This window comes from Pseudomonas sp. IT-P218 (genome assembly GCF_949767605.1).
GTDB lineage: Bacteria > Pseudomonadota > Gammaproteobacteria > Pseudomonadales > Pseudomonadaceae > Aquipseudomonas > Aquipseudomonas putida_AE.
On the sequence record NZ_CATKQQ010000022.1, the window covers coordinates 1 to 113,594 of the forward strand.

Sequence of the window (113,594 nt, forward strand, 5' to 3'; positions counted from 1 at the left end):
CTGGGTTCTCCGGAGTACAGCCGGTGGATTCTTTGGCGGCTGGTCTGGCCCTTTCGCTGGCAAGCCAGCTCCTACAGGGGAATGCGGTCAACTGTAGGAGCTGGCTTGCCAGCGAAGGGGCCGTCAGTTACAACACAATACTCATGCCGTCATACGCCACTTCAACTTCACGGACGCAGACGCAGCACCACGCTAAAGGGTTAGCGGTTGGCAAAGTACATGGTGACTTCGAAGCCAATGCGCAGGTCGGTGTAGGCAGGTTTGGTCCACATGATCGAGTTCCTCTTTTTTTGAATGGATGGTTTCAAAAGCTGATCGGGCATCCTTGCCCCTTTGCGCTACCTCTGTGCAATCACGGCGTGGCCTTGGTCGCAACCGGTTGCTGTGCCTTGAGGTATTGGGCGTACTCCTGGCTCATTACGTAGTGCTTGATCTTCTCGACATCGGCGGGCTCGAGGCTGTCCTTGAAGGAGGGCATGCCCAGAGGCCGCAGTACGCCATCCAGGACGATCTGCTGGAACAGGTTTCGATGGGACTCGTCGGACTTGCGCAGATCGGGGATCAAGCCACCACTGATCGCACCCACACCGTGGCAGACGGAGCAGTAGGCGCCGTACAGCTGCTGGCCGGCCGCGATATCCGCAGCGGGAGCGTCGACCGGTTTTGGCGTGCGGTTTACCGCCACCACTGTTTTTTCTGGTAGCGGCGGCAGAGAGGCCTTGCCGTCGAGTTTGAACACCAGCAGGCGGCTGACGTTACCCGCCCCCGGCGCCAAGGCGGCATCGCCTCCGATCAGCGGGGCGACACCACCCCAGCCGGCCATCACGGCGATGTACTGCTCACCCTCCAGGCTGTAGGTCATGGGGGCGGCGACGATGCCGGTCTGTGCGCCGAACGACCAGAGCTTTTTGCCCTTGTCTGCAGAGTAAGCGATGAAGTTGCCGTCGGCCGTACCCTGGAACACCAGGTTGCCGGCGGTGCTCAAGGTGCCGCCGTTCCAGTAGTGAGCGTAGGGCACGCGCCAGGCTTCCTTCTGCTTGACCGGGTCCCAGGCCAGCAGGGCACCGGAAACGGCCTCGCGGGGAATCTCGGTGGCGTCGGAGAAGCCCGCGCCGGTGTTGAAGCCCTTGCGCTTGACGAAGTCCTTGCCTTCGTTGCGATACACACCCGGGATCTCCTGGTAGGGGATATACACCAGGCCGGTTTGCGGGTTGAACGACATCGAATGCCAGCCGTGAGCGCCGAAGGGGCTCGGCCACATGACGATGGGCTCTTTCTGGTAGCGCACACCGGGCGCCTCCACCGGCTTGCCGGTAGCCAGGTCGATCTTCTCGGCCCAGGTGACCTTGCCGAACTTCTCGGCAGAGAGCAGCTCGCCGGTCTGGCGGTCAATGACATAGAAGAAGCCGTTCTTTGGCGCTTGCATCAGCACCTTGCGCATTTTGCCGGCGATCTCCAGGGTCGCCAGGGTAATCTGCTGGGTGGCGGTGAAGTCCCAGGAGTCGCCCGGTGTCACCTGATAGTGCCAGGCCAGCCGGCCGGTGTCCGGGTTGAGCGCAAGGATCGAGGACAGGTAGAGGTTGTCGCCGCCACCGGGGCTGCGCAGTTCGCGGTTCCACGGCGAACCGTTGCCGGTGCCGACGTACAGCAGGTCCAGTTCAGGGTCATAAGCCATGCCGTCCCATACGGTGCCGCCGCCGCCGAGCTTCCAGTACTCGTTACCTTTCCAGGTCTTGGCCGCCTCGGCCAGCTCGGGATGTTCATAGGGTTTGTTCGGGTCGCCGGGCACGGTGTAGAAGCGCCAGGCTATCTCGCCGCTCTCGGCGTCATAGGCGGAGAAATAGCCCCGCACACCGTACTCGGCGCCACCGTTGCCGATGATGACCTTGCCCTTCACCACACGCGGCGCGCCGGTGATGGTGTAGGGCTTGCTGTTGTCGGTGGTCTGCTGGCTCCACACCTGCTGGCCGGTTTTTGCGTCGAGGGCAATCAGCCGGCCGTCCAGGGTGCCGATGAAAACCTTGCCGTTCCACAGCGCGACTCCGCGGTTGACCGCGTCACAGCAGGCGTCGCGGGCCTTGTCGCGGGCGATCTGCGGATCGAAGGTCCAGAGCGTCTTGCCGGTGCGTGCATCCACCGCGATCGCGCGGCTCCAGGACAGCGATGCGTAGAGCACGCCGTCGGCGAATAGCGGCGTGGCTTCCAGGCCGCGATGGTTATCAAGGTCGACGGACCAGGCCAGGCCCAGCTTGTCGGTGTTCTTCGCGGTGATCTGGTCCAGTGGGCTGAAGCGCTGTTCGTCATAGGTGCGGCCGTGGCTGAGCCATTCGCTACCGTCCTGCTTACTGGCAATGATGGCGGCCTGGTCGACGTGTGCGGCGACGGCCAGCGGCGCCAGCAAGGCGAAGGCCAGGCCAGCGAGAATTCGGGATGCAGACTGCGTGTTCATAGACGCAGGACTCCTGTTATTTGAATTGGAATGAGACCCTGGCGAGCGGCGATGGCTAGAACAGCTGCAGGATGCGCAAGTTGATGCGGCTGTCCTCTTCGAAGCCGTTGTCCACCGCGATGTCCTGCCCGTAATTGACCATCAACTGGGTGCCCGGGGTGACGAAGTACGACGTGCCGACCGTGAATTTGCTGGTGCCCGGCTTGTCGTCCATATCTATGTCACTGATGTTGCTTTCACCGCCCCAGAGCTTCGAAATACCCGCACGCACATCGAAACGCTCGGTGAAGTTGTAGCGTAGAAAAGCCTGGCCCTGGTAGAGCGGGTCCTGCTTCTGGGTGTCGCCAGCGCTACCGAAGTCGTGGTTGTGGCCAAAGAAAGTCACGTCGCCGACCAGATCGAGGGTCAGCTTTTCGGTCAGGCCGGTGATATAGCCCGCTTGCAGGGCGAGCTTCCAGCGGTTCTCGCCGAGGTTGATCGCGCGGTCCTTGTCGTAGCTGCCGGTGGGCACGTAGAGGAACGGGGTGATACCGAAGTAGCGGCGATTTTTCGGTTCATTCAGCAGCCAGACGGTGGCGGCGAGGATCAGGTCCCCAGTGCCGCTGTCGTTGCCCAGGTCTTGCAGATCATCCTTGGCCCGCACGTTGCCGAACGGCAGGAGGAACTGCGGGTCGACGATGTAATCGCCGATCCTGGTGAAGTGCACGCCGCGCAGGATACCGATGTCGGAATCCAGACCGGCATCGATCGGCACCTTGTGACCGTCGGAGTAGAGGGCATTGCGCTCGGCATGTTGGTAATAGACCAGGCCCAGGTTGGTGCCTTCGGGAAGGGCGGTGTAATCGCCGGCATCGACGTCCACCGCCATGGCGCTGCAAGAGAAACTGGCCAGCAGGCCGAAGAGCGAAGCGTGAAACAGATGGACCAGGCGACACTGGTGTGGCGGCCAGCCCGGGCTGCGACGAGCCGGCCCTGTGCTCATTTTCATGACATTACCTTTATTGTTTTTGTTTATGATCGACCTAGTGCCGGAGCGGTTATCCGGACTAACGTGAAGTCATTGAGCAGAGCTTGTGCCAGCTTTTTATGGTTTGTAAGAAAAGCTTTTAAATCAATGGCTTGAGTAATAATAAGAAGTGTCGAAGGCCGCGCGGGAATTGTCCCGCTGTATCGCTGGCTCAAATTGAGACAGTGGCTTGGGGTCGAGCTGGCCCACTTCGAGACATTCGGCCGCGAGACGCATGCCATGCCCAAATTCAATAGCCCCGCGACACCTTCCTCGCGCAAGCGTTTCGTCGATTCACAAGTGATCGAGAGATCCTGGCAGCGCTCGCAGAACTACGGCCTGTGCCCGCGCGACAATCTGCTGTTTGACGCGCCAGTGGTTGCCAGTCGCGCGCAGATCGCCGAAAGCAATCGCCTCTTGCTGACCTGCGCCGCCCCGGAGATGGAGCAGCTGCACGCCGCCCTGTCGCCGAAAGACTGGGTGCTGGCCTGCCTCGATCTGGAAGGCGTGGTGCTCAGCAGCCTGGGTCGACTCAGCCCGGACAACCGCGAGTTGAATCAGGTGTTCCGTGTCGGTGCGCAGATCTCTGAACAAAACGTGGGCACCACCGCGCCGAGTTGCGTCCTGACCGAGCGCGATTCGGTGTTTTTTGTCGGCGAGGAGCATTACCTGGAGGAGGCTCGCCAATTCTCCTGCCTGGCCACGCCGATCTTTGGCCTGGACGGCGGCATCGTCGGGGTACTGGACGCCAGCAGCAAACATGGCGTGCCCTCGGTCTATACCCTCGATAGCCTGGTGTTCGCCGCTCGCGCCATCGAAAACCGCATGTTCGCCCAACTTGGCGACGTGCTGCTGGTGCATCTGCACCATCGCCTGGACATCCTCGGCACGCCACTGGAAGGTCTGCTGGCCTTCGACCCGGCCGGTAAGCTTCGCTGCGCCAACCGCATCGCCGGTCAGTTGTTGAAGCTCGGCGAGAACCACGCCGGCCTGGACTTTACCGAGCTGTTCGACATGCCCTTCGTCCATGCCACCTGTTATTGCCGCCACGACCTCAGCGCACCGTTGCGCCTGCGCGGTCACCACTGCGGCGACCTGCATGCTTGCATCACCCTCGGCCCCGAGCGCAAACCGGAACGGGGACAACGTCGGCTACCCTTGCCTGCGAGTACCGCCGAGCCGCTGCCAGCGCCGCAATCGGGCCCGTGCCTGCAGGATCCGGCCCTGCAGGACGCTCTGTCCCGCGCACGCAAGGCCTTCGCCCGCGACATCCCGGTGTTGATCAACGGTGAGACCGGCACGGGCAAGGAGGTCTTCGCCCGTCTGTTGCACGAAGGCAGCAGGCGCGCCGGCGAAGCCTTCGTTGCGATCAACTGTTCGTCCATCCCCGCCAGCCTGATCGAGTCGGAATTGTTCGGCCACGCCGAAGGTGCCTTTACCGGCAGCCGCAAGGGCGGCGCCAGCGGCAAGATCGAACAGGCGCACAAGGGCACCCTGTTCCTCGACGAGATCGGCGACATGCCCCCGGAGCTGCAGGGTCGCCTGCTGCGCGTGCTGCAGGAGCGCAGCCTGACCCGGCTTGGCAGCAGTCAGTTGATCAAGGTGGATTGCGCGTTGATCTGCGCCACTCACCGCGACCTCAAGCAGCTCAGCGCCAACCAGGGGTTTCGCGAGGATCTCTATTACCGCATCAACGGCCTGCGCGTGGTCCTGCCGGCGTTGCGTGAACGCCACGATCTCGACGCACTGATCCAGCACCTGCTGCGCGCCGAAACCAACGCGCACCCATCGCCCAGGCTGAGCAAGGTGGCGCTGCAGGCGCTGTTGGCGTACCGCTGGCCGGGAAATGTTCGTCAGCTTTACCAGACCCTGCGCCTGGCCGCTGCCCTGGCCGAGAATGAAGAGGAAATCGGCCTGCAGCACCTGCCGGACGACGTATTGGAGGATTGTGATACCCCGGTCGAATCAGCGCCAGGTACGCCGCAGCCGCAGCCGAAGGCGGGGGATACCCTGCAGGTCTCGAAGCTGCGCGCGATCAAGGCGGCGGTGGAAGCGAGCGGCGGCAACCTCTCGGCCGCCGCGCGCAGCCTGGGGATCGGGCGAGCGACCCTGTACCGCAAGCTCAAGGCAATCGAGGAGGGTTATCAACTGCCGTCGGATTGAGACGTGAGAAACCACAGAATCCAGGCACTGACACTGATCAAGGCCCCCAGCAGGCTGACGGCCTCCCAACCCCAAAACGCATAAACTTGGGTCGCGGCGGCGGCCCCCAGCGCGCTGCCGACCGAGTAGAAGCACATGTAGGCGCCGACCATGCGGCTTTGGGCGTCGGGTCGTGCGGCGAAAATGATGCTCTGGTTGGTGACGTGCACGGCCTGCACCGCGAAGTCGAGCAGGACGACGCCGCAGACCAGCGCGACCAGCGACGTCTCGGCAACGCTGATGGGCAACCAGGACAGCGTCAGGAGCCCCAGCGCAATGCCGGTCACGCGTTGCCCCAGGCCTTGGTCGGCCCAGCGACCGGCGCGTCTGGCAGCCAGGGCACCGGCGACACCGGCCAGGCCGAACAGGCCGATGGCGGTGTGTGAAAGCGACAGCGGCGGGGCGCTCAACGGCATTACCATGGCTGTCCACAGCACGGAAAAAGCGGCAAAGATCAGCAGCGCCAGCAGGCCCCTGGCGCGCAACGTGGGTTCGCTGATGAACAGTTTGAACAGCGAGCCGATGAGCGCGAGGTAGGTATCCTTTTGCCTGGGGGAGGGTGTGACAGGCACTACTTTCCACAGCACTGCCGCGAGGGTCAGCATCAAACCTGAGGACACATAATAGACAGCGCGCCAGCCTGCGATGTCTGCGATCAAGCCGGAAGTAAATCGCGCCAGAAGGATGCCCAGGACAATCCCGCTGGTGACCGTCCCGACTGCTTGCCCGCGTTGCGAGGGCGTTGCCAGCACAGCGGTGTAGGCCACCAGCACCTGAACGACCACTGCCAGCAACCCCATCACGATCATGGCACCCAACAGGACCAGCCATTGCTGTGCTGCACCGACCGCCGCCAGTGCCACCGCAGACAGCAGGACTTGCGTCAACATCAGTCGCTTGCGGTTGACCAGGTCCCCCAGCGGGACGATGAACAGCAACCCCAATGCGTAACCCACCTGTGTCGCAGTCACTACGATCCCGATCATTGATGAGGCCACACCCAGGCTCTGCGCCATGGAGTCGAGTAATGGTTGGGCGAAGTAAACATTGGCCACTGCCAGCGCGCAGGTGATGGAAAACAGCAACGTGAGCGATGGCGAGAGCCCTTGAAAGCGGTCGGTTACCGCAGGCGATATTGGCGAAGGCTCCCTGACCAGACATTGGCTGGCTGAATCGACATCTGCTGTCATGTGCGCCTCCATGGGCTAAACTGGTTTCAATTGAAAACTGGATTCAATTGTTGGTGTATTCGGTTTCAAATTGCAACCACATTCCGCAAGGTCAACAAAATGCTCGAAGACACCTCACCGCCAGGCAACGAATGCCCGGTAGCCAGAACACTGGAAGTCATTGGCGATCGCTGGTCACTCATGATCATCCGCGACGCTTTCGACGATATTCGCCGGTTCAGCGAATTTCAAAAGAGCCTGGGCGTGGCGAAGAATATTCTGGCGTCGCGATTGAAGGCGCTGGTTGAGGTCGGGATATTCGACGTTCGACCGGCCTCAGATGGCAGCGCCTACAAGGAGTACGTGCTGACGGAAAAAGGGCGGGAGATCTTTCCGGTGGTGGTCAGCATGCGGCAGTGGGGCGAACGTTTTCTGTTCGAGCCCCAGGAGACCCGTTCCGTGCTGCTGGACAACAGGTCCGGCCAGCCGCTGATGCCGATTGAGGTTCGCTCAGCAAGCGGGCAGAAGCTGGGACCTGCTGATTGCCACAGGGTTAGACGCCTTGACGAAGAATCGTGAATCGAGGGGCAGACCGGCACCTTTGGCGCCCGCCGATTAATTTTTACGCTTTTTTTACGGTAGGCGGGTCAGTCTGCAACGATACTGGCCGCGATTTTCAACGGTCCATGCATCTGCATTTTTAATGGCACTGGCAATGTATTGCCCAAGGATGACGTGAACTTCTTCCCCCACCATACGAGAGAAGCGGCCCTTGAGTAAAACAGTGACCCTTGCACACACAGATTCCCCATCCAGAACCTCAGGGGTCGGCTTGCTCGTCGCCGCTGTCGGGGTGGTTTATGGGGACATTGGCACCAGCCCCCTCTACACGCTCAAAGAAGTCTTTGCCGGCCACTACGGCGTCCAGGTCAATCACGACGGAGTGCTGGGCATTCTGTCGTTGATCTTCTGGTCGCTGATTTGGGTGGTCTCGATCAAGTACGTGTTGTTCATCCTGCGTGCCAACAATCAGGGCGAAGGCGGCATCATGGCGTTGACCGCGTTAGCCCGTCGCGCGGCAGCACCTTATCCGTACATGAGCAAGGCACTGGTGCTGCTCGGCCTGTTTGGCGCGGCACTTTTTTACGGGGACAGCATGATTACCCCGGCCATTTCGGTGCTCTCCGCGGTTGAAGGACTGCAGCTGGCGTTTGACGGAATCGAACACTGGGTCGTGCCCTTGTCAGTGATCGTGCTGGTGGCGCTGTTCCTGATACAAAAACATGGCACGGCTCGAATCGGCATCCTGTTTGGTCCGGTCATGGTGCTGTGGTTCGTGGTGTTGGGTGCGCTTGGGATCTATGGGATCATGCAGCGCCCAGAAGTGTTGCAAGCGCTCAATCCTGCCTGGGCCGTGCAGTTCTTCGTGGTTCATCCGGGAATCGGGGTGGTGATTCTGGGCGCTGTCGTGTTGGCACTGACCGGTGCTGAAGCACTGTATGCCGACATGGGCCACTTTGGCCGCAAACCGATCTCGCGCGCGTGGTTCATGCTGGTACTGCCCGGTTTGGTGCTCAATTACTTTGGCCAGGGCGCCTTGATCCTGGGTAACCCGGAGGCTGTGCGCAACCCGTTCTATCTGCTGGCGCCTGATTGGGCCCTGCTGCCGATGGTCGCGCTCTCCACACTGGCCACCATCATCGCTTCTCAAGCAGTGATTTCCGGTGCGTTCTCCCTGACTCGCCAGGCCATCCAGCTGGGTTATATCCCCCGCATGTTTATCCAGCACACCTCCAGTCAGGAGCAAGGGCAGATCTACATCGGCACGGTCAACTGGGCATTGATGGTCGGTGTAGTCCTGCTGGTCATCGGCTTCGAGTCGTCCAGTGCGTTGGCCGCAGCCTATGGCGTCGCAGTGACGGGGACCATGTTGATCACGACAATATTGTCCTCGGCGGTTGTCCTGCTGCTATGGAAAACGCCGCGCTGGTTGGCCATTCCAATGCTGCTCGGTTTCCTGCTGGTCGACAGCCTGTACTTCGCGGCCAATGCGCCGAAGATTTTCCAGGGCGGCGCGTTCCCGGTGATTGCCGGCATTGGCCTGTTCATTTTGATGACGACCTGGAAGCGCGGCAGGAAAATCATTGTCGAGCGCTTGGATGAAACCGCACTGCCGCTCCCGCTATTCATCGACAGCATCCGTTCGCAACCTCCCCATCGTGTGCAAGGCACGGCAGTGTTTCTGACGGCCAGGACCGATGCTGTTCCTCATGCGCTGTTGCACAACCTGCTGCATAACCAGGTTTTGCATGAGCAGGTGGTACTGCTCACCGTAGTGTCTGAGGACAGCCCTCGCGTGAGTGCGCAACAGCGGTTCGAGGTTGAAGCCTATGGTGAAGGGTTCTTCCGGGTCAGCCTGCACTTTGGTTTTATCGAGGAACCCGATGTTCCCTTGGCCTTGAGTCTGTGCCACTTGACCGACCTGGATTTCAGCCCGATGCGCACGACCTATTTCCTCAGCCGGGAAACGGTGATCCCGACCAAGCGCATCGGCATGGCCCGTTGGCGAGAAAGCCTGTTTGCGTTTTTGCTCAAGAACGCCAACAGCAATCTGAAGTACTTCAAGTTGCCGTTGAATCGGGTGATTGAGCTGGGCACACAGGTTGAGATGTAAAGATCTCAAGCGTTCAATGCGGGCCATTGATGCTGGATGAGCCCCGTGTCAGACGCTTGAGCGCGACGACCACCAGGCCCCCCGCAACCAGCATTCCCGTGAGAAAAAGCGGATAGGCCGCGTTGAATTTCTGCTGCAACTCGCGAGCCGCCTCGGCCTTGGCAAACAGCTCCTGGATGAGGCGGAGGCGTGTGCGCGCGCTCACGGCCGCGCCTACCTGCGACTGGAAGTGCGGCCGGATAATCCCGTCGCTATCAGCCTTTATGAGCGTAACGGTTACCGACGCTTCGCTATGGTTCACGACTACTACGAAGACCATGCGCCTGCATTGCGTCTGGAGAAGCGCATTTGAGCAGTAGCTGATGCGTCGTGACGCGCAAATCCGGCACCAATCTGCCAGATTGCTAAACCAGCTGGCGGATCCCCAGGGACAAAATCAACCCACCGCACAGTCGATCGATGGCCTTCTTCCTCCCTCGATACGCGCCAGCAATCCTGGGTTGCGAAAGGGCGATGGCGACCATGCCATACCAGGCCATCGACACCACCACGACAACCGCCAGCATCGACGCAAAGGTGCCTGGCGAAACGTGGGCGGGGGCGGCGGCTGAAAAAACCGCGGCATAAAAGGCCATGGACTTGGGGTTGCCAATATTGGTCACCACCCCCTGGATAAAGGCCTGCCTGCAACTACCCGCGACGGCATCCTCTGGCCGGCCAGGCGCATGCTTCCCCGCGTTGACCAGCAAGCGCAAGCCGAACCACATCAGGTAGGCGGCCCCCAGAACCTTCACCACAAGCGCAGCCCAGGGGAGCGCAGCAAAGACAATGCCGAGACCTGCAATGGCACAGGTGGACCAGAACAGGTTGACCAGCACGATCCCTGCTACCAAGGCCAGGGCTTGCGACCGTGTAGCCGCAACCGCTTTGTGGACCACTGCGACGAAATTGGGTCCAGGGATAACGACGCCGGCCAGGTAGACCAGAAAAACCGTCAAAACGGCAGAACCATCGATCATGTGCTTCCTCGCAAGTCCCGCGGACGGTGATTATGACCAGGCAAACATTCCATTATCGTCCGGGCTGCCATTGTGAATACTCAGGCAGTCCTTTCCCATTCAGCCACGCTACGTCCTGCTCCGTCCAGATGTGGAACTCGGGCCTGGCGCCAGGCTCCTCATCCAGCGTGGCTACGCGCACGATCATCGCGGCTGAGCCGATACGCTCAGCGGCAAGGTGCGATCCGCAGTGGCAACAGAAGTGTCGTTTCTTCCCGGGTGATGACTCGAAGCCCGCAATGCCTCCAGGCCTCGAGTCCATCGGAAATGCGCTCTCAGCACGCCTGCCGTGGAAACATAAGCGGCGGCATGGGTCTTGCGACAGGTACTGCAATGACAATGGCTGATGGGCATATCGATGCTGTCGATCTCATAACCTAACGCCCCACAGGCGCAGCTTCCTTTCATTTCATCCTCCGGTTTTGTCACTGTGCGCAGATCAGGGCATGACTGGTTTTTGCGGTTTGCTACGCAGCAAGCTCGACATAGCTCGACTCGCCACCTCCAGTCGCACCCGACAACCAACCCCATACGAAGGACAACGTAGTACGTCCTGTGTGATCAACGCCCACCGTGCCACGGGACCAGCCGGAAAGAATCTCGCCCTCCGTGGTCAGGCAATGAAACAGCAGCTCGATGGTATCGGGGCCTGTCACGCGGCCGACTTGGTGGCCCATGCGGATCTTGCCGCCCTGGTAAGTCCCCGAAATGGCATCGCCCTCGACCTGGTAATGAAAGACCGTGCCTGCGCCGGATAGCCCGTGGGTGTTGCCCGCTACCGTAAATCGGCGATCGTGCAAGCGCTCGCTGAGTTGAGAAAAGGGGATTTGCATAATGTCGCGTCCTTGTAGTGGAGAGGGTCCATTCCAGCGTTGGCTGCATCGCTGGTCGTAATTTACCGAAGAATCATCCCTGCCGGGTGGAAAAGATTGCCGGCATCTGCAGATGCTTGTAAATGGCCAAAAACCGCAGGCCGAAGGTGAAGACCAAGGCAATCCAGCCGGCGACCCAGATGGTCGGGAACACGTCTCGCAACAGGACGTAGAGGGTGCAGCCCAACAGAATGGGCGTGGCGTAGATCTCCCGCGACATCAGCAGCGAAACCCGACCAGCCAGGACATCCCGGACGATACCGCCGCCGATGCTGGTCAGCACGCCCATCATCACCGCCAGGGGGGCAGCCAGCTGCAAGGCCAGGACTTTTTCGGTGGCCGACAAGCCGAACAGCGCCGCTGCCAGACCGTCGAGATACAGCAGGATACGGTAACGTCGTTGCAGGCGTTGCGTGCAAAAGAACGCCAACAGCGCAGCGAACAGGGCGACCCAGATGTAGTTGAAGTCGGCGATCCAGAAGATCGGCAGATCGAGCAGCAGGTCCCTTATCGTGCCACCCCCAATGGCGGTGATGATCCCCAGCACTACGGCACCAAATAAATCCACATCGGCTTTCTTGATTGCCAGCACGCCGGTGATGGAAAACACGGCAATGCCCAACATTTGCTGGAAATAAAGCATCTGGTATTCCTTTCAGGTGGCGGCTGGCCAATGCGCCTGCGAGCAGCCTCCTGAGTGTAATTCAGTGCAAGCCCGGATTTGCGCTTGTCACAACGATAACCGACCTTTTCACAACCTGCCTGTCAGCGGGTATTCGACCGCCAGGCGTATCTGGTCCGTGTCCAGCTCAGCCTGGGCCGTATTGCCCCGATGCACATTGTGTCTCAGCGAAAACGTGGTGCCTTTCGCCGCGCCACCTTGCACCACATAACGCATCTCCAGGTCGCGCTCCCAATGTTTGCCGCCTTCGCCATAACCCAGATAGGCATAACCACCTTGCGGGTCGACGTGGCTGCCATCGATCTGGCTGCCGCGTACATAAGCGGCGCTCATGGACAGGCCCGGCGCGCCCCAAGGGCTGGCATCCAGATCGTAGCGAGCCTGCCAGGATCGTTCATTGGGTGCGTTGAAGTCCGACAGCTGCACGGCGTTGCTGATGAAGATCGCACCACGGGTGACGTAGTCGAACGGCGTGTTTCCATCGACCTTCTGATAACCGAGGCTGAAGCCGTGGGGGCCCTGGGTGTAAGTGGACATCAGGCTCCAGGTGGTATTGTCGATCCTGCCGGATAACGACTTGCCCTCATCAGTGGTGCGGTACAGGTTGAGGTTGAATGCCAATGAGCGCTGTTCATCCAGCGGCTGGAGGAAGGTGCCGCCCAGGTAGTGCTGGTTCCAGGTGTCCTCGTAGCGCGATGAATAGAGGCTGAGGTTCAGGTTCTTTGCCGGTGTGTAGACCATGCCCGCGAGATCGAAGGTCTTGCCTTTCACGGCGTTGGAGTAATTGACCACCAGGCCCTGGTCGTGACTGCTGGCATTGCGATCGGTACTCTCGGTGAAGTGTCCTGCCACCAGCTTCAGTGCCGCGAACTCGTTGCTGGTGAGGAACAGGCCGGTGGCGGTTTCCGGCAGCAGGCGACTGTCGGATGAACTGAACACCGGGGTTTTCACCCGCTGCTCGCCGTAGCTCAGCACTGTCGAGGATGCGCGGAATTTTATCGCGGCACCGCCACGGCTGAACTCGTCCTTGGGATGCCCCTGGTTGTCGAGCCCAAGCAATCGCGCTTTCCCTGCGCGGCCACCGCCGCTGTCCAGTTGTATGCCCAGATAGGCATGGGCATCCAAACCCACCCCGATCAGGCCTTGGGTGAAGCCCGATTGCAGCGTACCCATCAGCCCGTAGCCCCATTCCTCGGCGTAGCCATTACGCTCGTCGCGCGGCTTGTAGGCGTTACGCGCAGCGCTGTTGCGGGCGCCATGACGGTACTCGCGATGGTCGTAGACCGTGCGATTGAGCACACTCCAGGCGCTGTCCTGGACAAAGCCATTGGCTTGCGATTGCGCCGAATCAGCCAGCGTGAAGGGACTGGCCAGGGCCAGGAGAAAGGCGGATCGGGTAGGCATTTTTGCGGTGTCCACAAACAAGATCAGGATGAACGCAGGCGCAGGATCTGCGCGCCGTCAAAGGGGTCGATGAGGTAGTGCGCATGGACGCCGAAGGTGTCCAGCAGGCGTTGTGGGGTCAACACATCAAGCGGTTTGCCCAGGGCCACCAGGCGGCCCTTTTCCAGAACGGCCAAACGATCACAGGTGAGTGCCTGGTTGAGGTCGTGCAGGGCAATCACGGTGGTCACGGGCAGCGCGTGAACAACCTGCAAGATCGCCAGCTGGTGCTGGATGTCCAGGTGATTGGTCGGTTCGTCCAGCAGCAGGATCCGCGGGCGCTGGGCCAGGGCGCGAGCGATGTGCACGCGCTGGCGCTCGCCACCGGAGAGGCTGCGCCAGGTGCGGGCGCGCAGATGAGTCGCATCCACGTCGAGCAAGGCCTGATGGACGATGTCATCGTCTACAGCCGACCACGGACTAAGGGCCGACAGCCACGGCGTGCGGCCCAGGGCCACGGCATCGAACACACTGATCGCATCCTGGGTGTCGGCCTGTTGTTCAACCACCGCCAGGGTTTGCGCGATGGTTCGCCGTGACAGGGTCTTGAGGTTTTGGCCGTTGAGGTGGATGTTTCCCCGGCTGGGGCTGCGCACGCCGGCCAGCAGTTTGAGCAGCGTGGACTTTCCCGAGCCGTTGGGCCCCACAAGGCCCAGGGTCTCGCCGGGGTGGATGTCCAGGTGAATGTCGCGCAGCAACTCGGCATCGCGGATCGAGAACCCGACACCGGAGCAACTCAGCACGGGGTCGTGGAGAACAGGTGCAGCCGCGTTCATCGGGCATTCCTCCGACCGACCAGGATCAGCGCGAACACCGGTGCCCCAACCAATGCGGTAATCACACCGACCGGTATCACCTGGCCCTTGATCAGCGTGCGCGAGAGCACATCGGCGGCGATCAGGAACACCGCGCCACCCAGCGCGCTCGCCGGCAGCAGGCGCGTATGCCCAGTGCCCAGCAACAGCCTGGCGGCGTGGGGAATGACCAATCCAACGAAACCGATGGAGCCGACGATCGACACCATCACCGCCGTCACCAGGGCGGCACAACCGATCAACAGAAATTGCACGGGACGCACTGCGATGCCGAGCGAGGCCGCAGAATCCGCGCCAAAGGTGAAGGCATCCAGCGCACGCCGGTGCCACAGGCAAACCGCGAGGCCGGCGAGCGCAACCGGCACCGCCAGCCACACCGAAGGCCAACGCACGCCACTGAGATTGCCCAGCAACCAGAACATGATGCCGCGGGCCTGTTCGGAACTGGCCGACTTGGTGATCAGGAACGCCGTGAGCGCATTGAACAATTGCGAACCGGCGATCCCCGCCAGGATGATCTGCGAGGTGCTGCCAGGCGAACCGCTGGCCCGGCCGAGCAAGACAACGACGGCAAAGGCCGTAACGGCCCCGGCAAACGCCCCGGCCGACATCGAAATGGCTCCGGCGCCCAAGCCCAGCAACGCCACCAGCACCGCGCCCGTCGAGGCCCCTGCGGAAATGCCCAGCAGGTAAGGATCGGCCAAGGGGTTGCGCAGCAGCGATTGCAGGATCACCCCGCAAGTCGCCAGGCCCGCACCGCAAGCCGCCGCCACCAGCGCACGGGTCAGGCGGTAGTTCCACACGATGCCCTCGTCGATGGGATCGACGGCAAAACCTGCAGACCACAGTTTGTTGGCCAGCACCTGGAACACCACCGCCGGTTCAATGTTGGTTTCACCGATGGCCACACCGGCGGTCACGGCCAGCAGCAGTATCAGCAACGCGAGCAGGGTGCGAATCAGCGTCCTGGTCATTGCGGCAGGTCGTAGCCGTTGATGGCGGTAGCCAGCGCTTCGAGACCGTCGAACGTTCTCAGGCTGGCCTGCATGGCCATGGCGTCGAGGATGATGATGCGGTTGTTTTTCACCGCGTCCATGTTGCGGGTCACAGGATCGCTGCGCAGGAATTGCAGTTTCTTTTGATAGTCGTCAGCCGGGAAGCGCCGGCGATCCATGCGCGCGATCACCAGGAACGTCGGGTTGGCCTTGGCGATGGTTTCCCAGCCAACCGTTGGCCACTCTTCGTCGGACTGCACCACATTGCGCACGCCCAGGGTGTTGAGCATGAAGTCGGGAATGCCCTTGTGCCCGGCGACATAGGGGTCGATATCCAGGCTGGCACTGGAAAACCAGACCAGCGCGCTGGTGTGCTTGAGGTCCTTGCCTTGCACCAGGGCCATGGACCTGGCCAGGCTGGCCTGCAGTTGCGCGTTCAGCTGCTGCCCACGGGCCTGGACGTCGAAGATCTCGGCCAGTTGGGTGACGCTTTTGTAAATGCTTTCAATCCGAAACGGCTGCAGGCGAGTGCCGTCGGCCCCGACCAGGTTGTCCTTGGACTCGCAGTCCGAGGGCATCAGGTAGGTGGGAATCTGCAGCTCGTGAAACTGCTCGCGAGTACCGACTGCGCCTTGCGGGCCGACCATCCACTCAAGCTCCACGGCGACCAGCCCCGGGCGCTTGCCGATCACCGATTCGAAACTCGGCTCGTTATCGGCCAGGCGTTCGATCCTGTCGTTCTGTGCCTTGTACTGAGCCAGCACATCATTGAACCACAGCGAAGTACCGACCAGTTTGTCGCCCAATCCCAGGGCGAAGAGCATCTCGGTGCCGGCCTGGCCGATGGTCACCGCCCGGGCAGGGGCGTGGGCGAAGGTCAGCGTACTCCCGCAGTTCTCCACCGTCAGCGGGTAATGGGACGGTGCAGCACAGGCGAGGGAAGTAAGACCCAGGCCAGTGACCAGGGCGACAAAGCGGGGCAGCAGCATGATGCAATCTCCATTTGAACCGTACACGGCGCAAGGGTCTGGAAACACATCATCGAACGCTGCCGGAAAGGCAGAGCAGGGCCCGTCACCTGGGTGACGCGCGCACAAGGATGTCCTCCCCGGACACCCCGCCGGTTAGTGATTGTTGCTTGGCCGGCAGGTCTCCTGACTGGTGCGTCATCGCCTGCTCCAGCCTTCCCGGGATTCGATCCCAGTGGCAATTGAGGAGCAGGCTCAGCACCTACAGTTGCGGGGGCAGTTCCGTTTGATGCGTTGGCAGCATCACGGATTCCCTATTAATCCCATGTGGAAACCGGCGGCGGCATGGTAGTCGATCATGCCGCCCGAGGCGAACCCATCTCCTGATCAGAAGTATTTAAGCCAACCGATATCACGCCGACGCGCCTTCAATGCGGCGAACCAGCGCACCGGCAGATACAGCGCCGCAGCCAGCAGCACGGCGGTCAGCCACACGGCCCAAATGCCATCGAACCCGAAGTAGTCGCCGTGGTTCAGACCGAACAACGCCACGCTGACCAGGTACAGCACTTTCAGCACATAAAGATGGAGCAGGTAGAAGAACATCGGTGCCGCGCCAAAGACCGCCAGGGTGCTGATCCACTTGCGTTGTTGGGCCCGCTCGAAGCCCAGCAACAGCAAGAGCCCAATGCCCAGCGTCAGGCCCAGGAACAGCAGGGAAGGTGGGTATTTGGTGATGTTGAAGAAGCTCATGAGGGTGTGTGTGGTGCTTTCATGGACCGCCCAGTGTGCCTCGCCATAACCGTTCGCCAGGCGCAGGAGGACAAAACCGATCAGTGCGCCGGCCCCCGCCAGCAACAGATAACGCTGACGCAGGGCGGTCGAGGCGGGGCGGGCGAACCAGGGGCCGATGCAGTAACCCAGGGCGATGACCCCGATCCACGGCAGCACCGGGTAGGACGTGCGCAGGCGCAGGCTGTCGGAGAATTCGATCCAGCCGCGATCATGCAGAATGGCCCAAGGGATGTGCAGCGCCGAACCGACCGGGAAGTGCAGGGTGTCGAGCAGGTTGTGCCCGCCGACTATGACCAGCCCCAGGCCGCAGAGGATGGGGCGCGGCAGCCAGACCAGTGCCGCGAGGGCAATCATGCTGACGCCGATCGCCCAGATCACCTGCAGGTAAATCACGGTGGGCGGGAGCTGGAAGGTCCAGGCGAAATTCACCAGGGTGAACTCCAGCACCACCAGGAACAGGCCACGCTTGAACAGGAAGGTCGACACGGCGTGCGTGCCCTGGTGCTTTTCGCCGTACAGAAACGCAGACAAGCCCGTGAGCAGGACGAACACCGGCGCACACAAATGGGCGAGTGTGCGGCTGAAAAACAACGTCGGTTCAGTGCTGTCGATGAGCATCGGGTCGGTGACCTGGCGGTGCAGGAAGAAGGTTTCGCGCACGTGATCCAGCAGCATGAAGATGATCACCAATCCCCGAAGGGCATCGATGGACATCAGGCGTTGGCTGACGCTGGTGATGGGTGGGTTTTGAACAAGGTTTGTCATTGAAAGTCGCAGTCCGTGAGTATTGATATAACATAACATTTAATCCAGGCAAAAAAAAGGATCAACAGGGCAAGACAGCGGGGGGGATGAAGGCTTGAGGTTGAGCGACCCGCCTGGCCGCTCAATTCAGGAGGGGTTTAGAAGAGAATGTAAGCGGATGCCGTTGTTTGATTCAGGTCCATGTTACCGACCTGCAGTACTTCATATTCAGCGCGGACACCGATGTTGCGAAATACATCGAGTTCAACGCCGGCACCGTAGGTCAGGTCCACGCCCGTATCGTCATCGGCGGCATTGCCGTCGGCATCCCAGGCATGGGCACCGACAATGCCGAATACTCGCACTCGGTCTCCTAACGGAAAGCCGAGATGGGCACTGGCCTGGACAGACTTACCGTCGAAATCCAGATTGCTGTCTTCGAATTGGCCGAGATCAACGAAGGCGCCTTCGAAGGCCAGATAGTTGTTGAGGCGATAACCTGCAAAAACCTTATAACTGGTGTCTTCATCGTTCAAATGGACTTTGTCGGTTTCAATGCTGCTGACGCCGGCGCCAAGATATAAACCTTTGTCATCAGCGAGCGCCTGAAAAGACAGCAACGAAAGCAGGGAAACGAAGCCAAGGTTTCGAAATAGCATGTGAGGCAGGGTCCTTCTACGGGTTGTCGATGGGTGTTGGCCGAGAATTTGAATGAGCGTGAATGCTGATTGAAGTCATTGATTGATATTTATGAATGCCTTCAAAGGGTTTGATAGGTGTTAACCAACCAGGCTAAGGCAACGCCCGATAAATAGGCGGCCAGGCAAAAGATGACTTTCTGTTTGAGTGGTAGCGAATTCAGTCGATAGCGCATGCTTATCCCCTTGGGTAGAAACAAGCATGCTGACCATTCAGGCTGTGGGATGAAAATTATTGATTGTTATTTTTGGCGGCCGTGGCCAGTTTTGCAGAGTTACGCCTGGCCGTTTCCGAGGGGGGTTCTCCATAAGCATCCTGATACGCTTTGGAAAACCGGCCCAGATGGTGAAAATTCCAATACATGGCGGTTTCAGTGACCGTCGGCCAAGTGTTGCGGATCAAGTCCCGACGGGCACGAGCGAGTCTCAGGTTCTTGATGTAAGCGATCGGCGAAATCCCGAACGTTTCGACGAAGCCATGGTGCAAGCTGCGAGTTGTGGTTTGAAGTTGTTTGACCAACGCCTTCATGCTGAGGGATTTTTTGGTGTTTTCATGAATGTATTGCATGGCCTCTATTGCGATCTTTCTTCTTCGCGGGGGAGTAAGCGCGGATCGGCCAACAGGTATCAGGGCCCGTAGCAGAGAAATCAGCAACGCACTTTCAGCCGCTGAAGTTTCAGCGCAGCTGAGCGGTTGCAAACGAGGCGGGGTGGCGTCCATGGAGTAGGCGTTGATCGCCTGAATGGCGGATTGCACCAACTGGTAATGTGCAACCTGAAAGCGCTGCTCCTTTCTATCCCGCAGCATATCGATGGAAGAATGGTTTCCAAGGCAATGTACGTAATGTTCGAGAGTCGTGGTCAGGGTGAAAAGCGTTTCATTCGGCTCGCAGGTGTAGTGCACGGGCTCACCGCTATACAACACGATGATTTCGTTAGGCCACAAATGATGATTATTGACCGTGGGTCGACCCACCAAAGCCTGTGAAATGGCAAGGGTTACAAAGCCCTGAGGGACACAACCCATCAAGGTGACGGTTGAGTCAAACTCCAGACGACTGCATTGCAGCCTGGAACCCTGAAAGAGCTTGTGCTGCCTGATGTTTGCTTCGTGCTCCAACGGTGCGAGGCTCAGCTGCCAACGGCCAACTGTTCTATCGGTTTGGTCCGCAGACGTGGCCGTTACGTGAAAGACTTCATCAGGGATCATGATGCTCATGGAATAGATTGCTCTTCAGCTAATTGGACAGTGCCCGGGTTTTTCTCAGGCATCGACAATGCCGCAGTAAAGACGTACGCGTCGCTCGAGGATAACTCCACCAGGCCTTGAAGTTTATCGGGTGCCAGGTTCGATCCAAAGATCGCGGTTTTCTGGCTGGCCGGGCCGATGGCTGCCGCATCAAAAGCAAAAAAATCCTCAGCACGATAGGCTGTGACAATCCTGTAATCGGACTTTTCATCGCTCAGCTTGTTCTTGTTGCTTTCAAGACGCGTCAGGTCGGCGCTATAGAGTTCCTTGTCATCAGCCAAGGCCTTGAGAGACAGCAATACACCAAAGGATACGGTAGCGAGGTTTCTTAGCAGCATTGACGTGCGTTCCTTGTTGATGATGTTTTCAGGCAGTGCCTGCGGATAGTCCTGCTCCCACGGTGCTGGTTGAAGTCAAAAACTCATATTTTGCTCAAACTGGAGTCAGCGACAGGTCGTGACTCTGATTGTTGATTTTGTGGCGGGGCAGGCAAGGCGTTGTCAAAAGCGTCTTCATCGTCATGGGCTTGCTTTTCAGAGTAGATTTTCAAGTGCTTGAGCTTGATTGTTTCGTTCGGGCTCAATTCCAATTCGTAGAGTTCGATTTCCGTACTGCCGACCGAATATTCATTGTGTGCCGCGCAAGGAAACGATAGTGCAGCCAGCGCTAGAACTGCCAGGATCCTGGTTATCATTGATATGACGACTCGCGGAAAATGTATGTTTTCAACGCTGATGTCAGCAGGAACGACTTCGAGCGCTACAAAGGCGGGATGTTGCGGGGGGGAGGGGGTTTGATTCAAATTAGTAATTATTATTTTTGTTCTGATGTGATGGGTTGCAGATGTCTCAGTGATTCATGCAGCGCAAGCGGCCAATGTCATGTACATAAAAGCATACGGCGTTTTTGTTGGAGGTGGGGAGCAACTCATAGTTGAGAACGGCGCCTTCCTGTAGAACGAATTGACGCCTGAAAAACAGATCCGGAGTCTTTTCAATGGCGAATAATTCAGTGTCCTGGCTGAGTTTGACGTTGCTGATCTTTATTTGCACATGGTGTTTGCTTTCCCGGACAATCTGCGCCGAGATGGTTGCATTACGAATCTTTCCGTTCAGGCTTTCAATCGTGGTTTGTGTCAGTCGGCCATGGCCGATGGTCAGGTACTCTTCGGTATTGAGTTGATTGGAGTCCTCCAGCCATTGACGAGTCATGGTTTGATAACTGATATTTTCCATGTAATAAGAGGGCGAATAGGTCAGGGAAAAGACACAGGCCGCGTTGATGATTGCAAGCACGATCCAGTGAACAGTTGAAGAGGTCATTGACTTCATAGGGTGGCTTCCAAACATTGCCGGATCATCGGGGCAAGGTCTTTTTGCCCGCTATTCAATTGCAGGTTTGCAGTGCTTAGATCCGGACGAACGCACGAAACAGAGTAGTTTGTTTTAAACAGGTTCAACCAGACTTCGCCTTTCAAGTTTGGCGGTAGCTGTTGCACTTGGGTCGCCGAGAGATCCCTCAGCGATTCAGCTTCGGCGACACTCTCGCCTAATGCATGGATGACCAGTTCATTTTGTTTGAGGGTGGAGACTTCTATTTTCGATGTGTCGAAACCTGAGTGGAAACCCGTGTAGGCGCAGACTGCCAAGGTCAGCACATAGCCGATTAAATGGGCTTTTGTCAGGTAAGTTGATTTCCTGGTCTTTGCTGAAGGCACCGCAAGATCGTCATTCCCGAACGGCGCCGGCTCTTCAACGGCGAGCACAGGCGCAGCTTCTTCCGAGGGCGTTGGGGGATTTGTGGGGACATCGACTACATAAAGACGGTTGAAGCAATAACCTCTTCGCGGAACCGTCATCAGAATCTCGTGATCACGGCTGTCATTGAGAATGTTTCTAAGGGAGAAAACCGCCTGGTTCAAACTGCCGGAGGCGACGACGCGGTCATTCCAGGTGTAGTCGATGATCTCTTCACGACTTTTAGTCTGCCCGGGCTCCATGAGCAGCAGCTCCAATAGACGCGATTCTGCTCTGCCTATCGTAGTGCTTTGTACTTCCCCATGGGGCGTGGTGAGGGTAAGCAAGGCGGTGTCTGGATCGAAAAGGGCCATGGCACCATTTTTCAATGTGAAGGCGTAGCGCATGGGAGTCCTCCGTTCAGGTGGTTCTGGCTGAGTATAGAGACGGTTTCAGAGGCCGATTTGACGCAGTGCATTCTTGTCGAAGGGAACGGCTATGAGCGGGGGCGGTGATGATGCGCGGATCGAATGACCGGCGCTATCCGAAAACTGCAAGGTGGGCGAGCCTTACTTCGCCCATTCAGATGCAAAGATCGGAAATTCCTGATGGTAGGTTTTTTTTGGCTGTTTCTATACTGGCCACCCATTCAAAGGTTTAAAAACCACAGCGATAAAAACAACAAAGCTGCAAGTCAACTCTGCATAAGCTATTTGATTGGCTTGTTCGGGTTGTGAGTATCTGCATTTTGCATAGTTGAATAATAACAGCGGCGTGCAAACCGATTCCCACGGCTTGACGCTACAAGATCTTCTATAGCTATTAATCAGAGCCTGACAAATGAACTTCTATGAAATCATCGGTTATGACCGTGACGGAACTGTTCGTGAACTTGATACAGCGCTGAACAAGGGGACGCTCACCACCAGGGATGTAACGTTTTCCGCACTTGGTTTTAATGCTCCGGGCTGGATTGCCGCCTCTTCGATGTCGATTCTTTACTCGATATCGGGCCACCATGCGCCGCTGGCCATATTGATTGCGTACTTCTTCCCCATGCTGGTCATGGCGTTCTGCATGATCTCCCTCACTCGCCAGGCCCCCTCGGCAGGCGGCGTCTTTACCTTCACCTCGCGTTTCCTGCATACCAGCGTCGGGACCATTCTCGGCTGGGCCTACTCCGTTGCCTGTACGGCAGTAATGGCCATGTGCGCAATCATCGGCACCGAATATATCCAGGCGCTGTTCCCGGCCCTGGCGGGTGCGCTCAACGCCAAACTGATTGGTACGGGCATGGTCCTGGTCTTCCTGGCCATTTCCTGCAAGGGCGTCAATGCCACCGCGAAAATCGCCAGCATCTTCCTGATTTTCGAGATCGGTGTCGTTGCCGGGCTCGGGTTGATGGGCATCATCGACCCTCAGGTACCGGACCTGTCGGTGCTGTCCATGTACACGCCAGAAGGGGCGGACGGTTGGTCAGCCATCGGGCCAGGGGTGCTGTTCGGTGTATGGATGCTCGCCAACTTCGATTCGGCGATCAACTACATCGAGGAGTCGCGGATTCCGGTTCGTACCGTGCAACGCTCCATGTTGCTCGTGCTGACGTCCGCCTTCGTCATCTACACCCTCGCGGCCATCGGCTGGCAGTACGCCGTGCCCGTGGAGACACTGGCGGCCATCATCGAGGACGGCAACGGTGGGCCAATCGCCGCGGTGGCAAACGTCTACTTGCCACCGGCCCTGGCCTGGATTGCCTTGTTCGTGGTGATTACGTCGGCCTGTGCCGGCATGCAGATCTCTTCGAGTGCAGCGGCGCGCACGCTTTATCGCATGAGTGAAGAAGGGCATCTGCCGTTGGCGCTCAGTGCCGTCAACAAGACCAAGTCGCCCTGGCTCGCCAGCGTGATCGTCGCGGCCGTCGCCATTGCACTGCTGTGGTGGAAGCCGCTGGACAAGATCGTCTGGTACTACGACGTGGTGACTATCACGCTGGTGATGTCCTACATGGCCGCCATTGCTGCCTTCATTGTCATGACGTTCCGCCGTCAGCGTTTGGCAATCGCGTTCGCACTGTCGATCCCTGCAACTCTCGCCATTCTCGTCCTGGGATACATCGGTTACACCGCCGGCGCCAATCCGGTCTCGCCAGAGGATCAATACACGGCCTGGTACCTGGGCGCGCTGACGATACTGTCTGGCGCACTGATCCTGGTCTGGCAATCGCGTGTCTCCAGGAAACCCGTACTTTCCAAAGCCTGATTTGCACGCACGGCTTTCATCTAAAAAATCATGGGAGAACTTATGAAACGTGTAGTCGTTATCACGGGCGCTGCAAGGGGTATTGGGCTGGCCATCGCCAGGCGTTTTGCGGCAAGTGGTGATCATCTGGTGCTCAACTACTTCGACACCAGGGATCAACTGGACGAGGTCATCCGCACAGCCGAAGCCAACGGTGGCGACGGGATCACCATTCAGGCGGATATCAGTAACCCCGAATCCGCAGCCGGCATTCTTCGCGAGGCGGAGAGCCGCTACGGCCGGGTCGATATCCTGGTCAACAATGCCGGGAGACTGGTGTCGGCGACAGTCGAGCAAACGACCTGGGCGCAGTGGGAGCAGATGATCAGTACCAACCTCGGCGGGACCTGGGCCTGCATGCAGGCGGTGTTGCCGGGCATGCTCGCACGCGGTCAGGGGCGGATCATCAACATCAGCTCCGAGCTGGGGCTGATCGGCTTCCCGACCTATGCCGCGTACTGCGCTTCCAAGGGCGGGGTGATCGCGCTGACCAAGGCGGTCGCCAAGGAAGTGGCCCCCAAAGGTGTACTGGTCAACTCGGTGGCGCCGGGGCCGATCGAGACCGACATGCTGATCAACGACACCCTCGAATTCAACGATGAAACCCGTGCGAGCCTGCCATTGAGGCGCTTTGGCAAGCCGGATGAAATCGCCGCCATGGTCGAAGCCCTGGCCGGGCCCGCCGGTGATTACATGGTTGGACAGATCATCAGCCCCAATGGCGGCGCTGCGATCTAGCTGGGTGTCTTGAAGTTTGACTTCACCGCTAATAACAAGAAGGAAACAACATGAGCGCTGTAATGATTACCGGTGGTTTGGGCTATGTGGGCAGATACCTGACGAAAAAGCTCAGCGAGCAAGGCGTCAAGGTGGTGAGTTACAACCGTGACTACTCCGAAGCCAGGTCCGAGTTCATGACCCCTGTGCAGGGAGAGTTGTTCGATATCCCGCGGATTGTCAGGACCATCCAGGAACATGGTATTGATCGTGTCATTCACACCGCGGCCATGTCCCATCCCGACTTGTCCATCGACCTGCCCATCACGACGGTGACGGCGAACATCGATGGCACCATCCATTTGCTTGAAGCCATGCGCCTGGCGGGCATCAAGAAGTTGGTCAACTTTTCTTCGGAAACGGTCTATGGACATTACGAAGGAGAGATCAATGAGCAAACACCGACTTACCCGACAACGCCCTACGGCGTCACCAAGATTGCCACCGAGCACTTTGGCCGGGTCTACAACGATCTCTATGGCATGGAAGTGATTTCCCTGCGAATCGCCGAAGTGTATGGCCCGGAAAACAAGATGCCCCAGGTGCTCAGGGACATCCTCAAAACCGTCCACCGTGGTGAAACATTTACCTTGGCTTCGGGCGGCGATCACAGGTTCCACTACATCCACGTGGAAGACGTCGTGCGTGCCGTATTGATGGCGGCCGAAACCCGGGACCTCAAAGGCGGCGTCTTCAATATTGCCGGCGATCGCTCCTGGACGCTGCATCAAGCCGTTGAAATCATCCGCAAGATCATTCCCCAAGCACGCATCGAAGTGGGCGGCGGTTATTGGCATCTCGATCGCCATGGCGAATGGGACCTGAGTGCCGCCGAGCGGGAGTTGGGTTATCGCGCGCAGTGGTCGCTGGAAAAAGGACTCACCCATTATTCCAACTGGTTGGTCGATCACGAGTATTGATCGGGCGCTGGGTCGCTGTTGGTGAACGTTCAATACTCACGGGTGATTAAGCATGATTGAAAATCCGATTGTCTGGCCAAACGGTGCACGCTGCGCCGTGGCCTTTACCTTTGATATGGATGCAGACAGCATTCTGCATGTGGCGCACCCCAAGGATTCCGCGACACGGGTTGCGAGTATTTCGATGCTGCACTACGGCCCTAAAGTGGCGATACCAAGGATCCTGGAAACCTATCGACGCTTCGAGATCAAGCAGACGTTTTTCATTCCCGCCTGGTGCATCGAGCAATACCCGCAGGCCATCGAGGCGATCGTCGAAGGTGGGCACGAAATTGCCCACCACGGCTATATCCATGAGCATCCCAACGAGCTGAGTCGGGAAGAGGAAGCCTATTGGCTCGATCGTGGTTGCGACACCATCAAGCGCTTTACCGGTCAGGCACCGCGCGGCTGGCGGGCGCCGCTTTACAACATGTCAGAGCACTCGGCTGACCTGTTGATCGAACGCGGTTTCAGTTATGACGCCTCCTTGATGGGCGATGATGTGCCTTATCTGTTGCGCACGGGAGCGGGGGACTTGGTGGAGCTGCCGTCAAGCTGGGCGCTGGATGACTGGCCGCAGTACATGCACAGCATCGACCTGGATTTCCAGATGCCGATCCAGTCGCCGCAACGCGCCGTCGAGGTGTTCAAGGCCGAGTTCGATGCCGCCTGGGAGTATGGCGCGCTCTTCGTGCCGGTCTGGCATCCGTTCCTTTCCGGTCGATTGTCACGCTGGCATGAGGTGTCGAAGCTGATCGAATACATGATGGCCAAGGGTGATGTCTGGTTTGCCCGGATGGACGAGATCGCCGCGCATGTCCAGCGCAGTGTCGCCACGGGGGCCTACAAACCACGGATCGACAAGCTGCCGTATTACCAGGGACCGGTTATAGCTCACCGATAGCAGGGGGAGGCGACCCTCGAGGGAGGGTCGCTGCTCTGCCTGAGCCCCGGTCATTGCGGCCACTGCTCAAGCAGTATCGACACGAACTTTTCTGCGGCCGGGGAGAGTGAAGCGCCCCGTCGATAGACAAGCCCCAACGACCGATTGACCACGGGGTCGATGAGAGGAACGCTGACCAGTGTTGGATGATCGCCTGCGGGCATCGCCAGGCTGGGCATCGCCGACACGCCTAGCCCTGCTTCGACCAATCCCAATGACGTGGAAAGATGCTGCACTTCGTAGAACCACTGCGGACGCCAGCTCAGGCCTGACAGCGCGTGATCCAGCAGCATGCGGTTGCCGCTCAGCCGCCCCACGCCGATCAACCGATAGTCACCCAGTTCAGACCAACTGACCGAACTGCGCCCGGCCAACTCATGGTCGCGCCGGCAGGCGAGGACAAAGGGTTCGTTGACCAAGGGCACGAACTCGATGTCGGGGTGCTGGCCGCTCATCATGTTGATGCCAAAATCCGCTTCACCGCGCAGCACCGCTTCCAGGCCTTCATTGGCACTCAGGTCGAGCAGGCGAATGCGGATTTTCGGGTAACGTTCGTTGTAGATGCGGATCACCGAGGGCAGGAAGTAGAACGCCGCGGTGGGGATGCAGGCGAGCGTTACCCGACCGATCTGCCGTTCCGCCAATTCGCGGATATTGAGAATCGAGTCGTCGAAGTCGTCCAGCAATCGACGTGCCTTGGGCAGGAAATCACGTCCGACGCTGGTCAGGCTGACCTTGCGCGTTGTTCGATCGAGCAGCGCGGTGCCCAGCCCCTCCTCGAGTTTCTTGATCCGCCGGCTCAAGGCGGGCTGCGACAGATGCAAGGCTTCTGCGGCTTCGTGAAAGCTGCCCAGCTCAGCGATTTTTACAAAGGACCTGATGTCCTGAAGCTCATATTCCATGTGCTTGTCTCACCCAAAAGAGGCTTGGCCACGGCCGGAAAGATTCATTCGTGAAGTGGAATAATAGCGCCAATCTTTGCATTGGAAACACCAGTGCTTCCCTGTCACTCTTGTTTGCAAGACATCAATTAACCCGATTGATCAACAAGAGTGATAAGCCATGCAACGTATTCCTTGTGTTCTCATGCGCGGTGGTACCTCCAAGGGCCCGGTATTTCTCGCTTGGGATCTACCGGTCTGCGTTAAAGAGCGCGATGAACTGTTGCTCTCGGTGATGGGCTCCGGTCACGAACTGGAGATTGACGGCATCGGCGGCGGCAGCCCGCAGACCAGCAAGGTCGCGATCGTCAGCCCTTCGTTGCATCCCGAGGCGGACGTCGATTACCTGTTCGTCCAGGTCATGGTGTCCCAGCGTCGGGTCGACACGGCGCCCAACTGCGGCAACATGCTCTGCGCCGTCGGCCCATTTGCCATCGAGCAGGGCCTGGTCAAGGCAGCCGGCGACTCCACCCGGGTGCGCATTCGCAACCTCAACACCGGCACCTTCGTCACCTCCGACGTGCTGACGCCCAACGGCAAAGTCAGCTACGAGGGCGACACGGTCATCGATGGCGTGCCGGGCAGCGCGGCCCCGGTGCAGTTGACCTTCCTCGATGCGGCCGGCAGCAAGACCGGCAAGCTTTTCCCCACCGGCAACACCCTGGATGTGTTCGACGGGGTGCCTGTGACCTGCATCGACATGGCCATGCCGATGGTGATCATCGAGGCCCGTCATCTGCACAAGCGCGGCGATGAAACCCCGGCCGAGCTGGACGCCGACAAGGATTTCCTGCGTCGGCTCGAAGCCTTGCGGTTGCAGGCGGGAAGGGCGATGGGGCTGGGCGATGTCAGCGACAAGGTCATCCCCAAGCCGGTGCTGGTGTCCCCGGCCAAGGCCGGTGGCACCCTGCAGGTTCGCTACTTCATGCCCCACAACTGCCATCGCGCGCTGGCCATTACCGGCTCCATCGGCCTGGCGACGGCCTGTGTCAGCGAAGGCAGCGTCGTCGCACGGATGCTCGGCAACAGCGGTGGTCCGCGCCTGCAACAGGTGCGTATCGAGCACCCGAGCGGCGGCATCGATGTGGTGTTGTCCTACATCGGCGACAACGGCCAGACCATCCGTGCCTCGGTTGTGCGCACCGCGCGACGGCTGTTTTCCGGTTTCGTCTATGCCCCGGCTTCCCAGCGACTCGCCGGGTAGTGATCTGACGCTGCCTGGGTTTGCATCAGCACAATTCTAAAAATGGGTGATGCCATGAAAATCTTAAAATCGCTCTACTTTCAAATCCTCTGCGCGGTCCTGCTCGGTGTCGTGGTCGGGCATTTCTGGGGCCAGCAAGCCGTCGCCCTCAAGCCATTGGGGGATGCCTTCATCAAACTGGTGAAGATGATGATTGCCCCGGTGGTGTTCTGCACCATCGTCACCGGCATTGCCGGGATGAGCGACAAGCGCTCGCTCGGGCGCTTGTTGAGCAAGACCATGCTGCTGTTCCTCGGGCTGACGGTGGTCAGCCTGATCATCGGCCTGGTGGCGGTCTACCTGTTCAAGCCGGGCGCGGGAATGAACATCGATCCCAGCCAGTTGAGCACCGCAGGGTTGTCCCAGTACATGGAGTCGGCAGCCAAACTCGGGGTCGTCGAGTTTTTCATGCACATCATCCCCGATACGTTCATCGGTGCGTTCAGCAAAGGCGAAGTGCTGCCGGTGCTGTTTATCGCAGTGCTGTGCGGGTTTGCCCTGTCATCCCTGGGTGAGCGCGGCAAGCCCGTGCTCGATGTACTGGAGGCCGCATCGCAGATGGTCTTCAAGATGTTTTCCTACCTGATGCGCTTTGCGCCGATCGGTGCCTTCGGGGCGCTGGCGTTCACGGTCGGACAGTACGGCATCACCTCGCTGGGCTCCCTGGCAAAGTTGATCATGACCCTGTACATCGCCTGCGCTTTCTTCGTCTTTGTGGTGCTGGGGAGCATTTGCCGCGCCCATGGTTTCAGCCTGTGGAAGTTGCTGCGCTACCTGCGCGAAGAGTTCCTGGTGGTGCTGGGGACGTCTTCCACGGAACCGGTGATGCCACGCATGCTGGAAAAGCTCGAGGCGCTGGGGTGCAGGAAGGGTGTCGTGGGGCTGGTGTTGCCGACGGGGTATTCGTTCAATCTCGATGGCACGGCGATCTACCTGTCGCTGGCGGCGGTCTTCATTGCCCAGGCCTGCAATATCGAGCTGAGCCTCACGCAGACCCTGACCATGCTGGCAATCATGCTGCTGTCCTCCAAAGGCGCCGCAGGGGTCACCGGCAGCGGCTTTGTGGCCCTCGCCTCGACGCTGTCGGTGATCCATGACATTCCGCTGGCGGGCCTGGCCTTGTTGATCGGCATCGATCGTTTCATGTCCGAAGCCCGTGCATTGACCAGCCTGGCCAGCAATGCCGTGGCGACCGTGGTCATCGCCATCTCCGAGAACGCCTGCGACCGTCAGGTGCTGCTCGATACCCTGGACGGAAAAACCTCGACGCCGCTGGCCGGGAACCAGGCCTGGGAGCCGGTGGAAGTCGCCCACCGCAGCTGACCGCTACCCGCAAAACCGTTCATCGCCGCCCATTGCCGGACGTTGCCGATTGCAACGTCTGGTAGTCTCGGGGTCGTTCGCCTGCGCGTCGATCTCGCCATCAATAACAACAAGAGAGATGCCCTATGCTCGCCTTACTCGGCCTGGCCATGGTGGTAGTGTTCACCTACCTGATCATGTCCAAACGCTTGTCGCCCATCGTTGCGTTGACCGTTGTGCCGATCGTCTTTGCCTTGATCGGCGGTTTTGGCGGGTCCACCGGGAAAATGATGCTCGACGGCCTGAAGATGGTCGCGCCGTCGGCCGCGTTGCTGCTGTTCGCGATCCTGTTTTTCGGCTTGATGATCGACTCGGGCCTGTTCGACCCGCTGATCCGCAAGATTCTCAAGCGGGTCAACGGCGACCCGATGAAAATCGCCATCGGCACCGCGCTGCTGTCGTTGACGGTCGCACTGGACGGCGATGGCACGACCACCTACATGATCACCTGCGCGGCGATGCTGCCGTTGTACAAGCGCATCGGCATGAACCCGATGATCCTGGCGACCGTTGCCATGTTGTCGCTGAGCATCATGAGCGGCTTGAGCCCCTGGGGCGGGCCGGCCACCCGGGCGATTGCCGCGCTGGGGGTGGATGCCGGAGAGTATTTCATCCCGTTGTTGCCGACCATGATCGGCGGCGCCGCCTGGGTGGTCTTCACCGCCTTTCTGCTGGGTCGCGCCGAGCGCAAGCGCATCGGTAACATCCAGCTGCAGAGCGGCGGTGGTGATTGCTACATCAAGGCCATTCTTGAAGACACACCGCACAAACGCCCGAAGCTGGCCTACGTGAACCTGATGCTGGTGATCGGCGTGATGATCGCGCTGGTGATGGGCCTGGCCCATTCGGCGATCCTGTTCCTGATCGGTTTTGTCCTGGCGCTGATGATCAACTACCCGCAGCTGGACATCCAAAAGGAACGCATCCTCGCCCATTCCGGCAACGCCATGACCGTGGTCCTGCTGGTGTTCGCCGCCGGTGTCTTCGCCGGGATTTTCTCCGGCACGAAAATGGTCGATGCCCTGGCCCAGACGCTGGTGGAGTGGATTCCACCGTCCTGGGGCCACCTGTTTCCGCTGGTGGTGGCGATTACCAGCATGCCCTTGACCTTCGTGTTGTCCAACGATGCCTATTACTTCGGCGTAGTGCCGATTCTCGCCAACGCAGCGGCCGCCTACGGCATCGACCCGGTGGAAATCGCCCGGGCATCGGTGCTGGGCCAACCGGTGCACCTGATGAGCCCCTTGGTAGCGTCGACCCTGTTGCTGGTGGGCATGGTCGATCGCGATATCGGCGACTTCCAGCGCGCCACCGTGAAATGGGCCGTGCTCACCTCCCTGGTGATCACCGCACTGGCCCTGCTGACCGGCGCCTTGACGCTGTTCTCCTGAGTTATCCCTGACGCACGGCTAGACGCCTGTCCACGCGCCGTTCGCCGGCGCGCGGATTCCTGCATCCTGAAAAACAACAAGAGTAGTTCCGCATGACCCATTCTCTGATTGGCAGGGCGCTTTTACCTCTCCTTGGGGTATTCCCGATTGCCGTGGTTGATGCCAGCGATTTCATCGACGACAGCAAGCAGAAGCTGCAGCTGCGCAATGTCTACTTCAATGAAAACTTTCGTGATGAGCATGGCCTGAGTGCCCGTGCGGCCAGCACCGCAAAAAGTGAGCGCACCGAGTGGGCGCAGGGCTTACTGCTGGATTATCAGTCGGGGTTTACCCCGGGGGCATTGGGTCTGGGCGTCGATGCACTGGGCTTGCTGGGGGTGAAGCTGGACTCGGGGCGAGGGCGCAGCGGTACCGGCCTGTTGCCGGTGCATGACGATGGCCGCGCCGCCGATGAATTCTCCAGCGCCGGCGCCACGGCGAAGATCAGGCTGGCCAAGAGCACCCTCAAGTACGGGACACTGCTGCCCAGGACGCCCGTACTGATCTACAACGATGCACGCCTGTTGCCGCAGACCTATGAGGGCGGCCAGCTGACCAGCACGGATATCGACAACCTGACCCTGACCGGCGGACGCCTGGACCGCTTCAAGCAGCGTGATTCCACGGACAGTGTGTCGATCGTGCCTGATGGCTACTCGGGCGACAGAGGCGGGGACTTCACCTACGCCGGCGCCGACTACAAACTCGGCAAGAACACGCGCCTGAGTTACTTCCACGGCGAGCTGGAAGACTTCTACCGCCAGGACTTCGCCGGCATCCAGCACGATCTGGCGTTAGGTCGCGGGACCCTGACCGGCGACCTGCGCTACTTCAATAGCCACGACGCGGGCCGCGCCTACGCCTCGAAGATTGACAACGACATGCTCAGTGTCCTGGTGTCCTACGCGGTGGCAGGGCACACCTTTGGCGGCGGCTATCAAACCCTCAGCGGTGATGCAGGGCTGCCCTACATCAGCGGTGCCACGGTTTACTCGTTCAGCAACGCCGGTATCGGCAAGTTCATCGAGGAGGACGAGAAAACCTGGATGCTCAGCTACGGGTACGACTTTGCGCCCCTGGGCGTCCCAGGCCTGACGTTCCTGACCCGATACCTGAAGGGTAACGATGGCAAGTCCGACACCCGGATCAAGGAATCCGAACGTGACACCGAACTGGCCTACGTGGTCCAGAGCGGTGCGTTCAAAGGCGTCGGTGTAAAGCTGCGCAACTATGTCTACCGCGCGGACTTCGCACGTGGGCGCGACAGCAACCGGATTTACATCACCTATGACATCGCGCTCTGGTAGAGCGCACGTTGGCAGCCTGGCCTGATTGGACCAGGCTGCCTTCACTCGTCCGACGATCCAATGAACTGCCGGTTTTAGCGCTTGATCAGGGAAATCTTCGTACCTTCGATGCTGATCCCGGCCATCAAACCTTGCTGGGAGAAGATGAACGCGTAGGCGTCGTCCTTCAGCGTCGAGCTGGACAGGTTCTTCGAAAGCCCTTCATCCACCACGACCACCGTTGGCCCTACACCGATTTCCCAACCTTTGGTTTCAGTGATGTATTTCACCGCTTTGTCGGTCATCAGGAAAACCACATAGCCATAGGACTGGGCGCCGGCCTGCAAGCCCCAGGAGCCGCCGACGGAGTTGTAGTAATCCACTGCTGTGTTGCCTTTCATCAAGACGCCTTCGCCGTAGCTGCCGCCGAACACCAGGCCCGCCTTGATGATTTTCGGGAAGACCAGTATCGCCTTGGCTTGTTTCCCAATGGTTTCGGCAGCGGGATTGGTCTTGTACAGGGTTTGCAGCGCTTGCTTGGAGTCGGTGGTGAGGTCCTCGGCGGTCGCGGCGCCTGCCGTATTCAGGAAACTGGCCGAGGCCAATGCGACAACCGCAAGCAAAGCCGTCAGGAACATCCGTATGGATTGAGTCATTTGCGTACTCCGATAAGGGAGCATTGGATGGCAGTAGCAGTCAGCGCCTACTTGCGGCAGGAACCGAAATCACTGAACGTTATCCGGCGCACCCTGGAATGTGTGGATTTCAAGCGTCGCGGCTGAGTGGAACAAGTGATCAGTTGCGATGCCATCACTTGTTGTGACCACTGAGTGATGGCAGCAGTTCATCACTGCCGTTCGTATTGTCTGTTCCCGGTGGGCGCGCAAGGTGCCGGTTCATTGCGATCGGGCACCTGCGAAGCGAGCGTCAGCCTTTGATGAAGGACAGCAGATCCTGGTTGATCACGTCGGCATGGGTGGTGCACATGCCATGGGGCAGGCCGGGGTAGGTTTTCAACGTGCCCTGTTTGAGCAGCTTGATGGCCAGGTGCGCCGAATCGGCGATCGGCACGATCTGGTCGTCTTCGCCGTGCAGCACCAGGGTCGGCACGTCGATGGCCTTCAAGTCGTCGGTAAAGTCGGTTTCCGAGAAGGCTTTGATGCAGTCGTACTGCGCCTTGGCCCCACCATTCATGCCCTGGCGCCACCAGTTGTCGATGATCGCCTCGGAGACTTTCGCGCCCGGGCGATTGAAGCCATAGAAGGGACCGCTCGGAAAATCACGATAAAATCCTGAACGGTTGTCGGTCAGGGCCTTGCGCAGACCATCGAAGACGTCCAGAGGCAGGCCGCCCGGATTGTTCGCGGTGCGCAGCATGATCGGCGGCACGGCGCCGATCAGCACCGCCTTGGCGACGCGACCGCGGCCATGACGCGCCACATAACGCGCCACCTCACCGCCACCGGTGGAGTGACCGATGTGCACGGCGTTCCTGATGTCGAGATGCGCCATCAGCTGCGCCACGTCGGCGGCATAGGTATCCATCTCGTTGCCCACAGTGGTCTGCGACGAGCGACCGTGGCCGCGGCGATCGTGGGCAATGACACGGAAGCCCTTGCCTGAGAAAAACAGCATCTGTGCATCCCAGTCGTCACTGGACAGGGGCCAGCCATGATGGAACACCAGCGGCTGTCCGGTGCCCCAATCCTTGTAGAAAATCTGCGTGCCGTCCTTGACGGTGAGTATCCCCGACCCGCTGGCATGGCCGTCGTTCTTGCTGCCCGCCGGCACGGCTGCCGGGGTCGATTGCGCAGCGAGCGCAGGTAGCGTCACGGCCAGGGCGGCGGCCATGGCACCGGTGGTCATCAATCCTCTGCGGGTAGTTCCGCTTGTCTCATCAGTCATGATCGACACCTCATGTGTGTTTTGAAGGTAGCGCCGGCGGGGCCCGGGACAGGCCATCCGGCGACGCTTTGGCAGCTCGGAATTTATGGGCAAACCAAGGCACTGAACACTGGACATGGGTGTGTGGGATTAACGCTTTGGTATGGGCAACCCCCCTGTAGGAGCGAGCTTGCTCGCGAAAAACCAGAGAACGCCACGGGGCGTCAGGTTTCCCGCGTCATCGTTAGCGTCCATCGTCGGAGCGTTCCAATTTACCGGGCGGGATGTGGACCTGTACCCGAGCTTTCCCGGAAAGCGTGGGCCTGTCCGAAACGAATGCTTGCGGCCTGAGATTGTCCCCGCCAATATCAATCGCTATCCACCCCTCGGCAGCGCCTGTGAACCGGGCCAACTAATCAGCACATTAGCGAAAAAAAATACCCCTCAGAGAGGGGTACTTGTGTGGTTACAATTTACTGAGGTCCCAAGGCGGGACGCCAGGTGGATCAAAGCTTAGGCAACTGCCCGATACGCCCCATCATCTCGGTCACGATCTGCAGGTCGAGCAGGAACTGCTCGGTGGTCTTGAACTCGTTGTCGTTGTGACCGGTGTATTTGACGTCCGGCATGGCCAGGCCGAACTGCACGCCGTTGGGCAGTTCATGCACCGAAGTGGCGCCGGCGGAGGTGCCGAACTTGTGCTCCATGCCGAGGTTTTCGCTGGCCACGGCGAGCAGGGCCTTGACCCATTCACCCTCGGGATTGCGGAACATCGGTTCGGCGATGGAGTAGTCGAAGGCCGGGGCGATCTTGCTCTGCTTGCTCCAGGCATCCAGTTTTGTAGCGATTTCAGTCTTGAGCGTTTCCGGCGATTTGCCCTTCGGCACGCGCAGGTTGACCGCCAGCTTGAAGGCTTTTTCATCCATTCCGACATAGGTCAGGGAGGTGGTCAGCGGTCCCATGAACTCATCGGAGAAACCCACCCCCAACTTGCCACCCAGGTAGTCCAGCCCCCAGTTGTCGGCGGCGTAGCGGGCGGCGTCGGTGATGTGGTTGTGCCTGAGTGCGACCTTGCCGTCGAGGCTGTTGATGAAGTCGAGCATCCTGGCCACCGGGTTGACACCGGACTCGGGCTCGGAGGAGTGGGCGGAGACGCCGGTGACGGTCAGCTTGACGTCCTTGCCGTCCACCTTGGCGGTGACTTCGAAGTTGCCGCCATTGCGCTTGGCATACTCGCTGCCGGCCTTTTGCAGGCTGGCGGCCAGCTCTGCGGGCTTGTCTGTCACCAGGGTGGCGACCGAGGTCGACGGAATCTGGTTGGTGGCCAGGCCGCCGGTCATCGAGGTGATTTCGGCGCCCTTGCCCTGACCCTTGCGCTTGGCGAAGCTGGCCATGACGGTGCCGTAGCCTTTCTCGGCGATCACCACCGGGTAGCCGCCGTCCAGCGCCAGGTTGTAGTTGGGCGTCGGGTTGCGTTCGAAGTAGTAGGGAATGGCGTCGCCCGTGGTTTCCTCGGTGGTGTCCACCAGCAGCTTGAAGTTGCGTGCCAGCGGCAGCTTTTCTTCCTTGATGACCTTCATGGCGTAGAGCGCGACCACGATGCCGTTCTTGTCATCCTCGGTGCCCCGGCCATACATGCGGTCGCCGACCAGGGTCACCTTGAACGGATCGAGCCGGGTGCCATCCTGTAGCACCCAGTTTTCTGGCGTCACCGGCACCACGTCGGCATGGGCGTGAATGCCCACGACTTCATCGCCCGTACCTTCCAGCGAGATTTCATAGACGCGGTTGTCGATGTTGCGAAAGTTCAGGTTGAACGCCTTGGCCAAGCTCTCGATCTTCCCGGCGATCTTGATGAACTCGGGATTGTCGTGCTGGGCAACGCCCTCGACGCGCACGGTGGGGATGGCCACCAGTTCACGCAGGGTTTCGGTGGCCGCGCTGCCGTACTTGATCCGGGTATAGAGGCCGAGCAGGCGGTGGATTTCGTTTTGCTGTTCAGGCGTCAGCGTCTTGTTGTCCTGGAAGGCACTGATGGCCGGGCCGAGGTTGTCCGTCTTGGCGACGTCGCTCTTGGCCAGGCTGGCCAGGAACTGGCGGAAATCCGTGACCGAGGCATCACTGAACGTCTTGAGGATGATCGCGCTCTGTTGCGGGGTGATGTTGGCCTGTGCAGCAAGGGTGAACGACGACAGGCTGGCGAACATCAGGGTGGCCGCGGCCAGTTTTTTGAGTGAAAAGTCCATTGCTGGAGGCATTCCTTTGCAGGTGGGTTGTAGGAAACTTCTGATCGTTTAGTCAGAAAGATCTGCAAACTTACACCGCGAAGGTGGGATGGGGCAGCCCCTGAAGTGGGATCTGTCGCACAGAAATGCAAAAGCGGCGCAGAATCGAAAAACCTGAGTGTCGATGTTTAATCTCGTTCAACAGCGTGCACGAACACGGCTTGCTGCGCGGCGTTCCGGCGATGGCGGCCACAGGATCGCTATCGCCGGCAAGCCGTGCGCCTACATATTGCCCATCAGCCTCTCAACCGAAATGACAATGCCTGAGTAGGTGCAGAAATCGTTGCGCCTCCCGTTTGCTGTGCCAGTTCGGCGACCGGGATATGGCAACGAATGAACCCGCTGCGGGTTTTCTGCGAAGGCGGGCGGACCTGCGCGCATAGCTCTCCGAGCTGCCTGGGGCAGCGACCCGCCAGGGGGCATCCCTGACCCGCAATGGAGGGCGAGCCTGGCATGGCTGGCGGTGGCGGCACGTAGTTATCCTTGCACAGGCCCGGGGCCGCGTGCAGGAGCATTTCGGTATAGGGGTGCAAGGGCGAATCGAAGAGCGCGTCGGTGGCGACCCGCTGCATCAGTTCCCCGCGATACAGCACCGCGACCTGGTCGGCCAATTGCCGCACGACCGCCAGGTCGTGGGAGATGAACAGCATCGCGACGCCGTGCTGCTGCTTGAGCGCCAGCAGCAGTTCGACGATTCTGGTTTGCACCGATACATCCAGCGCCGAAAGAATTTCATCGCAGATCAACAGCTTTGGATTGACCAGCAACGCCCGTGCAATCGCCACCCGTTGCCGTTCGCCGCCGGACAACTGTTCGGGAAACCGACTGAGGTACCCCCCATGCAATCCGACACTTTCCAGAACCGTCTCCAGGGTGTCGGGTTTCAATTCGATGCCGAAATGACGCAGTGGCCGCTCAAGGATGGCGCGGATACTGCGGCGCGGATTGAGTGACGCATCGGGGTTCTGGAAGATGTACTGAATCTGCCGCAACTGCTGCACGGACCTGCCGGCGAGTGTCGGGGCCAGGGTCTGGCCGTCGACGCTGATGCTGCCTGACACCGGCGCGAGCCGGCCGCTGATGGCGCGGGCGATGGTGGATTTGCCGCTGCCGGATTCGCCCACCAACGCCACGATCTCACCGGTGTGCAACTCAAGGTCGATGTCACGCGCGATGGGGACGATTTTCTTGCCCAGCCACTGGGTGAACAAACCCGGCTGCGCGTAGGACAGCGAGAGTTCGTCCACCGACAGCACCTTGTGCGCATCGCGTTTGGTAGCGAGGGCGATCACCGGCGCAGGTGTCGGGGCTTGGGCGGCGGCCACGTCGGACCAACGCATGCAGGCGACCGATTGCGCATCGGCCACCGGTATGAGGTGCTGCGGGGTCGTGCGACAGTCGGGGGTGGCGAAGTCGCAGCGCGGTTCGAACTTGCAGCCCTCGGCCATCTGGTCGCGCCGCAACATGCCGCGCAGGCCGCGCGCACCGCCATGGCCGTGCAGCACTGTGGGGATCGAGGCGATCAGCCCGCGCGAATAGGGGTGGGCTGGGTGCGCCAGCAACTGATCGCAACGCGCGACCTCGACCAGTTTGCCGGCATACATGACGCCAATGCGATCGGCGATTTGCGCGAGCAACGCGAGGTCATGGGTGACGTAGAGCATCGCCATGCCGATGCGGGTGCGCAGATCTGACAGCAGCTGGATGATCTGGCGCTGAGTGGTGACGTCCAGTCCCGTGGTCGGCTCGTCGAGCACCAGTAGATCCGGGTTGCAGGCCACGGCCATGGCGATCGTCACACGTTGCTGCTGACCGCCGGACAACTCATGGGGATAGCGCCGGCTGACATCGGGCAGCCCGACCAGGGCAAACAGCTCGGTGATGCGCTTGTCCATGGATATGCCGTCGGGCAAGGCGCGGTGGGTCGCAATCATCTCGCGGATTTGCCGACCTACGCGCATGCCCGGGCTCAACGCGGTCGTCGGATTCTGCGGGACCAGTGCGATGCGGTTGCCGCGAAGCGTTGCCAGCGCACGGGTGTCGAGCTTGAGCAGGTCGGTGTCTTCGAACACCACCTGGCCGGTCTGCACGCGGCTGTTGCCGGCACCATAGCCGAGCAGCCGATAGGCGACCGTGGATTTTCCGCAACCCGACTCGCCGACGAGGCCGAATGTCTCGCCCCGGGCAATGTCGAAGCAAACCCCTTCCACGACATCGGTCCATCCGGTTTGGCCGGCGTAGGCGATGCCGAGGTTTTGAATCTCGATCAGCTTGGTCATGGTTCCAACCTCTTTATTGTTATTCATGCACCGACCACTGAGCGTTGGCCGAGCATTCTCGATAACCCGTCGGTAAAGAGATTGAGGCCCACCACCAGGGAGGCGAAGCCCAGGCCCGGGCCGAACACCGTCACCGGCGAAGCGATCAGCAGGCCACGGTTCTCGCTGATCATCAGGCCCCATTCCGGTGTGGGCGGGCGGATACCGAAACCGAGGAACCCGAGTGCGCCGATCAGGATGGGCGCATAGCTGATCCGCAGGGAGAACTCGACCAGCAGCACGTTGGCGGTGTTGGGGAGAATTTCCCGCAGGACGATGGACCAGGTTCCCTCACCCCGCAGTTGGGCTGCCGCGACATACTCGCGCGTGGCGATTTCCATCGAGGCCGCCCGTGCAATCCGGGCAATCCGCGGTGCGTAGACCAGCCCGACCACCAGCACGATCAACGCCGGTTCACCGGCCAAGGCAGGGCCGGCAGCAATGATCGTCACCAGCGCCAAGGCGAGGAACGGAATGCTGATCATGGCTTCGACCAGACGCTGCACGATCTCGTCGAACAGGCCGCCGAGATAGCCGGACACCAGACCCAGCGTGGTACCGGCGAGCATGCCCAGCGTCGTGCCGGCCAGGGCCAGCAGCAGGACGATGTGCGCGCCATGCATGAACCGGCTGAGGACATCGCGGCCGATTTGATCGACGCCCATGGGGTGTAGCCACGACATGCCGGAGAGCGGCATGCCGGTGCCCATTTGCGCAAACCCGTAGGGTGTCCAGAACACGCCGAGGAGGGCAAAGAGCACGTGGGCCACGAGGATGATCGAGCCGACCTTGAAGGCACCGGGCATCGCTTGCCAGTGTGCGAGACAAGCCCGGAATGTTTGCGTGGGCGATCCGGACATCGCGTTGGTGAGACTCATCGAGTTGTCCTCAGGCGAGGTTGAAGAAGAACCGCGCCGATGTCGGCCACCAGATTGGCGGCGATGTAGACGGCCGCGCTGATCATCACGGTGGCCTTGATCAAGGGCAGGTCACGCAGTTGCAGGGCATCGATCAGCAGGGTGCCGAAGCCCGGGTAGGAGAAAACCCGCTCGACAATGACCACGCCGCCAATCAGGAAGCCGAGGTTGAGCGCAGTGATGTTGAGCGCCGGAACGATCGCATTGGGCATCGCGTGGCGCCAAAGCACCGCATGGGGGCGCAGGCCTTTCAGTTCGGCCAGGCGCACGTAGTCGGAGCGCAGGACTTCGATCAGGCTGTCGCGCAACACCCGGATGGCATACACCGCCATGATGATGGCGAGGGTCACGGCCGGCAGGATCATGGCGCGCAGGTTGTCCAGCCAGGTGCTGGCATCGGAAACCGTGGCCAGTGCGGGCAGGATGGGCATGGCCACGGCGAAGATGAACAGCAAGATCGTCGCCAGCAGAAAGTCGGGTAGCGACAGCAGTACCAGTGTTACCACCGATATGATGTGGTCGACCTTGCTGCCACGCCGTGTGGCTTGAATCACCGCCGGCACGATGGCCAGTACCAGGTACAGAGCGAAGGCCAGCAGCGACAGCAACAGCGTGTTGATGATGCGTGGGCCCAGCACGTCGGCGATCGGTCGCCCGGTTGCAATCGAAACCCCCAGGTTGCCCTTGAGCAAATCCCCTAGCCAGTGCAGGTAACGACTGAACGGGGGATCACCCAGGTGCAGTTGCGCACGCAGCACTTCCAGCGCCTTGGCGGTGGCGTCGCGGCCGAGGATACGGGTCGCCACATCGCCCGGCAGGGCTTCGAGAATCACGAAAATCAGCACAGAGACCAGCAGCAGCGTGAGCGCCGACAGCATGATCCTACTGATGACAAGCCGCACAATGGTCATTTCGATCCAGCCCCCTGAGTGGTCAAGGTTGAGTCCGACGCCATCCAGTCCGGGAGAAAGGCCGCATCGGTGTCCAGATCGCCTTGCCAGACGTACAGGAGCACCAAAGGCCGGTCTGCTGCGAGCGTGGCATGGGGAATCCACGAAGGATGATGAATGATCTCACCGGCCTGCCGTGATGACCACGCGTCGTCACCGGTTCGCCAGAACGACGGTCCGGTGACGGCATAATAGATTTCGTCGGCCGGGTGGCTATGCAGCGGATAGTGGGTTGCAGGGCCGAGGAACATCAGGCCGAAGGAGATTTCGCTGTCCTTGATCAGCGCCGGTGGTCCGCTCTCGGGCCCGCAGATAACGCCGTAGCCGTAGTTGTTGCCAAAGTCCGCGCTGGGCGGGGCGGCCAGGTAGGTCTCGCTGCGAGTCAGGTGGAGCGCGGGCATGAGCCTGGACAGCGCGTCGGCCAATGGGCAGCCCGAGGCATAAGTCCGTAGTTCGGCCTCACAGGATGTTTGCACAGGCACCCGTGCGGCAGGCACGTCCTGAAGGGCCGACAGGCGCGATTGCAAATAGCGCAGGCGTTTGGCGTGGGATTTTGCGACGGGCTGACCCTCGCGATCCAGCACGTCGGCAAAGCATTGGAGAAATCGGGACAGATTAGAGTGTGTCATTCGCACAGGCTCCTCCCCGGAGCCAGCGGGCTCCGGGATTGGATTGAATTCAAAGGGGACGATTGGGGCGAGGGGCTACTTTGCGCAGTCCAGCTGCGCGTAATCGATGCGGTTGACGTCGACGTTCGGTGAGTAGCCGCTGCAGCCTTTGCGCAGGCCCGCCACGACCGATGAAAACACCGGAAGGATCATGCCGCCTTCCTGTGCAACCATGCGTTGGGCGTCGCGATAGAGCTGGTTGCGCGCTTGTTCATCCGGGGTTTGCCCGGCCTTGGCCACCAGCGCGTCGAAATCCGCGCGTTTCCAGTGAGTCTCGTTCCATTCCGATGCGCTGTTGAGCGACAGCGTCAAGGCTTCTGCCGGTGGACGCGCACTGGTGTAGGAAATGACCGCCGGCTTTTTCAGCCAGATGGTGTCCCAGTAACCCTCGGCCGGCGAGGTAATGACGTTGACTTTTATGCCGGCCGACGCGGCCATCTGGGCATAGACCTGCGCCAGCAACAACATGCCGGGGTAGGAGTCGGACGTATAGAGATCGAAGGCGATGCCGTCAGGATGACCCGCCTCGGCCAGCAAGGCCTTGGCCCGTTTGATGTCTTCTGCGGGCGCTGGTGTATTGAGACCCAGCGGCGAACTCGGTGGTATCGGTGTATCGACACCGACCTCGCCATAGCTCAGCAGCACGGTATTGAGGATGGTTTGACGATCCATGACCAGCTTCATCGCCTCACGCACCTTCACGTTGTCGAAGGGCGCCGTGTCGGTCCAGACCGCGATGTACAGCGAGGTTGCCCCAGGCGTCGATACGAGATCGACCGCCGGGTTGCCTTTGAGCGTGATCAGGCTCGCCGGATCGACCACCAGCGACAGATCGATGGAGCCTGACAAGAGCGCCGACAGCCGTGAGGTGGCTTCGAGACTGGTGGTGATCTCCAGGCAGTCCGCCTTGGGCAAGCCGGCGCGCCAGTAATGCGGGTTGCGCTGCATGACCCGCACCGGACCGTTGGTGGTAAAGGTCTGCTGAACGAATGGTCCGGTTCCGTTGCCCTGGGTGCGCAGGTCCGTGCCCTTGGCGCCCTCGGGAACCATCAATGCATACTTGGTCGCGATCAGCATCGGCAGTTCGACCACCGGGGACTTGACCTTGAAGCGCACGGTGTTCTTGTCGACCGCGGTGATACCGGCGGGGTCGAGGAAGGAGAGGGTGGAAAAACCGCCGGGCGAGATGGCTGGGTCCAGCAGGCGACGATAGGAATAGGCCACATCCGCGGCATCGAAATCGGAGCCGTCGTGGAACTTCACGCCTTCGCGCAAATGGAACGTCCATTCGGTTGCATCGGCGTTCGATTCCCAGGATTGCGCCAGGACCGGTATGGGCATCATGGTGTTGCTACGGTCGACCAGGGGCTCATAGACGGCGCGGATGTGATAGACGCTGTCGGTGCCGATCAACGCGGCGGGGTCCATCGTCTGTTTCTCGCCGTCCGATTCATACCCCAGTACGCGCACGCATTGCTCGGTGGCCAAGACCGTGGGTGACGACAGGAAACATGTTCCGAAAGCCAGTGCAAAAGCTGAGGATGCAAGCAAACTACGTTTCATTTCTGTGCCCCTGGTTTATTTTTATGGGCCGAGTATGTGATTGCGTTGATGGCTGGGCAAACGAGTATATTTAACCCCCGCTTGAATTTTTATAACGTCGCGAGCAAGCATGATTCAAAGATCGCTACCCCCCCTGTCGACGCTGAAAGTCTTCGAATCCGCTGCGCGATTGCGCAGCTTCAAAGGCGCTGCGGAGGAACTGAGCCTGACCCAGTCGGCGATCAGTCACCAGATCGCTTCGCTTGAGCGTTACCTTGGGACGGCGCTCTTTTGCCGATTGCCCGGCCGGGTAGAGCTTAATGAAAAGGGCGAACTGTACTTTCCGGTGATCCAGGATGCGCTGGATCGCATCGCGCTCACCACCGACCTCATCCGTGAGAAGCAGACACAGACGGCCTTGACCGTGCAGGTCTATGTCACCGTGGCCGTGCGCTGGCTCATCCCGAGGCTCCAGGCATTCAAGGAAGCCTCGCCCGGGATTGCGGTCAGCCTGGATGCCAGCCTGCTGGATTGGGAGTTCAATCCAGCTCGCGCCGATGTAGGGATCATCTACACGCGCACGCCTGATCGACCGAACCTTGCGTACACGTTGTTGAAGCAGGAGCGGCTGGTGGCAGTTTGCTCAAAGGACGTTGCCAAGGTGATAACCACACCAGAGGACCTGCGCCAGGTTCCGTTTCTGGCGATATCGGGCACCAATGAAGATTCGTTGATGTGGGCGCAGAGCATCGGTCTTCCCGACCTTGTGCAAAAGAACGCGCCACGATTCGACAGCAGTTTGCTGGCGATTGAAGCGGCCATCAGCGGACAGGGCGTGGTGGTGGTTCCCGAATTCCTGGTGGAGGCCGATCTGCGTACGGGCAGCCTGGTCATACCGGTGCAGACGCAGGTGATGCAGGCCGGAGGTTGGTACCTGGCGCATGTGCAACGCCGGGGCCAGGAGCCGCCGATCCGCTGTTTCCTTGAGTGGATACAGTCGGTGTAGGAGCCGGCTTGCTGCGGGCGGCGTTCCGACGATGGCGGTTTGTCAGGCGACATTTGTGTCGTTTGTAGCTCCGCTTTCGCTGGCAAGCCAGCTCCTACAAGGGCGCTTTTGCCTTGCGTTTGGGGGTGCCCGCCGGTTTGCGCTTGGCCGGCTTGCGCTTGTTTTTCCACGGCGTCGCACCGCGCCCCGCAGGGCTGGCAGGACCGCTGATGGTCAGGCTCAGGCCGGCGCAGCGGCTGACTTGTTTGCTCATCCAGGCCGCCTGCTTGGTGACGAACTCGTCCAGGCTCATTTCTCCGCTCTGCACCATGTCCAGGGCTTGCTCCCAGATGGCCGTGGTGCCGGGGTCGGCGATGGCGCGCGGGACCGCGTCGATCAGGCTGAACGCGGCCGGGGTCGCCGCCAGCGCCTTGCCGTTCTTGATCAGGTAGCCACGGTCGAGCAGGCCCTGGATGATCGAGGCGCGGGTCGCTTCGGTGCCGATGCCGGTGGTGTCCTTGAGCTTTTGCTTGAGCAAGGGATCTTCCACCAGTTTGGCGACGTTTTTCATGGCCTTGATCAGGTCGCCCTCGGTGAACGGCTTGGGCGGTTGCGTCCAGAGGTCCTTGAGTAGCACGTCGGCCACCGCGCAATCGAGCCCTTCCCGCAGGCTGGGCAGGGTTTGCGGGGCGGGGGCCTCGCGGCCCTTGGCCGGTGCGAGGGCTTCGGGCAGGGCGCGTTTCCAGCCCGGTTCGACGATTTGCTTGCCCACCGCCCGCAAGGCCTCGCCGGCGCAGTCGAAGTCGGCCTGGGTGCGGTCGAACTCGTGGTTGGGCAGGAACTGCGCCAGGTAACGGGCGCGGATCAAGGTGTAGACCGCGCGCTGCTTGCCCACCAGGCGATCGAGGTTTTTCGCCGCGGCGGTGGGGATGATGCCGTGGTGCGCGCTGACCTTGGCATCGTTCCAGGCCCGTGAACGGCGCTGGGGTTCCAGGTAGTCGTGCAAGGCGTTCAGTGCCGGATCGGCCTGGCGCAGCGCTGCGAGGATGCCCGGTGCTTCGCTGTGCTGGCTGAGGGGCAGGTAGCCGCAGTCGCTGCGCGGGTAGGTGATGACCTTGTGGGTTTCGTAGAGCGCCTGGGCGATGTCGAGGGTTTCCTGGGCTCCGAGGCCGAGCTTTTTCGAGCAGACTTCCTGCAAGGTGCCGAGATCGAAGGGCAGCGGCGCCACTTCGCGCATCCGCTCGGTGCGCAGCTTGACCACCCTGGCGCTGGCGGCGGTGCGCATGGCCTCTGCCGCCCGTTGCGCCAGGGCCTGGTTGAGGCAGCGGTCCTGGTCGTCGCACACGTCGGAGGCGGCCCGCCATTGGGCGGTGAAGGTGCTGCCGTCGTGCAGCAACTGCACCTCGACAGCCCAGTAGGGCACGGGCACGAAGTCGGCAATGCTGCGGTCGCGATCCACTACCAGGCGCAAGGTAGGCGTCTGCACCCGGCCGACCGGCAACACGCCCTGATAACCGGATTGGCGTCCCAGCAAGGTGAACAGCCGGCTCATGTTCATGCCGATCAGCCAGTCGGCCCGGGAGCGTCCCAGTGCCGAATGATAAAGGCTGAAGGTCTGCGCACCGGGCCTGAGTGCGGCGAGGGCCTTGCGGATCGAGGCATCGTCCAGCGCCGACAGCCACAAACGCTGGATGGGCCCGCGATAGCGGCAATGTTCGACCAGTTCCCGGGCGATCATTTCGCCCTCACGGTCGGCGTCCGTGGCAATCACCAGCTCGGACGCTTCGCCGAGCAGGCGCTTGACCGCCTTGTACTGGCTGGCGGTGCGCGGCTTGACGGTCATTTTCCATTTGTCGGGAATGATCGGCAGGTCGGCCAGCACCCAGCGCTTGTAGCGCGCGTCATAGGCATCCGGGGGCGCAGTTTCCAGCAGGTGGCCGATGCACCAGGTTACCGTGACGTCCGTTCCCAGCCAGCAGCCGTCACCGCGCCGCCGCGCGCCGAGCACGGCCGCAATGTCTTTGGCCTGGGAAGGTTTTTCACAGAGGTACAGCCGCATAACCACCATCGTCGATCAGTGTCCGGGAGGAGCACAGGATGGCGGGAGTCGGGCGCGAGAGCAATCTTTATCTGTATGGATGTACAGCAAAAGCGTTGCACGTGGTTACCCAACCGGATGAATCCGTTCGGCTGCGCAGTCGTCGCAGGTCCGCAACTTGGGTTATACCTGATAAACCGAGATTTCCGGGGCGTTGTGCAGCCCTGCTGTTACAGGTCCATCACCGTGAGAGGTGCGCATTCCATGAAAAGCTCCGGTCCCAGCCCTGTCATCACCATCGCCGAGCAGCCCGGCTGCCTGTTGGTGAAATTCCACGGCTTTCAAGTGGCAGCGTCCGCTCGTGCGCTGGTGCTGCTGGAAGCCAATTACCCTCCGGTGTACTACGTGCCGCGTGAGGACATCGACGAAAAGTATTACGCCCGTACCGACCACACCAGCTATTGCCCGTACAAGGGCGATGCCAGTTATTTCAGTTTGCAGGTGCCGGGACATGAGGGCGCCAATGCGGTGTGGAGCTATGAGAACCCCAAGGTGTCGGTCAGGCAGATCCAGGAGTATGTGGCGTTCTATCCGGATCAGGTGACGTTTGAGTTGATTGATATTGATGAGTGAGTTCGCGGGCAAGCCGGGGAAGGCGGTCTTGAACCTTTCGCTGGTCTTTCGGGCCCCATCGCTGGCAAGCCAGCTCCTACAGTGGGATCGGGTGTAGCCGTGGGAGATTGTGCGGATGTGAGGGCGTCTTCGCTGGCAAGCCAGCTCCTACAGTGGATGGGGTGCGGCCGTAGCGGCTATAGGTCCGCCTTCGCCGGCAGTTGGTTCCTGCAGGCGAAGGCTCATTGAGGGTTTACGTCAGTTTTTATCAAGGTCGACGTTACGCGTCTCACGCAGGCACAGCAGCCCCACCACCAGGCTCACCCCGGTGATCACCACCGGATACCACAGCCCGTAGAAGATATCGCCGGTATAGACCACCAGGGCAAACGACACCGTCGGCAGGAACCCGCCGAACCAGCCGTTGCCGATGTGGTAGGGAAGGGACATCGAGGTGTAGCGGATGCGGGTCGGGAACAGTTCGACCATCAGCGCCGCCAGCGGGCCGTAGCACATGGCGGAGATGATGATCAGGGCGACGATCAGCGCCACGATCATCGGCTTGTTGATCTGCTGCATGTCGGCCTGTTGCGGGTAACCGGCCAGGGTCACCGCGCCACGCAGGGCCGCTTCGTCGAAACCGTCGATCTTCACGTCACCGACACTGACCTGCACGCCACTGCCGGCCGGGGCCGCTTCGCTTTGATACGGCAGGCCCTGCTTGACCAGGAAGGTCTTGACCTTGTCGCAGGGGCTGTCAAATTTCGCCTTGCCCACCGGGTCGAACTGGAAGGTGCAGGTGGCCGGGTCTGCCAGCACGGTGATCGGGGCCTGGCGGCTGGCCTGGTCGATAGCCGGGTTGGCGTAGTGGGCCAGGGTCTTGAAGATCGGGAAGTACAACGCCGTGGCGAGCAGCAGGCCGAGCATCAGCACCGGTTTGCGCCCGACCTTGTCCGACAGCCAGCCGAAGAAAATGAAGAAGGGCGCGCCGATGGTCACACTGACGATCAGCAGCCCGTTGGCCACGGCGGGGTCCATTTTCAGGAATTGGGTGAGGAAGAACAGCACATAGAACTGCGCCGCGTAGAAGGTCACCGCTTGCCCGGCGTTGATGCTGAACAGGGCGATCAGGACCACCTTGAGGTTTTCCCACTTACCGAAGGAATCGCGGATCGGCGACTTGCAGAGCTTGCCTTCCTCTTTCATTTTCACGAACGCAGGCGACTCGTGCAGGCTCAGGCGAATCCAGGTCGAGATGCCCAGCAGGATGATCGAGAACAGGAACGGAATGCGCCAGCCCCAGACTTCGAACTGATCGCCCGTGAAGTACCGGCAGCCGAGCACCACCAGCAGCGACAGCAACAGGCCCAGGGTGGCGGTGGACTGGATCCAGCTGGTGTGGAATCCGCGTTTGCCCATTGGCGCGTGTTCTGCCACGTAGGTCGCGGCGCCGCCGTACTCACCCCCCAGTGCCAGGCCCTGGAGCATGCGCAGCACCACGAGGATGATCGGCGCGGCGATGCCGATGCTCGCGTAGGTGGGCAGCAAGCCGACGCAGAAGGTGGCCAGGCCCATGAGCACGATGGTGGCGAGGAAGGTGTACTTGCGCCCGATCATGTCCCCCAACCGGCCGAACACCAGGGCACCGAACGGCCTGACGATGAAACCGGCGGCAAACGCCATCAGGGCGAAGATGAACGCCGTGGTGTCGTTGACCCCGGCGAAGAACTGCTTGCTGATCACCGCCGCGAGGGCGCCGTAGAGGAAGAAGTCATACCACTCGAAGACCGTCCCGAGCGACGAGGCGAAGATGACTTTCTGGGTTTCCTGGCTGGTGCCCGCGCTGCGCACGGCTTCCAGGGGTTGAACGTGTTCTGACATATCGGTATCCCTCACAGTGATTGTTTTTGTTGTTCCACTGTCGGCGCCGGCCTTGTGGGCGGGTGCCGCTACTGTCGATGCGGGTGTACGCGTTCCCTGTGGGAGCCCGCCTGCCGGCGATGGCGGCGAATCAGGCGACATTGACGTTGACTGATCCACCGTAATCGCCAGCAAGCCGGCTCCTACATGTCCGTGTGAGTGCGTTCAGGCGTTTGTGACCAGTTCCTCTGTCTCGGTGATGCTCCTTGTGGCGGGGTTAAGGATCAGTTGTGCGGCTTTCTCCGCGATCATCAGCGTAGGCGAACAGGTGTTGCCCGAGGTGATGCGCGGCATGATCGAGGCGTCGGCGATGCGCAGGCCGGGGATGCCGTGCACGCGCAGTTCGGCATCGACCACCGCGTCCGCGTCATTGCCCATGCGGCAGGTGCCGACGGGATGGAAGATGGTGGTGCCGATCCGCGCGGCGGCTTCATGCAGCTGTTCTTCGGTTTGCAGGCTGTCGCCGGGCAGGTACTCGACCGGCTTGAACGCCTTCAAGGCTGGTGCGGCAACGATGCGCCGGGTCAGGCGAATGGCATCGGCGGCAACGCGCAAGTCCTCGGGATGGCTGAGGTAGTTGGGCTGGATCAGGGGCGCCTGCTGCGGGTTGGCTGACTGGATCTCCACCCGGCCCCGGCTTTGCGGGCGCAGGTCGCAGACCGAGGCGGTAAACGCCGGGAAGGCATGCAGCGGTTCACCGAAACGCTCCAGCGACAGCGGTTGCACGTGGTACTCCAGGTTGGCCGAAGTCTGCTCCGGCCCCGAGCGGGCGAATGCCCCCAGTTGGCTCGGCGCCATGGACAACGGGCCGCTGCGGTCATACAGGTAGCGCAGGCCCATGCCCATCTTGCCCCACAGGCTTCCCGCGATCTGGTTCAGGGTGCGGGCGTTTTCCAGTTTGTAGATCAGGCGCAGTTGCAGGTGATCCTGCAGGTTGCCGCCAACGCCGGGCAGTTCATGCGCGACGCCGATGCCCAGGCGCTGCAACAGCGGGCGCGGACCGATGCCGGAACGTTGCAGGATGCTCGGTGAGCCGACGGAACCTGCGCACAGGATGATTTCCTTGCGCGCCTTGAAGGTTTTCGCCTGACCTTGCCAACGGGCGCTGACCGCCGAGGCGCGAGCGTTTTCCAGCAGCACGCGGTCGACCTCGACGCCGGTCAGCACCGTCAGGTTGGGGCGCTGGCGAATCGGCTTGAGGAACGCCTTGGCGGCATTCCAGCGGATGCCGGCTTTCTGGTTGACCTGGAAGTAGCCACAGCCTTCGTTGTCGCCCTGGTTGAAGTCGTCGATTCGGGCAATGCCGCTCTGCTCGGCGGCGCTCTGGAAGGCATCGAGGATCGGCCAGGACAGGCGCTGGCGTTCCACCCGCCAGTCGCCGCTGGCGCCGTGAAAATCTGATTCGCCGGCAAAATGGTTTTCGCTTTTCTTGAACAACGGCAGCACGTCTTGCCAGCGCCAGCCGGGGTTGCCCTCGGCCGCCCAGCCATCGTAGTCGCCGGCCTGGCCGCGCATGTAGATCATGCCGTTGATCGACGAGCAGCCACCGAGGACCTTGCCGCGTGGGTAACTCAGGGTGCGGCCCTGCAGGCCGGGTTGCGCCTCGGTCTTGAAGCACCAGTCGGTGCGTGGGTTGCCGATGCAGAACAGGTAGCCCACCGGGATGTGGATCCACGCATAGTTGTCGCGACCGCCGGCTTCGAGCAGCAAGACGCGGTGTTGCGGGTTGGCCGACAGGCGATTGGCCAGCAGACAACCGGCGGGACCGGCCCCGACCACGATGTAGTCGTATTCATCAAGGGAAGCGTGCATCCCTGACCTCGCTTGTTGTTCTTGTTGGAGTTCATCCTAGTTGTTAGCTTTCGTTTAAAGAATGTTAGTTTTTACCCAGCTGCTGTGCGTTTTTAAACAACGCTGACCTAAGGATGGACGATGTTCGACTGGAATGACCTGCGCTTCTTTCTCGAGCTCCAGCGTAGCGGGCGTTTGCTCACCGCCGCGCGCCGCTTGAACACCACCCATGCCACCGTGGCGCGGCACATCGAGGCCATTGAAAAGAGCCTTGGCACGGCACTGTTCGTGCAGCATGCCCAGGGTTACGAGCTGACCCCGGCCGGCGAAGCCTTGCTCAAGCACGCCGAGGCCATGGAGAACGTCGCGCTGCTGGCGCAGGAAGAAATTACCCAGTCCACGGCGCCGCTGGGCAAGATCCGCGTGGGGGTGACGGAAGGGCTGGGCATCATGTTCCTCGCCAGCCGCATGAACGGCCTGTTCGAGCGTTACCCGGGGCTGGAAGTGGAGCTGGTGGCAGTGCCGCGTTTCGTCAGCATCCTCAACCGCGAGGCGGAAATCAGCATCCACCTGGAGCGCCCGGCCGCCGACATGCTGGTCACGCGCAAACTGGCCGACTATCGCCTGGCGCTCTACGCCAGCCAGGAATACCTCGATCGTTCGCCGCCGCTGCGCAATCGCGAAGACCTGGGGCGGCATGCCTGGATCGGCTACGTCGACGACTTGCTGTTCAGCCAGGAGCTGATGTTCCTCAACAGCTTCTGCCGCAACCCCCGGGTGGTCTTCCACAGCACCAGCGTCATCGCCCAGCAACAGGCTGCGCGCGCGGGCTTGGGCATCGCCGTGCTGCCGTGCTACATGGCCAGCGCCGATTCCGCGCTGGTGCCGTTGTTCCCCCAGGAGAGCATCCTGCGCAGCTACTGGATCAGCACACGCCGCGAGCTGCACAAATCGGTGCGGCTGCGGGTGATGTGGGATTACGTGGTGGAGTTGTGCGAGCGGGAGCAGGAATTGTTGCTGGGGCCCAATCCCCCTCACGGCGGGTGAAGATCCTGTCACTTGCGGGCTGGACTCGATCCATTGTGGGAGCTGGCCTGCCGGCGATGGCGGTCTTGAACATTGCGTTGATCTTTCGGGCGCCATCGCCGGCAGGCCAGCTCCCACAGTAGACCGGGTGTAGCTTTGAGGGGGCGTCCGAAAGAGCAGCGCAGGGTTCAGTAGCGCATCTCAGCCCAGTATTTCAAACGCCGTACTGGCCAGCCGCTCCCCATTCACCAGCACATGCACTGCGTGCTTGCCTGCGTAATGCCGGCGGGTGGTGAGTTCCTTGATGTGCTGGCCACGGGCGATGGCGTGTGTGGCGTTACCCGGCAGCGTCAGGGCCTTGAGCTTGAAGACCTTGGCCGAGGTGCTGCCGTTGGCCTTGACGTAATCGATGGCGTAGTCGATCACCAGACGCTGGCTGGTGTGGACCGTGGACTTGACCGCAAAGGACAGGGTGATCTTTTCTCCGAGGCCAATTACCGGCGGATTGACCTGCACGTCGATGATCTGCACTTCAGGCTTGCCGCCGGCACCTATGATTGCCAGCGCACGCAGGTTGCCCTGTTTGATCAGGCTGCGCAGGGCATGCCTGGCGATCCACGCGGTGTGCGGGTTGTCCAGCGACCAGCCCTCGATCAGCTCCAGCACCCACTCGGGATGGTCCTTGGTGATGTCGTTGAGGTGGTTGGCCACCGATTTGCGCACGTAAAGGCTGGGGTCGGCCTTTAGATTATCGAGGATGCCGGCGGCCAGGCGCGGGTCGGCCTGGATCTGCTCCAGGCGAAAGGACCACGGCAGGCGTGGCCGGCTACCTTCGCTGGCGAGGCGCCGGACATGTTCGTTGGCGTCCAGCGACCAGTCATGCATCAGCTGCAGCGAGCGCTGCAGATCGGCGCGCAGGAAATGGCGGATGGCGAATTCCGAGGAGCCGAACGCGGTGAAGTACTTGAGCGCCTCCATCGACAGTTCGAACCGGTCCGCGCCATAGGTCGCCACGTACTGCGGCAGGCACATGCTGACAAAGCCGCTGTTGAGGCGCGGGGCGAGGGCGCGCAAGAGCCCCAGCGACGCTTCATAACCGGCTGGCAGTACCGCGTGCAGGCATTCGCTGACGCGGGCCATGCGCTGCATCACTGACAACTCGGCCAGGCCGTCGTTGGCCAGTTTGAGGAATTCTTTGGCATCGAAGCCGGGATACACCGCCGTCATCTCGGCGGCGATGTGCCGCAGGCGTTCGGCGTTGAAGATTTCCTTGAGCGCGGGGGAGGCGGTATCGCCAGCCATGGTGTGATCCCTGTGATTGTGGTTTATCGCGAAGCGGCCAGATTCCTCAACCGTTCTTCGCTTGCTCTTCGAGCTGGTCCGACTCGAACAGCCGTGCCAATTCCGCCCGCGCTTCCTGCGCCGTCTGCTTGACCTTCACCGCGTCGTCGTAGATCGCATGCTGGGCTTCGAGCACCTGCTCGTCGTGATGCTTGAACCGTTTGATTCGTGCATCGGCCTGCTCGGGGGTCAGCCCCAGGCCGATCAAGGTCTGCCGGCTCATTTCCAGGCTGGAATAGAAGGTTTCGCGCACCGCGTGGGCACCCAGGTCCACCAGGCGATGCACATGCTGGCGGTTGCGCGCGCGGGCAATGATCTTGATGTGCGGATAGAGCTTGTGCACGAGCTCAGCGGTCTTGATGTTGGTGTCCGGGTCGTCGGTGGCGATGATGAAGAATTCGGCATCGCCGACCTTGGCCGCGTTGAGGATTTCAGGGCGCATCGGGTCGCCGTAGTACACCGGCACGCCGCCGAAGCTGCGCGACAGTTCGATGGTTTCAACCGAGGTGTCGAGGGCCACGAACTTGATGTTCTGCGCCCGCAGGATACGCGCAACGATCTGCCCCATGCGGCCCATGCCGGCGATCACCACCCGGGGTTCATCGGCATCGATTTCGCGAAATTGCTCCGGCACTGCCACCGGTTGTACCTTGGGGCTGGCCAGGCGGGCGCACAGCAGCAGCAACAGTGGGGTCATCGCCATCGACAGGGTGATCGCCAGCACCAGCAAGTCGTACAGGCGCGGATCGAACAAGCCATGGTCACGGCCGATCTTGAACACCACGAAGGCAAACTCGCCACCGGCGGCCAGCACGATGCCCAGGCGAATGGCGCTGATCCGGTTCAAACCGCCAGCCAGCTTGCCCACGATGAACAGCAACGGCAGCTTGACGGCGATCAGCAGCAGGGTCAGTCCCAGCACCACGATGGGCTCGCTCAGCAGCAGGCTGAGGTTGGCGCCCATGCCGACACTCATGAAGAAAAGCCCCAGCAGCAGGCCCTTGAAAGGTTCGATCTGCGCTTCCAGTTCGTGGCGATACTCGGAGTCCGCCAGCAGCAGGCCCGCAAGGAAGGCACCGAGGGCCATGGAAATGCCGGCCAGGTCCATCAGCCAGGCGGTGCCCATCACCACCAGCAACGCAGTCGCGGTGGACACTTCCGGCAAGCCGCTCTTGGCCACCACGCGGAACACCGGACGCAGCAGGTAGCGTCCGCCGACTACCACGATGGCGATGCTGATCAATACGCGCAGGCCCTGGTTCACATCGTCGGCCGCGCTGACGTTTTCAGCGCTGCCCGCCAGCAGCGGTACCATGGCAATCAATGGAATCGCGGCGATGTCCTGGAACAGCAGGATCGCGAACGCCAGGCGCCCGTGGGGGCTGGTCAGTTCCTTGCGTTCGGCCAGGCTCTGCAGGCCGAAGGCGGTGGACGACAGGGCCAGCCCGAGGCCCAGCACGATCGAGGTGTTCAGGGGTTGCCCAAACACATACAGGGCCAACGCGCCCAGCAGCGCTCCGGTCAGCAGCACCTGCGCCAAGCCGACGCCGAACACCGCCTTGCGCATCACCCACAAGCGGCGTGGCGACAACTCAAGACCGATGATGAACAGCAGCAACACCACGCCAAGTTCCGAGATGTGCGCAACGCTTTCCGTATTGCCGATCAGGCCCAGGCCCGAGGGGCCGATGATCACCCCGGCAAACAGATAACCCAGCACCGCGCCCAGTTGCAGGCGCTTGGCCAGGGGAACGGTGAGTACGGCCGCGAGCAGGAATACGACTGCGGCTTGCAACAGACTGCCTTCATGGGGCATGAGAAAAACTCCATCAACTCGGTACGGCGGTCGACAAGGATAAAGGCTGGTCTTGGGTCAACGCTATCGCAGGAGGGAAGTTTTGCGCGGGCAATGCCGCGCCGCTACAACAATTCGCCCAGGTTCCAGAGCCGTACCAGCTCAGCAGGAGCCTGGTCTTCCGGGACCTTCATCACCATTTGGTCATCCTGATCGCCTTCGCGGTAGCGCAGTTCGATCTGGTAGAAACGCTGGTCGCCCCCGCCTGCGACCGGGCTGGCCAGCGGCACGCAACCTTCAAGCAAGCTACAGATACGAGTGCGTTGATCGATACTGCATTGCGCGAATGCAATCTCCCGGGGCCGAGTCGTGGCCTGGATCGCGGCAAAGCCGCCCTGGCGAGAGAGGCGCACAACCGCCCGGTCGTCCAGTGTTGGCAGGGTTTTCATGGTTCCTCCTGTGTCGAATCGACACCCACCTGCGACCAGCCATGCTGCACTGCCAGAGCTTCCCTGGCCGTGAAGCGCCGCCGCGCGTGCTCCACGGTCAGTTCTGCAAAGGCGCTGAACGACGCCTCGCGGACCAAGCGCTTGTCGCACAGGGCGTCATACCAGATCAGCCCGGCCTTTTCCCAGGCAAAGCCGCCCAAACCCTTGGCGGCGAGGTAAAACGCCCGGTTGGGTATGCCTGAATTGATGTGCACGCCGCCATTGTCCTCCTGGGTGATGACGAATTTGCGCATGTGATCCGGTTGCGGGTCCTTGCCCAGCAGCGGGTCGTCGTAGGCGGTGCCCGGGTGGGCCATCGAGCGCAAACCGATGCCCTTGATGCGCGGTGTCAGCAAATCCGCGCCGATCAGCCAGTCCGCCTGCTCGGCGGTCTGCTGCAGTAGATATTGCTTGGTCAGGACGCCAAACACGTCCGACAGCGATTCGTTCAATGCCCCGGACTGGTCGGCATACACCAGGCCCGCTTCGCTCTCGACCACGCCGTGGGTCAGTTCGTGCGCGACCACGTCCAGGGAGCGGGTGAAACGCTCGAAGATCTCGCCATCGCCGTCGCCGAAGACCATCTGCGAGCCGTTCCAGAAGGCGTTTTCGTAGTCCTGGCCATAATGCACGCTGCCGATAAGAGCAAAACCCTTGTTGTCGATGGAGTCACGGCCCAGCACCTTCCAGAAGAAATCGTAGCTGGCTCCCAAGGCGTCGTAAGCTTCATCGACCGCCGGATCGCCGCTCGCTGCCTGGCCTTCAAGGCGTACCGGCATGCCGGGCAAGAGCATCTTGCCCTGGGCATCATGCACGCTGCGCTGTGCCTGGCCAGGTTTGCCGGGGGCTGGCAGGATCGCGGCAGCAGCAGTGCGCACCGGTGGGCCAGGCGGGTGCCACAGGGTGCGCACGTGGGCCAGCGTGCTCATGGCGCTGGAACGCTGGCGTTCAGAGCCGTGCGCGACGATACGATGCAGAATGTACGGCGGAATGAAACTGCGCAGATCGTTCATCAGAGCATCCTTTCTGAGCGCGAAATCGATACTTATTCTGAGCGGAACGGGCTCTTGCGGTTCCGCCGGTTGCCATCCGCGGCGGATTCTGCGAAAACCTGCGTCCGCGCCCGCAAGTCCAGGGCACTGTAGATGAGTTAAGAACATGAACGACGAACTGCAAATCATTGATCTTGAGCCGGGTGACGGCAAGGCCGCCGTCAAAGGCGCGCTGATCACCACCCAATACCGTGGCTGGCTGGAAGACGGTAGCGAATTCGACTCTTCCTACAGTCGAGGCAAGCCGTTCCAGTGCGTGATCGGCACCGGGCGGGTGATCAAGGGCTGGGACCAGGGCCTGATGGGCATGCAGGTCGGTGGCAAGCGCAAACTGCTGGTCCCGGCGCACCTGGCCTACGGCGAGCGCACGATGGGCAGGATCACGCCCAATTCGAACCTGATATTCGAGATCGAGTTGCTGGAAGTGCTGACGCGGGATGATGGATGAGGCATAAAAAAACGCCGCCTTCGAATTCGAGGGCGGCGTTTTTTATGGCAGGGGGGCGTCAGGTCAGACCTTGACGATCCAGCCGGCTGGCGCTTCGACGTCGCCGGTTTGCACGCCGGTCAGCTCTTTGTAGAGCTTCTGGGTGATCGGGCCGACTTCGGTTTCGCTGTGGAATACGTGCAGGTGGTCGTTGTAGCTGATGCCGCCGATCGGCGTGATCACGGCAGCCGTACCGCAAGCGCCGGCTTCCTTGAAGTCCGACAGCTTGTCGATGAACACGTCACCTTCGATCACTTCCAGGCCCAGGCGCGACTTGGCCAGCTCGATCAGCGACAGGCGGGTGATGCCCGGCAGCACCGACGGCGAGTTCGGGGTCACGAACTTGTTGTCGTGGGTGATCCCGAAGAAGTTGGCCGAACCGACTTCCTCGATCTTGGTGTGGGTCATCGGATCCAGGTAGATGGCGTCGGCGAAGTGGGCTTTCTTGGCCTGGGAACCTGGCATCAGGCTGGCGGCGTAGTTGCCACCGACCTTGGCCGCACCGGTGCCTTGTGGCGCGGCGCGGTCGTAGCTGGAGATCAGGAAGTTGTGCGGGGTGAGGCCGCCCTTGAAGTAGGCGCCGACCGGGATGCAGAAGATCGAGAAGATGAACTCGGGGGCGGTACGCACGCCGATGTTGTCACCCACGCCGATCACGAACGGACGCAGGTACAGCGCGCCGCCGGTGCCGTAAGGCGGGATGAAACGCTCGTTGGCGCGGACCACTTCCTTGCACGCTTCGATGAACTGCTCGGTGGACACTTGCGGCATCAGCAGGCGCGCGCAGCTGCGTTGCATGCGTGCGGCGTTCTGGTCTGGGCGGAACAGGTTGATCGAACCGTCCTTGCAACGATAGGCCTTCAGGCCTTCGAAGCATTGCTGGCCATAGTGAAGGGCCGTGGAGCCTTCGCTGATGTGCAGCACATTGTCTTCTGTCAGGGTGCCCTTGTCCCACTCGCCATTACGCCAGTTCGACAGATAGCGCTTGTCGGTCTTGATGTAGTCAAAACCCAGCTTGTCCCAATTGATGCTTTCGTTACCCATGACACCCTCTATCACTTAACAACCGCCGAAACGGTTCAATGTTTCTGACGTTTTCTGGATGGGGACAACAATACTTCATTCCGGGCCCATTTCGCAGCCCGGACTATCGGATGACAGGCAGATAAATCGGGTTGGCCTCAAGAAATCGCCAGCAGGCTGGCTCCCACAGGGGAACGCATTGCAAATGTGGGAGCCAGCCTGCTGGCGATGGGGCCATCCCTGCCGCCATCAATTTTTCCGAATCACAGGTGCAGCGCATGCCCCAAGGCACGCAACGCCGCTTCCTGAACAGCTTCGCCCAAGGTCGGATGCGCATGGATGGTGCCACCAATGTCTTCCAGCCGCGCGCCCATTTCCAGGCTTTGCGCGAACGCCGTGGACAATTCGGAGACGCCGACACCCACTGCCTGCCAGCCGACAATCACATGATTATCCCGACGAGCGACCACGCGCACGAAGCCGCTTTTGGACTCCAGTGTCATCGCCCGGCCATTGGCGGCGAACGGGAAGTTCGAGACGATGCAGTCCAGGCCAGCGGCCTTGGCGTCGTCCGGGGTCTGGCCGACCACCACCAGTTCCGGGTCGGTAAAGCACACGGCGGCGATGGCGGTGGGGTTGAATTCGCGGTGCTTGCCGCTGATCAGCTCAGCCACCATCTCGCCCTGGGCCATGGCCCGGTGGGCGAGCATCGGTTCGCCACTGAGGTCGCCGATGGCATACACGTTGCGCATGCTGGTCTGGCAGCGGCTGTCGATCTTGATCGACGCGCCGTTCATGTCCAGGTTCAGCGCTTCGAGGTTCCAGCCCTGGGTGTTGGGTTTGCGACCGACGGCCACCAGCACCTGATCGGTTTCCAGGTTCAGGGTGTCGCCATTCGGCTCCAGCACTTGCAGGGTATTTGCTTGTGAATCAAATCCTTGCACGCTGTGCTTCAAGTAAAGCTTCACGCCGAGCTTTTTCAGTTCGTCGTGCACGGGTTGGGTCAGTTCGGCGTCGTAGGCCGGCAGGATGCGCTCCTGGGCTTCGACCACGCTGACGTCGGCGCCGAGCTTGCGATAAGCAATGCCCAGCTCCAGGCCGATGTAGCCGCCACCCACCACGACCAGGCGTTTGGGCACCGACGTCGGAGCCAAGGCTTCGGTGGAGGAGATGATCGGCCCGCCAATCGGCAGCATCGGCAGGTTCACGCTTTTCGACCCGGTGGCGAGCACCAGGTGCTCGCACTGAATGCGCGTGTCGCCGATGTCGACGGTTTTGCCGTCGACAACCTTGGCCCAGCCTTGAATGACCTGGACCTTGTTCTTTTTCAGCAGGGCTGCGACGCCGGTGGTCAGGCGGTCGACGATGCCGTCCTTCCACTCGACGCTCTTGGTGATGTCGAGGGTCGGCGCCGCAACGCTGATGCCCAGGGCCGAATGCTGGCTATGGTTCTGCGTCTGGTGGAACTGTTCAGCGACGTGAATCAGCGCCTTGGACGGAATGCAGCCGATGTTCAGGCAGGTGCCGCCCAGGGATTGGCCTTCCACCAGGATGGTCGGAATGCCCAACTGGCCAGCACGGATCGCCGTCACATAACCGCCAGGGCCGCCGCCGATGATCAGCAGCGTGGTGTTCAGAGTTTGCATGATGCTCTCCAACAAAAATCAGTCCACAAACAAGGTGGCGGGTTGTTCGAGCAGGCCACGCACGGCCTGGATGAATTGCGCCGCGTCCATGCCGTCGACCACCCGGTGATCGAAGGAGCTGGAGAGGTTCATCATCTTGCGGATCACGATCTGGCCTTTGATCACCATCGGCCGTTCGACGATCTTGTTCACGCCGACGATCGCCACTTCCGGCAGGTTCAGCACCGGGGTGCTGACGATGCCGCCCAACGCGCCGAGGCTGGTCAGGGTGATGGACGAGCCGGACAGTTCATCGCGGCTGGCCTTGCCGTTACGGGCAGCCGTGGCCAGACGGGAGATTTCCTGGGCGCTGTCCCACAGGCTGCGGGCTTCGGCGTGACGCACCACCGGCACCATCAAGCCGATATCCGCCTGGGTGGCAATGCCGACATGCACCGCGCCGAGGCGGGTGATGACCTGGGCTTCGTCGTCGTAGCGGGCGTTGATCTGCGGGAAATCCCGCAGGGCGACGACCAGGGCGCGGACCAGGAACGGCAGCAAGGTCAGCTTGCCGCGGCTGGCACCGTGTTTTTCGTTGAGGTGCGCGCGCAGTTCTTCCACGGCAGTCACGTCGATTTCCTCGACATAACTGAAGTGTGCGGCACGCTGGGTGGCGTCCTGCATGCGCTGGGCGATCTTGCGGCGCATGCCGATCACCGGGATCTGTTCTTCGTCAGTGCGCTGGCTGTAAGCGCTGCTGACGGTCGACGCATTGGACTGACCCTGGGCCAGATAGGTATCGAGGTCTTCGTGCAGCACCCGACCGGCAGGGCCAGTGCCACGGACCAGACGCAACTGGATACCGAGGTCCAGCGCATGCTTGCGCACGGCGGGAGAGGCCAGCGGACGCTCATCGGCTTCGCGGGCCACCATCGGGCCCTGGCAGACGGCAGCTTTCGGCGCTGGGGCAGCGACCGGTTTGGTTTCCACCACGGTTTCGACTTTCGGCGCAGCAACTGGCGCTTCTTTAACCGGAGCCGGTTGCGCCGATTCCTTAACGTTGCCCGCGCCTTCGACTTCAATGCTGATCAGCACACTGCCGACCGCCATCACTTCACCGGGCTGGCCGCCCAGGGCGATGACCTTGCCATGCACCGGCGAAGGAATATCCACCATCGCCTTGTCGGTCATGACATCGGCCAGCACCTGATCCTCGACGACCATGTCGCCGACCTTGACGTGCCATACCGACAATTCAACTTCTGCAATGCCTTCGCCAATGTCCGGCATTTTAATGACGTGCGTGCCCATTCAGACCTCCATGACCCGTTTCAAAGCCGCGCCCACTCGGGACGGGCCAGGGAAATACGCCCACTCTTGCGCGTGCGGGTAGGGGGTGTCCCAGCCGGTGACGCGTTCGATTGGCGCTTCCAGGTGGTGGAAGCAGTGCTCCTGCACCAGCGACACCAGTTCGGCGCCGAAACCGCAGGTACGGGTGGCTTCGTGAACCACGACGCAGCGGCCGGTTTTCTTCACCGACTTGACGATGGTCTCCAGGTCCAGCGGCCACAGGCTGCGCAGGTCGATCACTTCGGCGTCGATGCCGGTTTCTTCAGCGGCGACTTGCGAGACATACACGGTGGTGCCGTAGGTCAGGATGGTCACGTCCTTGCCCGGACGGGTGATGGCGGCGACGTCCAGCGGCACGGTGTAGTAGCCGTCCGGCACTTGCGCGGCGGGGTGTTTCGACCACGGGGTCACCGGGCGGTCGTGGTGGCCGTCGAACGGGCCGTTGTACAGGCGCTTGGGCTCGAGGAAAATCACCGGGTCATCGTTTTCGATGGAGGCGATCAGCAAGCCCTTGGCGTCGTAGGGGTTGGACGGCATGACGGTGCGCAGGCCGCAAACCTGGGTGAACATCGCCTCGATGCTCTGGCTGTGGGTCTGGCCACCGTAGATGCCACCGCCGCAGGGCATGCGCAGGGTCATCGGTGCGGTGAATTCGCCGGCCGAGCGATAACGCAGGCGCGCGGCTTCGGAAATGATCTGGTCGGACGCCGGGTACACATAGTCGGCGAACTGGATCTCGGCCACCGGACGCAGGCCATAGGCACCCATGCCCACGGCCACGCCGACGATGCCGCTTTCGGAGATCGGCGCGTCGAACACGCGGGAGGTGCCGTATTTGGTCTGCAGGCCTTCGGTGCAGCGGAACACGCCGCCGAAGTAGCCGACGTCCTGGCCGAAGACCACGACGTTGTCGTCACGTTCAAGCATCACATCCATGGCCGAGCGCAGGGCCTGGATCATGGTCATGGTGGTTGTGGTCATGGCGGTTTCCAGCTCGATATTGTTGTTGTGATCGTTCATGTCAGATCCCCAACTCTTGACGCTGGCGCTTCAAGTGCTCCGGCATCTCTTTATAGACGTCCTCGAACATGGTCGCGGCGCTTGGAATCTGGCCGCCGGCGAGGGTGCCGAATTTCTCGGCTTCTTTCTGTGCGGCGATCACTTCGGCTTCCAGTTCGGCGCTGACGGCGGCGTGTTCCTCTTCGGACCACTGGCCGACCTTGATCAGGTGCTGCTTGAGGCGCGCGATCGGGTCGCCCAACGGGAAGTGGCTCCAGTCGTCGGCAGGACGGTATTTCGAAGGATCGTCCGAGGTGGAGTGCGGGCCGGCGCGGTAGGTGACCCACTCGATCATGGTCGGGCCGAGGTTGCGGCGCGCACGTTCGGCGGCCCAGGCGGAAGCGGCGTAGACCGCGTAGAAATCGTTGCCATCGACTCGCAGCGAGGCGATGCCGCAACCGACGCCACGACCAGCGAACGTGGTGGCTTCACCACCGGCGATGGCCTGGAAGGTGGAGATCGCCCACTGGTTGTTGACCACGTTGAGGATCACCGGCGCGCGGTACACGTGGGCGAAGGTCAGGGCGGTATGGAAGTCCGACTCGGCGGTGGCGCCGTCGCCGATCCAGGCCGAGGCGATCTTGGTGTCGCCCTTGATCGCCGAGGCCATGCCCCAGCCCACAGCCTGGACGAACTGGGTGGCGAGGTTGCCGGAAATGGTAAAGAAACCGGCCTCTTTCACCGAGTACATGATCGGCAACTGACGGCCTTTGAGCGGATCGCGCTCGTTGGACAGCAGTTGGCAGATCAGGTCCACCAGCGGCACTTCGCGGGCCATGAGGATGCTTTGCTGGCGGTAGGTCGGGAAGCACATGTCGTCGATGTTCAGGGCCAGGGCCTGGGCGCTGCCGATGGCTTCTTCGCCGAGGCTCTGCATGTAGAACGACATTTTCTTCTGACGCTGGGCGACCACCATGCGGTTGTCGTAGATCCGCGTCTTGAGCATGGCGCGCATGCCCTTGCGCAGGATCTCCACCGGCACGCCGTCGGCCCACGGCCCCAAGGCGTTGCCCTGGTCGTCGAGCACGCGAATCAGGCCACGGGCCAGGTCAGCCGTGTCAGCCGGTTCAACGTCAACAGGGGGTTTGCGCACCGTGCCGGCGTCGGTCAGGTGCAGGTAGGAGAAGTCGGTTTTACAGCCGGGACGGCCCGAGGGTTCGGGAACGTGCAGGCGAAGCGGTTCGTACGCTTGGGTCATGGCTTCTACGCTCGATCTTGTGAATTTCTTGTAGTGAGCTGACAGATTTCGTTCTGTGGAAGAAATCTTGTCCTACAACAATCATAGGCCCGGCCAAGAAGAATATTTCTCTCTGTTTCATTGCGCTCAAGATCATTTGCGGATAAAAAATCTGCATAAACATAAAAAACAGGTGTTTTTGTCTCATGCGCAAACTGGACCGTACCGATATCGGCATTCTCAACAGCCTTCAGGAGAACGCACGCATCACCAACGCCGACCTGGCACGCTCGGTCAACCTGTCGCCGACGCCGTGTTTCAACCGGGTCAAGGCGATGGAGGAACTGGGGCTGATTCGTGAGCAGGTGACCCTGCTGGATGCCGACTTGCTAGGGCTGCACGTCAATGTGTTCATCCATGTCAGCCTGGAAAAACAGGTGGAGGAGGCGTTGCAGCATTTCGAAGAGGCCATCTCCGATCGCCCGGAAGTGATGGAGTGTTATCTGATGGCTGGCGATCCGGACTATCTGATCCGGGTGCTGGTGCCGACCATTCAGTCGCTGGAGCGCTTCATGATGGACTTCCTGACCAAGGTGCCGGGGGTGGCGAACATCCGGTCGAGCTTTGCGCTCAAGCAGGTGCGGTACAAGACGGCGCTGCCGTTGCCGGCCAATGGCTTGACCTTGAATAATTGAAGCTCCTGTAGGAGCAGCCGGTCGACGCTCGATTGCTCGCGATGAAGGTCAACGATGACGTGGGGAGCCTGACACCCCGCGGTGTTCTCAGGTTTTCCGCGAGCAAGCTCGCTCCCACAGGTCAGAATTTATTCAGGGGAATCTTCAGGTAAGTCACGCCATTGTCTTCCGCCGGCGGCAGATTCCCCGCCCGCACATTCACCTGGATCGCCGGCAGCAGCAGCGTCGGCATGCCCAACCCGGCATCGCGGCGGGTGCGCATGTCGACGAACGCGGCTTCGTCGATGCCGTCGCGCACGTGGATATTGTTTTTGCGTTGCTCGCCCACGGTGGTCATGCAGTGCGGTTCACGGCCCTCGGGCGGGTAGTCGTGGCAGACGTAGAGGCGCACGCTGGCGGGGAAGGCCAGCAGCTTGTGGATCGAGGCGAACATCTGGTGGGCGTCGCCGCCGGGAAAGTCACAGCGGGCGGTGCCGACGTCCGGCATGAACAGGGTATCGCCGACCAGGATAAGGTCGTTGCCGATCAGGTAGGCCATGTCCGCCGGGGTATGGCCCGGCACATGCAGGGCGGTGGCCTTGAGGTTGCCGATGCAAAATGACTCGTCCGGGGCGAACAGGTGATCGAACTGTGAGCCGTCGATGCAAAACTCCGGCTCAAGGTTGAACAGGGTCTTGAACACGCCCTGTACCTTGCAGATCGACTGGCCTATGGCGATCTTGCCGCCCAGTTCCCGCCGCAGGTAGGGCGCGGCGGACAGGTGATCGGCGTGGGCGTGGGTTTCCAGCAGCCATTGCACCTGCAGGCGGTGCTCGCGCACGAAAGCGATGATCCGGTCGGCCTGTTGGGTGCCGGTGCGTCCGGCTGCCGGGGTGTAGTCGAGCACCGGGTCGACGATCGCACACTGCCCGCCGTTATCTTCGTAGATCACGTAGCTGTAGGTGGACGAGGCATCGTCGAAAAAGGCTTCAATCAGGGCAGGCATGTGGATTGTTTCTTCAAGGGTAAGTCATGAGGGTAGTTTCATTTTCCCTGCGCTGACCAGCCCTGCGACAATTCTGCTAACGAAAAATCCGGACGGACTCTATCCTGTCATTCTATCGATACCGGGCGTTCCCGGCCTCTGTCATGGATTACGAGCGTTATATGTTGCTGGCGAGTTTTTTTGGGGTGGTCATGGGCCTGGTGCTCGGTTTGACCGGGGCAGGGGGCGGCATTCTGGCGGTGCCGGCGCTGGTGCTGGGGCTGGGATGGAGCATGACCGCGGCCGCGCCAGTCGCGTTGTTTGCGGTGGGCAGCGCGGCGGCGGTCGGTGCCATCGATGGCTTGCGCCATGGCCTGGTGCGCTATCGCGCGGCGCTGTTGATTGCCCTGCTGGGGGCGATTTTTTCGCCGCTGGGCATCTATTTCGCCCATCAGCTGCCGGAAAAAATCCTGATGATCCTGTTCAGCCTGCTGATGGTGATGGTGGCCGCGCGGATGTTGCGCCGCGAGCGCAAGGATGAAGGCCCGAGCGACCACGGCCATGCCAACTGGGGCCAGAAGAACTGCATGCTCGACCAGCAGACCGGGCGCTTCTCCTGGACTGCCAAATGCACCGCGACCCTTGCGGCCCTGGGTGCGGTGACCGGTGTGGTCTCGGGATTGCTGGGCGTGGGCGGCGGCTTTCTGATCGTGCCGGCGTTCAAGCAGCTGACCGACGTGCAGATGCGCGGCATCATCGCCACGTCCCTGATGGTCATCAGCCTGATTTCGGCCATCGGCGTGATCGGCGCATTGCATGCCGGGGTGCGCATCGACGGCCTGGGCGTGGCCTTCATCGTTTCCAGCATCGTCGGCATGATCGTCGGCCGCAGGCTTTGCGCGCGCGTGCCGGCGCGGGCGTTGCAGGTTGGGTTTGCGAGTATCTGCCTGGTGGTTTCAGCCTACATGCTGTTCCGGGCGGGCCTCTGAAATATTGTAGGAGCCGGCTTGCCGGCGAAGGCGCACTTCAGGACGCCTTCGCCGGTAAGCCGGGCTCCTACAAGGGGCGGTACTGCAGCGTGAAGGCCAGTTCAGTGGATTGCCCCTGCTCCAGCAATCGCAACCCCGGGCGACCGGGCAAGTGATGGGCGTTGACCGGGTGGCTGACCGGTTCGATGCAGAAAAACGCCAGGCCTGGCGGGCAATAGAGCAAATAGTAATCGCTACCACTGGCCTGACAGTCCAGCTCGTAACCGAGGTCGGGTTGTTGGATCAGGCAGTGGCCATCCCATTGGCAGAAACCGTTGTCGACCAGTGTGTGGGGCAGGGCCCTGGGCTGCTGGAAATCCCATTCGGCAGGTAACGCACTCAGTTGCGTCGGCAGTTTTCTCTCATCGCACAACCAGACCTGTCGGGCGGTGGCCTGCAATAGAGTGTTGGCGTTGCGCGGCAGGTAGGGGTGCAGCCCGAGGCCATGCCAAGCTGCCTGTTCGGCCAGATGGGTGACGCTCAATTCGATGCTCAGCTTGCCTTCGCTCAGATGGAAGCGTTGACGGGCGCAATAGGCAAAGGGCTCGGTGCTATCGAGTTGCAGCACCACTTCGTCAGCGGTTGAGGAAACCACCTGCCAGCGTTGCTGCCAGGCGCTGCCGTGAATCGGTAACGGATCGGGGCTGTTGGGCGTCAGGGCCAGCCAGCCGTGCGGGCAATCGAAGCCGCCTTCGGCGATGCGGTTGGACCACGGCACCAAAGGGAAGCAGCACAGTTTGCCGGGAAGACCGGTGTTCAAGGCCTGCTCATCGGCGTGTCGCAACAAGGGCTGGCCAGTGCTGCGCACGGTCCAGTTGACGATGCTGCCGCCGAGTTCGGGGGCGAGGGTGAGGCGGGTGAAGGAGTCTTCGAGTTCGAGCAGTGTGGGTTTCATGTTCACCAGCAAGGGAAAGAGATGCACGGATTACCCTATGTAGGAGCCGGCTTGCCGGCGAAGGCGTCCTTGAGTACGCCTTCGCCGGCAAACCGGCTCCTACAGTCAAAGCGTTGCAAGATCAGCCGGGTTACAACACCAGATGCGGCAACCACAGCGACAGCGCAGGAATGTAGGTCACGGCCATCAGCACCAGGAACAGCACGCCGTAGAACGGCAGCAGGGCCTTGACGGTAGATTCGATGCTGACTTTACCCACGGCCGACCCCACAAAGAGCACCGCGCCCACCGGGGGTGTTATCAAACCAATCCCCAGGTTCACCAGCATGATCATGCCGAACTGCACCGGGTCCACGCCAATGCCGAGAATCACCGGCATCAGGATCGGCGTGAGGATCAGGATCAGCGGCGCCATGTCCATCACGGTACCGAGCAACAGCAGCATGACGTTGATGCACATCAGGATCACGTAACGGTTGTCCGACAGGGTCAGGAACATCGTGGTGATCTTCGCCGGGATCTGCATCAGGGTCATGATGTAGCCGAAGCTGGCGGCGAAGCCGATCAGGATCATCACGATCGAGATGGTGCGCACCGTGCGATGCATCAGTTTCGGCAGCTCGCTCCATTTGTAGTCGCGGTAGATGAACATGGTCACGAAGAACGACCAGAGCACGGCAATGGCCGCGGACTCGGTCGCGGTGAAAATCCCCGAGAGAATGCCGCCGAGGATGATGACCATCGCCATCAGGCCCCACAACGCTTCGCCGCAGATCTTCAGCGCTTCGCGCATCGGGATGACTTCACCCTTGGGGTAGTCACGCTTCTTGGCGAAGATCAGGCACAGCACCATCAGGCACGCGCTCATCAACAGGCCCGGTACCACGCCGGCCATGAACAACGAGGCAATCGACACCGTACCGCCAGCGGCCAGCGAGTAGAGCACCGAGTTGTGGCTCGGCGGGGTCAGCAGGGCCTGCACCGAACCGCTGACGGTCACGGCGGTGGCGAACTCACGGGGATAGCCGCGGCGCTCCATTTCCGGGATCAGCACCGAACCGACCGAGGCGGTGTCGGCCACCGAGGAGCCGGAGATCGCGCCGAAGAAAGTCGAAGCCATGATATTGACCAGCGACAGGCCACCGCGCACGAACCCGACCAGCACCCCGGCAAACGCCACCAGACGCCTGGACATTCCGCCCTCGGCCATGATCGCACCGGCCAGCACGAAGAACGGAATCGCCAGCAGGGAAAACTTGTTCACGCCACCGGCGACCTGGATCATCAGCGCCTGGAACGGAATGTCGATCCAGAACGCGCCGATCAGCGCCGAGAGCCCCAGTGCGTAGGCGACCGGCATGCCGATCAGGATCAACGCGATAAAACTGCCCAACAGAATAAAAGCGTCCATTCAGGCAGCCCCTTCGTTTTCTTCAACGAGGTCGAAACGCACGACCCGACGGTTGCTCTGATCGCCGAGCAAGAGTTTTTCCAGAACAAAAATCAGCGTCAGCACGCCGCCCACGGGAATCGGCATGTAGGTGATGCCCACTCGCAGGGTCGGCAGGGCGCTCATGAACTGGTTCCAGGTCGACAAGCAAAGCTTGGTGCCCCAGATCGCCATGAACAGGCTGATGGTCGCCATCAGTAATTGTGCAAACACGCTCATGGCCTGGCGCAGTTGCGGCGACATCCGATCAGTGAGCATCGCCACTGCCATGTGCGAGCCGGAACGATAGCTGGCCGCTGCGCCGATGAAGGTGAAGACCATCATCAGCAGGATTGCAGTAGGTTCGGGCCAACTGGAGCCGGTGCCGAGCACATAACGGGCAAACACGCCCCAGGGAATGATCAGCGAAATGGCCAGCACGGAGAGCCCGGCGACCCAGATACAGGTCATGTAGAGCTTGTCATTGAAACGTAGCAGCAGATTCTTCATCGGGTTCCACCGTAACCGGGCGCGCACTGACAGATACCCACGTCAGTGGCGCCGGGCCTTTCTTGAGTGCAGGGAGGGTTACTGAACGGCTTCGATGCGCTTGATCAGGTCGACGTAAGGTGCGCCGTATTTCTCGCGAATCGAGGCGGTCGCCTCATAGAAAGGTTTCTTGTCGACGGTGATGAACTCGACGCCGGCTGCCTTGAGTTTTTCTTCGCTGCTGGCCGATTTTGCATCCCACAGGGTACGTTCCTGTGCCTGCGCGGCTTTGGCGGTTTTCTTCACCAACGCCTGTTGCTCGGGGGTTAGTTTTTCCCAGGTGATTTTCGACATCACGATAGGTTCAGGCAGGATCAGGTGCCCGGTCAGGCTGTAGAACTTGGCGTTCTGGTAGTGATTGTGTTCGAGCAGGGTCGGCGGGTTGTTCTCCGCGCCATCGATCACGCCGGTCTGCAGGGCGCTGAAGATTTCGCCGGTGTCCATGGCGATGCCGTTGCCGCCCATGGCGTTGATGGTCTCGATGAACATCGGGTTGCCTTGCACGCGGATCTTCATGCCCTTGAGATCTTCCAGGTTGCGCACCGGTTTCTTGGTGTAGATGTTGCGCGTGCCGCCATCCATCCAGGCCAAGGCCACCAGACCGAATTCGGAATCGGTGATTTTGGCGAGGATCTCGTCGCCCACTTCGCCATCGATGACCTTGCGCATGTGCGCCTGGTCACGGAACACGAACGGCATGTTGAACACGTTAACGTCCGGTACCACCGGGCCGACGATGCCGAGGCTGACCCGGGCCATCTGGATGGCGCCGACCTGGGCCTGTTCGACCACTTCCTTTTCCGAGCCGAGTACACCGCCGGCGAACATCTTGAAGGTCAGCTTGCCGTCGCTGTCGGCCACCAGCGTCTTGCCCAGCTGTTCTTCGGCGACCACGGTGGGATAGCCCGCAGGGTGAATGTCGGCAAATTTGATTTCCAGCGCATGGGTGGCGCTGCTGAGGGTGAAGGCGAGGGGGAGTGCTGCGGCGAGCAAGGTGCGTTTGAAGTCCATGGGGGTGTCTCCAGTCTTGTTGTTTTTTTTATTCAAGGCACAGCGGTGAAACGTTTGCGTTTATTGCTTGAAGTGCGGCTCCGGCAGACCCTTGACGCCGGGATCGAGGGCGAACACACCCCCGGCCAGGGACTGTTCGTCCTGGTCGTCTCCCGGGCGGATCGAGGTCACGAACAAGGTGTCCAGGCGAGTGCCACCGAAGGCGCACATGCTCGGTTTTTTCACCGGGACGGCCAGGGAACGGTCCAGTCGACCGTCGGGGGTGAAGCGGTGAATCAGCCCGGCATCGTTGCCGCAGATCCAGTAGCAACCTTCGGCATCGACCGCCGCGCCATCAGGGCGACCGGCGTGCTGGTTCATGTCGACGAACAGGCGGCGGTTGGTAGGGGTGGCGCTGTCGATGTCGTAATCGAAGGCCCAGATCTGCTGCACCAACGGATGGGAGTCGGACAGGTACATGGTCCGGCCGTCCGGGCTGAAGGCCAGGCCGTTGGGCACGATAAGGCCGTTCAATTGCGCCGGCAGCGGTCCTTGCTCGCCGGCGCTGTAGCGATAGAGCGTGCCCACGGCGGCATTGGCGCCCATGTCCAGCACCATGCTGCCGGCCCAGAAGCGGCCCTGGCGGTCACAGCGACCATCGTTGAGACGCATGTCCGGGCGGGCGTGATCGACCTGGGCCAGGGGTTCGCTGTCGAGGCTGCCGTCGGCATGCGCATGCAGATGGAAGAACCCGCTCTCCATGCCTGCGACCCAGCCACCGTCGGGATGGCGGGCGATGCAGGCGAGCATCTGCGGGGCTTTCCAGGCGTGCACATGACCGGTCAGCGCGCTCCAGCGCTGCAGGCCGCCGGCGGGAATATCGACCCAGTACAGGGCGTTTTCCTCAGGCACCCACACCGGGCTTTCACCTACCGTGTTGCGCGCATCGACAATCAATTCGGCTTTCATGGCAACTCATTCCCTTGGTTGTGGGGGGATCAGGACGATCAGTCGCCGAACGGACCGGCCGCGCAAAAGGCACCGCCCTGGTAGATCCGCGCAGGGTCATCAGCGGCCGGCAGCGGCTGGGCTTCGACTTTTTCACGGAACACTTCGGAGGTGTCCTTGGGCTTGTAACCCAGCGCGCTGGCGTAACGGTTGTCCCACCAGACGTCCTTGTTGTCGGACGCGCCATAGACCACGGTGTGGCCGACGTTCGGGGTGTAGAGCGCACGTTCCAGCAGCTGGGTAAGGTCGCCGAAGCTCAGCCAGGTGCTCATCATCCGGCGGTTCTGCGGTTCGGGGAACGAAGAGCCGATGCGCACGCTGACCGTCTCGATGCCGTAGCGATCGAAGTAGAAGGTGGCCATGTCTTCGCCGTAGGACTTGGACAAACCGTAGTAGCTGTCGGGGCGGCGAGGGGAGTGGGCGTCGATGACTTCGTCCTGCTTGTAGAAGCCGATCACGTGGTTGGAACTGGCGAAGATCACGCGCTTGACGCCGTGGCGGCGGGCCGCTTCGTAGATGTGGAACACGCCGCAGATGTTGGCGCCGAGGATTTCTTCGAACGAGCGCTCAACCGATACGCCGCCAAAATGCAGGATCGCGTCCACGCCTTCGACCAGTTGATCCACGGCGTTTTTGTCGGCGAGGTCGCAGGGCACGACTTCTTCGCGATCATCAATGGCAGGGGCGATGTCGGCGATGTCCGACAGGCGAATGACATTGGCGTACGGGCGCAGGCTCTCGCGCAGTACTTTGCCCAGGCCACCGGCGGCACCGGTCAGCAGCAGGCGATTGAAGGGCGTTTGGGCGGTTGCAGTGGTTGTCATGGGAATTCCTGGACAAGCAGTTGTTATTATTGGGTCGTTGTAGGTTGTCGTACGACTTTGCTGAAGTATCGTTAGGATTTCCGGTTTTTGTCAACGCGACATTGGTGGAATTTGACGGAGGGTTGTCGCGATCAATTCTCCGAGAAAAACTCGATCCCTGTGATTGATCCCTGATGGCACTCGGACCTGTAGGAGCTGGCTTGCCAGCGAAGGCGTCCGCGAGATCGCCTTCGCCGGCAAGCCGGCTCCTACAGGTACGAGGTCGATCTTCGGGAATTACAACAACGAAATCGGATAGCTGATGAAAATCCGGTTCTCATCAAATTCGTTAGTGCTGAAATCCTTGCGGATACTCGCGTTGCGCCATTTCACGTTGAGGTTTTTCAGCGCACCGCTCTGCACGGTGTAGGCCAGTTCCGATTCACGGCCCCATTCCTTGCCGTCGGTGATGGTGCCGGTGTGCACGTTGTCGCCGCTGATGTAGCGGTTCATCAGGGTCAGGCCGGGAATGCCGAGGGCGACGAAGTTGTAGTCGTGACGCACCTGCCAGGACTTCTCTTTGGCGTTGTCATAGCTGGAGTTGTAGCTGTCGTTAGCCAAGGTCCCGCCACTGGTGCCGTTGACCCGCATCCACACGTCGTCGCCGCTGAGTTTTTGCAGGCCGACGTAGAAGGTGTTGCCGCCGTATTTGGCCGAGAGCAGGGCAAACGCGGTCTTGTTGTCGAGGTCGCCGGCCAGGGCGCTGCCGTCTTCCTTGCCGATGAAGTAGCCGAGGTTGGCGCCCAGGGTCCAGTCGCCGATGGGCTGGCTGTGGCTGAGGTTGAAATACTGCTGCTGATAGACATCGCTGAGTTCGGCATACCAGACGCCGACCTGGGTGCGTTTGTCGTTGAAGGCGTATTCGCCGCCGCCGAAGTTGAATCGGTCCGAGGTGAAGGCGGCCGATTTGCCGTTCATGAACATGTCTTCCATGCTCGCATCGTTGCGCGGGCTGTTCTGGCGGAACTGCCCGCCGTAGAGCGTCAGGCCGCTGATCTCGGTGGAGGTCAGCTGGCCGCCGCGGAAGGTTTGCGGCAGCGAGCGACCGTCGTCGGAACGCAGGATCGGCAGCACCGGCATCCATTCGCCGACCTTCAGTTCTGTTTTCGAGATCTTGCCTTTGAGCGCCACGCCCAGGCGCCCAAAGTTGTCGGCCGGGCGGCCGTCACCGTGGATCGGCAGCAACTGCGTACCCCCGGTGCCTTTGCCGCCGTCGAGCTTCTGCGAGTACAGGCCAAGCACATCGACACCCAAGCCGACCGGGCCCTGGGTGTAGCCGGACTTGGCGTCGAGGATGAAGTTCTGTGTCCATTCTTCCGCCTTGCCCTGGGGGTAGGCCGGGTTGGTGTAGTTGCGATTGATGTAGGCGTTGCGCAGGTTCAGCGTGGCTTTGGCGTCATCGGTGAAGCCTTCGGCCTGGCAGGCGATGGGCAGGGCGAGGGTCAGGCTGCTGCAACCGATCAGGCTCAGCGTCTGCAAACGGGTAAAGGAAGGGCGTGGGGTACGGGCGGACGAATCGCGGACGAGCTTGCTCACTGTGACGCTCCCTTGCTGCTTTTTGTTTTTATTTTTGTCATACGTCGTCGTACAACATTGACGCAGATATTTGCGGGATTTTAAGGGGTTGTCAATCGGAAGTTATACGATGACTTTAAGGCAATGGTTAAAACCTGTGTGAGCCAGCCTGCTGGCGATAGCCATCTCACATTCAACATTGATGCAGGCTGACACTCCGCCATCGCCAGCAGGCTGGCTCCCACAGGGGACAGGGTTTGTCAGCCGGAAATCATCGGTGCCAGGGTGCCCAGCAAAGAGACGGCAGCTACCGCGCCAAGCCCCAGCAACCACTCCAGCAGCACACTGTAATTTGTGGGAGCCAGCCTGCTGGCGATAGCCATCTCACATTCAACATTGATGCAGGCTGATACTCCGCCATCGCCAGCAGGCTGGCTCCCACAGGGGACAGGGTTTGTCAGCCGGAAATCATGGGTGCCAAGGTGCCCAGCAAAGAGACGGCAGCTACCGCGCCAAGGGGAGACTGGAGCGCCATGGCGTCAGCAGCAGGATCACCAGCAAAGCGTTGAGCAGCAGGTGCCAGCCCCAGACCTCACCGAAAAAAGTACGGCCAAGCACCCGCAGCAAAATCGCCGGTTCGAACGCCGCCGCCCAGGTGCCCGCCATGCTCGCGGTGACCAGCAGTAACCAGCCGACACCGCTGGCCAGCGCCACGACCGCCAGCCACTGACTGAGGCGCAACAGTGGCTGATCCAGCGTTGTGAGGTGACCCAACAGCAGCGGCCGGAACACCCACGCCCCGAACAACATCAGCACCACGCAAAAATGCACGAAGCGGCACAGCACCATCGCATCCGCCATGTATTACTGGCCCACCTTGAACGCGTAGGCGCCTTCGCTTTTGTGGGTATCGACCGACACCACATGCCACTCGACCTTGTAGTCTCCAGCGGTGAAGGGGACCGCCGGCGTGACAATCAGGGTCTTTTTATCAGGACCCTGGGTGACCAGGCTTTTGACCAGGATCTCGTCGCCGTCGCGGCTGATCGTGACTTTGCAGAAGTCGGCCTCGACGCCTTCGGAAAACACCAGGCTCAGTTCCGCGGGAGGCTTCACGGTGCTGTCGGCAGCAGGTGTCTGGCTTTGCAGGTGGGCGTGAGCCCATACGGATGTGGCGCACAGGAGCGCGCCGAGCAGAGCGGTGGTGGTCAGGGTGTTCTTTAAACGCATGTCGGGTCCCTCGGCGGCAGGTTTCAAGTGGTGGTCAGTCTAGCCGCGCCAGAGCGGTTATACGAAGTTTGGTTGTCCTCTGTCGCCGCGCCGTAGAGCGGTGCTAGTCTTGTTCAATGTTGTTGTCAGGGAGCCCTCATGGGCAATCACAAGATCGAGATCCGTCGCAGTAACGTCGAGAAAATTCTGCTGGGGGCCGAGAAGGTCTTCGCCGAAAAAGGCTTTGGCAGCACCGCCATGGCCGATATCGCCGCCGAAGTGCAACTGCCGCGTTCCAACCTGCATTACTACTTCAGCACCAAGACCGAACTGTACAGCGCCGTGCTGTTCGACCTGCTGGAAGTGTGGAAGCAGGATGCGCTGTGCTTCGAGATGTTCGACGACCCGCGCGTGGTGCTCAGCAGCTATATCCGCGCCAAGATGAACCACTCGCGCAGCCGCCCCTACGGCTCGAAAGTCTGGGCCAACGAAATCATCCACGGCGCACCGACCCTTGGCGAGAAGCTCGACGCGAGCCTGTACGACTGGGCCAAGATGAAGGAAGCGAAGATCCGCCAGTGGGTCGACGACGGCCGCATCCTGCCAGTGGAGCCTTCAAGCCTGCTGTACATGATCTGGGCCTCGACCCAGCACTACGCCGACTTTGATCATCAGGTGAATATTCTCAATGATCACCAACCGCTGTCGGACATGCAGTTTGAACGGGCGGTGCAGACGGTGACCAGTGTGATTTTGCGGGGGATTGGGTTGGAGCCGTAGGTGGTATGTACGGCGTTATCGTTTAAGATTGCGTATACGTTTCATGTGCTGTTTGACGCTGTATTGCTTGATTTCAGCTTCAACATTTCGGAGAATAGAATTTAGTTTACTGAACTCATGGCGAGGTCTACCCGACGTAAAAAAATTCTTTACTTCTTGATAGTAGTAGTTCAAGCGATCTACCATTCTTGTCGTTGCAACTGTGTTGAAGTCTGGGGTTTTTTTTATTATCTCATCATAGCGTATTGCGTCTCTAACACGCTTTCTATTGTCTAAGGCCGGTTGAGTAGGTTTTAACTTTTTATTCCCAGAACTTTGTGTAGGCTTGAAATTTGGCTCAAGCAAAGTAACTTCATCAACCAATGGTAAAGTAGGATGTCGCGGTGAGGGTTTACTTATTGGATGATTTCCCAAGTTGATTGATGATTGTTTGCTAATGGTTGCGGTTGTTGGTCTGATTTGTTTTAGTGGGTTTTTGACGATAACTGATGACAGCCAGGGTCGCCAAATAGGAGCTTCTCCGGATGGGTCGAAATTATTAACTGGATCGTTACCGCAATAAGCATAGGCATTAATCCCCCCCCCTCATCAAAAGGGCTAACATCATCCGGGGTCGTAAAACGCATAAAAAAGGGTTATAAAAACGGTTGCCTTGTCCAAGTGGATAGTTACCCGTAATCTCGTCAGAACTCTCTCCGTTAAACCCGAGCCAACGACTTAATCCACTTTCAGCCGGATGATGGCCGTAGGCGGTATAGGCAAATTGCTGCAGACTAGCTCTCGACACCGTTTTTAGCAGTGAATGCGCCTGGTCGGTTGCGAGCAGCGTGGTTTCGGTCACACCGGCTTCACTTTGACTCTGCGCCAATGGTTGGGCTTGATGGCGGAAGATTGTTCGTTGTATCTGTTGTCCCAGCTCGGTAGCCAGGTGGTTCTCTTGATAGAAACGCTGGGTGCCCTCGGTCTGCAAAAGTCCCACACCAATAAGTCGATCCAATGGGTCGTATACATAACGGCGCAAATCTTCAATGCTGGGGCTGACATGACGCAGACCTCGCTGGCGAAATGAATGCGTGTCAGTTTCGTAGTTAATTCGGGGGGCGTCTACTAGCAGAACTGATAGTCAGGGAGGTGTGTCGGCGATGATCAGGGGTATCAGCGCTGGGTGTAGTCGCAGAAGATTGGATTGAAGGCTTGAGGTTTGTGGTGGCTGTACCGGCTTTATCGCGAGCAAGCTCGCTCCCACAGGGATCATTGGTGTACTCAGGATTGATGTACGACACAAATCCACTGTGGGAGCGAGCTAGCTCGCGATGGCGTTGGTTCAAACGCCGCAGATTTCAAGGACTGACGTGATAGGGATTTCTCGGGTCATGATTCCAGTCCAGAAACGGCTTGCCAGTGTCCACCGGCACCATCTCGATGCAGTTCTCGACCGGGCAGGTGATCTGGCACAGGTTGCAACCCACGCATTCCTCATCGATCACTTCATACGCGTGCGTACCATCGGCCTTTTTCAGGCTGGCCACCGCCTGGTGCGAAGTGTCCTCACAAGCGATATGACAGCGCCCACAACCAATGCACGCCTCCTGGTCGATCTTCGCGATCACCTGATAGTTGATATCCAGGTACTTCCAGTCGGTGGTATTGCCCACCGCACGCCCGGAAAACTCGGCGATGCTGGCGTAGCCCTGACTGTCCATCCAGCGTGACAAGCCGTCCTTCATTTCTTCGACAATGCGAAAGCCGTGCAGCATCGCCGCCGTGCACACCTGCACCGAACCGCTGCCCAGGGCCATGAACTCGGCGGCGTCGCGCCAGTTGCCGATGCCGCCAATGCCGCTGATTGGCAGGCCACGGGTCTGCGGGTCGCGGGCGATTTCGGCGACCATGTTCAAGGCGATCGGCTTGACCGCCGAGCCGCAATAGCCGCCATGGGTGCTTTGGCTGCCGACGATGGGATTGGCGACCATGCGCTCCAGGTTGACGCTGGTGATGGAGTTGATCGTATTGATCAACGACACCGCATCCGCGCCGCCACGGTGCGCCGCGCGGGCCGCCACACGGATGTCGGTGATGTTCGGCGTCAGCTTGACGATCACCGGCAGCGAGCAATACGTCTTGCACCAGCGGGTGACCTGCTCGACGTATTCCGGCACCTGGCCGACCGCCGCGCCCATGCCGCGCTCCGGCATGCCGTGGGGGCAACCGAAGTTGAGTTCGATGCCGTCGGCACCGGTGGCTTCCACCAGGGGCAGTATGTGTTTCCAGGACTCTTCGACGCAGGGCACCATCAGCGACACGATCAGCGCGCGGTCCGGCCAGTCCTTCTTGACCTGGGTGATTTCCCGCAGGTTGATCTCCAGCGAGCGGTCGGTGATCAGTTCGATGTTGTTGAAACCGAGGACCTCTCTGTTAGCCCCGAAGTGCGCCGAATAGCGCGATGACACGTTGACCGCCGCCGGGTCTTCCCCGAGGGTTTTCCAGACCACGCCGCCCCAGCCGGCCTCGAAGGCGCGGACCACGTTGTAGGCCTTGTCGGTCGGCGGCGCGGAGGCCAGCCAGAACGGGTTGGGTGACTTGATGCCGGCGAAGACAATCGACAGATCGGCCATTTATGCAGCCTCCACGTTGAGCATCAGTTGCGCGTTGATCGCCTCGGCGGCGCGTTTGCCGTGCTGTACTGCCTGCACGGTGAGGTCCTGGTCGAGACTGGTGCAGTCGCCGCCGGCATACACCCCGGGGATGCTGGTGCGCAGGTGTTCGTCCACCTCTATGCGATCGCCCTGACGCTTGAGTTCTCGGGCCAAAGGATCGGCGAGGGCGCTGGAATCGAAGCTTTGGCCGATGGCTTTGAAGATGGCATCCGCGGCCAGTTCAAAGGTTTCGCCGGTGGTTTGCAGGCGACCTTCAACCAGGTGTGTGCGAGCGAAGCGCATGCCGCGCACCTGGCCCTGGTCGTCGAGCAGGACTTCTTCCGGTTGGGCCCAGGTCAGCAGGCGTACCTGATTGGCCTTGGCGATGTCCTGTTCATGGTGAGTCGCTCCCATGTCCTCGGCGCCACGGCGGTAGACCAGGTTGACGTCGCGGGCGCCGAGCCGGGCCATCTGCACCGCCATGTCGATAGCCGTGTTGCCGGCACCGAGCACGATGCAGTGGTCGGCCAGCGGCAGCTGGCTCAAGTCATCGGCCTGGCGCAGTTCGCGGATATAGTCGGTGGCCGCCACCAGGCCGGGCGCGTCTTCATGCGGAAGGCCCAGCTGTTTGCTGGCCGCCAGGCCAATGCCGAGGAACACGGCGTCGAATTGTTGATGCAGGTCGCTGAGGCTGAGGTTATCCCCGAGTTTGTACCCGTGGCGGATTTCGATGCCGCCGATTTCCAGGAGGAAATCCAGTTCCTTCTGTGCGTAATCGTCCACCAGTTTGTATTTGGCGATCCCGTATTCATTCAGGCCGCCGGCCTTTTCCCGGGCCTCGAAAATCACCACGTCGTGGCCGTGCATCGCGCTGCGGTGGGCGCAGGACAACCCGGCGGGGCCGGCACCGACCACGGCAATGCGCTTGCCGGTGGCGGCACTGCGGGCGAACGGGTGTTCGCTGAAGTGCGCGTTGTCCACGGCGTAACGTTGCAGCAGGCCGATCAGCACCGGCGCGCATTCATGGGCGTTGTTGCGCACACAGGCCTGCTGGCAAAGGATCTCGGTCGGACAGACCCGGGCGCAACTGCCACCGAGGATGTTGGCTGAGAGGATTTTCTGCGCCGCCCCCTGGACGTTGTCCTGGTGAATGTTGCGGATGAACGAGGGAATATCGATTTCGCTCGGGCAGGCATTCACGCAGGGCGCGTCGTAGCAATACAGGCAACGCGAGGCTTCCAGATGCGCCTGGCGATCGTTGAGTGGCGGCGCCAGGTCGGTGAAATGGCCGGCGAGGGCGGCCGCGTTCTCATGGGGATGCGGGAGGTGGGTCAGGGTCTTGATCACGGTGTTGGCCTCACGGTAATTGAGGTGCTGCCTCTGTCGGGCATTGTTTTTGTGTTGACTGGGCCGGCCTCTTCGCTGGCAAGCCAGCTCCTACAGGGGAATGCATTTCAAACTGTAGGAGCGAGCTTGCTCGCGAAAGGCCGCAGGCCGCTCTCAGCGTTTCACAGCAACCGGCTGATTCAACTCAGCCCGCTTGCTCAGCAAATCAAACACCGCCGGATACGCCGGCCGTTCGATGTACCGCCCGGCACCGCGCTCGGCGCGCAGGTCGCCGTCGGCCCAGACCACGCGCCCCTGGCTGATGGTGTGGCTGGGTACACCGCGCACGGTCTTGCCTTCGAAAATATTGAAGTCGACCTGCTGGTGATGGGTCTTGGCGGAAATCGTCCGCGAACCTTGCGGGTCCCACAGCACCAGGTCGGCATCGGAGCCGACGCGGATCGCGCCTTTGCGCGGATAGAGGTTGAAGATCTTCGCGGTGTTGGTGGAGGTCAGCGCGACGAATTGCTGCATCGAAAAACGCCCGGTGTTCACGCCTTCCTCCCACAACACCGCCATGCGGTCTTCGATGCCGGCAGTGCCGTTGGGGATCTTGCTGAAGTCGTCCTTGCCGGCGGCTTTCTGCTCGGCGCAGAAGCAGCAGTGATCGGTGGCGGTTGTGTGCAGGTTACCCGCCTGCAAACCGTGCCACAGGGCCTCCTGATGGCCGCGTGGACGGAACGGTGGGCTCATCACGTACCCTGCGGCGGTCTGCCAGTCCGGGTGCTGATAGACGCTGTCGTCCAGCAGCAGATGCCCGGCCAGCACTTCGCCGTAGACCGGTTGGCCCTTGGCGCGGGCGTAGGTGATTTCGTCGAGGGCTTCCTTGGTCGAGACGTGGACCAGATACAACGGCGTGCCGAGGGTTTCGGCAATGCGGATGGCCCGGCTCGCCGCTTCGCCTTCCACCTGCGAAGGGCGTGACAGTGGATGCGCTTCCGGCCCGGTCATGCCCTGGGCCATGAGCTTGCGCTGCAGGTGGTACACCAGCTCACCGTTTTCCGCATGCACGGTCGGCACCGCGCCCAGTTCCAGGCAGCGCTCGAAACTCGCCACCAGGGTGTCGTCGGCCGCCATGATGGCGTTCTTGTAGGCCATGAAATGCTTGAAGCTGTTGACCCCGTGATGAATCACCAGCTCCTCCATTTCTTCGCGAACCTGTTCGCTCCACCAAGTGATGGCGACGTGGAAGCCGTAGTCGGACGCCGACTTCTCGGCCCAGCCGCGCCACTGATGGAAGGCCTCCATCAATGACTGCTGCGGATTGGGAATCACGAAATCGATGATCGACGTGGTGCCGCCGGCAAGACCCGCCGCCGTGCCGCTGAAAAAGTCTTCGCTGGCCACGGTGCCCATGAAGGGCAGTTGCATGTGGGTGTGCGGGTCGATGCCGCCAGGCATCAGGTATTGGCCGCTGCCGTCGAGTATCTCGGCACCTGCAGGAACGTCGAGGTCTTCGCCGATGGCCTTGATCACGCCGTCTGCGCAATATACATCGGCGCGATAACTTTCATCATGGGTAACAACGGTAGCGCCACGGATCAACAGAGACATTCCGAGTTCCTCGCAGGCAATGACCGGCTGATGCCGGTTCTAGATGTTTTATAGACGTGAGCGGCAACCGGCTTAATCCTGTCAACGCTGTCAGGAATAAAAGCTAGTCTTAGTTATAGGAATGAGCAAGATTATTTTTTATATGCTTATGACTGTTTTAACTGTTTGATAAATAACAAATAAAAACAAAAAACAGCAAAATGGTGCGGCCTCTCACCATTTTGACGCACTTGACAGGATCCAAATATGGTCAAGATTTCTTATGTGAAATCAGCCGTTTGAGGATGGTCTATGGTTGATGCGCGACTTTGAAAAAAATATCGATGCACCAGTTTGAGTCCTGACTGTTCGGACAACTTGGCGAGCATTTGGCCTGAGAGGCATGCCGAGTAACCGAGGTGACCCAATAAAACTGATAAACATCAGTGAGTTGCAGAGTGTTTATGGAACTGCCCGATGCGCAAGCGGGGCACCCGGCACGTTTATTGATGCCGCCAGCCCTCGATGAGCAAAAAATAACTCAAAGAACAGTGGAGCGGCCATGCAACAGATCAGATCGCAAGTGACCGAGCGCGACGGCTTGTTCGAGCTGGAAGCCGGCAGCGATGTCCTCGACAGTCCCCGTTACAACCACGACATTGCACCAACCAAGGTGCGTGAAAGAACCTGGAACAAATGGCACATCACGGCGTTATGGGTCGGCATGGCGATTTGCGTGCCGACCTATACGCTGGGTGGGGTGCTGACGGCGTATTTCGGCCTGAGCGTCGGTGAAGCGCTGCTGGCCATCCTGTTTGCCAACATCATTGTGTTGATCCCGCTGACGCTCAACGCCTTTCCCGGCACCAAGTACGGCATTCCGTTTCCGGTGTTGCTGCGCTCGTCCTTCGGTATCTTCGGTTCCAACATCCCGTGCCTGATCCGCGCCCTGGTGGCCTGTGGCTGGTTCGGCATCCAGACGATGTTCGGTGGCCTGGCGATCCACCTGTTCCTGGGCTCGGTGTTCGAGGGCTGGAAGTCCCTGGGCGGCACAGGCGAAGTCATCGGCTTCATGGTGTTCTGGGCACTGAACCTGTGGGTGGTGATTCGCGGCGCCGAGTCGATCAAATGGCTGGAAACCCTCTCGGCACCGCTGTTGGTGCTGGTGGGGGTCGGGTTGCTGGTGTGGGCCATGCCCAATGTGTCGATGACCGAGCTGCTGGCAATCGCGCCCAAGCGTCCAGAAGGCGCGGGTGTGGCCAGCTATTTCGCGGCCGGGCTGACTGCGATGGTCGGGTTCTGGGCCACGCTGTCGCTGAACATCCCCGACTTCAGCCGCTACGCGAAAAGCCAGAAAGACCAGATCGTCGGGCAGATCATCGGCCTGCCACTGACCATGTTCCTGTTTGCCTCCCTGGGCGTGGTGATGACCGCTGCCTCGGTGAAGCTGGTGGGTGTGACGGTGTCCGATCCGGTGACGCTGATCGGCCATATCCAGAGCCCGGTCTGGGTGGCGCTGGCCATGGCGCTGATCATCATCGCGACGCTGTCGACCAACACCGCGGCCAACATCGTTTCACCCACCAACGACTTCCAGAACATCGCCCCCAAGGCGATCAACCGGACCAAAGCGGTGATGCTCACGGGGTTCGTAGGGTTGGCATTGATGGCCCATGAACTGCTGAAAAAGCTCGGCCTGATCGTTTCGGATGTCAGCCTGGAAACGGTGTATTCCAACTGGTTGCTCGGCTATTCCAGCCTGCTGGGGCCGATTGCCGGGATCATGGTGGTGGACTATTTCCTGATCAAGAAACAGCAGCTGGACCTGGCCGGCCTCTACCGCGACGACGTGTACCCGGCGTGGAACTGGAACGGTTTTCTCGCGTTCGGCGTGCCGGTGGTGTTGACGCTGCTGTCTTTGGGCAGCGATGTGTTCAGCTGGTTCTACAGCTATGGCTGGTTCACCGGTTCGGCCCTTGGCGGGTTGATTTATTACGGGTTGTGCGTGATGCGGCCCAGTCCATCTGTCGTGAAATCTGCGGTGTAAGGGAGGGCCTCTTCGCTGGCAAGCCAGCTCCTACAGGTGATCGCGATCCCTTGTAGGAGCTGGCTTGCCAGCGAAGGCGGCCTCAAACACACCGCAGAATTGCCTGAAAAACTCATAAGAACAGCCTGAGGAGATCCCCATGAACGCGGCCGTAGACGTTCTGCAGTCCACCCATCAGCACATCAACCGCGACCGTCTGTGGCAGTCGCTCATGGAACTGGCCAAGCTCGGCGCCACGGTCAAGGGCGGTGTGTGTCGCCTGGCCCTGACCGACCTCGATCGCCAGGCCCGGGACACTTTCGTCAAGTGGTGTGAGGAGGCCGGCTGCACTGTCAGCATCGACGCCGTCGGCAATATCTTCGCCCGCCGTCCCGGACGCAATCCGGACCTGCCACCGGTGATGACCGGCAGCCACATCGACACCCAGCCCACCGGCGGCAAGTTCGATGGCTGCTTCGGCGTGCTGGCCGGCGTCGAAGTGCTGCGTACCCTCAATGACCTGGGCATCGAGACCGAAGCGCCGCTGGAAGTGGTGGTCTGGACCAACGAAGAGGGCTCGCGTTTTGCCCCGTGCATGATGGGCTCCGGTGTGTTCGCGGAAAAATTCACCCTGGAAGAAACCCTGGCCAAGGTCGACGCCGAGGGCGTGACGGTGGGCGAAGCGCTCAACGCCATTGGCTACGCGGGCACCCGCAAAGTCAGTGGCCACGCCGTTGGCGCCTATTTCGAAGCGCACATCGAGCAAGGGCCGATTCTCGAAGACGAACGCAAGACCATCGGCGTCGTCATGGGCGCCCTCGGCCAGAAATGGTTCGACCTGAAACTGCGCGGCGTCGAAGCCCACGCGGGCCCGACGCCGATGCACCTGCGCAAGGACGCCCTGGTCGGCGCCGCGGTGATCGTCGGCGCCGTCAACCGCGCCGCCCTCGGTCATCAGCCTCACGCCTGTGGCACCGTCGGTTGCCTGCAAGCCTATCCCGGCTCGCGCAACGTCATTCCCGGCGAAGTGCGCATGACCTTGGACTTCCGCCACCTCGAACCGGCGCGACTGGACTCGATGATCGCCGAAGTGCGCGAGGTCATAGCAACCACCTGCGAAGAACACGGCCTGACCTATGAACTGACCCCCACCGCCGACTTCCCGCCGCTGTATTTCGACAAGGGCTGCGTTGAGGCGGTGCGCGGCGCGGCGCAAGGGCTCGGCCTTTCGCACATGGATATCGTCAGCGGCGCAGGGCACGACGCGATCTTCCTGGCCGAGCTGGGACCGGCCGGGATGATCTTCGTGCCGTGCGAAGGCGGCATCAGCCACAACGAAATCGAGAACGCCGCCCCGGACGACTTGGCGGCGGGGTGTGCGGTGTTGTTGCGGGCGATGCTGGCGGCTTCGGCGGCGGTGGCCAAGGGGGCGAAGGCTGCTTGAAACACAAAGGATCGAGCCTGCAGCAGCAGCTGCAGGCTGCGATTTCCTGATCATCAAACGTTTGCCGCCTGCTCAAGCTTTTCACTGACCACCAGATCCACCTGATGAATCGGTTTGCTCCGATGCCTGAGCATCCCGCCCTGGCGCTGGTTCATCACCGCCGTCATCTCGGCGAGTATCGCCAGCGCCACGCTCTGCGGCGCATCGCCACCCAGGTCGAGACCCATCGGGTAGTGCAGCGCTGAGGTGCCCAGGTCGATTTCGGCCAGCAGGCGTTCGGTGCGCTCCCTGGGGCCGAGCTGGCCGAGGTAGGCGGGCGAGGCTTGCAGGGCCAGCCCAAGCCAGTGCCGGTCCTGGCGGTAGCTGTGGGTCATCACCGCCACAAAGGCGCCATCGATCAGCGGGGACAGGTCGAACGGGTTGTCGAGGCTGGCGAAGACGACGGCGTCGGCTTGCGGGAAACGTTCGGCGCGGGCGAAGTGGCTGCGGCTGTCGACGACGCTAACGTGCCAGTCCAATAGTTTGGCCATGCGCACCAGCGGCTGTGCGTCGTGACCGGCGCCGAAAATCACCAGGCGCGGCGGCGGGGCGATGTACTCGAAAAACACCTCGACCTCACCACGGGCGTCGCTGTAGAGCCGTGTCGAGGACTTTTTCTGCGTCAGTGTCTTGTGCAGGTCACGACGAATCCCATGGGTCAGTTGCAGGTTGCGCAGGGTTCCCACGGTGTCGGACAGCAAGCGGTCACCGACCCGGACACTGGCATAACGAGAGGTGCCGATCACCGTGGCCATGGCGGCCGGTTGCTGACGGTCGCGCACCCGGCGCAACAGTTCGATGGCCGGTGCAGGGGATTTTGCGCGCAGGCGCTCGAGCATGACGAATACCGTGCCGTTGCAACCCAGGCCAAAGGTCAGGGCGCTTTGCTCATCGTCTTCGTCCTCGGTGGCGCCGGTGCTGTAGCGGCGCACCAGCGGTTCGCCGGAGTCGGTCAGCCACCAGGCTTTTTTAGCCAGGTCCTGCTCCAGGCAACCACCGCTGACGGTGCCGACGGTGCGACCGTGCAAGGGAATGAGCATCCGCGCACCGGGACGGCGATAGGCCGAGCCTTCGACCTTGACCACGGTGGCGAGGATGGTTTCTTCGCCGGCCTGGGCGGCGGTGTCGATGGCTTGCAAGAGTTCGTTGAGGCCGGACATGTAATCGCTCCCGAAAATGACGGAGATACCCTGTAGGAGCTGGCTTGCCAGCGATAGCGGTGTGTCAGGCAACATCTCTGCTAACTGACACACCGCTTTCGCTGGCAAGCCAGCTCCTACAGGGGATTTGGGGTGGTAGGTCAGTCGTCTACCTTCATCAACTGCCGCACTCCCTCCCACGCCTCGGCCCGCATCCGCTGCACATCCAGCCCCGGGATCACGCCGTCATCGACCACCACCCGGCCGCCGACCAGGCTGTACTTCACCGCAATGGGCTCACCGGCCACCACCGGCGCCACGGCGATGTCGTGGAAACCGAAGAAGCGCGGATGGTCGAGACCGTAGATCACCAGGTCCGCCGCCTGGCCGATCTCAAGCGTGCCGACCGCCCCCAGCCCCAGCACCTGCGCGCCGCCGGCCGTGCCCCAGTGGATGACATCTTCGGCGGTGGTCGCCGAGGCGCCTTGCTCGGCCCGGTGAATCAGCCACGCAGTGTTGGCTTCGCCGACCATGCTCCCGGACTCGTTGGACGCCACGCCATCCACGCCAAGGGAAATTGGCACCCCGGCCTCGAACATCTGCGGCACTGGCGCCACGCCGCTGCCCAGGCGCGCATTGCTCACCGGGCAGTGGGAAATGCCGGTGCCGGTTTGTGCGAGCATGCGGATTTCACCGGGTTGCAGGTGCACCGCGTGGGCGAACCACACGTCCGGGCCGAGCCATTCGTGTTCGGCGACGAATTCCACCGGCAGGCAGTTGTATTTCTCGCGGCAGAAATTCACATAGTTCTGCGTTTCCGACAGGTGCGTGTGCAGGCGCAAGCCGAGGCCACGGGCGGTGTGGGCCAGTTCCCGCAGCAGCGTCGGCGGCAGCGAAAAAGTCGGCGTGGTCGGCGCGACCACCACCCGGCGCAGGGCGTCCGGGGTGTCCTGGTGATAGCGCGACTTGAGCCGTTCGATGTCACCGACCATCTGGTCGAGGGTTTCCGGTTGCAGCGCGGTTTTCGAGAACCCCGGATGCGCGCTGGCCGACTCCAGCGCGCCGCCCCGGCACAGGACAAAACGCAGGCCGAATGCTTCGGCCATGTCGAACAGCAGGTCACCGGTCTCGGTGGTGCCGTTGGCATGGTAGAGGTAATGGTGATCGGCGCAGGTGGTCACGCCCGACAGCAGCAATTCAGCCATGCCCAGCTGCGCGGCGATCCGCGCCAGTTGCGGGGTGAAGCGGTTGAGGCGCGGGTAGGGCACGCTGGCCAGCCAGCCTTGCAGGTCCTGGTTCAGGCCTTCGGGTACGGCCTTGAGCAGGTTCTGGAACAGGTGATGGTGGGTGTTGATCCAGCCCGGATACACCAACGAATGGCGCGCGTCGATCACCCGCTCACCGGGTTGCGCTTCAAGGCCTGCGGCCATTTCGGCGATACGCCCGTTGACGATGCGGATGTCCACGGCGCCGGCCCTGGCCCGTGGGCCACGCAGGCCGGTCATCACTGCCGCCGGGTTCTTGATCAGGATGTTTTGCAGTTGAGTCATGGTCGGCTCCGGTCAGAGGCTGTGGGTGGCGGATTTGCTGGCGGCGGCATCAGGCACGCTGACACCGTTGAGGGTGGCGTTGAGCAGCACCGACACCAGGCAGGCGATGACCACGCTGCTGTGCAGGAACGGCTGCGACCACTCGGGCAATTGCTGGAACAGGGCCGGCGCCAGCACCGGCACCAGGGCGGCGGCGAGGGTGAAGCCGACGATCAGCACGTTGTAGCGATTGCGCTCGTAGTCGACCTTGGCCAGGGTCTGGATCCCTGCCGCGGCGACCACGCCGAACATGGCGACGCCGGCACCGCCGAGGGCCGCGGTCGGCATCGAGGCGATGATCGCCCCGGCCTTGGGCACCAGCGCCACCGAGCACATCAGCAAGCCGCTGACGGCGACGACCCAACGACTGCGCACGCCGGTGAGGATCACCAGCCCGACGTTTTCCATGAAGGCAATGAACGGAAACGCCGCGAACATGCCGGCGATGGTGCTCGCCAGGCCGTTGGCGCGCAGGCCGTTGATCACCTGCTTGTCTTCGACCGGTTTTTCGACGATGTCACCGATGGCCACGAACAGCCCCATGGACTCGACCATCTGCACGATCATCACCACCACCATGGTGGCAATGGGGATCAGGCTGAAGGTCGGCAGGCCGAAGTAGAACGGGTAGGGCACGGTGAGCCACGGCGACTCCTGCACGCTGTGAAAACTGCCCATGCCCAGCCCATAAGCCAGCGCCGCGCCCACCAGCATGCCCACCAGCACCGCCATGTTGCGCAGCATCGGGCTGCCGTAGCGGTTGACCAGCAGGATGCTCAGCAACACCACGGCGGCGACTGCCAGGTACGCCGGTGCGCCGAAGTCGCTGGCATGGCGACCACCGCCGACCCACTCATAGGCGATGGGAAACAGCTGCAGGCCGATCACGGTGACGATGCAGCCAGTAACCACCGGCGGAAAAAACCGGCGTAATCGACCCACGAATGGCGCCATCAACATGGTGAAAATCCCTGCGCCTATTACGGCCCCGCAGACCCCGGCGAAACCGACCTCCGGATTGGTGCCGATGGCGATCACCGGCCCCACGCTGCTGAATGCCACGCCCTGGAGGATCGGCAGGCGCACACCGAATTTCCAGAAGCCGACGGTTTGCAGCAGGGTGGCGATGCCTGAGCAGAACAACGTGGTGCTGATCAGCACCACCGTGTCGGCGTGAGACATTTTCAGGGCGCTGGCGACAATCAACGGCACGGCGATGGCGCCGATGTACGAGACGGCCATGTGTTGCAGGCCGAGGGTGAGCATTTGCCGGACCGGCAGAATCCGGTCGACGGGATGGACGGTGGATGTTGCGGGGGTATTGGCTGACGACATGGGGAATCACCTCTAGCTGTTGTTATTCGGTACAGAGGGGTATTCGTTCTGATGCCCTTTCAGTGCGCCTCATCCCCTGTAGGAGCTGGCTTGCCAGCGAAGGCGGCGTATCAGTCGACATCCATGCCAACAGACGCACCGCTTTCGCTGGCAAGCCAGCTCCTACAGGGTTTGTGTCGTCCTGAAAGATGGGCATCAATCATTCATGTGCCCGGAACCGCCATCCACCGGCTCCGATGCCTTGTTCAGCCTGCCAGGCAGGCGGCGAAGCCCTGGTTCAAGGCCGCGCGGTCCAGGTCGCGGCCGATGAACACAATCTTGCTTGTGCGGGGTTCGGTGCCCCATGAAGTGGACGCGCGGAACTCGACGAGGCTGTGCACCCCCTGCAGCACGTAGCGCTGGTCCTGATCGGCCACCGCCAGTACACCCTTCATGCGGTACAGGTTGTCGGCCTGTTCGGTGCGCAGCCTGGTGATCCAGCGATGGAAGTCGCCCAGGTTCACCGCGCCATCCACGGCGATGCCGACCGACGTCACGCTCGGGTCGTGCTCATGGTCGGGTTCGTCATGGGCATGGTGATGTTCATCGGCGTGGTGATCGTGCCCGGCGCCGATCTCCATGAGTTTTTGCGTGGACTCGAAGGCGCCGATGCCAAGGATTTTCGACAGGTCAATTTCGGCATAGCTTGAGGTCACCAGATCCGCCGTGGCATTGAGCCCGCGGATTTTCTTGCTCAGGGCCTCCACTTCGGCCTCGCTGACCAGGTCGACCTTGTTGATGACGATGCGGTCGGCGCAGACGATCTGGTCCACGGCCTGGTTGTCCACGCCATCGAGTTGCAGGTCTTCCAGGTGCTGGGCGATGTGCTTGGCATCGACCATGGTGACGATGGCGTCCAGTTCCACCTCATCGGCAATCGGGTCGTTGATGAAGAAGCTCTGGGCCACCGGGTACGGGTCGGCCAGGCCACTGGTCTCGATCAGGATGTGATCGAGCCGCACCGGCCGCGCCACCAGCTCACGGACGATGCGCACCAGGTCTTCGCGGACCTCGGCGGTACAGCACACGCAGCCGTTGACCATCTCGTAGATTTCTTCGGTTTCCGAGCTGAGCACCAGGTCGCCGTCGATGCCGACTTCGCCGAACTCGTTCTCGATCACGGCGATCTTGCGCCCGTGGTTTTCCTTGAGGATGTAGTTGAGCAGGGTGGTTTTGCCGGCACCGAGGAAGCCGGTGAGGATAGTCACCGGGATCTTGGTGTTGGGGGTTGGGGCGTTGAAGGGGGTGTTCATGTAGAGCTCCTTACCTGTGTTTTGCCGAAATGCGATCAAATGTGGGAGCTAGCCTGCTGGCGATGGCGGTGGGTCATTCAGCGACGATGGCGACTGATCTATCGCCATCGCCAGCAGGCTGGCTCCCACAGGGGATTTGTGTGACTGATGGTTCTCGCCAGCGCGTTGCCGTACCGGCGTCGAGGCCGAACAGGTCGAGGACGCGGCCGAGGCTGTGGTCGACCATTTGCGCCAGGTCCTGCGGGCGGGCGTAGAAGGCCGGAACAGGCGGGGCGATGATGCCGCCCATTTCGGTGACCGCCGTCATGTTGCGCAGGTGGGCGAGGGTCAGCGGGGTTTCCCGGGCCATCAGCACCAAGGTGCGACGCTCCTTGAGGGTGACGTCGGCGGCGCGGCCGATCAGGCCCGATGAGGTGCCGGTGGCGATCTCTGCCAGGGTGCGCATGGAACAGGGCGCGACCACCATGCCCAGGCAGCGGAACGAACCGCTGGCGATCCCGGCGGCCACGTCATCGGCGCGGTGGTAATGGCTGGCCAGCGCGGTGACGTCGGCCAGTTTGTAGTCGGTTTCGTGGGCCATGGTCAGCAGTGCGGCGCGGCTGATGACCAGGTGGCTTTCGATGTCGAGTTCGGCGAGCAGTTGCAGCAGGCGCACGCCGTAGATGAAACCCGACGCCCCACTGATGCCGACCACCAGGCGCTGGCGGTTCATGACTCAAAGCTCTTGAGCAGATCAAGGGCACGCTCGACCACGTCCTGGTCCAGCTGCGCCTTGATCCCGTCGAATCCCGAACCGCGCGTGGCGTCCAGGCCCATGCGCGAGGTGGTGCCGTTGACCGAGGACGACGGGTCCAGCGGGCTGCCGGGCAAGCCATCGATGACGAAAATGTCCTGGTGCGGCTGGAAGTGCGTGGCCAGCGCCCACAGCACCTGGCTGTCGTCGCTGATGTCGATGTCGCTGTCCACCGCGATCACGGTTTTCAGGTACGGGTCCCAGCCGAGCAGGGCGAGCATGATCTGCCGCGCTTCGCCGTCGCGGCTCTGCTCCAGGGCCACGTAGCAATGAAAGTGGGTGCCGGAATTGGGGTAGTGCACGGCGGTGACGGCCGGGAAACGCGCCTTGAGTTTCTCGCTCATTTCCGCTTCCCGGGGCAGCCGCGCCAGGGTCAGGTGTTCGGCGTAGCGACCGCCGACCACGTCCACCAGCCAGGCGTCCTTGCGCCTCATCAGGGTGTCGACCCGCAGTACGTTGTTGGTCGAGCGGTCCGAGGAATAGCCGCTGAATTCACCGAACGGGCCTTCTTCGGCGTAGGCCGTCGGGTCGATGGCGCCCTCCAGCACAAACTCGGCGAAGGCCGGCACGCCGATGCCATAGCGGGGCGTCTTGACCAGTTGCAGCGGCTCGCCAAACAGACCGCCGGCCACCGCGCGTTCGTCGCTGCCGAAGGGCAGGCGTGCCGCCGCGGCGAGCATGAACAGCGGATGCGCGCCAACCACCATGGCCACGTGCAATTCCTCGCCGCGCTCGCGAGCGGTTTGCAGCATGCGCCACAGGTGACCGCGCGAGTGCAGGCTGGTGGCGAGGGTCTGCCGGGCGTGGCGCATCGAGCGGTGATAGCTCATGTTGGCGATGCCGGTGACCGGGTCTTGCGCAATGATGATCGCGTTGGTGATGTAGGGGCCGCGGTCGCTGGCGAAATGCTTGAGCATCGGCAGCAGTGCCAGGTCCACGGCTTCGCCTTCGAAGATTTCATCCAGCACCGGGCCGGTTTCCACGTAGCGCGGGGCGATGGGGTGGTTGGCGCGGTTTTGGAAAGTCTCGTGCAGTTGCGCCGGGGGCACGCCGAACATCCGGGCGATGCGGGTGCGGGAGGCGAACAGGTTGGTGACCACCGGCGCGCCGAAGTTGCCGACTTTTTCGCAGATCAACAACGGGTCGCGACCTTGGGTGGCGAGAGCATCGACCAGGGCGGTGACGTCCTGATCGGCGCTAAGGGATTGCGCGATGGTGAGCACATCGTCCGGGTATTGCCGGCGATAGGCGTCAAGAAAATCGTGAAAATCCTGGGAATCGCCGAGCGTCGAGAGGGTCATGGTTTCACCTCGTAGAAAACGGTGCGGTTTTTTTGTAGGAGCCGGCTTGCCGGCGAAGGCGTCCGTTAAAGCAGCACACGACTCACGGGCCTCTTCGCTGGCAAGCCAGCTCCTACAAGGGTGGCGCTAGAGGTAGGTCGTGGTCAGACGAATGTCCGCCTCGGCCAGGTCCTTGGGTGGCGGCGTCGGTTCGATGCCGCACAACCGGGCGATGTTGTTGCCCAGGTAGTCCTCAAGGTGATCCTCGTCGATGCCCAGCCCTTGTGGTGCCGGTGAACACAACACCTCCAGTTCGCGCAGCCACATGCCCGGTTCGTTGGGTGGCGAGTCGGTGCCGAACACGATCTTGTTACGCGGCAGGTCCTTGGCAAATTCGACTATCCGCGACTGGAAGCACCACCCGGATTCGCAGTACACGTTCGGCGTGTCCATGGCCATCCAGAACGCTTCGAACGAGTAGTTGCCGCCAGTCTGGATGCCGAAGTGACCGATGATGAAATTGACCATCGGGAACTCGCGGATGATCGGGTAGAACATGGTCGGAATGGTGTACGGGCCGTCGCCGGTGTGGATCAGCACCACGATGTTGTACTTGGCGCACACCTTCATCGCCGGACGCAGCCAGTCCAGCGCCCGGTCCGGGCGATAACCGTGCATGTTGGCGTGCAGCTTGAGCATCTTGAAGCCGTATTCCTTGATGTGGAATTCCAGCTCCGCCGCACCGTTTTCCGGTCCCCAGCGCGGGTTGAAGTTGAAGTTGCCGATGAAGCGGTCGGGGTACTTCACGCACAGTTCGGCGACATAGGACATGTAGTCGCGCACGCCTTCACGGCCACGGCGGTTGCCGTCGCGGTAACCGGTGTTGCCCGGTGGCGGCTGGATGAAACCCATGTCGATGCGGCGCGGCTTGCCGTTGATCATGTACGGGCCGTCCATCAGCTTGAGCATGCGCTCGCCGGTGAAGGGTTCGCCGGTGTGGCGCCAGGCCTCGTCGACCAGGTTGGTGGGGTGCAGATGGGTGTCGATGATCATCGGTTCAGCTCCTGGCCAGTTGTGTGGTGACGGGGCGCTTGAGTTGCGCCTCTGCTTCGGAAACGGAACGTGGCGGCGGGGTCGGTTCGAGGCCGATCATCCGTGCGGTGTTGTTGCCCAGGTATTCCTCGAGGGTGTCCTCGTCGAGGTTCAGGCCCTGGGGCGGTTCGTGGCACAGTACCTCCAGCAGGCGCAGCCACATGCCCGGCTCGTTCGGCGGGGTGTCGGTGCCAAAGAGGATCTTGTGGGTCGGCAGGACCTTGGCGAACTCGACGATCCGCGATTGCAGGCACCAGCCGGATTCGCAGTAGACGTTGGGCAGCTCCATCGCCCATTGCATCGGTTCGAACACGTAGACGCCGCCGGTCTGCACACCGAAGTGAGCCATGATGAAATCGACGCTGGGGAATTCCTTGATCATCGGCACCCATTCCGACGGGATGCTGTAGGGCCCGTCGCCGGTGTGCAGCTTGACCGGGATGCCCAGCTCGGCGCACTTCTCGAAGGCCGGACGCACCCAGTCCAGGGCGCGGTCGGGACGGTAGGCGTGCATGTTGGCCTGCATCTGCACCATCTTGAAACCGTGTTCCTTGACGTAGCGCTCGATCGCCTCGACGCCGTTTTCCACGCCGCAGCGCGGGTTGTAGACGAAGCAGCCGATGAAGCGGTCCGGGTAGGTCTGGACCATCTTCAGGGTGTAGGCCATGTAGGCGTCGATGGACTCGCGGCCGCTAAGATCGCCGTCGGTCCAGGTGTAGATGGTGTTGCCCTGGGGCGGCTGGATGAAGGCTTTGTCGATGCGGCGAGGTTTGCCGTTGACCATGTACGGGCCATCCATCATCTGCAGCAGACGCTCGCCGGTGAACGGGTCACCGTCATGCCTCCAGGCGAGGTCCACGAGATCCGTGGGATAGCAACTGATATCGATGATCATTGAAGTCGATCTCCTGATAGCGGGAAGGGAACCTTGCGGTTCACAAGCAGCCACGTCCGGGCAATCGGCCATTTCTATGCGTGAAGGCTCACGCATTCCCTCGCCTGGTCGCATCCGGCTCGGGACGCTGGCTGCTTGGGGGGAAGTATTGGAAGGGGGTGTGGGGTTCGTACAATATTAATTGGGCGGGGGTTTGATATGCGTTCGATATGGTTTTGTATTGGCTGGGCCGGCCTCATCGCCAGCAGGCTGGCTCCCACAGGGGATTGCATTCCAATGTGGGAGCCAGCCTGCTGGCGATGGCGTCAGTAATGTGTACGCAAAGCCAACTGCCTGATCGCCTCAACCACCGGCGCCACCCGCTCACCATGCCCCGGCGGCCATACCGCATACAGGTTGTAATGCGCCGCAATCTGCGCCTCGTTCAACACCACCAACCGCCCGCTGCGCAAGGCATCGGCGGCCAGCAAACCGCGCACCAGCCCGGCACCAACACCCGCTTCAGCCGCGGCAATCAGGTTCGCCGCATTGTCGAACACCACCCGTGCCGAAGGCTCGACCGCAGGCAAACCCGCCGCATCCAGCCACGGAATCCACGACCGTCGCGTATAGCCCAACAGCGGCAGTTCAAGGATCTGCTGCGCACTCAACGGCAGTTGCACACCATGGCGTTCCAGCAGTGCCGGCGCAGCCACCGCCATCACCCGATCCCCGCAAATCTGCGTCATCTCGCAGTCTTCCCAGTCGCCATAACCGTAGCGCAAGGCCAGGTCCACGCGTTCGAACGCACTGCGATCCGAGCGCGGCATCGACAGCAACACCACCTCATGCTCGGGCAGCAGATCCAGCAACTGCGGCAGGCGCGGATTGAGCCAGCTCTGGGCCAGCTCACTGTCGACATCCAGGGTCAGTCGCTGCGCCACGCTGCGGTTTTTCACCGAAGACAGTGCCCGGTCGATCTGCGCCAGGCCGTCGGACAGCACACTGGCGAACAGTTGCCCAGCGTCGGTCAGGTTGCTGCCGCCGCCTTCGCGCACGAACAGTGGCTGGCCGATGAAGTCTTCCAGGGCGCGGATCTGCTGGCTGATGGCGCTGTGGGTGAGGTCGAGCTTGCGCGCAGCGCTGGAGAAGCTGCCGCTGCGGGCTGCCTGGATGAAAGCACTCATGGACTGCACCGACGGGTATCGCTTGTACATGCTGTTAGTCCTACTTACACAGGATGGCAGAAATCGTCGCTGGCCCGATTTTCCCAAGGCTCCCAATAATCGAGTACCAGGCCTGCACAAAGACGGGCCGCTCTCTTGGAGCCTGACAATGATCGAATTCACGGTAAACGGCGAACGACGCGAGCTGGTAGAGACTTCGCCCTCCACGCCCTTGTTATGGGTGTTGCGTGACCACTTGAAACTCACCGGCACCAAGTTCGGTTGCGGCATGGGCCTGTGCGGTGCCTGCACCGTGCACCTGGACGGTGTCGCGGTGCGTTCCTGCCAGTTGCCGGTCGCCGCCGTGGCGGGGCACAGCATCACCACCATCGAAGGCTTGTCGCCCACCGCACAGCATCCGCTGCAACTGGCCTGGGTTGCCGAAGATGTGCCGCAATGCGGCTACTGTCAATCCGGTCAGATCATGTCCGCCGCCGCGTTGCTCAACACCGGGGCGGCGGTCACCGACGATTCGATCCGCAATGCCATGTCCGGCAACCTGTGCCGCTGCGGAACCTACGGGCGGATCAACAAGGCGATCAAGCGAGCGGCGTCTGCGCCGAAGGAGGCGTGATGACGATCTCTCAGGTGAATCTTTCGCGTCGTGTGTTTCTCAAGCAATCGGCGACCGTTGCGTCCGGACTGGCCGTCGCGTTTTACCTGCCTTCGAGCATGGCTGCGACGGCCCCTGAAGCCCCGGCACCAGCCGGCGAGTTCGAACCCAACGCCTGGGTACGCATCCTGCCTGACGGCACGGTGAAACTGGTGGTGCACAAGCACGACTCCGGTACCGGCACGCATACCGCGCTGGCCGCGTGCGTTGCCGAGGAACTGGACGTCAACCCGATGACCGTGCAGGTAATCTCGCCGGAGGATCCGTTTTTCGACACCTACATTCACCCGATCTGGAAAGTCTTTTCCACGGGCGGCAGCACCAGCGTGTCGCTGGAGTACGACCGTCTGCGCATGGCCGGCGCGACGGCGCGTTCGCTGTTGATCACGGCGGCGGCCAGACAGTGGAAGGTCAGCCCCGACAGCTGCAGTACCGAAGAAGGCCGCGTCGTTCATGCGCCGAGCAAACGCAGCCTCGGCTACGGCGAACTCGTGGGCGTCGCCGCGCATTTGCCGGCGCCGGCCAAGGTCACGCTCAAGGACCCGGCGCAGTTCAAGTACATCGGCAAGCTGCGGCACAAGCGCGATGCCCAAGCCAAGGTCTGCGGGCGCTTCGAGTACAGCATCGACGTGGTGCTGCCGGGCATGTTGGTGGCGGTGATTCAACGGGCTCCCGTGGTGGGCGCGAATGTGGTGTCGGAGGACAGCGCGGCGGCGCTGCAAGTACCGGGTGTGCGCAAGGTGATCGAGGTGCCGGGTCGGCCCGATGTCCTGGGCGGTAACGTCGCGGGTGTGGCGGTGTTGGCGGACAACTACTGGGCCGCGCACCAGGGGCGCGAATTGCTCAAGGTGCAGTGGAGCGACTCGCCGCTGACCGGATTCGACAGCGATGAACTGGTCAAGGCCCAGGCAGCGGCATTGACTGACAAAGGCGCGCAACGGGTGTCCGCCATGGCCGCCGGGGATGTGAGCGGCCAGTGGCCGAACGCCGCGAAGCTGCTCGAAGCCGATTACCGCATGCCCTACAAGGTGCAGAATCCACTGGAGCCCATCTGCATCACCGCACAGGTCAAGGACGGCGCCATCACTTACTGGGGTGGGGTGCAGGTGCCGTCGTCGGCGCTGGAAGCGGCGCAAACGGTGTGCAGGATCGCCAAGGACAAGGTCACCATCAACGAGATGGTGTCGGGCGGCAGTTTCGGTGCGCGGGAGGCCAAATACTGGCTGTTCGAAGTGGCTTACCTGGCGCAGCAGGCCAGGGTGCCGGTGAAACTGATGAACAGCCGCGAAGACGAAATGTGTTCATTGTTCATGCACCCGGCCACGCTGCATCGGGCCAAAGGAGCGCTGAATGCTCAGGGCCGTCTGACCGCGTTGCAGCTGGAGGCGGTCTCGCCAGCCTCGCCGGAACAGTGGGAGCCAGGCTATTTCGAGCGTCCGGACAAGATGGACTACAGCACCACGGAAGCCATCACCGCCTGGGATTTCGCCTATCGCCCGGCCAACCTCGACCTGACCTGGGTCAGGCACGAGAGCCAGGTGCCCAGTGGCTGGTATCGCTCGGTGAGCTTCATTCCCAATGTGTTCGCCGTAGAGAGCTTCATGGATGAGCTGGCCCATGGCGCAGGGCAAGACCCGTTGGCCTTCCGCCTGGCCAACATGCAGGACCGGCCACGGCATGTCGCCGTGTTGAAAAGCGCCGCCGATCGTGCCGGTTGGGATCAGCCGCTGCCCGATGGCACGGCGCTGGGGATCGCCACCAATCAGGGTTACACCAGCTTCATCGCCATCGTGGCGCGCGTGTCGAAACAGGACGGCGCCATCAAGGTCGAGAAGCTCACCTGCGTGGTCGATTGCGGTCTGGCGGTGTCGCCCGGCGGTGTCGAAGAACAGATCTACGGTGGCTTGATGTGGGGCCTCGGTCATGCCCTGTTCGATCGACTGGACATCAAGCAGGGCAGGGTGGTGCAGAGCAATTTCCATGACTATCGGGTGACGCGCATGTCGGACATGCCAGAGGTCGACATCCTGTTGGTCGAGGGCGATCCGGCCAAGCCCGGGGGTGTCGGTGAACTGGGCAGCCCATCGGTGGCCCCGGCCATCGCCAATGCGCTGTTCAGCCTGACCGGGGTGCGGCAGCGCTCTACACCGCTGAACCTGGGATAACCGGCATGGACTTGCGACTGCTGCGTTACTTCATGGCGCTGGCCGAAGAGCTGCATTTCGGCCGGGCCGCCACCCGCCTGCACATCTGCCAGCCGCCACTGAGCCAGCAGATTCGATTGCTGGAAGAGGAACTGGGCACGCCGCTGTTCGAGCGCAGCCACCACCGGGTCGAGCTGACCGCCGCCGGGCAGATGCTCAAGGAACAGGCGCCGCTGGTGTTCGAGCAGCTCAACCGTGCCCTCGACCTGACGCGGCAAACCGGCCGCGGTCAGTTGGGCGAGCTGGAAATCGGCATGATCAGTTCGGTGATGGTCGGGGTGTTGCCACGGGCCCTGCACCTGTTTCGCGAGCGTTACCCGCAGGTGAACTGGCGCCTGCATGAAATGACCCCTGCCGCACAGGTCAAGGCGCTCAAGGAAAAACGCATCGATGCCTGTGTGTTCCGGGTCGGCTATGACGATCCGCAACTGCGCAACGAGCTGCTGATCTACGAGCCGATCCGGGTGGTCATGCCACTCGACCACCCCTTGGCCCGCCGCGACAGCCTGGCACCGGCGGACCTTGCCCAGGAGCCGTTCGTGGCGCTGGAACTGAAGCAGTCGCGGTTTGCCGACTTTCTTTACCAGTGCTGTATCCAGGCCGGCTTCACACCGCAGATCCGCCAACAGGTGATAGAAGTGCAAACCTTGCTCAGCCTGGTCAGGGCCGGCTTTGGCGTGGCACTGCTGCCGGCGTCCATCGAGCAGTTGGCACCCGCCGGGCTGGTATTCCGGCGCCTGACCCCGGCGTTGCCGGAGGTGCCGTTGTACGCCACATACCGGGCGGACGATGATTCGCCGGTGCTCAAGCTGTTTCTCGATACGCTGCGTGAACTGGTCCTCCAAGACCGCGATGGGCAGGCTGCACGATCATGAACGCCTGTGGTCGTAATCTTCACAAAGGCACTACACGTGGAGATCCAATGAGCCAGGACGTCTTGACCCGGGAAACCAACCGCCGCCAGTTGCAGCAGATCATCGCCGGTCTGTCCGACGGGGTGATTCTGCTCGACCCCGACCAGAGCATCCTGTGGGCCAATGACGCGGCGCTGGCCATGCACGGAGTCGCGCAGGTCAGCGAACTCGGTGCCGATGCCAAGGCGTACGCCAAGCGTTTTGCCTTGCGCTATCGCAACCATCACCCGGTGCCGGCCGACAGCTACCCGATCAACCGGGTGGCGCGGGGCGAGACGTTCAGCGATGTACTGGTGGAAGTGACGTCGGTTGTGGACGAAGAGCGCACCTGGGTCCATAGCGTACGCAGCATGGTGTTGGCCGACAGTGAGGATGAGCCGGAATCGCTGGTGTTGATCATGGACGACGTCACTGACTGGGCCAGCGCCGAGCAACGCTTCGAGAAAACCTTTGCCGCCAACCCGGCACCGGCGGTGATCTGCCGCCTCAGCGATTTGCGCTACATCAAGGTCAACCCCGGTTTCCTCGAAATGACCGGTTACTCCCGCGACCAGGTGATCGGCACTTCGACCTATGAACTGGATGTGCTGGAGCAGGCGGAAAAAAAGGAACTGGCCAGGCAGCGCCTTCTGGAAGGTGCGACCATACCGCAGATGCAGGCCGAGTTGCGTTTGTCCGACGGTGGCAGCAAGCAAGTGGTAGTGGCCGGCCAGCCGCTGGAGCTCAATGACGAAGCCTGCATGCTGTTTTCCTTTGTCGACATGGAGCCCCGGCACAAGGCCGAGGTCGCCCTGCGCCAGAGCGAGGAACGCTTTGCCAAGGCGTTTCGCCTGAGCCCGGTACCGATTCTGGTGTGCGGCGCCAGCGATCAGGTGGTGATGGATGTGAATGAGGCGTTCCTCGTTACCCTCGGCTACGCCAACGAGGAAGTGCTCGGCAAAACCATCGTCGAGATTGACTTCTTCCATGACAAAGGCGCGCGGACACGGCTCTTTACCGCCCTGGAGAAAGCCGCAAGCCTGGACCGCGTTGATATACGCGTGCGCAGGAAAGACGAGGAACTGATCGATTGTGTCGTTTGTGCCGATACCGTGAACATCCAGGACAGCCCTTGCTATCTGCTGGTGCTGATGGACATCACCGAGCGCAAGCGCACCGAGCTTGAGTTGCTGTCGGCCATTGAAGAGGTGATGAAAGACGCCTCGTGGTTCAGTCGTACGCTGATCGAGAAACTCGCCAACGTGAAGCACGTCAAGTCGCCGCAGTTACCCAGCGTGTCCTTTACCGACCTGACGGCCAGGGAGCGCGATGTGCTGGAATTGATCTGTGAAGGCCTGGCGGACAAGGAGATCGCCGCGCGCCTGAAACTGGCACCCAATACCGTGCGCAATCACGTCGCGACGGTGTATTCCAAGCTCGATGTGCACAGTCGCAGCGAGGCGATAGTCTGGGCGCGCGAGCGTGGGTTGTTTTCAAGTGCATGGGGTCCGAAGGGCCAGCGTTAAGGTGCAAATGCACTAGTCGCCGGGGTGCAAATTCAGGTTCTGGCAAGCAGGAGGTAAACCTTAGGCTAAGAGCGGGCGAATGACAGTTTCGGAGCATTCGTCTGCCTTGAACCGCAAAAGGAACAGCCATGCTTATTACCCGCACCATTGATTGCCGCACCGGGCTATCGCAATGATCCAGGTGTCCCAGTTGCGCACGCAAATCGAGCGGACCTTTTCGCCCCTGGCCTGTGAGTGCAACGTCAGCGGCGATCATTCGCTAACCATCAAGCTCTACCACCCGGTGTCCGGACAAGTCGATCTGGTGGTCAGCGGTTTGAACGTGGCGAGGTTGCAGTCCCCCGAATCAGTGGCCGCGCTCCTCGAAGAACTGCGCTACGAGTTGCAAAGCAACAGCCTGCAACGACCAGACCCGGTAGTGTAGGAATTGTCAGGTTTGCCCTGCCCGGATGACTGAATACGCGATAAAAATGGACAGAAGTGATATTTCTGCGACCACCCGTGAACTTTACGGCGGTGTTCTGTTGTCACAGAAATGTGTCCATCCTATTCGCGGGTCATCCTATGAAAAGTCTTGGGAAACGCATTTTTGCACCACTGTCGCTCTGTGCAATCATTCTCGGCGGCTGCAGCAGTCCGCCACCGCCACCACCTGCCGCGCCACCGCCACCGCCTGAAAAGACCTGCCAGACCTCCGATAGCACCCAGGTAATGGGCGATGTGCGGGCGGAAGGGCAGGTGACGCGCGAAACCACCGTGACGCGATGTGTCACCCAGTAACCCGAACGACGATGCCCCCCTGTAGGAGCTGCCGCAGGCTGCGATCTTTTGATTTTGCTTTAAAGAACAAGATCAAAAGATCGCAGCCTGCGGCAGCTCCTACAGTGTGGGTGTGATTCGGGAAGTCAGCGTCAGGACAGGAAGCCGCCATCCACGTTCAGCGAAACGCCAGTGGTGTAGCTCGATGCATCGCTCGCCAGGTACAGCACTGTGCCGGCCATCTCGCTCGGATCAGCCACGCGCTTGAGCGGGATCTGCTGCAGCGCGGTGTTGAGGATCGCCTCGTTCTTCACCAGCGCCGAAGCGAACTTGGTGTCGGTCAGGCCCGGCAGCAGGGCGTTGCAGCGGATGCCGAACTGTGCGCATTCCTTGGCGAAGACCTTGGTCATGTTGATCACTGCGGCCTTGGTCACCGAGTAGATGCCCTGGAAAATACCCGGCGACACGCCGTTGATCGAGGCCACGTTGATGATGCTGCCGCCGCCGTTTTCGCGCATCAGCTTGCCGGCTTCCACCGACATGAAGAAATAACCGCGGATATTGACGTCGACGGTTTTCTGGAAGGCGCTGAGGTCGGTGTCCAGCACGTTGCAAAACTGCGGGTTGGTCGCGGCGTTGTTGACCAGGATGTCCAGGCGCCCGAACTGTTCCTTGATGCCGGCGAAGACCTGGCTGATCTGTTCCATCTCGCCGATGTGGCAGGCGATGGCAGTGGCTTTGCCACCGGCGGCGATGATCGCGTCGGCCACATGCTGGCAGCCTTCGAGCTTGCGGCTCGAGACGATCACGTGGGCGCCTTGCTGGGCCAGCAGTTTGGCGATGGCTTCACCGATGCCGCGGCTGGCGCCGGAGACGAAAGCGATCTTGCCGTCGAGGTCGAACAACTGAGTCTTGGACATGGTTTTTCCTTGTTATGGAGCCTGAATCGCGGTTTGTAGGAGCCCGGCTTGCCTGCGAAGGCGTACTTGAGGCCGCCTTCGCAGGCAAGCCTGGCTCCTACAAGTGCTGTGTTGTATCAGAGGCTGGATTTCTGGATGACCTGCAGGCTCATCTGCTCCAGCAGTTTGTTCATGTGAATGAACTGCGCGAAGCGTTTGTCCTGGGTCTGGCCATGGTAGAAGCGGTAGTAGATCTGCTGCACGATGCCGGCCAGGCGGAACAGGCCGTAGGTGTAGTAGAAGTCGAAATTGTCGATCTTGATGCCTGAACGCTCGGCGTAGTAATCGACGAACTCGCGGCGGGTCAGCATGCCCGGTGCGTGGCTGGGCTGGCGGCGCATCAGCTGTACCGGCGCCGGGTCATCGGCTTCGATCCAGTAGGCGAGGGTGTTGCCCAGGTCCATCAGCGGGTCGCCCAGGGTGGTCAGTTCCCAGTCGAGCACGCCGATGATCTGCATCGGATTGTTCGGGTCGAGGATGACGTTGTCGAAGCGGTAGTCGTTGTGCACGATGCTGGAGGTCGGGTGATCGGCCGGCATCTTGTCGTTGAGCCAGGCTTTCACCGCTTCCCAGTGCGGCGCGTCGGGGGTCAGGGCTTTCTCGTAGCGTTCGCTCCAGCCTTTGATCTGCCGTGCCACGTAGCCTTGCGGCTTGCCCAGGTCGCCCAGGCCGTAGGCGTTGTAATCGACCCGGTGCAGCTCGACGAACTTGTCGATGAAGCTTTTGCACAGGGCTTGGGTTTTCGCCGAGTCCAGCCCCAGTTCCGGCGGCAGTTCGGAGCGCAGGATGATGCCGTTGACCCGCTCCATCACATAGAACTCGGCGCCGATCACCGCTTCGTCGGTGCAGTGCACGTAGGCCTTCGGGCAGTACGGAAAACCGTCGCGCAATTGATTGAGGATGCGGAATTCGCGGCCCATGTCATGGGCGGACTTGGCCTTGTGCCCGAAGGGCGGCCGACGCAGGACGAATTCCTGTTCCGGGTATTCGAGCAAATAGGTGAGGTTGGACGCACCGCCCGGGAACTGGCTGATCCGTGGCAGGCCGCTCAGGCCCGGAATGTGGGCCTTGAGGTAGGGGTCGATCAGGCTGGCATCGAGTTCTTCGCCGGTGCGGGTGCGGGTGGATTGGTCAGTAAGCGCCATGCTTATCCCTTCTGCTTATTCTGGTGGCCTGAAACTATTGGCTAATCTAATGCGCGCACCCGGCACCCACAACCTCCGCCCGCCCTTATAGGTGAGCGTGTTGCCGGACAATCATTGCTTTTGATACACCTGTTTGAATTGTCCGGCTAGACGGCCTGGGTCACGCCCTTCGGCAGCTCGATGGGGGTCAGCACCGGCTGGCCGGAAAAAAACGCCACGAGGTTACGGCCCACCAGTTCCACAGTGCCCTGGGTGGCCTCGGGGGACAGTCCGGCTACGTGCGGGCTGAGGATGACGTTCGCCAGGGCCTTGAGGGCATCCGGCACCTTGGGCTCGGCATCGAAGACATCCAGGGCGGCGCCGGCGATGCGCCGTTGCTCGAGCGCGCTGATCAGGTCGGCGGTGACCACCACGCTGGCCCGGGCGATGTTGACGAAAAAACCGTTGGGGCCGAGGGCCTCGAGTACCTGCTTGTTGATCAGGTGCTTGGTGCCCAGCCCCCCCGGGGTGGCGACGATCAGGAAATCCGAGGCCCGGGCCAGTTCAGTGGGTGTCGAGCAGAACTTGTAGGGTACATCGCTGCGGTGCTGGCGGTTGTGGTAGCTCACGCTCATGTCGAAGCCCGCGCCGGCACGTTTGGCGATGGCCATGCCGACCGCGCCGAGGCCGAGAATGCCCAGGCGCTTGCCGGCGAGGGAAGGGCGCATGATTTTCGGCCATTCACCCCGGCGTACGGCGGCATCGCAGCGGGGGATGTCACGTACCAGCGCCAGCAGCAGCGACATGGCATGGTCCGCGACCGAGGAGGCGTTGACCCCGGCGCCATTGGTGACGGTGATGCCCCGGTCGGCGGCGGCTTGCAGGTCGACCTGTTCATAGCCCGCGCCAATCACGCAGATGATCTTGAGGTTGGGCAGGGCGGCGATTTCATCGCCGTACAGGCCGAGCGGGCCACGGGTCAGGACCGCATCGATCTGGCCACTGTGGCGGCTGATGGCCTCGGCGCGCTCGGCGGGCGTGGGCGCCAGGATCAGGTGAAAGCCCTGGCGTTCGAGAATGGGCAGGTAATCATTGATGGTTTCAACCAGTACCAGAACGGTTGCAGGCATGCTTTGCTCCTGTGGGCAACGAAACGTCGGGCTCGAAAGTCGGTTGAGAGTGCTGGCTGCGAGGCAGATTGGCAACAGCCATGCTCCTCAGTGTAGGAGCTGGCGCAGCCTGCGATCTTTTTTGATCGCACCGAAATTTCAAATCGGAGCAGGGGGGTCTGTCAGGAAGGTCTGTGCCGCCTCGAGGATTTCCTCCGACAGGGCGTCGCCGCGGGTAGCCCGTGCCAGTGTCAGTGCGCCAACCATCAGCGAATATTGCACCAGCGCCTGCTGCCGGTTTTGCGTGGCATCGTCCGAGTCCATCAGGTTGCCGAAGGCCTCGAGCAGCCGGTTCAGGCCGGCCATGAAGGGTTCACGCAAGCTGCTGTCGGTGGGTTCGTGGCACATGTCGCCGGCAAAGGCCACCACCGGGCAGCTTTCACCGGGATTGTCGCGGCTTTCGATCGAAAGGTAAGGTTCGATCAAGGCTCGCCGCGCCTGCGCTTTGTCTTCGCCGGTGATCCGTTCGCGCCATTTCGCCCCCACCTCCTTGAATGCCCGCTCGCTGGCCTCTCTGGCCAGCGCTTCCCTGGATTCGAAGTGGCCATAAAAACCGCCATGGGTCAGGCCCGCCGCCGCCATCACGTCGACGACGCTGATCCCGTGCAGGCCGCGTTCGCGAAACAGCCGGGTGGCGGCCTCGACGATGATTTCGCGGTTGAGGTCGGCTTGTTTGCGGGAAACGCGGGGCATGGGCGGCTCACAAGGTCTATGGGTTGGCTGTCAGAGGGCGTACTGGGCGATGCCGTTGCCGAACGACCAGTTCTCTTTCTTCACTTCCACCAGATTAATGAAAACATCTTCCAGGCGCACGGCCAGTTGCGTGTTGAGGTTTTCGACGATGGTTTTATACAGCAGCTTCTTCTGCTCCAGGGTTCGGCCTTCGCTCAGGGTGATCTGGATGACCACCAGGGCGTCGGTGCGCTGGATGCCCAGGTATTGGGGGTCGAAGATGAAATGCTGTTCGTCGTGTTCGGCGAGGATCTGGAAGTTATCGTTTTCCGGCACGCCAATCGCGCTGCGCAGGGCGGCGTAGATCTGTTGGCCGATACGTTTGGCGTAGGTGGGGTCCTGCTGTTTTTTGAGATCGACGCGAACCAGTGGCATGGGAAGACTCCGGAAGGTGGGCAGGTTCATTTAAAATACATGATGGATGACCTTTATCAAACCGATCATACGATCGCGCGATGAAACGCCATATGTAGGAGCCGGCTTGCTGGCGATTGCGTCGGTGCGATCGACGCATGGCTTGAGGGCCAATCGCTGGCAAGCCAGCTCCTACAGGGGGAGAAAACGCCAATCTGGCACCACCGTTCCTCACCTAAGTCTTTGCTTCTGTTAATTAATCCTCCAGAATCGCGCCCCTGTTTCGGCCAGGGCGCTGCCTGTCGGGTATTCCGACGCGTTCTGGCCGGGTGGCAAGTGACCGGAATGTGGAGATCCCACCGGATGAATGATCAGGCCAATAGCGTTAACGAACGCTTTGTAGCAGCGACACCCGCAACGCTTTCGAGCTGGAATCGCCAGGACACCACCTGGATGCTGGGCCTGTTTGGCACGGCGATTGGTGCGGGCACCCTGTTTTTACCGATCAACGCGGGCCTGGGCGGTTTCTGGCCGCTGCTGGTGCTGGCGCTGCTGGCGTTCCCGATGACCTTCTACGCACACCGCGGCCTGACCCGCTTCGTGCTGTCCGGCCGTGAAGGCGCGGACATCACCGAAGTGGTGGAAGAGCATTTCGGTCTCAAGGCCGGCGCGTTGATCACCTTGCTGTACTTTTTCGCGATCTTCCCGATCCTGTTGATCTACAGCGTGGCCCTGACCAACACCGTGGGCAGCTTCCTCGAACACCAGTTGCACATCATGCCGCCACCGCGTGCGGTCCTGTCGTTGGTGCTGATCCTCGGCCTGCTGGCCGTGGTGCGCTGCGGCGAGCAGGTGATCGTCAAGGCCATGAGCTTGATGGTCTACCCGTTCATCGTGGCCTTGCTGTTCCTGGCGGTGTTCCTGATTCCGCACTGGAACGGCGGCATCCTCAGCACGGCCAGCACGCTGCCTGAGCCGTCGGCGTTGCTGCACACCCTGTGGCTGGCGATTCCGGTGATGGTGTTCTCGTTCAACCATTCGCCGATCATCTCGGCGTTCGCCGTGGACCAGAAGCGTCGTTACGGCGAACACGCAGAGGAACGCAGCTCGCAGATCCTGTCCCGGGCCCACGCCTTGATGGTGGTGATGGTGCTGTTCTTCGTGTTCAGCTGCGTGCTGACCCTGTCGCCGGCACAACTGGCCGAGGCGAAAGCACAGAACCTGTCGATCCTGTCGTACCTGGCCAACCACTTCAGCAACCCGACCATCGCCTTCGCGGCGCCGTTGATTGCCTTCGTGGCCATATCCAAGTCGTTCCTGGGCCACTACATTGGCGCCAGTGAAGGTCTCAAGGGCCTGATCGTCAAGAGCGGCAAGCGTCCGGCGGCCAAGACCCTGGACCGCATCGTGGCGGCGTTCATGCTGGTGGTGTGCTGGATCGTCGCCACACTGAACCCGAGCATCCTCGGCATGATCGAAACCCTGGGTGGCCCGGTGATCGCGGCGATCCTGTTCCTGATGCCGATGTATGCGATCCGCAAGGTGCCGGCGATGGCGCGTTATCGTGGCCAGGCTTCCAATGTGTTTGTAGTTGCGGTGGGTCTGGTGGCGATTTCGGCGTTGATCTACTCATTGAGCGCGTAATGTAAAGATCAAGAGATCGCAGCCTGCGGCAGCTCCTACAGGGACAAGTGAGTCCTGTAGGAGCTGCCGCAGGCTGCGATCTTTTGATTCAAGGGCATAAAAAAACGCCGCCCCTCTCACGAGGGGCGGCGTTTTTCATTGCGTTGCAGCGTTAGGCTTGAACGACCGGGATGTTGGCGTTCGCAGCAGCTTCACGGAACTCGGCAATCTGGTCGAAGGACAGGTAGCGGTAGACATCGGCCGCCATGCTGTCGATCTTGCCAGCATACTCCATGTACTCCTCGACGGTCGGCAGGCGACCCAGGATGGAAGCCACGGACGCCAGCTCAGCCGAAGCCAGGTAGACGTTCGCGCCGTCACCCAGACGGTTCGGGAAGTTACGGGTCGAAGTCGACACGACAGTCGAGTTCGGCTCTACACGTGCCTGGTTACCCATGCACAGCGAGCAGCCCGGCATTTCCATGCGCGCGCCAGCCTTGCCGTAGATGCCGTAGTAGCCTTCTTCGGTCAGTTGGTGAGCGTCCATCTTGGTCGGCGGCGACAGCCACAGACGGGTTGGCAGCTGACCCTTGACCTGTTCCAGCAACTTGCCGGCAGCGCGGAAGTGGCCGATGTTGGTCATGCAGGAACCGATGAACACTTCGTCGATCTTCTCGCCAGCAACGCTGGAGAGCAGGCGAGCGTCGTCCGGGTCGTTCGGAGCGCAGAGTACTGGCTCCTTGATGTCGGCCAGGTCGATCTCGATGATTTCGGCGTACTCGGCGTCCTTGTCCGCTTCCATCAGTTCAGGGTTGGCCAGCCAGGCTTCCATCGCCTGGGCACGACGCTCCAGGGTACGGGCATCGCCGTAGCCTTCGCCGATCATCCAGCGCAGCAGGGTGATGTTGGACTGCAGGTATTCAGCGATCGACTCTTTCGACAGCTGGATGGTGCAACCGGCAGCCGAACGTTCAGCCGAGGCGTCGGACAGTTCGAACGCTTGCTCGACGGTCAGCTTGGGCAGGCCTTCGATCTCCAGGATGCGACCGGAGAAGGCGTTTTTCTTGCCTTTCTTCTCTACGGTCAACAGGCCAGCCTGGATCGCGTAGTAAGGAATGGCGTGAACCAGGTCACGCAGGGTGACGCCTGGCTGCAGTTCGCCCTTGAAGCGAACCAGCACCGACTCAGGCATGTCCAGCGGCATGACGCCAGTGGCGGCGGCGAACGCCACCAGGCCGGAACCGGCCGGGAACGAGATGCCGATCGGGAAACGGGTGTGGGAGTCACCACCGGTACCGACGGTGTCTGGCAGCAGCATGCGGTTCAGCCACGAGTGGATGATGCCGTCGCCCGGACGCAGGGAAACGCCGCCGCGGGTCATGATGAAGTCAGGCAGGGTGTGGTGGGTGGTCACGTCGATCGGCTTTGGATATGCCGCGGTGTGGCAGAAGGACTGCATCACCAGGTCGGTCGAGAAGCCCAGGCACGCCAGGTCTTTCAGTTCGTCACGGGTCATTGGACCGGTGGTGTCCTGGGAACCCACGGTGGTCATCTTCGGTTCGCAGTAGGTGCCCGGACGAACGCCGGTCACGCCGCAAGCCTTGCCGACCATTTTCTGCGCCAGGGTGAAACCCTTGGTGCTTTCAGCCGGAGCTTCTGGCTTCTTGAACAGGGTCGAAGGTGGCAGGCCCAGCTCGGTACGAGCCTTCTCGGTCAGGCCACGGCCGATGATCAGCGGGATACGGCCGCCAGCACGTACTTCGTCCAACAGCACCGGGGTCTTCATTTCGAAGGTGGTGAGGACTTCGTCGGTGCCGTGCTTGCAGACTTTGCCAGCATGAGGGTACAGGTCGATCACGTCGCCCATGTTCATGTTGGAAACGTCGAATTCGATTGGCAGTGCGCCGGCATCTTCCATGGTGTTGTAGAAGATCGGAGCGATCTTGTTGCCGAAGCAGAAACCGCCGGCACGCTTGTTCGGCACGTAAGGAACGTCGTCGCCGAAGAACCACAGCACCGAGTTGGTCGCCGATTTACGCGAAGAACCGGTACCGACCACGTCGCCCACGTAGGCGATCGGGAAGCCGGCGTTGCGCATTTCTTCGATCTGCTTCATCGGACCGGTGACGCCTTGTGCGTCCGGCACGATGCCGTCGCGCGCCATTTTCAGCATGGCCAGGGCGTGCAACGGGATGTCCGGACGGGACCAGGCATCCGGAGCAGGGGACAGGTCGTCGGTGTTGGTTTCGCCGGAGACCTTGAACACGCGCAGGCTGATCTTGTCGGCCAGCACCGGGCGCTTCACGAACCACTCGCCGTCAGCCCAGGATTGCAGCACGCCTTTGGCGTGTACATTGCCGTTCTTGGCTTTTTCAGCGACGTCGTGGAAGGCATCGAACATCAGCAGGGTGTGCTTGAGTTCTTCGGCGGCCACTGGCGCCAGTTCGGCGTCGTCCAGCAGGTTCACCAGGGTCACGATGTTGTAGCCGCCCTGCATGGTGCCGAGCAGTTCCACAGCGCGCTTCTTGTCGATCAGGGGGGAGGTGGCTTCGCCTTTGGCGATGGCGGACAGGAAGCCGGCCTTGACATAGGCTGCTTCGTCCACTCCAGGCGGAACGCGATTGGTGATCAGGTCAACGAGGAATGCTTCTTCGCCAGCCGGGGGATTCTTCAGCAGCTCGACCAGGCCTGCAGTTTGTTCGGCGTTTAGCGGCTGGGGAACGATACCCAGTGCTGCGCGCTCTTCGATATGTTTGCGGTAGGCTTCAAGCACAGTTATTACCCTCATCAGTGGTCCCAAATGGGTGTCCGGGACGCTCATCCCGAAATTGCCGTACTCATGCGCTGCATGGCGTTGTGAGCCACTTAGCCAGAATTACCGACAATTCCTTACAGAAGCTGCTTTCAAAGTTTTACGCCTGCAGAACGGGAGCTGATGAGGGTTGGCGCTGGGCTTTTCCCCGCTGGAAAAACCCTTCGCCAACACCGCTCTGAAGGAACGACTGTGCTCGTGACGCTTTGAAAACAGCTTCTAACGGACATTGGCGCCTAAAAAGGCAGGCTGATTCTACGGCAAAAAAAAATTAAAGGTAAGTTGGCTCATGAAACTTTGAGGGGTGATCAATGTTAGACAAAGGGCTAACATGCCATCCTGTTTTGCTTTTCGCGTTCTGCCTACCTATGCCCAATCAGACCATCAAGACCCCCTGCGTCGGCCTTTGCTCCACCGTTTACGGTGATCTGGTGTGCCGTGGCTGCAAGCGTTTCCACCACGAAGTGATCCGCTGGAACGGCTACAACGAGGAAGAAAAACGCGCCGTATGGCTGCGCCTGGAGCAGTTGTTGTCCCAGGTGATGGCCGCCAAGGTGGAAATTTTCGATCCGGCGCTGCTCAGGAGCCAGCTGGAACAGCGCAAGATCCGCTTCGTGCCGCATCAATCCGAGTATTGCTGGGCCTACCAGTTGATCGCCCGGGGCGCCCGGGTGATCAACAATCTGGAAGCCTACGGGATGGTGCTGTTGCCGGAATTTCGCGACTGGAAACTGCCGGAACTGCGCGATGCCATTGATCGGGAATTCTTTTTGCTGTCTGAGGCGCATTATCAGCGCTATATCGCGCCCGGGTTTCTGAAAGACGCCTTTGGCGCCTGAAAAGATCGCAGCCTGCGGCAGCTCCTACAGGGGAATGCGTTCACCTTGTAGGAGCTGCCGAAGGCTGCGATCTTTTGATCTTCAAATCAATGTTTCACCGCCAACTCCTCCAGGTGATCCTCAACCTCCTGGGGCTTGAGCACCAGCACATCGCTCTCCACCGCATCGAGCACCACTTCCGCGGTATTGCCGATCAAGGTCCCTGACAACCCGGTACGCGCCACCGTGCCGATCACCGTCACGGCCGCCTGCAGTTTGTGCACCATGAACGGAATCAATACATCCGCCGGGCCTTCGGCGATGTGCAGGTGTTCGTTGTCGATGTCGAATTCCGCCTGGAACGCCCGGCACTGTTCGCGATAGCGCGCCTCGATGGTTTCGCTGAGCTGCAAGGTCGGGTCGGCCGCCGACAGCATGGGCGACGGGTGAGCACTGATCACATGCAGATGCGCCTTGGCCAGGCTGGCGATGTCATAGCCGTAATCGATGATGGTGTCGTGCAAATGGCGGTGCTCACTTTCCATATTGCCCACGTCGACGGCCGCCAGAATCACTTTGTCCTTCCAGGAACCGGAGGTTTTCACCAGCAGTACCGGGGTAGGGCAGGCGCGCAGCAGTTTCCAGTCCACCGGCGTCAACAGGGCCTTTTTCAGCGAACTGTCGGGGAAGTGCTGCTTGATCACCAGCCCGCAGCCTTCCGCCTGCTGCACGTCGACGATGGTTTCGTGCAGGCTCTGGTTCCAGGCCTGCTCGGTGGTGACGTTGTAACCGTCTTCCAGCAACGCCGCCTTGAGCACGCTGAGCATGGCGCTGTGATCATGCTTGGGATCACAGACCAGCAGGTGCAGGTGTGCCTGGGTCACGCCAGCAATCAGTTTGGCGCGTTTGAGTGCCAGGCTTTCCGAATGCTCGGGGTCGATGACCACCAGGATGCTGCGAATGGCTTGCATGATCGGGATCTCCTGAAAATGAAAAAGCATGGCGTTGCACAACTATAGTTGCTGCGCGACATTCGGTGACTTGATGCATATCAACGGTAGTGGCTGGTGGTCTGCGGGCAGGCCGGTATAATCGGCGCCCTTCGATTTATACCTATTTTTCCGTGAGCCCCATGATCCTTCCCGAAATTCACGAGTTCCTCGGCTGCCGCACCCCTGACGGCTGGGTTCAAGCCGCGCTGGCCGATCAGGAAACCCTGCTGATCGACCACAAGAACTGCGAATTCAAGGCCGCCAGCACGGCGTTGAGCCTGATTGCCAAGTATCACTCCCATGTCGAATTGATCAACATGATGTCGCGCCTGGCCCGGGAAGAGCTGGTGCACCATGAGCAGGTCATGCGCCTGATGAAAAAACGCAAGATCGAGCTGCGCCAGCTGTCCGCCGGGCGTTACGCCTCGGGGCTGCGCAAGGTGGTGCGCAGTCACGAGCCGGTGAAACTGGTTGATACGCTGGTGGTTGGCGCATTCATCGAGGCCCGCAGTTGTGAGCGTTTCGAAGCACTGGTGCCGCATCTGGACGACGAACTGGGCAAGTTCTACTTCGGCCTGCTCAAGAGCGAGGCCCGGCATTTCCAGGGTTACCTGAAGCTGGCCTATCAGTACGGGGACGCCAAGGACATCGCCCAGGTGATCGACAAGGTCCGCGCCGCCGAGCAGGACTTGATCGAGTCGCCGGATGTGGAATTTCGTTTCCACAGTGGTGTGCCCGCAGCATCAGCGGCTTAAACCCAGACGTTCATGCCACTTGGCGATGGACTCCTCGGGATAAACATCAAACTGTTTATCCCCCGGCCGCACCTCGGCTTCCACCCAGGGCGCCCTGGAACTGAGCATCAAGTGCGTGTGCTCCGGCGGCACCGGCAGCGGTGTATCGATGGCCGACGCAAACGGATGGATCAACTCGGGCCACTCCGGGCTGAACAGCCACAAACCCGAGCCGCACAGCGAACAGAAATGCCGTTCGGCACTGCTGCGATGGGCGCGTTTCTCGCCTTCGCCCTTGAGCAGGGCATGGTAGATCGCGATGTTCTTGCGCCCGCGCACTTTGAGACTGTTGGCGTCACCGGCGATGTTGATCGCATAACCGCCACCGCCCTGGGTCTTGCGGCAGATCGAGCAATAGCAGCGCTGGTACGGGTAGGGGTGGGCGCTGGTGAGGCTGAACGACACCGCGCCGCAATGGCAGGAACCTTCGAGTTGCATGAGAACCTCCGGCTGTCTTGAGCGAGCTCAAGACAGCCTAGACCCTCAGCGCTCCTCGACAGGCACCAGAATCGCGTCACCGGTCGCCACCAGTTTCAGTTGATCGCCAGATTGCGCGAACAACTCGGCATGGGCGAATACCTGCTTCTTGCCAGCCTTCACCACGCGACCCCGGGCAATGAACACTTCACCGACCGCGGGCGCCAGGCAGTTGACTGAAAAGTGCGATGCCAATACGTTCCCGGCCACCGTTCCAGCGGCAAAGCCACAGGCCGTATCGAGCAATGCGCCGATCAGCCCGGCATGCAGGAAACCTGCATACTGCGCCATGTCAGTTTCGCGAAAAGCCAGGGTGATTTCGGCTTCGCCCGATTCGGCGCGGGTGACCTCGAAGCCGGCCCAGCGGTTGAAAGCTGAGGTTGAATTGATCTGTTTGAGTGTGTTGAGCATCGCGAATCCCTCCGATTGAGGATTGACCATGCGCCTCAACTCCGGGGGCGTCATCGACCATTAGCCTGGGTGATGGGCAGTTGGGTGAGCGGTGAATGGCCTGTAGGAGCCGGCTTGCTGGCGATGAACGATAACGCGGACTCACTGGACGCCCACGATCCACCGGGTCAGCATGGACGCCTCGAACCCGGACAAGACCCTCATGCGACGTCTACCCTCCCTGGCAGCCCTGCGAACCTTCGAATGCGCCGCCCGCCACGCCCATTTCGGCCGGGCGGCGGCGGAGCTGTGCGTCACCGACAGCGCCGTCAGCCACCAGATCCGCCAATTGGAAGAACAACTCGGTGTGTCGCTGTTCGTCCGTGAAGGCCGGCAGATTCGCCCGACCATGGCCGCTGGACGGCTGATGCAAAGCCTGCAGCAAGCCTTCGAGCTGATCGGCGATGCCTGCGACGAGCTACGCGATCCATCGTCCCTGGCAGTCTTGCGCCTGGCGGTCACCGCTGAACTCGCGCAGAAGTGGTTGATGAGTCGTCTCACGGATTTTTACGCGCGGTATCCGCACATCACCTTGCACCTCTACGAGCAACCGATC

General features: G+C 61.1%; 100 protein-coding genes, 2 pseudogenes and 1 riboswitch (1 of these 103 running past the window's edge). Of the genes and pseudogenes, 30 read left to right on the forward strand and 72 right to left on the reverse strand.

Annotated elements, in window-relative coordinates; genetic code table 11:
• Positions 1 to 200: 200 nt before the first annotated feature.
• The 3 genes from pqqA to ACM6I6_RS14205 form a co-directional block, all read right to left on the reverse strand.
• Complete coding sequence (gene pqqA, locus ACM6I6_RS14195) at positions 201 to 272, reverse strand: pyrroloquinoline quinone precursor peptide PqqA (RefSeq protein WP_003243383.1); 72 nt, start codon at positions 270 to 272, stop codon at positions 201 to 203.
• A gap of 80 nt (positions 273 to 352) precedes the next feature.
• Entirely contained in the window at positions 353 to 2,449 is a 2,097-nt protein-coding gene (locus ACM6I6_RS14200) for a PQQ-dependent dehydrogenase, methanol/ethanol family (protein WP_414920068.1), read from the reverse strand.
• A 55-nt stretch (positions 2,450 to 2,504) separates the two neighbouring features.
• On the reverse strand, positions 2,505 to 3,437 hold the full coding sequence (locus ACM6I6_RS14205) for a transporter (RefSeq protein WP_414920069.1): 933 nt from the start codon (positions 3,435 to 3,437) through the stop codon (positions 2,505 to 2,507).
• A 258-nt stretch (positions 3,438 to 3,695) separates the two neighbouring features.
• Between ACM6I6_RS14205 and ACM6I6_RS14210 the strand changes: the two genes are divergently transcribed.
• On the forward strand, positions 3,696 to 5,618 hold the full coding sequence (locus ACM6I6_RS14210) for a sigma-54-dependent Fis family transcriptional regulator (RefSeq protein WP_274076250.1): 1,923 nt from the start codon (positions 3,696 to 3,698) through the stop codon (positions 5,616 to 5,618).
• On the opposite strand, the gene ACM6I6_RS14215 is transcribed toward ACM6I6_RS14210, so the two are convergent.
• Positions 5,600 to 6,847, reverse strand: a complete 1,248-nt coding sequence (locus tag ACM6I6_RS14215; RefSeq protein WP_414920070.1) for an MFS transporter — start codon at positions 6,845 to 6,847, stop codon at positions 5,600 to 5,602. The two genes, ACM6I6_RS14210 and ACM6I6_RS14215, sit on opposite strands and share 19 nt — an antisense overlap.
• A gap of 99 nt (positions 6,848 to 6,946) precedes the next feature.
• Between ACM6I6_RS14215 and ACM6I6_RS14220 the strand changes: the two genes are divergently transcribed.
• The 3 genes and pseudogenes from ACM6I6_RS14220 to ACM6I6_RS14230 all read left to right on the forward strand — a co-directional run.
• Positions 6,947 to 7,405 (forward strand): winged helix-turn-helix transcriptional regulator, encoded by a 459-nt coding sequence (locus ACM6I6_RS14220; RefSeq protein WP_414920071.1) that lies wholly within the window; start codon positions 6,947 to 6,949, stop codon positions 7,403 to 7,405.
• A 193-nt stretch (positions 7,406 to 7,598) separates the two neighbouring features.
• The gene (locus ACM6I6_RS14225) at positions 7,599 to 9,500 is read left to right on the forward strand and encodes a potassium transporter Kup (protein ID WP_414920072.1); all 1,902 of its coding nucleotides are present in this window, start codon (positions 7,599 to 7,601) and stop codon (positions 9,498 to 9,500) included.
• A gap of 151 nt (positions 9,501 to 9,651) precedes the next feature.
• Positions 9,652 to 9,849 (forward strand): annotated as a pseudogene (locus ACM6I6_RS14230) (GNAT family N-acetyltransferase); the annotation flags it as partial.
• A gap of 55 nt (positions 9,850 to 9,904) precedes the next feature.
• Here ACM6I6_RS14230 and ACM6I6_RS14235 read toward each other — a convergent pair.
• From ACM6I6_RS14235 to ACM6I6_RS14305, 15 genes and pseudogenes are all read right to left on the reverse strand, one after another.
• Complete coding sequence (locus ACM6I6_RS14235; RefSeq protein ID WP_323627093.1) at positions 9,905 to 10,519, reverse strand: LysE family translocator; 615 nt, start codon at positions 10,517 to 10,519, stop codon at positions 9,905 to 9,907.
• Positions 10,520 to 10,571: 52 nt separating this feature from the next.
• A pseudogene (locus ACM6I6_RS14240) lies at positions 10,572 to 10,966 on the reverse strand (GFA family protein).
• Between the two features lie 59 nt (positions 10,967 to 11,025).
• Complete coding sequence (locus ACM6I6_RS14245) at positions 11,026 to 11,391, reverse strand: hypothetical protein (protein ID WP_414920073.1); 366 nt, start codon at positions 11,389 to 11,391, stop codon at positions 11,026 to 11,028.
• Positions 11,392 to 11,464: 73 nt separating this feature from the next.
• Entirely contained in the window at positions 11,465 to 12,073 is a 609-nt protein-coding gene (locus ACM6I6_RS14250; RefSeq protein ID WP_274076257.1) for a trimeric intracellular cation channel family protein, read from the reverse strand.
• Positions 12,074 to 12,181: 108 nt separating this feature from the next.
• Positions 12,182 to 13,516 carry an OprD family porin gene (locus tag ACM6I6_RS14255; protein ID WP_414920074.1) on the reverse strand — a complete coding sequence of 445 codons (1,335 nt, stop codon included), beginning with the start codon at positions 13,514 to 13,516 and terminating at the stop codon, positions 12,182 to 12,184.
• A 23-nt stretch (positions 13,517 to 13,539) separates the two neighbouring features.
• Complete coding sequence (locus tag ACM6I6_RS14260) at positions 13,540 to 14,331, reverse strand: ABC transporter ATP-binding protein (RefSeq protein WP_414920075.1); 792 nt, start codon at positions 14,329 to 14,331, stop codon at positions 13,540 to 13,542.
• A complete protein-coding gene (locus ACM6I6_RS14265; RefSeq protein ID WP_323627162.1) occupies positions 14,328 to 15,332 on the reverse strand; it encodes an iron ABC transporter permease in 1,005 nt (334 codons plus the stop codon). The genes ACM6I6_RS14260 and ACM6I6_RS14265 overlap by 4 nt, the downstream gene beginning before the upstream one ends.
• An 8-nt stretch (positions 15,333 to 15,340) precedes the next feature.
• Positions 15,341 to 16,354, reverse strand: a complete 1,014-nt coding sequence (locus tag ACM6I6_RS14270; RefSeq protein WP_414920076.1) for an ABC transporter substrate-binding protein — start codon at positions 16,352 to 16,354, stop codon at positions 15,341 to 15,343.
• Positions 16,355 to 16,491: 137 nt separating this feature from the next.
• A riboswitch (cobalamin riboswitch) is annotated at positions 16,492 to 16,687 on the reverse strand.
• A 33-nt stretch (positions 16,688 to 16,720) separates the two neighbouring features.
• Entirely contained in the window at positions 16,721 to 17,893 is a 1,173-nt protein-coding gene (locus tag ACM6I6_RS14275) for a DUF1624 domain-containing protein (protein WP_414920077.1), read from the reverse strand.
• Positions 17,894 to 18,030: 137 nt separating this feature from the next.
• Positions 18,031 to 18,531, reverse strand: a complete 501-nt coding sequence (locus tag ACM6I6_RS14280; protein WP_274076269.1) for an outer membrane beta-barrel protein — start codon at positions 18,529 to 18,531, stop codon at positions 18,031 to 18,033.
• A 271-nt stretch (positions 18,532 to 18,802) separates the two neighbouring features.
• Positions 18,803 to 19,789: a helix-turn-helix domain-containing protein gene (locus ACM6I6_RS14285; protein ID WP_414920078.1), complete on the reverse strand. Its 987-nt coding sequence runs from the start codon at positions 19,787 to 19,789 to the stop codon at positions 18,803 to 18,805.
• The gene (locus ACM6I6_RS14290; RefSeq protein WP_414920079.1) at positions 19,786 to 20,157 is read right to left on the reverse strand and encodes a hypothetical protein; all 372 of its coding nucleotides are present in this window, start codon (positions 20,155 to 20,157) and stop codon (positions 19,786 to 19,788) included. Before ACM6I6_RS14290 ends, ACM6I6_RS14285 begins: the two co-directional genes overlap by 4 nt.
• Positions 20,158 to 20,240: 83 nt before the next feature.
• Positions 20,241 to 20,621: a hypothetical protein gene (locus ACM6I6_RS14295; RefSeq protein ID WP_414920080.1), complete on the reverse strand. Its 381-nt coding sequence runs from the start codon at positions 20,619 to 20,621 to the stop codon at positions 20,241 to 20,243.
• Between the two features lie 46 nt (positions 20,622 to 20,667).
• A complete protein-coding gene (locus tag ACM6I6_RS14300; RefSeq protein WP_274076273.1) occupies positions 20,668 to 21,150 on the reverse strand; it encodes a hypothetical protein in 483 nt (160 codons plus the stop codon).
• The gene (locus ACM6I6_RS14305; RefSeq protein WP_274076274.1) at positions 21,147 to 21,962 is read right to left on the reverse strand and encodes a winged helix-turn-helix domain-containing protein; all 816 of its coding nucleotides are present in this window, start codon (positions 21,960 to 21,962) and stop codon (positions 21,147 to 21,149) included. Before ACM6I6_RS14305 ends, ACM6I6_RS14300 begins: the two co-directional genes overlap by 4 nt.
• 433 nt (positions 21,963 to 22,395) lie before the next feature.
• Here ACM6I6_RS14305 and ACM6I6_RS14310 point away from each other — a divergent pair, with 433 nt between their 5' ends.
• From ACM6I6_RS14310 to ACM6I6_RS14325, 4 genes are read left to right on the forward strand one after another with little or no spacing between them, the layout of a single operon-like run.
• A complete protein-coding gene (locus ACM6I6_RS14310; RefSeq protein ID WP_323627104.1) occupies positions 22,396 to 23,814 on the forward strand; it encodes an APC family permease in 1,419 nt (472 codons plus the stop codon).
• A 42-nt stretch (positions 23,815 to 23,856) separates the two neighbouring features.
• Complete coding sequence (locus tag ACM6I6_RS14315; protein WP_414920081.1) at positions 23,857 to 24,591, forward strand: SDR family NAD(P)-dependent oxidoreductase; 735 nt, start codon at positions 23,857 to 23,859, stop codon at positions 24,589 to 24,591.
• A 50-nt stretch (positions 24,592 to 24,641) separates the two neighbouring features.
• Positions 24,642 to 25,550 carry an NAD-dependent epimerase/dehydratase family protein gene (locus ACM6I6_RS14320; RefSeq protein WP_414920082.1) on the forward strand — a complete coding sequence of 303 codons (909 nt, stop codon included), beginning with the start codon at positions 24,642 to 24,644 and terminating at the stop codon, positions 25,548 to 25,550.
• 52 nt (positions 25,551 to 25,602) lie between these two features.
• Positions 25,603 to 26,496: a polysaccharide deacetylase family protein gene (locus ACM6I6_RS14325; RefSeq protein ID WP_406591618.1), complete on the forward strand. Its 894-nt coding sequence runs from the start codon at positions 25,603 to 25,605 to the stop codon at positions 26,494 to 26,496.
• Between the two features lie 50 nt (positions 26,497 to 26,546).
• On the opposite strand, the gene ACM6I6_RS14330 is transcribed toward ACM6I6_RS14325, so the two are convergent.
• Positions 26,547 to 27,437: a LysR family transcriptional regulator gene (locus ACM6I6_RS14330; protein WP_274076279.1), complete on the reverse strand. Its 891-nt coding sequence runs from the start codon at positions 27,435 to 27,437 to the stop codon at positions 26,547 to 26,549.
• A 160-nt stretch (positions 27,438 to 27,597) separates the two neighbouring features.
• Between ACM6I6_RS14330 and ACM6I6_RS14335 the strand changes: the two genes are divergently transcribed.
• The 4 genes from ACM6I6_RS14335 (at position 27,598) to ACM6I6_RS14350 (ending at position 32,818) form a co-directional block, all read left to right on the forward strand.
• The gene (locus tag ACM6I6_RS14335; RefSeq protein WP_274076280.1) at positions 27,598 to 28,680 is read left to right on the forward strand and encodes a 4-oxalomesaconate tautomerase; all 1,083 of its coding nucleotides are present in this window, start codon (positions 27,598 to 27,600) and stop codon (positions 28,678 to 28,680) included.
• 42 nt (positions 28,681 to 28,722) lie between these two features.
• A complete protein-coding gene (locus ACM6I6_RS14340; protein ID WP_414920083.1) occupies positions 28,723 to 30,042 on the forward strand; it encodes a dicarboxylate/amino acid:cation symporter in 1,320 nt (439 codons plus the stop codon).
• A gap of 125 nt (positions 30,043 to 30,167) precedes the next feature.
• Positions 30,168 to 31,472 (forward strand): citrate:proton symporter, encoded by a 1,305-nt coding sequence (locus ACM6I6_RS14345; protein WP_323627110.1) that lies wholly within the window; start codon positions 30,168 to 30,170, stop codon positions 31,470 to 31,472.
• A gap of 92 nt (positions 31,473 to 31,564) precedes the next feature.
• Positions 31,565 to 32,818: an OprD family porin gene (locus tag ACM6I6_RS14350; RefSeq protein ID WP_414920084.1), complete on the forward strand. Its 1,254-nt coding sequence runs from the start codon at positions 31,565 to 31,567 to the stop codon at positions 32,816 to 32,818.
• 74 nt (positions 32,819 to 32,892) lie between these two features.
• Here ACM6I6_RS14350 and ACM6I6_RS14355 read toward each other — a convergent pair whose 3' ends face one another.
• The 8 genes from ACM6I6_RS14355 to ACM6I6_RS14390 all read right to left on the reverse strand — a co-directional run bounded on the left by ACM6I6_RS14355 (position 32,893) and on the right by ACM6I6_RS14390 (position 43,289).
• Positions 32,893 to 33,453, reverse strand: a complete 561-nt coding sequence (locus tag ACM6I6_RS14355; protein ID WP_274076284.1) for a lipid-binding SYLF domain-containing protein — start codon at positions 33,451 to 33,453, stop codon at positions 32,893 to 32,895.
• A 271-nt stretch (positions 33,454 to 33,724) separates the two neighbouring features.
• Entirely contained in the window at positions 33,725 to 34,702 is a 978-nt protein-coding gene (locus tag ACM6I6_RS14360; RefSeq protein ID WP_323627112.1) for an alpha/beta hydrolase, read from the reverse strand.
• 485 nt (positions 34,703 to 35,187) lie between these two features.
• Positions 35,188 to 36,927, reverse strand: coding sequence for a dipeptidase (locus tag ACM6I6_RS14365; protein ID WP_414920085.1), 1,740 nt, complete (start codon positions 36,925 to 36,927; stop codon positions 35,188 to 35,190).
• Positions 36,928 to 37,202: 275 nt separating this feature from the next.
• Positions 37,203 to 39,245, reverse strand: a complete 2,043-nt coding sequence (locus ACM6I6_RS14370; protein WP_414920086.1) for a dipeptide ABC transporter ATP-binding protein — start codon at positions 39,243 to 39,245, stop codon at positions 37,203 to 37,205.
• A 23-nt stretch (positions 39,246 to 39,268) separates the two neighbouring features.
• A complete protein-coding gene (locus ACM6I6_RS14375) occupies positions 39,269 to 40,162 on the reverse strand; it encodes an ABC transporter permease (RefSeq protein WP_274076288.1) in 894 nt (297 codons plus the stop codon).
• Complete coding sequence (locus ACM6I6_RS14380) at positions 40,159 to 41,112, reverse strand: ABC transporter permease (RefSeq protein WP_414920087.1); 954 nt, start codon at positions 41,110 to 41,112, stop codon at positions 40,159 to 40,161. The genes ACM6I6_RS14375 and ACM6I6_RS14380 overlap by 4 nt, the downstream gene beginning before the upstream one ends.
• Positions 41,109 to 41,780, reverse strand: coding sequence for a dimethylsulfonioproprionate lyase family protein (locus ACM6I6_RS14385; RefSeq protein WP_274076290.1), 672 nt, complete (start codon positions 41,778 to 41,780; stop codon positions 41,109 to 41,111). The genes ACM6I6_RS14380 and ACM6I6_RS14385 overlap by 4 nt, the downstream gene beginning before the upstream one ends.
• Before the next feature lie 75 nt (positions 41,781 to 41,855).
• Positions 41,856 to 43,289 (reverse strand): ABC transporter substrate-binding protein, encoded by a 1,434-nt coding sequence (locus tag ACM6I6_RS14390; protein ID WP_274076291.1) that lies wholly within the window; start codon positions 43,287 to 43,289, stop codon positions 41,856 to 41,858.
• Between the two features lie 202 nt (positions 43,290 to 43,491).
• Here ACM6I6_RS14390 and ACM6I6_RS14395 point away from each other — a divergent pair, with 202 nt between their 5' ends.
• A complete protein-coding gene (locus tag ACM6I6_RS14395) occupies positions 43,492 to 44,367 on the forward strand; it encodes a LysR substrate-binding domain-containing protein (protein WP_323606043.1) in 876 nt (291 codons plus the stop codon).
• Positions 44,368 to 44,461: 94 nt separating this feature from the next.
• On the opposite strand, the gene ACM6I6_RS14400 is transcribed toward ACM6I6_RS14395, so the two are convergent.
• A complete protein-coding gene (locus ACM6I6_RS14400; RefSeq protein WP_414920088.1) occupies positions 44,462 to 46,405 on the reverse strand; it encodes a DNA topoisomerase III in 1,944 nt (647 codons plus the stop codon).
• Between the two features lie 243 nt (positions 46,406 to 46,648).
• Between ACM6I6_RS14400 and ACM6I6_RS14405 the strand changes: the two genes are divergently transcribed.
• Positions 46,649 to 47,017 carry a DUF427 domain-containing protein gene (locus tag ACM6I6_RS14405; protein WP_272606185.1) on the forward strand — a complete coding sequence of 123 codons (369 nt, stop codon included), beginning with the start codon at positions 46,649 to 46,651 and terminating at the stop codon, positions 47,015 to 47,017.
• A 237-nt stretch (positions 47,018 to 47,254) separates the two neighbouring features.
• On the opposite strand, the gene ACM6I6_RS14410 is transcribed toward ACM6I6_RS14405, so the two are convergent.
• Together ACM6I6_RS14410 and ACM6I6_RS14415 are read right to left on the reverse strand one after the other, a co-directional pair.
• A complete protein-coding gene (locus ACM6I6_RS14410; RefSeq protein WP_274076294.1) occupies positions 47,255 to 48,877 on the reverse strand; it encodes an MFS transporter in 1,623 nt (540 codons plus the stop codon).
• 204 nt (positions 48,878 to 49,081) lie between these two features.
• Positions 49,082 to 50,728 (reverse strand): GMC family oxidoreductase, encoded by a 1,647-nt coding sequence (locus ACM6I6_RS14415; RefSeq protein ID WP_274076295.1) that lies wholly within the window; start codon positions 50,726 to 50,728, stop codon positions 49,082 to 49,084.
• A 120-nt stretch (positions 50,729 to 50,848) separates the two neighbouring features.
• Here ACM6I6_RS14415 and ACM6I6_RS14420 point away from each other — a divergent pair, with 120 nt between their 5' ends.
• Positions 50,849 to 51,754 (forward strand): LysR family transcriptional regulator, encoded by a 906-nt coding sequence (locus tag ACM6I6_RS14420; protein WP_274076296.1) that lies wholly within the window; start codon positions 50,849 to 50,851, stop codon positions 51,752 to 51,754.
• Positions 51,755 to 51,934: 180 nt separating this feature from the next.
• Here the strand turns inward: ACM6I6_RS14420 and ACM6I6_RS14425 are convergent, their stop codons facing one another.
• The 4 genes from ACM6I6_RS14425 to ACM6I6_RS14440 form a co-directional block, all read right to left on the reverse strand.
• Positions 51,935 to 53,035: a DNA alkylation repair protein gene (locus tag ACM6I6_RS14425; RefSeq protein WP_274076297.1), complete on the reverse strand. Its 1,101-nt coding sequence runs from the start codon at positions 53,033 to 53,035 to the stop codon at positions 51,935 to 51,937.
• A 46-nt stretch (positions 53,036 to 53,081) separates the two neighbouring features.
• Positions 53,082 to 54,890 (reverse strand): monovalent cation:proton antiporter-2 (CPA2) family protein, encoded by a 1,809-nt coding sequence (locus ACM6I6_RS14430; protein WP_274076298.1) that lies wholly within the window; start codon positions 54,888 to 54,890, stop codon positions 53,082 to 53,084.
• Between the two features lie 104 nt (positions 54,891 to 54,994).
• Complete coding sequence (locus tag ACM6I6_RS14435; protein ID WP_406592944.1) at positions 54,995 to 55,318, reverse strand: protealysin inhibitor emfourin; 324 nt, start codon at positions 55,316 to 55,318, stop codon at positions 54,995 to 54,997.
• Complete coding sequence (locus tag ACM6I6_RS14440; protein ID WP_414920089.1) at positions 55,315 to 56,370, reverse strand: M4 family metallopeptidase; 1,056 nt, start codon at positions 56,368 to 56,370, stop codon at positions 55,315 to 55,317. Before ACM6I6_RS14440 ends, ACM6I6_RS14435 begins: the two co-directional genes overlap by 4 nt.
• Positions 56,371 to 56,515: 145 nt before the next feature.
• On the opposite strand from ACM6I6_RS14440, the gene ACM6I6_RS14445 reads away from it, so the two are divergent.
• On the forward strand, positions 56,516 to 56,857 hold the full coding sequence (locus tag ACM6I6_RS14445; protein WP_274076301.1) for an FKBP-type peptidyl-prolyl cis-trans isomerase: 342 nt from the start codon (positions 56,516 to 56,518) through the stop codon (positions 56,855 to 56,857).
• A gap of 63 nt (positions 56,858 to 56,920) precedes the next feature.
• On the opposite strand, the gene ACM6I6_RS14450 is transcribed toward ACM6I6_RS14445, so the two are convergent.
• From ACM6I6_RS14450 to ACM6I6_RS14470, 5 genes are all read right to left on the reverse strand, one after another.
• The gene (locus ACM6I6_RS14450) at positions 56,921 to 57,940 is read right to left on the reverse strand and encodes a branched-chain amino acid aminotransferase (protein ID WP_274076302.1); all 1,020 of its coding nucleotides are present in this window, start codon (positions 57,938 to 57,940) and stop codon (positions 56,921 to 56,923) included.
• A gap of 242 nt (positions 57,941 to 58,182) precedes the next feature.
• Entirely contained in the window at positions 58,183 to 59,565 is a 1,383-nt protein-coding gene (lpdA, locus tag ACM6I6_RS14455; RefSeq protein ID WP_414920090.1) for a dihydrolipoyl dehydrogenase, read from the reverse strand.
• A gap of 18 nt (positions 59,566 to 59,583) precedes the next feature.
• On the reverse strand, positions 59,584 to 60,855 hold the full coding sequence (locus ACM6I6_RS14460) for a dihydrolipoamide acetyltransferase family protein (protein WP_323606027.1): 1,272 nt from the start codon (positions 60,853 to 60,855) through the stop codon (positions 59,584 to 59,586).
• The gene (locus tag ACM6I6_RS14465) at positions 60,856 to 61,914 is read right to left on the reverse strand and encodes an alpha-ketoacid dehydrogenase subunit beta (RefSeq protein WP_274076305.1); all 1,059 of its coding nucleotides are present in this window, start codon (positions 61,912 to 61,914) and stop codon (positions 60,856 to 60,858) included.
• 1 nt (position 61,915) lies between these two features.
• Entirely contained in the window at positions 61,916 to 63,151 is a 1,236-nt protein-coding gene (locus ACM6I6_RS14470; protein ID WP_323606025.1) for a 3-methyl-2-oxobutanoate dehydrogenase (2-methylpropanoyl-transferring) subunit alpha, read from the reverse strand.
• 185 nt (positions 63,152 to 63,336) lie between these two features.
• On the opposite strand from ACM6I6_RS14470, the gene bkdR reads away from it, so the two are divergent.
• The gene (bkdR, locus tag ACM6I6_RS14475; protein WP_008005367.1) at positions 63,337 to 63,825 is read left to right on the forward strand and encodes a Bkd operon transcriptional regulator BkdR; all 489 of its coding nucleotides are present in this window, start codon (positions 63,337 to 63,339) and stop codon (positions 63,823 to 63,825) included.
• A 121-nt stretch (positions 63,826 to 63,946) separates the two neighbouring features.
• On the opposite strand, the gene ACM6I6_RS14480 is transcribed toward bkdR, so the two are convergent.
• Positions 63,947 to 64,810: an MBL fold metallo-hydrolase gene (locus tag ACM6I6_RS14480; RefSeq protein ID WP_323606021.1), complete on the reverse strand. Its 864-nt coding sequence runs from the start codon at positions 64,808 to 64,810 to the stop codon at positions 63,947 to 63,949.
• Positions 64,811 to 64,971: 161 nt separating this feature from the next.
• Here ACM6I6_RS14480 and ACM6I6_RS14485 point away from each other — a divergent pair, with 161 nt between their 5' ends.
• Complete coding sequence (locus tag ACM6I6_RS14485; RefSeq protein WP_274076359.1) at positions 64,972 to 65,778, forward strand: sulfite exporter TauE/SafE family protein; 807 nt, start codon at positions 64,972 to 64,974, stop codon at positions 65,776 to 65,778.
• A gap of 67 nt (positions 65,779 to 65,845) precedes the next feature.
• Here ACM6I6_RS14485 and ACM6I6_RS14490 read toward each other — a convergent pair whose 3' ends face one another.
• From ACM6I6_RS14490 to copC, 9 genes are all read right to left on the reverse strand, one after another.
• The gene (locus ACM6I6_RS14490) at positions 65,846 to 66,712 is read right to left on the reverse strand and encodes an aldose 1-epimerase (RefSeq protein WP_414920091.1); all 867 of its coding nucleotides are present in this window, start codon (positions 66,710 to 66,712) and stop codon (positions 65,846 to 65,848) included.
• 130 nt (positions 66,713 to 66,842) lie between these two features.
• Complete coding sequence (locus ACM6I6_RS14495) at positions 66,843 to 68,123, reverse strand: TRAP transporter large permease (RefSeq protein WP_056852883.1); 1,281 nt, start codon at positions 68,121 to 68,123, stop codon at positions 66,843 to 66,845.
• Positions 68,124 to 68,651, reverse strand: coding sequence for a TRAP transporter small permease (locus ACM6I6_RS14500; protein WP_323606020.1), 528 nt, complete (start codon positions 68,649 to 68,651; stop codon positions 68,124 to 68,126).
• Between the two features lie 78 nt (positions 68,652 to 68,729).
• Positions 68,730 to 69,701, reverse strand: a complete 972-nt coding sequence (locus ACM6I6_RS14505) for a TRAP transporter substrate-binding protein (RefSeq protein ID WP_414920092.1) — start codon at positions 69,699 to 69,701, stop codon at positions 68,730 to 68,732.
• Positions 69,702 to 69,761: 60 nt separating this feature from the next.
• Entirely contained in the window at positions 69,762 to 70,649 is an 888-nt protein-coding gene (locus tag ACM6I6_RS14510; protein WP_414920093.1) for an SMP-30/gluconolactonase/LRE family protein, read from the reverse strand.
• 38 nt (positions 70,650 to 70,687) lie between these two features.
• Positions 70,688 to 71,512, reverse strand: a complete 825-nt coding sequence (locus ACM6I6_RS14515; RefSeq protein ID WP_323606017.1) for an NAD(P)-dependent oxidoreductase — start codon at positions 71,510 to 71,512, stop codon at positions 70,688 to 70,690.
• Between the two features lie 276 nt (positions 71,513 to 71,788).
• Positions 71,789 to 73,087, reverse strand: coding sequence for an OprD family porin (locus ACM6I6_RS14520; RefSeq protein WP_414920094.1), 1,299 nt, complete (start codon positions 73,085 to 73,087; stop codon positions 71,789 to 71,791).
• A 483-nt stretch (positions 73,088 to 73,570) separates the two neighbouring features.
• Complete coding sequence (locus tag ACM6I6_RS14525; protein ID WP_414920095.1) at positions 73,571 to 73,927, reverse strand: hypothetical protein; 357 nt, start codon at positions 73,925 to 73,927, stop codon at positions 73,571 to 73,573.
• Between the two features lie 3 nt (positions 73,928 to 73,930).
• Positions 73,931 to 74,296, reverse strand: coding sequence for a copper homeostasis periplasmic binding protein CopC (gene copC, locus ACM6I6_RS14530; RefSeq protein ID WP_414920096.1), 366 nt, complete (start codon positions 74,294 to 74,296; stop codon positions 73,931 to 73,933).
• A gap of 138 nt (positions 74,297 to 74,434) precedes the next feature.
• Between copC and ACM6I6_RS14535 the strand changes: the two genes are divergently transcribed.
• Positions 74,435 to 75,055, forward strand: a complete 621-nt coding sequence (locus ACM6I6_RS14535) for a TetR/AcrR family transcriptional regulator (RefSeq protein ID WP_046817413.1) — start codon at positions 74,435 to 74,437, stop codon at positions 75,053 to 75,055.
• A gap of 571 nt (positions 75,056 to 75,626) precedes the next feature.
• Here ACM6I6_RS14535 and ACM6I6_RS14540 read toward each other — a convergent pair.
• The 4 genes from ACM6I6_RS14540 to hydA all read right to left on the reverse strand — a co-directional run bounded on the left by ACM6I6_RS14540 (position 75,627) and on the right by hydA (position 80,631).
• Positions 75,627 to 76,076, reverse strand: coding sequence for a hypothetical protein (locus ACM6I6_RS14540; protein ID WP_414920097.1), 450 nt, complete (start codon positions 76,074 to 76,076; stop codon positions 75,627 to 75,629).
• Between the two features lie 319 nt (positions 76,077 to 76,395).
• Positions 76,396 to 77,670, reverse strand: coding sequence for an NAD-dependent dihydropyrimidine dehydrogenase subunit PreA (gene preA / locus ACM6I6_RS14545; RefSeq protein ID WP_323606013.1), 1,275 nt, complete (start codon positions 77,668 to 77,670; stop codon positions 76,396 to 76,398).
• Positions 77,671 to 79,038 (reverse strand): NAD(P)-dependent oxidoreductase, encoded by a 1,368-nt coding sequence (locus ACM6I6_RS14550; protein ID WP_414920098.1) that lies wholly within the window; start codon positions 79,036 to 79,038, stop codon positions 77,671 to 77,673.
• A gap of 153 nt (positions 79,039 to 79,191) precedes the next feature.
• On the reverse strand, positions 79,192 to 80,631 hold the full coding sequence (gene hydA, locus ACM6I6_RS14555; RefSeq protein ID WP_274076317.1) for a dihydropyrimidinase: 1,440 nt from the start codon (positions 80,629 to 80,631) through the stop codon (positions 79,192 to 79,194).
• A 541-nt stretch (positions 80,632 to 81,172) separates the two neighbouring features.
• On the opposite strand from hydA, the gene ACM6I6_RS14560 reads away from it, so the two are divergent.
• Positions 81,173 to 82,657: an NCS1 family nucleobase:cation symporter-1 gene (locus ACM6I6_RS14560; protein ID WP_406592972.1), complete on the forward strand. Its 1,485-nt coding sequence runs from the start codon at positions 81,173 to 81,175 to the stop codon at positions 82,655 to 82,657.
• A gap of 139 nt (positions 82,658 to 82,796) precedes the next feature.
• On the forward strand, positions 82,797 to 84,080 hold the full coding sequence (locus tag ACM6I6_RS14565; RefSeq protein ID WP_323606011.1) for a Zn-dependent hydrolase: 1,284 nt from the start codon (positions 82,797 to 82,799) through the stop codon (positions 84,078 to 84,080).
• Positions 84,081 to 84,133: 53 nt separating this feature from the next.
• Here the strand turns inward: ACM6I6_RS14565 and ACM6I6_RS14570 are convergent, their stop codons facing one another.
• From ACM6I6_RS14570 to ACM6I6_RS14610, 9 genes are all read right to left on the reverse strand, one after another.
• Positions 84,134 to 85,279 (reverse strand): XdhC family protein, encoded by a 1,146-nt coding sequence (locus ACM6I6_RS14570; protein ID WP_414920099.1) that lies wholly within the window; start codon positions 85,277 to 85,279, stop codon positions 84,134 to 84,136.
• 140 nt (positions 85,280 to 85,419) lie between these two features.
• Positions 85,420 to 86,808 (reverse strand): amidohydrolase family protein, encoded by a 1,389-nt coding sequence (locus tag ACM6I6_RS14575; protein WP_414920100.1) that lies wholly within the window; start codon positions 86,806 to 86,808, stop codon positions 85,420 to 85,422.
• A 12-nt stretch (positions 86,809 to 86,820) separates the two neighbouring features.
• Positions 86,821 to 88,182: a nucleobase:cation symporter-2 family protein gene (locus ACM6I6_RS14580; RefSeq protein ID WP_414920101.1), complete on the reverse strand. Its 1,362-nt coding sequence runs from the start codon at positions 88,180 to 88,182 to the stop codon at positions 86,821 to 86,823.
• A 245-nt stretch (positions 88,183 to 88,427) separates the two neighbouring features.
• Positions 88,428 to 89,474, reverse strand: coding sequence for a CobW family GTP-binding protein (locus tag ACM6I6_RS14585; protein WP_414920102.1), 1,047 nt, complete (start codon positions 89,472 to 89,474; stop codon positions 88,428 to 88,430).
• A 73-nt stretch (positions 89,475 to 89,547) separates the two neighbouring features.
• Positions 89,548 to 90,186: a UbiX family flavin prenyltransferase gene (locus tag ACM6I6_RS14590; protein ID WP_274076324.1), complete on the reverse strand. Its 639-nt coding sequence runs from the start codon at positions 90,184 to 90,186 to the stop codon at positions 89,548 to 89,550.
• On the reverse strand, positions 90,183 to 91,568 hold the full coding sequence (locus ACM6I6_RS14595) for a UbiD family decarboxylase (protein WP_323627136.1): 1,386 nt from the start codon (positions 91,566 to 91,568) through the stop codon (positions 90,183 to 90,185). The genes ACM6I6_RS14590 and ACM6I6_RS14595 overlap by 4 nt, the downstream gene beginning before the upstream one ends.
• Before the next feature lie 126 nt (positions 91,569 to 91,694).
• Positions 91,695 to 92,600: an amidohydrolase family protein gene (locus ACM6I6_RS14600; protein WP_008059304.1), complete on the reverse strand. Its 906-nt coding sequence runs from the start codon at positions 92,598 to 92,600 to the stop codon at positions 91,695 to 91,697.
• A 4-nt stretch (positions 92,601 to 92,604) separates the two neighbouring features.
• Positions 92,605 to 93,534: an amidohydrolase family protein gene (locus ACM6I6_RS14605; protein WP_414920103.1), complete on the reverse strand. Its 930-nt coding sequence runs from the start codon at positions 93,532 to 93,534 to the stop codon at positions 92,605 to 92,607.
• Positions 93,535 to 93,839: 305 nt separating this feature from the next.
• Positions 93,840 to 94,730: a LysR substrate-binding domain-containing protein gene (locus ACM6I6_RS14610; RefSeq protein ID WP_274076327.1), complete on the reverse strand. Its 891-nt coding sequence runs from the start codon at positions 94,728 to 94,730 to the stop codon at positions 93,840 to 93,842.
• A 118-nt stretch (positions 94,731 to 94,848) separates the two neighbouring features.
• Between ACM6I6_RS14610 and ACM6I6_RS14615 the strand changes: the two genes are divergently transcribed.
• The 5 genes from ACM6I6_RS14615 to ACM6I6_RS14635 all read left to right on the forward strand — a co-directional run bounded on the left by ACM6I6_RS14615 (position 94,849) and on the right by ACM6I6_RS14635 (position 100,399).
• Entirely contained in the window at positions 94,849 to 95,313 is a 465-nt protein-coding gene (locus tag ACM6I6_RS14615) for a (2Fe-2S)-binding protein (protein ID WP_323606003.1), read from the forward strand.
• Positions 95,313 to 97,517: a molybdopterin cofactor-binding domain-containing protein gene (locus ACM6I6_RS14620; RefSeq protein ID WP_414920104.1), complete on the forward strand. Its 2,205-nt coding sequence runs from the start codon at positions 95,313 to 95,315 to the stop codon at positions 97,515 to 97,517. The genes ACM6I6_RS14615 and ACM6I6_RS14620 overlap by 1 nt, the downstream gene beginning before the upstream one ends.
• Before the next feature lie 5 nt (positions 97,518 to 97,522).
• Positions 97,523 to 98,431 carry a LysR substrate-binding domain-containing protein gene (locus ACM6I6_RS14625; protein ID WP_323627140.1) on the forward strand — a complete coding sequence of 303 codons (909 nt, stop codon included), beginning with the start codon at positions 97,523 to 97,525 and terminating at the stop codon, positions 98,429 to 98,431.
• 47 nt (positions 98,432 to 98,478) lie between these two features.
• On the forward strand, positions 98,479 to 99,975 hold the full coding sequence (locus tag ACM6I6_RS14630; protein ID WP_323606000.1) for a helix-turn-helix transcriptional regulator: 1,497 nt from the start codon (positions 98,479 to 98,481) through the stop codon (positions 99,973 to 99,975).
• Positions 99,976 to 100,147: 172 nt separating this feature from the next.
• Positions 100,148 to 100,399: a DUF1652 domain-containing protein gene (locus tag ACM6I6_RS14635; RefSeq protein WP_323627142.1), complete on the forward strand. Its 252-nt coding sequence runs from the start codon at positions 100,148 to 100,150 to the stop codon at positions 100,397 to 100,399.
• 487 nt (positions 100,400 to 100,886) lie between these two features.
• Here ACM6I6_RS14635 and ACM6I6_RS14640 read toward each other — a convergent pair whose 3' ends face one another.
• The 5 genes from ACM6I6_RS14640 to ACM6I6_RS14660 form a co-directional block, all read right to left on the reverse strand.
• Positions 100,887 to 101,654 carry an SDR family oxidoreductase gene (locus ACM6I6_RS14640; protein ID WP_414920105.1) on the reverse strand — a complete coding sequence of 256 codons (768 nt, stop codon included), beginning with the start codon at positions 101,652 to 101,654 and terminating at the stop codon, positions 100,887 to 100,889.
• Between the two features lie 116 nt (positions 101,655 to 101,770).
• Positions 101,771 to 102,838, reverse strand: a complete 1,068-nt coding sequence (locus ACM6I6_RS14645; protein WP_274076333.1) for a phosphotransferase family protein — start codon at positions 102,836 to 102,838, stop codon at positions 101,771 to 101,773.
• Between the two features lie 146 nt (positions 102,839 to 102,984).
• A complete protein-coding gene (locus tag ACM6I6_RS14650; RefSeq protein ID WP_323605991.1) occupies positions 102,985 to 103,947 on the reverse strand; it encodes a 2-hydroxyacid dehydrogenase in 963 nt (320 codons plus the stop codon).
• Positions 103,948 to 104,085: 138 nt separating this feature from the next.
• Positions 104,086 to 104,679, reverse strand: a complete 594-nt coding sequence (locus ACM6I6_RS14655) for a TetR/AcrR family transcriptional regulator (protein WP_414920106.1) — start codon at positions 104,677 to 104,679, stop codon at positions 104,086 to 104,088.
• A 30-nt stretch (positions 104,680 to 104,709) separates the two neighbouring features.
• Positions 104,710 to 105,093, reverse strand: a complete 384-nt coding sequence (locus ACM6I6_RS14660) for a tautomerase family protein (protein WP_323627145.1) — start codon at positions 105,091 to 105,093, stop codon at positions 104,710 to 104,712.
• Positions 105,094 to 105,435: 342 nt separating this feature from the next.
• Between ACM6I6_RS14660 and ACM6I6_RS14665 the strand changes: the two genes are divergently transcribed.
• A complete protein-coding gene (locus ACM6I6_RS14665; RefSeq protein ID WP_323605985.1) occupies positions 105,436 to 106,716 on the forward strand; it encodes a serine/threonine transporter in 1,281 nt (426 codons plus the stop codon).
• 151 nt (positions 106,717 to 106,867) lie between these two features.
• Here the strand turns inward: ACM6I6_RS14665 and acnB are convergent, their stop codons facing one another.
• Positions 106,868 to 109,468 (reverse strand): bifunctional aconitate hydratase 2/2-methylisocitrate dehydratase, encoded by a 2,601-nt coding sequence (acnB, locus tag ACM6I6_RS14670; RefSeq protein WP_274076361.1) that lies wholly within the window; start codon positions 109,466 to 109,468, stop codon positions 106,868 to 106,870.
• A 407-nt stretch (positions 109,469 to 109,875) separates the two neighbouring features.
• On the opposite strand from acnB, the gene ACM6I6_RS14675 reads away from it, so the two are divergent.
• Entirely contained in the window at positions 109,876 to 110,346 is a 471-nt protein-coding gene (locus ACM6I6_RS14675; protein ID WP_414920107.1) for a DUF1289 domain-containing protein, read from the forward strand.
• Between the two features lie 86 nt (positions 110,347 to 110,432).
• Here ACM6I6_RS14675 and ACM6I6_RS14680 read toward each other — a convergent pair whose 3' ends face one another.
• Positions 110,433 to 111,296 carry a universal stress protein gene (locus ACM6I6_RS14680; protein WP_274076338.1) on the reverse strand — a complete coding sequence of 288 codons (864 nt, stop codon included), beginning with the start codon at positions 111,294 to 111,296 and terminating at the stop codon, positions 110,433 to 110,435.
• Positions 111,297 to 111,457: 161 nt separating this feature from the next.
• On the opposite strand from ACM6I6_RS14680, the gene ACM6I6_RS14685 reads away from it, so the two are divergent.
• Positions 111,458 to 112,072 (forward strand): tRNA-(ms[2]io[6]A)-hydroxylase, encoded by a 615-nt coding sequence (locus ACM6I6_RS14685; RefSeq protein ID WP_274076339.1) that lies wholly within the window; start codon positions 111,458 to 111,460, stop codon positions 112,070 to 112,072.
• On the opposite strand, the gene ACM6I6_RS14690 is transcribed toward ACM6I6_RS14685, so the two are convergent.
• Both ACM6I6_RS14690 and ACM6I6_RS14695 read right to left on the reverse strand, forming a co-directional pair.
• Positions 112,061 to 112,549 (reverse strand): GFA family protein, encoded by a 489-nt coding sequence (locus ACM6I6_RS14690; protein WP_414920108.1) that lies wholly within the window; start codon positions 112,547 to 112,549, stop codon positions 112,061 to 112,063. The two genes, ACM6I6_RS14685 and ACM6I6_RS14690, sit on opposite strands and share 12 nt — an antisense overlap.
• 45 nt (positions 112,550 to 112,594) lie before the next feature.
• Positions 112,595 to 112,999 carry a PaaI family thioesterase gene (locus ACM6I6_RS14695; protein ID WP_414920109.1) on the reverse strand — a complete coding sequence of 135 codons (405 nt, stop codon included), beginning with the start codon at positions 112,997 to 112,999 and terminating at the stop codon, positions 112,595 to 112,597.
• 202 nt (positions 113,000 to 113,201) lie between these two features.
• Here ACM6I6_RS14695 and ACM6I6_RS14700 point away from each other — a divergent pair, with 202 nt between their 5' ends.
• Positions 113,202 to 113,594 carry the beginning of a LysR substrate-binding domain-containing protein gene (locus ACM6I6_RS14700; RefSeq protein ID WP_274076342.1) on the forward strand. 492 nt of this gene lie beyond the right edge of the window, so only the first 393 of its 885 coding nucleotides appear in the window; it begins with the start codon at positions 113,202 to 113,204; its stop codon lies off the right edge, out of view.

Excerpts from the sequence above, each read along its gene's own strand:
- ACM6I6_RS14200 (WP_414920068.1), bottom strand. The coding sequence starts at position 2,449 with ATGAACACGCAGTCTGCATCCCGAATTCTCGCTGGCCTGGCCTTCGCC.
- ACM6I6_RS14205 (WP_414920069.1), bottom strand. The coding sequence starts at position 3,437 with ATGAAAATGAGCACAGGGCCGGCTCGTCGCAGCCCGGGCTGGCCGCCA.
- ACM6I6_RS14210 (WP_274076250.1), top strand. The coding sequence starts at position 3,696 with ATGCCCAAATTCAATAGCCCCGCGACACCTTCCTCGCGCAAGCGTTTC.
- ACM6I6_RS14215 (WP_414920070.1), bottom strand. The coding sequence starts at position 6,847 with ATGACAGCAGATGTCGATTCAGCCAGCCAATGTCTGGTCAGGGAGCCT.
- ACM6I6_RS14220 (WP_414920071.1), top strand. The coding sequence starts at position 6,947 with ATGCTCGAAGACACCTCACCGCCAGGCAACGAATGCCCGGTAGCCAGA.
- ACM6I6_RS14235 (WP_323627093.1), bottom strand. The coding sequence starts at position 10,519 with ATGATCGATGGTTCTGCCGTTTTGACGGTTTTTCTGGTCTACCTGGCC.
- ACM6I6_RS14245 (WP_414920073.1), bottom strand. The coding sequence starts at position 11,391 with ATGCAAATCCCCTTTTCTCAACTCAGCGAGCGCTTGCACGATCGCCGA.
- ACM6I6_RS14250 (WP_274076257.1), bottom strand. The coding sequence starts at position 12,073 with ATGCTTTATTTCCAGCAAATGTTGGGCATTGCCGTGTTTTCCATCACC.
- ACM6I6_RS14255 (WP_414920074.1), bottom strand. The coding sequence starts at position 13,516 with ATGCCTACCCGATCCGCCTTTCTCCTGGCCCTGGCCAGTCCCTTCACG.
- ACM6I6_RS14260 (WP_414920075.1), bottom strand. The coding sequence starts at position 14,331 with ATGAACGCGGCTGCACCTGTTCTCCACGACCCCGTGCTGAGTTGCTCC.
- ACM6I6_RS14270 (WP_414920076.1), bottom strand. The coding sequence starts at position 16,354 with ATGCTGCTGCCCCGCTTTGTCGCCCTGGTCACTGGCCTGGGTCTTACT.
- ACM6I6_RS14275 (WP_414920077.1), bottom strand. The coding sequence starts at position 17,893 with ATGACAAACCTTGTTCAAAACCCACCCATCACCAGCGTCAGCCAACGC.
- ACM6I6_RS14280 (WP_274076269.1), bottom strand. The coding sequence starts at position 18,531 with ATGCTATTTCGAAACCTTGGCTTCGTTTCCCTGCTTTCGTTGCTGTCT.
- ACM6I6_RS14285 (WP_414920078.1), bottom strand. The coding sequence starts at position 19,789 with ATGAGCATCATGATCCCTGATGAAGTCTTTCACGTAACGGCCACGTCT.
- ACM6I6_RS14290 (WP_414920079.1), bottom strand. The coding sequence starts at position 20,157 with ATGCTGCTAAGAAACCTCGCTACCGTATCCTTTGGTGTATTGCTGTCT.
- ACM6I6_RS14300 (WP_274076273.1), bottom strand. The coding sequence starts at position 21,150 with ATGAAGTCAATGACCTCTTCAACTGTTCACTGGATCGTGCTTGCAATC.
- ACM6I6_RS14305 (WP_274076274.1), bottom strand. The coding sequence starts at position 21,962 with ATGCGCTACGCCTTCACATTGAAAAATGGTGCCATGGCCCTTTTCGAT.
- ACM6I6_RS14310 (WP_323627104.1), top strand. The coding sequence starts at position 22,396 with ATGAACTTCTATGAAATCATCGGTTATGACCGTGACGGAACTGTTCGT.
- ACM6I6_RS14315 (WP_414920081.1), top strand. The coding sequence starts at position 23,857 with ATGAAACGTGTAGTCGTTATCACGGGCGCTGCAAGGGGTATTGGGCTG.
- ACM6I6_RS14320 (WP_414920082.1), top strand. The coding sequence starts at position 24,642 with ATGAGCGCTGTAATGATTACCGGTGGTTTGGGCTATGTGGGCAGATAC.
- ACM6I6_RS14325 (WP_406591618.1), top strand. The coding sequence starts at position 25,603 with ATGATTGAAAATCCGATTGTCTGGCCAAACGGTGCACGCTGCGCCGTG.
- ACM6I6_RS14330 (WP_274076279.1), bottom strand. The coding sequence starts at position 27,437 with ATGGAATATGAGCTTCAGGACATCAGGTCCTTTGTAAAAATCGCTGAG.
- ACM6I6_RS14335 (WP_274076280.1), top strand. The coding sequence starts at position 27,598 with ATGCAACGTATTCCTTGTGTTCTCATGCGCGGTGGTACCTCCAAGGGC.
- ACM6I6_RS14340 (WP_414920083.1), top strand. The coding sequence starts at position 28,723 with ATGGGTGATGCCATGAAAATCTTAAAATCGCTCTACTTTCAAATCCTC.
- ACM6I6_RS14345 (WP_323627110.1), top strand. The coding sequence starts at position 30,168 with ATGCTCGCCTTACTCGGCCTGGCCATGGTGGTAGTGTTCACCTACCTG.
- ACM6I6_RS14350 (WP_414920084.1), top strand. The coding sequence starts at position 31,565 with ATGACCCATTCTCTGATTGGCAGGGCGCTTTTACCTCTCCTTGGGGTA.
- ACM6I6_RS14355 (WP_274076284.1), bottom strand. The coding sequence starts at position 33,453 with ATGACTCAATCCATACGGATGTTCCTGACGGCTTTGCTTGCGGTTGTC.
- ACM6I6_RS14360 (WP_323627112.1), bottom strand. The coding sequence starts at position 34,702 with ATGACTGATGAGACAAGCGGAACTACCCGCAGAGGATTGATGACCACC.
- ACM6I6_RS14365 (WP_414920085.1), bottom strand. The coding sequence starts at position 36,927 with ATGGACTTTTCACTCAAAAAACTGGCCGCGGCCACCCTGATGTTCGCC.
- ACM6I6_RS14370 (WP_414920086.1), bottom strand. The coding sequence starts at position 39,245 with ATGACCAAGCTGATCGAGATTCAAAACCTCGGCATCGCCTACGCCGGC.
- ACM6I6_RS14375 (WP_274076288.1), bottom strand. The coding sequence starts at position 40,162 with ATGAGTCTCACCAACGCGATGTCCGGATCGCCCACGCAAACATTCCGG.
- ACM6I6_RS14380 (WP_414920087.1), bottom strand. The coding sequence starts at position 41,112 with ATGACCATTGTGCGGCTTGTCATCAGTAGGATCATGCTGTCGGCGCTC.
- ACM6I6_RS14385 (WP_274076290.1), bottom strand. The coding sequence starts at position 41,780 with ATGACACACTCTAATCTGTCCCGATTTCTCCAATGCTTTGCCGACGTG.
- ACM6I6_RS14395 (WP_323606043.1), top strand. The coding sequence starts at position 43,492 with ATGATTCAAAGATCGCTACCCCCCCTGTCGACGCTGAAAGTCTTCGAA.
- ACM6I6_RS14400 (WP_414920088.1), bottom strand. The coding sequence starts at position 46,405 with ATGCGGCTGTACCTCTGTGAAAAACCTTCCCAGGCCAAAGACATTGCG.
- ACM6I6_RS14405 (WP_272606185.1), top strand. The coding sequence starts at position 46,649 with ATGAAAAGCTCCGGTCCCAGCCCTGTCATCACCATCGCCGAGCAGCCC.
- ACM6I6_RS14410 (WP_274076294.1), bottom strand. The coding sequence starts at position 48,877 with ATGTCAGAACACGTTCAACCCCTGGAAGCCGTGCGCAGCGCGGGCACC.
- ACM6I6_RS14415 (WP_274076295.1), bottom strand. The coding sequence starts at position 50,728 with ATGCACGCTTCCCTTGATGAATACGACTACATCGTGGTCGGGGCCGGT.
- ACM6I6_RS14420 (WP_274076296.1), top strand. The coding sequence starts at position 50,849 with ATGTTCGACTGGAATGACCTGCGCTTCTTTCTCGAGCTCCAGCGTAGC.
- ACM6I6_RS14425 (WP_274076297.1), bottom strand. The coding sequence starts at position 53,035 with ATGGCTGGCGATACCGCCTCCCCCGCGCTCAAGGAAATCTTCAACGCC.
- ACM6I6_RS14430 (WP_274076298.1), bottom strand. The coding sequence starts at position 54,890 with ATGCCCCATGAAGGCAGTCTGTTGCAAGCCGCAGTCGTATTCCTGCTC.
- ACM6I6_RS14435 (WP_406592944.1), bottom strand. The coding sequence starts at position 55,318 with ATGAAAACCCTGCCAACACTGGACGACCGGGCGGTTGTGCGCCTCTCT.
- ACM6I6_RS14440 (WP_414920089.1), bottom strand. The coding sequence starts at position 56,370 with ATGAACGATCTGCGCAGTTTCATTCCGCCGTACATTCTGCATCGTATC.
- ACM6I6_RS14445 (WP_274076301.1), top strand. The coding sequence starts at position 56,516 with ATGAACGACGAACTGCAAATCATTGATCTTGAGCCGGGTGACGGCAAG.
- ACM6I6_RS14450 (WP_274076302.1), bottom strand. The coding sequence starts at position 57,940 with ATGGGTAACGAAAGCATCAATTGGGACAAGCTGGGTTTTGACTACATC.
- lpdA (WP_414920090.1), bottom strand. The coding sequence starts at position 59,565 with ATGCAAACTCTGAACACCACGCTGCTGATCATCGGCGGCGGCCCTGGC.
- ACM6I6_RS14460 (WP_323606027.1), bottom strand. The coding sequence starts at position 60,855 with ATGGGCACGCACGTCATTAAAATGCCGGACATTGGCGAAGGCATTGCA.
- ACM6I6_RS14465 (WP_274076305.1), bottom strand. The coding sequence starts at position 61,914 with ATGAACGATCACAACAACAATATCGAGCTGGAAACCGCCATGACCACA.
- ACM6I6_RS14470 (WP_323606025.1), bottom strand. The coding sequence starts at position 63,151 with ATGACCCAAGCGTACGAACCGCTTCGCCTGCACGTTCCCGAACCCTCG.
- bkdR (WP_008005367.1), top strand. The coding sequence starts at position 63,337 with ATGCGCAAACTGGACCGTACCGATATCGGCATTCTCAACAGCCTTCAG.
- ACM6I6_RS14480 (WP_323606021.1), bottom strand. The coding sequence starts at position 64,810 with ATGCCTGCCCTGATTGAAGCCTTTTTCGACGATGCCTCGTCCACCTAC.
- ACM6I6_RS14485 (WP_274076359.1), top strand. The coding sequence starts at position 64,972 with ATGTTGCTGGCGAGTTTTTTTGGGGTGGTCATGGGCCTGGTGCTCGGT.
- ACM6I6_RS14490 (WP_414920091.1), bottom strand. The coding sequence starts at position 66,712 with ATGAAACCCACACTGCTCGAACTCGAAGACTCCTTCACCCGCCTCACC.
- ACM6I6_RS14495 (WP_056852883.1), bottom strand. The coding sequence starts at position 68,123 with ATGGACGCTTTTATTCTGTTGGGCAGTTTTATCGCGTTGATCCTGATC.
- ACM6I6_RS14500 (WP_323606020.1), bottom strand. The coding sequence starts at position 68,651 with ATGAAGAATCTGCTGCTACGTTTCAATGACAAGCTCTACATGACCTGT.
- ACM6I6_RS14505 (WP_414920092.1), bottom strand. The coding sequence starts at position 69,701 with ATGGACTTCAAACGCACCTTGCTCGCCGCAGCACTCCCCCTCGCCTTC.
- ACM6I6_RS14510 (WP_414920093.1), bottom strand. The coding sequence starts at position 70,649 with ATGAAAGCCGAATTGATTGTCGATGCGCGCAACACGGTAGGTGAAAGC.
- ACM6I6_RS14515 (WP_323606017.1), bottom strand. The coding sequence starts at position 71,512 with ATGACAACCACTGCAACCGCCCAAACGCCCTTCAATCGCCTGCTGCTG.
- ACM6I6_RS14525 (WP_414920095.1), bottom strand. The coding sequence starts at position 73,927 with ATGGCGGATGCGATGGTGCTGTGCCGCTTCGTGCATTTTTGCGTGGTG.
- copC (WP_414920096.1), bottom strand. The coding sequence starts at position 74,296 with ATGCGTTTAAAGAACACCCTGACCACCACCGCTCTGCTCGGCGCGCTC.
- ACM6I6_RS14535 (WP_046817413.1), top strand. The coding sequence starts at position 74,435 with ATGGGCAATCACAAGATCGAGATCCGTCGCAGTAACGTCGAGAAAATT.
- preA (WP_323606013.1), bottom strand. The coding sequence starts at position 77,670 with ATGGCCGATCTGTCGATTGTCTTCGCCGGCATCAAGTCACCCAACCCG.
- hydA (WP_274076317.1), bottom strand. The coding sequence starts at position 80,631 with ATGTCTCTGTTGATCCGTGGCGCTACCGTTGTTACCCATGATGAAAGT.
- ACM6I6_RS14560 (WP_406592972.1), top strand. The coding sequence starts at position 81,173 with ATGCAACAGATCAGATCGCAAGTGACCGAGCGCGACGGCTTGTTCGAG.
- ACM6I6_RS14565 (WP_323606011.1), top strand. The coding sequence starts at position 82,797 with ATGAACGCGGCCGTAGACGTTCTGCAGTCCACCCATCAGCACATCAAC.
- ACM6I6_RS14570 (WP_414920099.1), bottom strand. The coding sequence starts at position 85,279 with ATGTCCGGCCTCAACGAACTCTTGCAAGCCATCGACACCGCCGCCCAG.
- ACM6I6_RS14575 (WP_414920100.1), bottom strand. The coding sequence starts at position 86,808 with ATGACTCAACTGCAAAACATCCTGATCAAGAACCCGGCGGCAGTGATG.
- ACM6I6_RS14580 (WP_414920101.1), bottom strand. The coding sequence starts at position 88,182 with ATGTCGTCAGCCAATACCCCCGCAACATCCACCGTCCATCCCGTCGAC.
- ACM6I6_RS14585 (WP_414920102.1), bottom strand. The coding sequence starts at position 89,474 with ATGAACACCCCCTTCAACGCCCCAACCCCCAACACCAAGATCCCGGTG.
- ACM6I6_RS14590 (WP_274076324.1), bottom strand. The coding sequence starts at position 90,186 with ATGAACCGCCAGCGCCTGGTGGTCGGCATCAGTGGGGCGTCGGGTTTC.
- ACM6I6_RS14595 (WP_323627136.1), bottom strand. The coding sequence starts at position 91,568 with ATGACCCTCTCGACGCTCGGCGATTCCCAGGATTTTCACGATTTTCTT.
- ACM6I6_RS14600 (WP_008059304.1), bottom strand. The coding sequence starts at position 92,600 with ATGATCATCGACACCCATCTGCACCCCACCAACCTGGTCGACGAGGCC.
- ACM6I6_RS14605 (WP_414920103.1), bottom strand. The coding sequence starts at position 93,534 with ATGATCATCGATATCAGTTGCTATCCCACGGATCTCGTGGACCTCGCC.
- ACM6I6_RS14610 (WP_274076327.1), bottom strand. The coding sequence starts at position 94,730 with ATGTACAAGCGATACCCGTCGGTGCAGTCCATGAGTGCTTTCATCCAG.
- ACM6I6_RS14615 (WP_323606003.1), top strand. The coding sequence starts at position 94,849 with ATGATCGAATTCACGGTAAACGGCGAACGACGCGAGCTGGTAGAGACT.
- ACM6I6_RS14620 (WP_414920104.1), top strand. The coding sequence starts at position 95,313 with ATGACGATCTCTCAGGTGAATCTTTCGCGTCGTGTGTTTCTCAAGCAA.
- ACM6I6_RS14625 (WP_323627140.1), top strand. The coding sequence starts at position 97,523 with ATGGACTTGCGACTGCTGCGTTACTTCATGGCGCTGGCCGAAGAGCTG.
- ACM6I6_RS14630 (WP_323606000.1), top strand. The coding sequence starts at position 98,479 with ATGAGCCAGGACGTCTTGACCCGGGAAACCAACCGCCGCCAGTTGCAG.
- ACM6I6_RS14635 (WP_323627142.1), top strand. The coding sequence starts at position 100,148 with ATGATCCAGGTGTCCCAGTTGCGCACGCAAATCGAGCGGACCTTTTCG.
- ACM6I6_RS14640 (WP_414920105.1), bottom strand. The coding sequence starts at position 101,654 with ATGTCCAAGACTCAGTTGTTCGACCTCGACGGCAAGATCGCTTTCGTC.
- ACM6I6_RS14645 (WP_274076333.1), bottom strand. The coding sequence starts at position 102,838 with ATGGCGCTTACTGACCAATCCACCCGCACCCGCACCGGCGAAGAACTC.
- ACM6I6_RS14650 (WP_323605991.1), bottom strand. The coding sequence starts at position 103,947 with ATGCCTGCAACCGTTCTGGTACTGGTTGAAACCATCAATGATTACCTG.
- ACM6I6_RS14655 (WP_414920106.1), bottom strand. The coding sequence starts at position 104,679 with ATGCCCCGCGTTTCCCGCAAACAAGCCGACCTCAACCGCGAAATCATC.
- ACM6I6_RS14660 (WP_323627145.1), bottom strand. The coding sequence starts at position 105,093 with ATGCCACTGGTTCGCGTCGATCTCAAAAAACAGCAGGACCCCACCTAC.
- ACM6I6_RS14665 (WP_323605985.1), top strand. The coding sequence starts at position 105,436 with ATGAATGATCAGGCCAATAGCGTTAACGAACGCTTTGTAGCAGCGACA.
- ACM6I6_RS14675 (WP_414920107.1), top strand. The coding sequence starts at position 109,876 with ATGCCCAATCAGACCATCAAGACCCCCTGCGTCGGCCTTTGCTCCACC.
- ACM6I6_RS14680 (WP_274076338.1), bottom strand. The coding sequence starts at position 111,296 with ATGCAAGCCATTCGCAGCATCCTGGTGGTCATCGACCCCGAGCATTCG.
- ACM6I6_RS14685 (WP_274076339.1), top strand. The coding sequence starts at position 111,458 with ATGATCCTTCCCGAAATTCACGAGTTCCTCGGCTGCCGCACCCCTGAC.
- ACM6I6_RS14690 (WP_414920108.1), bottom strand. The coding sequence starts at position 112,549 with ATGCAACTCGAAGGTTCCTGCCATTGCGGCGCGGTGTCGTTCAGCCTC.
- ACM6I6_RS14695 (WP_414920109.1), bottom strand. The coding sequence starts at position 112,999 with ATGCTCAACACACTCAAACAGATCAATTCAACCTCAGCTTTCAACCGC.